The organism is Flavobacterium degerlachei (assembly GCF_900106645.1).
GTDB lineage: Bacteria > Bacteroidota > Bacteroidia > Flavobacteriales > Flavobacteriaceae > Flavobacterium > Flavobacterium degerlachei.
In genome coordinates, this window is the sequence record NZ_FNMV01000005.1 from 1 (window position 1) to 115343 (window position 115343).

The 115343-nt window shown below is 34.4% G+C and carries 97 protein-coding genes and 6 tRNA genes (1 of these 103 running past the window's edge); 66 read left to right on the plus strand and 37 right to left on the minus strand.

The annotated features are described in order from the left end of the window. The coding region (locus BLV91_RS06115) for a transposase (protein WP_139262288.1) at window positions 1–195 on the plus strand (195 nt) is incomplete at its 5' end. Between the two features lie 130 nt (window positions 196–325). On the opposite strand, the gene BLV91_RS06120 is transcribed toward BLV91_RS06115, so the two are convergent. Beyond that, a tRNA-Met gene (locus BLV91_RS06120) sits at window positions 326–398 on the minus strand. Between the two features lie 34 nt (window positions 399–432). Continuing rightward, window positions 433–505 (minus strand) — tRNA-Met (locus BLV91_RS06125). A 118-nt stretch (window positions 506–623) separates the two neighbouring features. On the opposite strand from BLV91_RS06125, the gene era reads away from it, so the two are divergent. After that, window positions 624–1505, plus strand: coding sequence for a GTPase Era (era, locus tag BLV91_RS06130; RefSeq protein ID WP_091430818.1), 882 nt, complete (start codon window positions 624–626; stop codon window positions 1503–1505). Window positions 1506–1595: 90 nt separating this feature from the next. On the opposite strand, the gene BLV91_RS06135 is transcribed toward era, so the two are convergent. Then, window positions 1596–2108 (minus strand): hypothetical protein, encoded by a 513-nt coding sequence (locus tag BLV91_RS06135; protein ID WP_091430821.1) that lies wholly within the window; start codon window positions 2106–2108, stop codon window positions 1596–1598. Window positions 2109–2212: 104 nt separating this feature from the next. On the opposite strand from BLV91_RS06135, the gene der reads away from it, so the two are divergent. From der to BLV91_RS06150, 3 genes are all read left to right on the plus strand, one after another. Further along, the gene (gene der, locus BLV91_RS06140; RefSeq protein WP_007137756.1) at window positions 2213–3520 is read left to right on the plus strand and encodes a ribosome biogenesis GTPase Der; all 1308 of its coding nucleotides are present in this window, start codon (window positions 2213–2215) and stop codon (window positions 3518–3520) included. A 90-nt stretch (window positions 3521–3610) separates the two neighbouring features. Then, window positions 3611–6391: an outer membrane beta-barrel protein gene (locus tag BLV91_RS06145; RefSeq protein WP_091430824.1), complete on the plus strand. Its 2781-nt coding sequence runs from the start codon at window positions 3611–3613 to the stop codon at window positions 6389–6391. Between the two features lie 144 nt (window positions 6392–6535). Beyond that, window positions 6536–7327 (plus strand): SDR family oxidoreductase, encoded by a 792-nt coding sequence (locus tag BLV91_RS06150; RefSeq protein WP_091430826.1) that lies wholly within the window; start codon window positions 6536–6538, stop codon window positions 7325–7327. A gap of 99 nt (window positions 7328–7426) precedes the next feature. On the opposite strand, the gene BLV91_RS06155 is transcribed toward BLV91_RS06150, so the two are convergent. From BLV91_RS06155 to BLV91_RS06180, 6 genes are all read right to left on the minus strand, one after another. Next, entirely contained in the window at window positions 7427–7654 is a 228-nt protein-coding gene (locus tag BLV91_RS06155; protein WP_245709618.1) for a hypothetical protein, read from the minus strand. Between the two features lie 231 nt (window positions 7655–7885). Continuing rightward, window positions 7886–8701, minus strand: coding sequence for a TPM domain-containing protein (locus tag BLV91_RS06160; RefSeq protein WP_091431213.1), 816 nt, complete (start codon window positions 8699–8701; stop codon window positions 7886–7888). Window position 8702: 1 nt separating this feature from the next. Continuing rightward, window positions 8703–9140 carry a TPM domain-containing protein gene (locus BLV91_RS06165; protein ID WP_091430829.1) on the minus strand — a complete coding sequence of 146 codons (438 nt, stop codon included), beginning with the start codon at window positions 9138–9140 and terminating at the stop codon, window positions 8703–8705. 100 nt (window positions 9141–9240) lie between these two features. Further along, a complete protein-coding gene (locus tag BLV91_RS06170; protein WP_091430831.1) occupies window positions 9241–9828 on the minus strand; it encodes a LemA family protein in 588 nt (195 codons plus the stop codon). Between the two features lie 12 nt (window positions 9829–9840). Continuing rightward, window positions 9841–10173: a MerR family transcriptional regulator gene (locus BLV91_RS06175; RefSeq protein WP_007137763.1), complete on the minus strand. Its 333-nt coding sequence runs from the start codon at window positions 10171–10173 to the stop codon at window positions 9841–9843. Window positions 10174–10255: 82 nt separating this feature from the next. Further along, window positions 10256–11233 (minus strand): M23 family metallopeptidase, encoded by a 978-nt coding sequence (locus tag BLV91_RS06180; RefSeq protein WP_091430834.1) that lies wholly within the window; start codon window positions 11231–11233, stop codon window positions 10256–10258. A gap of 332 nt (window positions 11234–11565) precedes the next feature. On the opposite strand from BLV91_RS06180, the gene alaS reads away from it, so the two are divergent. The 5 genes from alaS to BLV91_RS06205 all read left to right on the plus strand — a co-directional run bounded on the left by alaS (window position 11566) and on the right by BLV91_RS06205 (window position 17875). Continuing rightward, window positions 11566–14202 (plus strand): alanine--tRNA ligase, encoded by a 2637-nt coding sequence (gene alaS / locus BLV91_RS06185; protein ID WP_091430836.1) that lies wholly within the window; start codon window positions 11566–11568, stop codon window positions 14200–14202. A 183-nt stretch (window positions 14203–14385) separates the two neighbouring features. Next, complete coding sequence (locus BLV91_RS06190; protein WP_091430838.1) at window positions 14386–15165, plus strand: hypothetical protein; 780 nt, start codon at window positions 14386–14388, stop codon at window positions 15163–15165. Between the two features lie 134 nt (window positions 15166–15299). Continuing rightward, complete coding sequence (locus BLV91_RS06195; RefSeq protein WP_091430841.1) at window positions 15300–16151, plus strand: hypothetical protein; 852 nt, start codon at window positions 15300–15302, stop codon at window positions 16149–16151. A 150-nt stretch (window positions 16152–16301) separates the two neighbouring features. Then, window positions 16302–17252, plus strand: a complete 951-nt coding sequence (locus BLV91_RS06200; protein WP_091430843.1) for a GSCFA domain-containing protein — start codon at window positions 16302–16304, stop codon at window positions 17250–17252. Between the two features lie 2 nt (window positions 17253–17254). Next, the gene (locus tag BLV91_RS06205) at window positions 17255–17875 is read left to right on the plus strand and encodes a DUF4230 domain-containing protein (protein WP_091430845.1); all 621 of its coding nucleotides are present in this window, start codon (window positions 17255–17257) and stop codon (window positions 17873–17875) included. A 1500-nt stretch (window positions 17876–19375) separates the two neighbouring features. Here BLV91_RS06205 and BLV91_RS06210 read toward each other — a convergent pair. From BLV91_RS06210 to BLV91_RS06260, 11 genes are all read right to left on the minus strand, one after another. Continuing rightward, window positions 19376–21133, minus strand: coding sequence for an aromatic amino acid hydroxylase (locus BLV91_RS06210; RefSeq protein WP_091431215.1), 1758 nt, complete (start codon window positions 21131–21133; stop codon window positions 19376–19378). Window positions 21134–21490: 357 nt separating this feature from the next. Next, window positions 21491–21781 (minus strand): helix-turn-helix transcriptional regulator, encoded by a 291-nt coding sequence (locus BLV91_RS06215; protein WP_091430847.1) that lies wholly within the window; start codon window positions 21779–21781, stop codon window positions 21491–21493. Further along, complete coding sequence (locus BLV91_RS06220; RefSeq protein ID WP_091430850.1) at window positions 21771–22124, minus strand: type II toxin-antitoxin system RelE/ParE family toxin; 354 nt, start codon at window positions 22122–22124, stop codon at window positions 21771–21773. Before BLV91_RS06220 ends, BLV91_RS06215 begins: the two co-directional genes overlap by 11 nt. A gap of 319 nt (window positions 22125–22443) precedes the next feature. After that, on the minus strand, window positions 22444–24867 hold the full coding sequence (locus BLV91_RS06225) for an AAA family ATPase (protein ID WP_091430851.1): 2424 nt from the start codon (window positions 24865–24867) through the stop codon (window positions 22444–22446). Further along, window positions 24848–25045: a hypothetical protein gene (locus BLV91_RS06230; RefSeq protein ID WP_091430854.1), complete on the minus strand. Its 198-nt coding sequence runs from the start codon at window positions 25043–25045 to the stop codon at window positions 24848–24850. Before BLV91_RS06230 ends, BLV91_RS06225 begins: the two co-directional genes overlap by 20 nt. A 6-nt stretch (window positions 25046–25051) precedes the next feature. Next, window positions 25052–25351, minus strand: a complete 300-nt coding sequence (locus tag BLV91_RS06235) for a hypothetical protein (protein ID WP_245709619.1) — start codon at window positions 25349–25351, stop codon at window positions 25052–25054. A gap of 476 nt (window positions 25352–25827) precedes the next feature. After that, the gene (locus BLV91_RS06240; protein WP_091430860.1) at window positions 25828–26958 is read right to left on the minus strand and encodes an esterase-like activity of phytase family protein; all 1131 of its coding nucleotides are present in this window, start codon (window positions 26956–26958) and stop codon (window positions 25828–25830) included. 6 nt (window positions 26959–26964) lie between these two features. Further along, on the minus strand, window positions 26965–27372 hold the full coding sequence (locus BLV91_RS06245; protein WP_091430863.1) for a group III truncated hemoglobin: 408 nt from the start codon (window positions 27370–27372) through the stop codon (window positions 26965–26967). 67 nt (window positions 27373–27439) lie between these two features. Beyond that, window positions 27440–27967: a DUF4136 domain-containing protein gene (locus BLV91_RS06250; RefSeq protein WP_091430865.1), complete on the minus strand. Its 528-nt coding sequence runs from the start codon at window positions 27965–27967 to the stop codon at window positions 27440–27442. A 49-nt stretch (window positions 27968–28016) separates the two neighbouring features. Continuing rightward, window positions 28017–29999, minus strand: coding sequence for a urocanate hydratase (locus BLV91_RS06255; RefSeq protein WP_091430868.1), 1983 nt, complete (start codon window positions 29997–29999; stop codon window positions 28017–28019). Window positions 30000–30231: 232 nt separating this feature from the next. Further along, window positions 30232–30411, minus strand: coding sequence for a C1orf53 family protein (locus tag BLV91_RS06260; RefSeq protein ID WP_007137781.1), 180 nt, complete (start codon window positions 30409–30411; stop codon window positions 30232–30234). Window positions 30412–30701: 290 nt separating this feature from the next. Between BLV91_RS06260 and BLV91_RS06265 the strand changes: the two genes are divergently transcribed. From BLV91_RS06265 to hemL, 4 genes are all read left to right on the plus strand, one after another. Then, window positions 30702–31043: a hypothetical protein gene (locus tag BLV91_RS06265; protein WP_091430871.1), complete on the plus strand. Its 342-nt coding sequence runs from the start codon at window positions 30702–30704 to the stop codon at window positions 31041–31043. A 206-nt stretch (window positions 31044–31249) separates the two neighbouring features. Then, window positions 31250–32146 carry a 1-aminocyclopropane-1-carboxylate deaminase/D-cysteine desulfhydrase gene (locus BLV91_RS06270; protein ID WP_091430873.1) on the plus strand — a complete coding sequence of 299 codons (897 nt, stop codon included), beginning with the start codon at window positions 31250–31252 and terminating at the stop codon, window positions 32144–32146. Further along, window positions 32139–33029 carry a glucosaminidase domain-containing protein gene (locus BLV91_RS06275; RefSeq protein ID WP_091430875.1) on the plus strand — a complete coding sequence of 297 codons (891 nt, stop codon included), beginning with the start codon at window positions 32139–32141 and terminating at the stop codon, window positions 33027–33029. Before BLV91_RS06270 ends, BLV91_RS06275 begins: the two co-directional genes overlap by 8 nt. A 51-nt stretch (window positions 33030–33080) precedes the next feature. After that, entirely contained in the window at window positions 33081–34367 is a 1287-nt protein-coding gene (gene hemL / locus BLV91_RS06280; RefSeq protein WP_091430876.1) for a glutamate-1-semialdehyde 2,1-aminomutase, read from the plus strand. 43 nt (window positions 34368–34410) lie between these two features. On the opposite strand, the gene BLV91_RS06285 is transcribed toward hemL, so the two are convergent. Next, window positions 34411–34872 (minus strand): hypothetical protein, encoded by a 462-nt coding sequence (locus BLV91_RS06285; RefSeq protein ID WP_175513963.1) that lies wholly within the window; start codon window positions 34870–34872, stop codon window positions 34411–34413. Between the two features lie 105 nt (window positions 34873–34977). Here BLV91_RS06285 and BLV91_RS06290 point away from each other — a divergent pair, with 105 nt between their 5' ends. From BLV91_RS06290 to BLV91_RS06310, 5 genes are all read left to right on the plus strand, one after another. Then, window positions 34978–35373, plus strand: coding sequence for a hypothetical protein (locus BLV91_RS06290; RefSeq protein ID WP_245709620.1), 396 nt, complete (start codon window positions 34978–34980; stop codon window positions 35371–35373). A 108-nt stretch (window positions 35374–35481) separates the two neighbouring features. After that, window positions 35482–36279, plus strand: coding sequence for an MbnP family protein (locus tag BLV91_RS06295; protein WP_091430878.1), 798 nt, complete (start codon window positions 35482–35484; stop codon window positions 36277–36279). A 144-nt stretch (window positions 36280–36423) separates the two neighbouring features. Continuing rightward, window positions 36424–37461, plus strand: coding sequence for a cytochrome-c peroxidase (locus BLV91_RS06300; RefSeq protein ID WP_091430880.1), 1038 nt, complete (start codon window positions 36424–36426; stop codon window positions 37459–37461). Window positions 37462–37465: 4 nt separating this feature from the next. Further along, window positions 37466–38437, plus strand: a complete 972-nt coding sequence (locus BLV91_RS06305) for a transporter family protein (RefSeq protein WP_091430883.1) — start codon at window positions 37466–37468, stop codon at window positions 38435–38437. A 152-nt stretch (window positions 38438–38589) separates the two neighbouring features. Next, window positions 38590–40389 carry a hypothetical protein gene (locus tag BLV91_RS06310; protein WP_091430886.1) on the plus strand — a complete coding sequence of 600 codons (1800 nt, stop codon included), beginning with the start codon at window positions 38590–38592 and terminating at the stop codon, window positions 40387–40389. A gap of 100 nt (window positions 40390–40489) precedes the next feature. On the opposite strand, the gene BLV91_RS06315 is transcribed toward BLV91_RS06310, so the two are convergent. Beyond that, window positions 40490–41146, minus strand: coding sequence for a hypothetical protein (locus BLV91_RS06315; RefSeq protein ID WP_091430888.1), 657 nt, complete (start codon window positions 41144–41146; stop codon window positions 40490–40492). Then, window positions 41130–41615 (minus strand): RNA polymerase sigma factor, encoded by a 486-nt coding sequence (locus BLV91_RS06320; RefSeq protein ID WP_091430891.1) that lies wholly within the window; start codon window positions 41613–41615, stop codon window positions 41130–41132. The genes BLV91_RS06315 and BLV91_RS06320 overlap by 17 nt, the downstream gene beginning before the upstream one ends. A gap of 363 nt (window positions 41616–41978) precedes the next feature. Here BLV91_RS06320 and BLV91_RS06325 point away from each other — a divergent pair, with 363 nt between their 5' ends. Next, window positions 41979–43592 carry an LVIVD repeat-containing protein gene (locus BLV91_RS06325; RefSeq protein ID WP_091430893.1) on the plus strand — a complete coding sequence of 538 codons (1614 nt, stop codon included), beginning with the start codon at window positions 41979–41981 and terminating at the stop codon, window positions 43590–43592. Window positions 43593–43747: 155 nt separating this feature from the next. Next, complete coding sequence (locus BLV91_RS06330) at window positions 43748–44767, plus strand: 2-hydroxyacid dehydrogenase (RefSeq protein ID WP_091430897.1); 1020 nt, start codon at window positions 43748–43750, stop codon at window positions 44765–44767. A gap of 71 nt (window positions 44768–44838) precedes the next feature. Here the strand turns inward: BLV91_RS06330 and lysS are convergent, their stop codons facing one another. Continuing rightward, window positions 44839–46542 (minus strand): lysine--tRNA ligase, encoded by a 1704-nt coding sequence (lysS, locus tag BLV91_RS06335; protein WP_091430899.1) that lies wholly within the window; start codon window positions 46540–46542, stop codon window positions 44839–44841. A gap of 287 nt (window positions 46543–46829) precedes the next feature. Here lysS and BLV91_RS06340 point away from each other — a divergent pair, with 287 nt between their 5' ends. Beyond that, window positions 46830–47555 carry a hypothetical protein gene (locus BLV91_RS06340; protein ID WP_091431221.1) on the plus strand — a complete coding sequence of 242 codons (726 nt, stop codon included), beginning with the start codon at window positions 46830–46832 and terminating at the stop codon, window positions 47553–47555. 87 nt (window positions 47556–47642) lie between these two features. Further along, on the plus strand, window positions 47643–48350 hold the full coding sequence (gene lipB / locus BLV91_RS06345; RefSeq protein ID WP_091430901.1) for a lipoyl(octanoyl) transferase LipB: 708 nt from the start codon (window positions 47643–47645) through the stop codon (window positions 48348–48350). A 31-nt stretch (window positions 48351–48381) separates the two neighbouring features. On the opposite strand, the gene BLV91_RS06350 is transcribed toward lipB, so the two are convergent. After that, the gene (locus BLV91_RS06350) at window positions 48382–49080 is read right to left on the minus strand and encodes a ribonuclease HII (RefSeq protein WP_091430903.1); all 699 of its coding nucleotides are present in this window, start codon (window positions 49078–49080) and stop codon (window positions 48382–48384) included. A 173-nt stretch (window positions 49081–49253) separates the two neighbouring features. Here BLV91_RS06350 and BLV91_RS06355 point away from each other — a divergent pair, with 173 nt between their 5' ends. From BLV91_RS06355 to BLV91_RS06375, 5 genes are all read left to right on the plus strand, one after another. Continuing rightward, window positions 49254–51200, plus strand: coding sequence for a putative porin (locus tag BLV91_RS06355; protein ID WP_175513964.1), 1947 nt, complete (start codon window positions 49254–49256; stop codon window positions 51198–51200). Between the two features lie 195 nt (window positions 51201–51395). Then, window positions 51396–52757 (plus strand): pyridoxal-phosphate dependent enzyme, encoded by a 1362-nt coding sequence (locus BLV91_RS06360; RefSeq protein ID WP_091430907.1) that lies wholly within the window; start codon window positions 51396–51398, stop codon window positions 52755–52757. A gap of 127 nt (window positions 52758–52884) precedes the next feature. Then, a complete protein-coding gene (locus BLV91_RS06365) occupies window positions 52885–53367 on the plus strand; it encodes a 3'-5' exonuclease (protein WP_091430909.1) in 483 nt (160 codons plus the stop codon). Between the two features lie 102 nt (window positions 53368–53469). Continuing rightward, the gene (locus tag BLV91_RS06370) at window positions 53470–54741 is read left to right on the plus strand and encodes a DUF2851 family protein (RefSeq protein ID WP_091430912.1); all 1272 of its coding nucleotides are present in this window, start codon (window positions 53470–53472) and stop codon (window positions 54739–54741) included. A gap of 36 nt (window positions 54742–54777) precedes the next feature. Beyond that, window positions 54778–55032, plus strand: coding sequence for a PspC domain-containing protein (locus BLV91_RS06375; protein WP_394331835.1), 255 nt, complete (start codon window positions 54778–54780; stop codon window positions 55030–55032). A gap of 83 nt (window positions 55033–55115) precedes the next feature. Here BLV91_RS06375 and BLV91_RS06380 read toward each other — a convergent pair whose 3' ends face one another. Next, window positions 55116–56594, minus strand: coding sequence for an amino acid permease (locus tag BLV91_RS06380; protein ID WP_091430915.1), 1479 nt, complete (start codon window positions 56592–56594; stop codon window positions 55116–55118). Between the two features lie 314 nt (window positions 56595–56908). On the opposite strand from BLV91_RS06380, the gene BLV91_RS06385 reads away from it, so the two are divergent. Together BLV91_RS06385 and BLV91_RS06390 are read left to right on the plus strand one after the other, a co-directional pair. Beyond that, entirely contained in the window at window positions 56909–57796 is an 888-nt protein-coding gene (locus BLV91_RS06385) for a ComEA family DNA-binding protein (RefSeq protein WP_091430917.1), read from the plus strand. Between the two features lie 197 nt (window positions 57797–57993). Then, window positions 57994–59163 (plus strand): acyl-CoA dehydrogenase family protein, encoded by a 1170-nt coding sequence (locus tag BLV91_RS06390; RefSeq protein WP_091430919.1) that lies wholly within the window; start codon window positions 57994–57996, stop codon window positions 59161–59163. 82 nt (window positions 59164–59245) lie between these two features. On the opposite strand, the gene BLV91_RS06395 is transcribed toward BLV91_RS06390, so the two are convergent. Further along, on the minus strand, window positions 59246–60016 hold the full coding sequence (locus BLV91_RS06395) for an endonuclease/exonuclease/phosphatase family protein (protein ID WP_245709621.1): 771 nt from the start codon (window positions 60014–60016) through the stop codon (window positions 59246–59248). A gap of 401 nt (window positions 60017–60417) precedes the next feature. On the opposite strand from BLV91_RS06395, the gene rpsU reads away from it, so the two are divergent. The 18 genes from rpsU (at window position 60418) to BLV91_RS06485 (ending at window position 76338) form a co-directional block, all read left to right on the plus strand. Next, entirely contained in the window at window positions 60418–60612 is a 195-nt protein-coding gene (gene rpsU, locus BLV91_RS06400; protein ID WP_007137807.1) for a 30S ribosomal protein S21, read from the plus strand. Between the two features lie 70 nt (window positions 60613–60682). Next, window positions 60683–61576 (plus strand): tyrosine-type recombinase/integrase, encoded by an 894-nt coding sequence (locus BLV91_RS06405; protein WP_091430923.1) that lies wholly within the window; start codon window positions 60683–60685, stop codon window positions 61574–61576. Between the two features lie 42 nt (window positions 61577–61618). Continuing rightward, the gene (hpf, locus tag BLV91_RS06410; protein WP_091430926.1) at window positions 61619–61921 is read left to right on the plus strand and encodes a ribosome hibernation-promoting factor, HPF/YfiA family; all 303 of its coding nucleotides are present in this window, start codon (window positions 61619–61621) and stop codon (window positions 61919–61921) included. 92 nt (window positions 61922–62013) lie between these two features. Then, window positions 62014–62087: transfer RNA gene (locus BLV91_RS06415), tRNA-Thr, on the plus strand. Between the two features lie 56 nt (window positions 62088–62143). Next, a tRNA-Tyr gene (locus tag BLV91_RS06420) sits at window positions 62144–62225 on the plus strand. Window positions 62226–62311: 86 nt separating this feature from the next. Then, a tRNA-Thr gene (locus BLV91_RS06425) sits at window positions 62312–62383 on the plus strand. A 53-nt stretch (window positions 62384–62436) separates the two neighbouring features. Then, complete coding sequence (gene tuf / locus BLV91_RS06430; protein WP_091430929.1) at window positions 62437–63624, plus strand: elongation factor Tu; 1188 nt, start codon at window positions 62437–62439, stop codon at window positions 63622–63624. Window positions 63625–63681: 57 nt separating this feature from the next. Then, window positions 63682–63752 (plus strand) — tRNA-Trp (locus BLV91_RS06435). Window positions 63753–63770: 18 nt separating this feature from the next. Beyond that, the gene (locus BLV91_RS06440) at window positions 63771–63968 is read left to right on the plus strand and encodes a preprotein translocase subunit SecE (RefSeq protein WP_091430932.1); all 198 of its coding nucleotides are present in this window, start codon (window positions 63771–63773) and stop codon (window positions 63966–63968) included. A gap of 8 nt (window positions 63969–63976) precedes the next feature. After that, the gene (nusG, locus tag BLV91_RS06445) at window positions 63977–64528 is read left to right on the plus strand and encodes a transcription termination/antitermination protein NusG (protein WP_007137812.1); all 552 of its coding nucleotides are present in this window, start codon (window positions 63977–63979) and stop codon (window positions 64526–64528) included. 67 nt (window positions 64529–64595) lie between these two features. Beyond that, on the plus strand, window positions 64596–65033 hold the full coding sequence (gene rplK, locus BLV91_RS06450) for a 50S ribosomal protein L11 (protein ID WP_007137813.1): 438 nt from the start codon (window positions 64596–64598) through the stop codon (window positions 65031–65033). A gap of 13 nt (window positions 65034–65046) precedes the next feature. Beyond that, window positions 65047–65736: a 50S ribosomal protein L1 gene (gene rplA, locus BLV91_RS06455; RefSeq protein WP_091430935.1), complete on the plus strand. Its 690-nt coding sequence runs from the start codon at window positions 65047–65049 to the stop codon at window positions 65734–65736. 22 nt (window positions 65737–65758) lie between these two features. Continuing rightward, the gene (gene rplJ / locus BLV91_RS06460) at window positions 65759–66265 is read left to right on the plus strand and encodes a 50S ribosomal protein L10 (protein ID WP_091430937.1); all 507 of its coding nucleotides are present in this window, start codon (window positions 65759–65761) and stop codon (window positions 66263–66265) included. 91 nt (window positions 66266–66356) lie between these two features. Next, window positions 66357–66725, plus strand: coding sequence for a 50S ribosomal protein L7/L12 (gene rplL / locus BLV91_RS06465; RefSeq protein ID WP_007137816.1), 369 nt, complete (start codon window positions 66357–66359; stop codon window positions 66723–66725). A 279-nt stretch (window positions 66726–67004) separates the two neighbouring features. After that, a complete protein-coding gene (gene rpoB, locus BLV91_RS06470; protein WP_091430940.1) occupies window positions 67005–70817 on the plus strand; it encodes a DNA-directed RNA polymerase subunit beta in 3813 nt (1270 codons plus the stop codon). A gap of 277 nt (window positions 70818–71094) precedes the next feature. Then, on the plus strand, window positions 71095–75402 hold the full coding sequence (rpoC, locus tag BLV91_RS06475; RefSeq protein ID WP_091430942.1) for a DNA-directed RNA polymerase subunit beta': 4308 nt from the start codon (window positions 71095–71097) through the stop codon (window positions 75400–75402). A gap of 3 nt (window positions 75403–75405) precedes the next feature. Beyond that, window positions 75406–75714: a DUF3467 domain-containing protein gene (locus BLV91_RS06480; RefSeq protein ID WP_091430944.1), complete on the plus strand. Its 309-nt coding sequence runs from the start codon at window positions 75406–75408 to the stop codon at window positions 75712–75714. A gap of 273 nt (window positions 75715–75987) precedes the next feature. Further along, window positions 75988–76338, plus strand: a complete 351-nt coding sequence (locus BLV91_RS06485; RefSeq protein ID WP_091430946.1) for a hypothetical protein — start codon at window positions 75988–75990, stop codon at window positions 76336–76338. An 82-nt stretch (window positions 76339–76420) separates the two neighbouring features. Here the strand turns inward: BLV91_RS06485 and BLV91_RS06490 are convergent, their stop codons facing one another. Both BLV91_RS06490 and BLV91_RS06495 read right to left on the minus strand, forming a co-directional pair. Further along, the gene (locus BLV91_RS06490) at window positions 76421–78010 is read right to left on the minus strand and encodes a peptide chain release factor 3 (RefSeq protein WP_091430948.1); all 1590 of its coding nucleotides are present in this window, start codon (window positions 78008–78010) and stop codon (window positions 76421–76423) included. Between the two features lie 103 nt (window positions 78011–78113). Further along, window positions 78114–79553, minus strand: coding sequence for an alpha-amylase (locus BLV91_RS06495; RefSeq protein ID WP_091430950.1), 1440 nt, complete (start codon window positions 79551–79553; stop codon window positions 78114–78116). 665 nt (window positions 79554–80218) lie between these two features. Here BLV91_RS06495 and BLV91_RS06500 point away from each other — a divergent pair. The 5 genes from BLV91_RS06500 (at window position 80219) to BLV91_RS06520 (ending at window position 89880) form a co-directional block, all read left to right on the plus strand. Next, entirely contained in the window at window positions 80219–81649 is a 1431-nt protein-coding gene (locus BLV91_RS06500; RefSeq protein WP_091431227.1) for a peptidylprolyl isomerase, read from the plus strand. A gap of 83 nt (window positions 81650–81732) precedes the next feature. After that, on the plus strand, window positions 81733–82686 hold the full coding sequence (locus BLV91_RS06505) for an AAA family ATPase (protein WP_091430952.1): 954 nt from the start codon (window positions 81733–81735) through the stop codon (window positions 82684–82686). A gap of 342 nt (window positions 82687–83028) precedes the next feature. Then, window positions 83029–85800, plus strand: coding sequence for a bifunctional aconitate hydratase 2/2-methylisocitrate dehydratase (locus BLV91_RS06510; RefSeq protein WP_091430955.1), 2772 nt, complete (start codon window positions 83029–83031; stop codon window positions 85798–85800). Between the two features lie 105 nt (window positions 85801–85905). After that, the gene (locus BLV91_RS06515) at window positions 85906–88170 is read left to right on the plus strand and encodes an aconitate hydratase (protein ID WP_091430957.1); all 2265 of its coding nucleotides are present in this window, start codon (window positions 85906–85908) and stop codon (window positions 88168–88170) included. A gap of 285 nt (window positions 88171–88455) precedes the next feature. Continuing rightward, window positions 88456–89880, plus strand: coding sequence for a peptidoglycan endopeptidase (locus BLV91_RS06520; protein ID WP_091430959.1), 1425 nt, complete (start codon window positions 88456–88458; stop codon window positions 89878–89880). A 352-nt stretch (window positions 89881–90232) separates the two neighbouring features. On the opposite strand, the gene BLV91_RS06525 is transcribed toward BLV91_RS06520, so the two are convergent. Both BLV91_RS06525 and BLV91_RS06530 read right to left on the minus strand, forming a co-directional pair. After that, window positions 90233–90613, minus strand: coding sequence for a PH domain-containing protein (locus BLV91_RS06525; RefSeq protein WP_091430962.1), 381 nt, complete (start codon window positions 90611–90613; stop codon window positions 90233–90235). 69 nt (window positions 90614–90682) lie between these two features. Beyond that, the gene (locus BLV91_RS06530) at window positions 90683–91540 is read right to left on the minus strand and encodes an NAD(P)-dependent oxidoreductase (RefSeq protein WP_091430964.1); all 858 of its coding nucleotides are present in this window, start codon (window positions 91538–91540) and stop codon (window positions 90683–90685) included. A 575-nt stretch (window positions 91541–92115) separates the two neighbouring features. On the opposite strand from BLV91_RS06530, the gene BLV91_RS06535 reads away from it, so the two are divergent. The 6 genes from BLV91_RS06535 to BLV91_RS06560 all read left to right on the plus strand — a co-directional run bounded on the left by BLV91_RS06535 (window position 92116) and on the right by BLV91_RS06560 (window position 101496). Further along, window positions 92116–92718: an RNA polymerase sigma-70 factor gene (locus BLV91_RS06535; RefSeq protein ID WP_091430966.1), complete on the plus strand. Its 603-nt coding sequence runs from the start codon at window positions 92116–92118 to the stop codon at window positions 92716–92718. 184 nt (window positions 92719–92902) lie between these two features. Beyond that, window positions 92903–94012, plus strand: a complete 1110-nt coding sequence (locus tag BLV91_RS06540; RefSeq protein WP_091430969.1) for a FecR family protein — start codon at window positions 92903–92905, stop codon at window positions 94010–94012. 41 nt (window positions 94013–94053) lie between these two features. Next, window positions 94054–97404, plus strand: coding sequence for a SusC/RagA family TonB-linked outer membrane protein (locus BLV91_RS06545; RefSeq protein WP_091430971.1), 3351 nt, complete (start codon window positions 94054–94056; stop codon window positions 97402–97404). Between the two features lies 1 nt (window position 97405). Continuing rightward, a complete protein-coding gene (locus BLV91_RS06550) occupies window positions 97406–98884 on the plus strand; it encodes a RagB/SusD family nutrient uptake outer membrane protein (RefSeq protein ID WP_245709622.1) in 1479 nt (492 codons plus the stop codon). After that, window positions 98871–100340, plus strand: coding sequence for a hypothetical protein (locus BLV91_RS06555; RefSeq protein WP_091430973.1), 1470 nt, complete (start codon window positions 98871–98873; stop codon window positions 100338–100340). Before BLV91_RS06550 ends, BLV91_RS06555 begins: the two co-directional genes overlap by 14 nt. Window positions 100341–100344: 4 nt before the next feature. Next, window positions 100345–101496, plus strand: a complete 1152-nt coding sequence (locus BLV91_RS06560) for a cytochrome-c peroxidase (RefSeq protein WP_091430975.1) — start codon at window positions 100345–100347, stop codon at window positions 101494–101496. 170 nt (window positions 101497–101666) lie between these two features. Here the strand turns inward: BLV91_RS06560 and BLV91_RS06565 are convergent, their stop codons facing one another. Continuing rightward, window positions 101667–102209 carry a MepB family protein gene (locus BLV91_RS06565; RefSeq protein ID WP_091430977.1) on the minus strand — a complete coding sequence of 181 codons (543 nt, stop codon included), beginning with the start codon at window positions 102207–102209 and terminating at the stop codon, window positions 101667–101669. 241 nt (window positions 102210–102450) lie between these two features. Continuing rightward, window positions 102451–103737 carry an APC family permease gene (locus tag BLV91_RS06570; RefSeq protein WP_091430980.1) on the minus strand — a complete coding sequence of 429 codons (1287 nt, stop codon included), beginning with the start codon at window positions 103735–103737 and terminating at the stop codon, window positions 102451–102453. Between the two features lie 306 nt (window positions 103738–104043). Between BLV91_RS06570 and BLV91_RS06575 the strand changes: the two genes are divergently transcribed. After that, window positions 104044–104271 carry a CDGSH iron-sulfur domain-containing protein gene (locus tag BLV91_RS06575; protein ID WP_091431231.1) on the plus strand — a complete coding sequence of 76 codons (228 nt, stop codon included), beginning with the start codon at window positions 104044–104046 and terminating at the stop codon, window positions 104269–104271. Window positions 104272–104363: 92 nt separating this feature from the next. Here the strand turns inward: BLV91_RS06575 and BLV91_RS06580 are convergent, their stop codons facing one another. Together BLV91_RS06580 and BLV91_RS06585 are read right to left on the minus strand one after the other, a co-directional pair. Further along, window positions 104364–104993, minus strand: coding sequence for an SOS response-associated peptidase (locus BLV91_RS06580; RefSeq protein ID WP_091430983.1), 630 nt, complete (start codon window positions 104991–104993; stop codon window positions 104364–104366). Between the two features lie 129 nt (window positions 104994–105122). Then, window positions 105123–105923, minus strand: coding sequence for a DUF5694 domain-containing protein (locus BLV91_RS06585; protein ID WP_091430985.1), 801 nt, complete (start codon window positions 105921–105923; stop codon window positions 105123–105125). A 426-nt stretch (window positions 105924–106349) separates the two neighbouring features. Between BLV91_RS06585 and BLV91_RS06590 the strand changes: the two genes are divergently transcribed. Beyond that, window positions 106350–107756, plus strand: coding sequence for an APC family permease (locus tag BLV91_RS06590; RefSeq protein ID WP_091430987.1), 1407 nt, complete (start codon window positions 106350–106352; stop codon window positions 107754–107756). A gap of 308 nt (window positions 107757–108064) precedes the next feature. Here BLV91_RS06590 and BLV91_RS06595 read toward each other — a convergent pair whose 3' ends face one another. Together BLV91_RS06595 and BLV91_RS06600 are read right to left on the minus strand one after the other, a co-directional pair. Further along, a complete protein-coding gene (locus tag BLV91_RS06595; RefSeq protein WP_091430989.1) occupies window positions 108065–109513 on the minus strand; it encodes a glyceraldehyde-3-phosphate dehydrogenase in 1449 nt (482 codons plus the stop codon). Window positions 109514–109670: 157 nt separating this feature from the next. Then, the gene (locus BLV91_RS06600; protein ID WP_091430991.1) at window positions 109671–111071 is read right to left on the minus strand and encodes a trypsin-like peptidase domain-containing protein; all 1401 of its coding nucleotides are present in this window, start codon (window positions 111069–111071) and stop codon (window positions 109671–109673) included. A 135-nt stretch (window positions 111072–111206) separates the two neighbouring features. On the opposite strand from BLV91_RS06600, the gene dapF reads away from it, so the two are divergent. The 5 genes from dapF to BLV91_RS06625 form a co-directional block, all read left to right on the plus strand. Continuing rightward, entirely contained in the window at window positions 111207–111989 is a 783-nt protein-coding gene (gene dapF / locus BLV91_RS06605; RefSeq protein ID WP_091430994.1) for a diaminopimelate epimerase, read from the plus strand. Between the two features lie 32 nt (window positions 111990–112021). Beyond that, complete coding sequence (locus tag BLV91_RS06610; RefSeq protein ID WP_091430997.1) at window positions 112022–112555, plus strand: GNAT family N-acetyltransferase; 534 nt, start codon at window positions 112022–112024, stop codon at window positions 112553–112555. A 10-nt stretch (window positions 112556–112565) separates the two neighbouring features. Further along, window positions 112566–113606 (plus strand): endolytic transglycosylase MltG, encoded by a 1041-nt coding sequence (gene mltG, locus BLV91_RS06615; RefSeq protein ID WP_091431000.1) that lies wholly within the window; start codon window positions 112566–112568, stop codon window positions 113604–113606. Between the two features lie 2 nt (window positions 113607–113608). Next, on the plus strand, window positions 113609–114529 hold the full coding sequence (locus BLV91_RS06620; protein ID WP_091431003.1) for a DUF2279 domain-containing protein: 921 nt from the start codon (window positions 113609–113611) through the stop codon (window positions 114527–114529). Window positions 114530–114910: 381 nt separating this feature from the next. Beyond that, window positions 114911–115343 carry the 5' portion of a peptidoglycan-binding protein LysM gene (locus tag BLV91_RS06625; protein ID WP_091431005.1) on the plus strand. It continues 209 nt past the right edge of the window, so only the first 433 of its 642 coding nucleotides appear in the window; it begins with the start codon at window positions 114911–114913; its stop codon lies off the right edge, out of view.

Consider the following 115343-nt stretch of genomic DNA (forward strand, 5'->3'; position numbering starts at 1 on the left):
GGTTTTAAAAACTTTAATATCGTTCTCAATACCATAACCGTCAATTATAATTCAATACTAAACTATTTTGACAATCGAAGTACAAATGCTTCAGCTGAGTCATTCAATGCAAAGATTAAAGCATTTAGAAGTCAGTTTAGAGGAGTTCGCAATATTGACTTTTTTCTATTTAGATTATCTAACCTTTATGGATAATCCCCAACTTTTGCGCTTGATCCTATAATTCTCGCTGTATTTTTCGGAATATAAAATGTAAACAACAAATTCATCCATAAGAATTACTTTAAATAGAAAAAAGCCTCATATTTCTATGAAGCTTTCTTAGTAGCGGGAACTGGACTCGAACCAGTGACCTTCGGGTTATGAGCCCGACGAGCTGCCTACTGCTCTATCCCGCGATGTGCGTTTGTAATCTCAATAAAATTAACTTAGTAGCGGGAACTGGACTCGAACCAGTGACCTTCGGGTTATGAGCCCGACGAGCTGCCTACTGCTCTATCCCGCGTTGTTTCGGGTGCAAAGGTACAACGAATTTTGGCATTTGCAACTAAAATTTAAAAAAAATGTTTTATTTCATCTATTGAGTTGATATAACTACCTTTGCAGATTAAATACTATAATACATGTCACATAAAGCCGGTTTTGTAAATATCATAGGGAACCCAAACGTTGGGAAGTCAACATTAATGAATGCTTTTGTAGGGGAAAGGTTGTCTATCATTACATCCAAAGCACAAACAACACGCCATAGAATCCTTGGGATTGTAAATGGGGAAGATTTTCAAATGATTTTATCTGATACACCAGGTATCATTAAGCCAGCATACGAAATGCAAGCGTCGATGATGAACTTCGTTAAGTCTGCTTTTGAAGATGCTGATATTTTGATCTACATGGTCGAGATAGGAGAGCAAGATTTGAAAGACGAAGCTTTTTTCAATAAAATCATACATGCTAAAATTCCAGTACTATTATTATTGAATAAAATAGATATGTCTAACCAAGACAAATTGGAAGAGCAAGTAGCATTCTGGGCTGAAAAAGTTCCTAATGCTGAAATTTTCCCAATATCTGCTTTGCAGAATTTTAATGTTCCAGAAGTTTTTCAGAGAATAATTTCTCTTTTGCCGGAATCACCAGCTTATTATCCAAAAGACCAGTTAACTGACAAACCAGAACGTTTCTTTGTTAACGAGACAATTCGTGAGAAAATCTTGTTGAATTACAGTAAAGAAATTCCTTATGCAGTGGAAATCGTTACGGAAGAGTTTTTTGAAGATGAAAACATCATTAGAATTCGTTCTTTGATTATGGTGGAGCGTGAAACTCAAAAAGGAATTATTATTGGTCACAAAGGAGCTGCGCTAAAGAAAGTGGGGATGGATTCTCGTGCTGATTTAGAGAAGTTCTTTGGTAAACAAATACATATTGAGTTGTACGTGAAGGTGAATAAAAACTGGAGAAGTAACGTGAATATGTTAAAACGATTTGGATACAACCAATAGGTTTGTATAGATAAAGAATCTCTTTTGAGATTATAATTAGAAAGTCCCCATGCAATTCTTTTAGATTGTATGGGGACTTTTATCTTAAATTCAATTCTCGTTATTTGCGGAATTTATAATTGTATTAAAATAGGTGTCGAGTTCCTTCATCTGCTGGCTTCCTTTTTTCCTGATAGTCATAGCTAAGTAATATAATGAAAACCAAAAAACGGTCATCAGTACCATTATTGAGACGTCTAGTGTTAGTGAATTCTTTAAGATATAGTCAGAATAGGCCATTGCTCCAAAAACAAAAAACAAGGCGGCAATTATAAAATGAAGAAACATGAAAAATGTCCAAAGAGTAGGGTCTGGCCCAAACAGACCTCTGATATGAGTTTCTGAATCACTTTTGGGTTCGAGTTCCAAATGCAAATGAGGAGTCCAGTATTTTCTTTTTGATGGAACAATATCAAGCCAAATGTGATTGTCACTAGTTTTTATGGTAAAATTCTCCGATTTGATATTGGAATATTTTTCGAATTTAGAAAGTAAGGAAGCGCTATTTTCCTGAATTTCTAGGTTAAAACGCAAACGAAGTGTAATCTCATTTTCAGGATCCATGCAGAAAGTTTTAGTCTATTAAGGGTAAGGTCTAAGCTAATATAGTAAAATAATTGATATTCACGCTTTTTACACTACCTTTGCAAAATATTTGAATTTATATTATGAACAATATTGTTGCGATAGTAGGAAGACCTAATGTAGGGAAATCAACCCTTTTTAATAGGCTGATACAAAGAAGAGAAGCGATTGTAGATTCCGTTTCGGGTGTTACCCGTGATAGAAACTACGGAAAAAGTGAGTGGAATGGAAAGGAATTTTCTGTAATTGATACCGGTGGATACGTTCGCGGATCGGATGACGTTTTTGAAGGCGAAATCCGTAAACAAGTAGAACTAGCTATTGATGAAGCAGATGTTATCATATTTGTAGTTGATGTTGAGGAAGGTATTACTCCAATGGATGATGCTGTTGCTAGACTATTGCGTAAAGTAACTAAGCCTGTTTTACTTGCTGTAAATAAGGTAGATAACGCTATGCGTGAGAAAGACGCGATTGAGTTTTATAACCTAGGATTAGGTGAATATTACACTTTTGCAAGTATTTCAGGAAGTGGAACTGGAGATTTGTTAGATGCTTTAATTAAAGCTTTTCCAGAAAAACCAGTAGTAGAGGAAGTTTCTGACTTGCCACGTTTTGCAGTTGTAGGACGTCCAAATGCAGGAAAATCTAGTTTTATAAACGCATTGATTGGTAAAGACCGTTATATTGTTACAGATATTGCAGGAACTACCAGAGATTCTATTGATACTAAATTTGACCGTTTTGGTTTCGAATTTAACTTAGTAGATACTGCGGGAATTCGTCGTAAAGCGAAAGTGAAAGAAGATTTAGAATTTTATTCAGTAATGCGTTCTGTACGTGCTATTGAGCATTCTGATATTTGTATCTTGATTATCGATGCCACTCGTGGATTTGAAGGTCAGGATCAAAGTATTTTTTGGTTAGCCGAAAAAAATAGAAAAGGTGTTGTGATTCTTGTTAACAAATGGGATTTGGTCGAAAAAGAAACCATGTCAACAAGAGACTACGAAGAAAAAATAAGAGAAGAATTAATGCCATTTACTGATGTGCCAATTCTTTTTGTATCTGCTTTAACAAAACAACGTTTATTGAAAGCGCTTGAAGCTACAGTAAAAGTGTATGAAAGCAGACAGCAACGTATCGCTACTTCAAAATTCAACGAATACATGTTGAAAGTGATTGAGGCGTACCCACCACCTGCAACTAAAGGGAAATATGTAAAAATTAAATATTGCATGCAATTGCCAACGAAAACACCACAGTTTGTGTTTTTTGCTAATATGCCACAATATGTTAAAGAACCTTACAAACGTTACCTTGAAAATAAAATTAGAGACAACTGGGACTTTTCTGGAGTACCAATCGATATTTATATTAGAGAGAAATAGATTGTTAAAATTATTGTAAAATATAATTTTTTGTTATTTAAAATGCCTTAATTAGCTGTTATTGTTCAATCTATAACAGCTAATTTTTTTATGCGAAAATTCTACCTACTAATACTACTAATTGTTTGTTGTACTTCATTTGCTCAAACAAGTATTAAGTTATCTGGCAAAATCACTGATTCAAATACGCAGATTCCTTTAGAATCCGTAACAGTATATCTGTCATCTGTCCAAGATTCAACCGTAATTGACTATACGATTTCAGATAAAAACGGTTTATTTGTTTTCTCTACTAAACCAATCACAAAGCCATTTTTCTTAAAAATATCCTATATAGGTTACAAAGTTTATAAGCAAGAGTTTAAAGAACTTCTTAAAGAAAAAGATTTTGGCACTTTGAAATTGGTTGAAAATGCATTCGCTTTAGGCGAAGTCATAATAAAAAGCGAAGCACCACCCATCCGAATTAAGCAAGACACATTAGAGTTTAACGCCTCTTCATTTAAAGTGCGTCCAGACGCAAATGTAGAAACCTTGTTGAAGCAATTACCAGGAGTCGAAATTGATACCGATGGGAAAATCACCGTTAATGGAAAAGAAGTAAATCAGGTACTGGTAAACGGGAAACCATTTTTTGACAAAGACGGGAAAATTGCACTTCAAAGTTTACCTTCTGACATTATCAATAAGGTTCAAATCACCGATACTAAAACCAAAAAAGAAGAGTTGACAAATCAGGTTGCTAGCTCTAATAATGCAAGTATTAACCTGACCATTGATGAAGATAAAAACAAAGGTTTTTTTGGTAAATTTATGGCTGGTGGCGGCACAAGTAGCCGTTATGAAAGCAGTGCATTAGTTAATTATTTTAAAAACAAAAGGAAAATAAGTGTCTTGGCTTCTTCTAATAATATTAATTCAACCGGTTTCTCCATGGATGAAATTTTTGATAATATGAAAGGAGGACGAAATAATTCGTTTTATTATTCTGATAACGGTTCGTTCGGAATTGGAAGTATGCGATTTGGTGGAGGCAAAGGAATTACAAGGTCGAATATGGTAGGTTTGAATTACTCAGATAAATGGTTTAAAGGTATGGAGCCAAGTGGTAGTTACTTTTTTACCAATTCTGATTCTGAAAATATAAACAGATCAAAACAGACTGTGTTTCTGCCGACAGGAAATTTTACAACCGAGTCTAATTCAGAATTTAGTGAGGAGAAAAATGGTCATAATTTTAATTTTCAATTTGAATATAAAATCGACTCGACCACCTCAATTGTAGTTTCTCCTAGGTTTATTAAATCAGATTCTAAATATAGAAATAAATCTTTCGAGTTTTCAAAAGATGAAAATGACCAATTGTTAAATGAAAACACATCACAAGTATTCGAAGAAAGTGAAAAAAACAATTTCAATAATTTAATTGAATTCAATAAAACATTTACTAAAAAAGGGAGAAATATGAGCCTTTCGTTTGAGAATGAAAATACGAAAGAGGAGTTAAACTCCATTAATAAAACGAATACTATTTTTTACCAAGGTTCTGATCCAGATGTTATACGGGATCAGATAAGGAAAAACAGTAATTTTAAAGATGTTTATACGGCAGAAATAGAGTACACGGAGCCATTAACGGATTCATTGAAAGTTAGATTAACTGCTAATTATTCGTCGCAAAACACAACAGAAGATAGAGATACTTATGACTTTAATTCAAACTCTCAATCTTATTCTGATAGCAATGCGAGTTTAACGAATTACTTCACATCTGATATTAAAACCTTTAAGCCTAAGGCTGGTTTGAGTCTGAATAAGAAAAAATATAACATTAATTTTAGTGCCGGTACTTCGATTACACAATTCGATAATGAGTCTTTATACCTTAATGCAAAAACAGCACTCAGCAAAAACTACGTTTTACCTTTTGCAGAAGCGCAAATTAGTTACAAATTTACCAAGTCAAAATCATTATGGATGAGTTATGGTTACGATATAAATTTCCCGTCAGCAAGTCAGATTTTGCCAGTGGAGAACCTCGCAAATCCGTTAAATACCTATATAGGTAATCCAGATTTAGATCCTAATAAAAGTCATAGAGGATACATTAGTTTTAGAGATTATGATTTTGCCAGTCGTGCAGGTTACAGTATTTATTTAGGGGGTAATTATTATGATAATAAGGCGGTTTCTTCAACAGTTTTTGATGAGAATAGAAAAAGAAGAACCACTTACGAGAACATTTCAGGAGTTTATGATTCTTTTTTTGGGCTAAATTGGAACAAAACTTTAAAAAAGGATGCTCATAAATATAAATTCGGACTTGGCCTGCATGCAAATTTAGGTTTGTCAAAAGGATTCACAAATGATGTTTTATTTGAAGCAAATACACTAAGTTTAAGCCCAAGGGCAAGTTTTTCCTATGAATATGGCGAGTTGTTAACGATTAGTCCATCGTACAATGTGAGTTTTAATGATACCAAGTACACCAATTATTTACTAAGTTCAGCATCTAACGTAACTCATAAGTTCAATATTCAAACCACTAATTATTGGCCAAAAAACTGGGTTTTCGGTAATGATTTTGGCTACAACTATAATTCCAATATTGCTGATGGTTTTAAAAAGGATTTCTATTTGTGGAATAGTAGTTTAGCTTATAGTTTTTATGATAAAAAAATAACGGCTAAAGTAAAAGTATATGATCTTTTAAATCAAAATCAGAGTGCTACTAGAACTATAACTCCTGAAGCGATTCAGGACGAAGAGAACACCGTTTTAAAACGATATCTGATGTTTTCATTGACCTATAAATTAGAGAAGTTTGCAGGAAAAGAAAAGACAAATGGAGGAAGAATGATATTTCATTAAATAGTATAATCCAAAATGAATAGAAGGGTTTAAGTACTTGCTGTTATGTTTTTGGCGCAGAAATAAAAGTAATTTTCCCGCTTACAGTAGAAAGTTTATTGAGTTAGTCATAACTCGATAAACTTTTTTACATTTATAAGAAAAATGGATTCAATAAGTAACAAGGTAGTTTGGATAACGGGAGCTTCAAGCGGGATAGGGAAGGCCTTGGCTTACGAGCTTTCGCAAAGGAACTGTAAGCTCATTCTTTCGGCCCGTAACATTGAAAACTTAGAACGAGTTAAATCTCAATGTACGAGTTCAGAAGTGGTTATTTTACCATTTGATTTGGCTGATTTTAATAATGCCAAAAATCATGTAGCTACTGCGATTTCTTTTTTTGGAAAAGTAGACATCCTAATAAATAATGGCGGGGTCAGTCAGCGTTCACTTCTTGCAGAAACCGATTTTGAAGTGGATAAAAAATTAATTGAAGTCGATTATTTAGGCACTGTTGCACTATCCAAGGCTTTGTTACCGCATTTTATCCAAAACCAGAAAGGTCATTTTGTAACCGTTAGTAGTTTGATGGGGAAATTTGGTTCACCATATCGTTCTGGCTATTGTGGTGCAAAACACGCTTTGCACGGTTTCTTTGATGTGTTACGTATGGAGCATCAAAAAGACAATATCAATGTGACGCTAATTTGCCCAGGTTTTATCCAGACGAATGTGGCTATTAATTCGCTTACGGCTGATGGTTCTAAGCAAAATAAAGATGATCTCGCAACCTTAAACGGAATGCCCGTTGGAATCTTTGCTAAAAAATTAGTAAAGGCTGTAGAGGCCAATAAATTTGAGGCATACATTGGCGGAAAAGAAGTTTTAGGTGTTTATTTAAAACGCTTTTTTCCTAAGCTGCTGCACCGTTTTGTCCTAAAAAGTAAAGTCCGATAGTTGTAAAATAGCAATAAAGAATTAAAGGAAGAAAGTAGCTAGTAAAGCATCAGAATACCTTCTTCCATTAATAGCTTTAGTAAAACGAATTCTCTGTTTCTATTCGTCCAAAGTGTCCATAGGCTGATCTTCATACCAGTCTTTAAAAGTTTTTGTAGTACTGTATTTATCTGTTAGAACTTTATAAACCATAAACAATATTAAAAAATAGCCAATAAATAGAAAGATGGTTAATACTTGAATTGGAATATTTAATAGACATAAAGCGGCAAAAATAAATACATACAAAGTGGTCAACCACACGAGTTTAATTGCATAATTTTTCATGGCTTTGTTTTCTATTAAAGTTACATTTTACATCGCTAAAATTTAGTTAACTTATTGGTAATCAAATATTAAAATTAGTTATTCCTATGTGTTTACTATTTTTTTTTATAGACTCGATATTTAGTAAAGCAGCTTCTTTTTTTTTAAAAATTCGCTGTAATCGTTTAGTAGAGAGCACAAAAAAAGCTGCAAATTGCAGCTTTTCCTTATTTTGATAATCTAGAATATTTTTTACCAGCCTCCGCTAGAGCCTCCACCGGAGAATCCTCCACCGCCAAAGCCTCCGCCAAAACCGCCGCCTCCGCCGCCAAATCCACCTCCCGATGAACCTCCGCCGAAGCCACCGCCTCCGCCTCGTCCAAGACTACTCAGAAGAATAACATCTAGTAAACTAGGGCCTCCACCACCACGGTTCCCTGAGTTTCCACCACCGCTACCTTTATTTTTAGAAATAAGGATTACGATAATTACTATGATTATTATGAATGGCAAAACAGGAAAGTCTTTTTCTTTAGTAGCTTTTTTTCTTTCCCCTTTGTATTTTCCAGCAAAAACTTCAATAAGAGCATCGGTTCCTTTGTCTAGACCATTGTAATAACTTCCGGCCTTAAACTCAGGTGTAATAATGTTTCTAATTATTTCTCCTCCAGTTCCCGCTGTTAATCGATCTTCTAATCCATAACCAGGGTTGATGGCGATTTTTCTCTCAGCCTTTGCGACTAAAACAATTACTCCATTGTCATCTTTTGCAGTTCCTCCAATTCCCCATGTTTGTCCCCATTTGGTTGCCAGCTGGCTAACATCTTCGTTTTGTAGACTTTCAATTGTGATGACAACGATTTGAGTAGTTGTACTATCAGAATAGTGGATTAGTTTTTCTTCTAATTGCTTTTTTTCTGAAGCACTTAGAAGGTTAGCATAGTCATAAACGGAAGTTTGTAAACTAGGAACTTCTGGTATTGTATATTGTGCAAAACCTATTTGAGTAACAAAAAAACAAATAAGTAGTTTGAAAAAATGTGAGCTATTTAATTTGGGTATAATCATATTATCCTTTTGAGATTTCGTTTGATAATTCATTCGTATCATCTTCGGACCATGGAAAATGTTTTTTTAGTTCTTCTCCCGCTCTTAAAATACCGTCAACCAAACCTTGTTTGAAATTTCCGTTTTTAAAATGAGCGACCATAACGTCTTTGGTACTGTCCCAAAAATCATTTTCAACAATTTCATTTATACCTTGGTCACCACAAATCACAAAGGTTTTGTCTTCTACCGCTAGGTAGATTAACACACCGTTTTTAAGTTGGGTTTCATCCATCTTTAGTTCATTAAAAACTTCCAATGCACGATCATAAGGATCTAAATCAGTTGTTTTTTCTAAGTGGACTCTAATCTCTCCAGAGGTATTTTTTTCGGCTATACGAATCGCTTCAACAATTTCTTGCTCTTCTTCTGGTGTTAAAAAATCTTCTACTTTTGACATCGTATTGTTTTTTTTATTACCTGAATCCCACGAACGATAAAGCCCGTGGGTTCTAGGATTTTTGTTTTATTGCTAAACTAATTCCCTTTTTGGGCCAGTTTTAGAATTTCACTTCAACTGGTGTGTCAGCGCCTTCAACGGCAGTGAAATATGCTTTTTCTTTAAATCCAAACATACCTGCAAAGATGCTGTTTGGGAAAGTTTTGATATGCGTGTTGTAAGGTTTAACCGCTTCATTAAAACGAGTTCTAGCAGTTAAGATTTGATTTTCAGTGCTTGCCAACTCATCTTGTAATTTCAAGAAATTTTGATTGGCTTTTAAGTCAGGATATCTTTCAACAGAAACTAACAATCTTGATAATGCTGAAGAAACGCCGCTTTGTGCTTTGTTAAATTCGGCTAATTGTTCTGGTGTAATGTTTGCAGGATCAATAGTTGTTGACGTCGCTTTTGCACGTGCTTCAATAACTGCAGTCAAAGTACTTTTTTCGAAATCAGCAGCACCTTTTACAGTGTTTACTAAGTTTCCTATTAAGTCATTTCGTCTTTGGTAAGCTGTCTGTACATCTCCCCAAGATTGCTCTACAGTTTGATTTAATGTTACAGCAGTATTGTTAATTCCCTTAACCCAGCTATAAATTCCAAAAATAATAACGGCTCCGATAATCCAAGGCAAAAATCTTTTCATGTTTATTTAATTTTAAAGTTGATTTTTAATATTTGTTAATTGTGTTCTTATTGTTTCTAATTTTCTAATAATTTCAAATTTATCCAGGGTTTTCTTTTGTCCCTCTTTCAGGTGGGTTTTTGCACCTTCAAGTGTAAAACCTCTTTCTTTTACAAGATGATAGATAAGCTGTAAATTGGTAACATCTTCAGGCGTAAACATCCTATTACCCTTAGCATTTTTCTTGGGTTTTAGAATATCAAATTCCGAATCCCAAAAACGAATCAAGGAAGCATTCACATTAAATGCTTTGGCAATTTCACCAATGCTGTAATATCTTTTATCTTTCGAAAGTTCAATATGCATTTTTATATTTTTTTACTGAACACTTTTCTAACAGTCTTTTACTACTGATTATTATAAAGCGAACACTGAGTATTTTTTTTTATTAATCCAATGATTGATTCTCTTGGGTAGCTAATTTCGAAATGGCTACATATTCCACTGCTGAAATATTTCCGTAATAAAAATTGAGCGGATTCACGACTTTCTTGTCTTTGTGAACCTCATAATGCAAATGCGGACCTTCTGATCTTCCGGTGCTGCCCACAAACCCTATTATGTCTCCGCGCTTGATTCTTTGTCCTGGTTTGCAGTTGTATTTACTCAAATGTGCGTATAATGTTTCGTATCCATAACCATGCCTAATGACCACATGATTACCAAAACCCGAAGCATTGCTATTAGCTTCTGCTACTACACCATCGCCAGTTGCAAAAATGGGAGTCCCTATTTTTGCTGTAAAGTCCATGCCCTCATGCATCTTACGTGCTTTAGTAAATGGATCTGTTCGATATCCAAAACCGGAAGCCATTCGTTTCAAGTTTTCGTTCCTGACAGGCTGAATGGCAGGAATGGCAGCCAGTAATTTGTTTTTCTCCTTGGCTAATTTTAAAATATAGTCCAATGATTTAGATTGTATCGCTAATTCTTTTGTAAGAACGTCCACTCTTTTCGTAGTGTTTAAAACCAGTTGCGTATTGTCATAACCTTCTAAAACTGCATATCGATTGACATCTCCAAAACCTGATTTTCTTTCCTCTTGCGGTATTGGTGAGGTGTTAAAATAAGTGCGGTATAAATTGTTGTCGCGGTCTTCAATTGCCAGCATAACATTGTCAACCTGATCCATTCTTTTATTCAAAACGTCGTAATTCAGCTTCAAATTCTCGATTTCGCGAATCAATAGCCTATCTTTTGGTGTGTCAAAATAAGGAGTATTCAATAAAACAACAAAACTCAAAAATCCAAATAAGGCGGAAGCCACTAAAAACAAGATCGCTATACCAAATTTCTTCCTTTTTTTTGTTTTTATTTTTCTATACGCCAGATTTTCGGAATCGTAATAATATTTTACTTTCGCCATATTTTAAAATACCCTATTTTTGCACTTTATAAAGTGTTAGATGAACAAATTTAATAAATGTTTCATTTGTTCTACACTTTTTTCAATAATAAATAAAATAATGTGCCTATTCCAGCTATTCGTTGCAAGTTCTCGATTAGCAATCTTTTTTTCTAATGAACCTGCAGGAGCTTCCTCCGGTCGCTCTGCCGCCTCAAGAAAAAAATAGATTACTAATTCTCGAAGCTTTTCACTGCTATCTGGGGCAAAAATTGTTGATTTGTTGATCTGGTTATTCGTTTATACGATTCCCACGATATAACAATTAACAAATAACTGATTAAACGACATAAATGAACTCAAAAGACGTACGTAAACAATTTCTAGATTTTTTTCAAAGCAAAGGACACTTAATTGTTCCTTCGGCTCCCATAGTTCTTAAAGACGATCCTACTTTGATGTTCAACAACTCAGGGATGGCGCAGTTTAAAGAATATTTCCTTGGGAATGCCACACCAAAAAGTACTAGAATTGCCGATACCCAAAAATGTCTTCGTGTTTCAGGAAAACATAATGATTTAGAAGATGTAGGTTTTGATACCTATCATCATACTATGTTTGAGATGCTAGGGAACTGGTCTTTTGGTGATTATTTCAAAGAAGAAGCCTTGCCTTGGGCTTGGGAATTTTTGACTGAAGTTTTAAAATTAGACAAAGACCGTTTGTATGTTTCTGTTTTTGAAGGAAACGAAGCTGAAAATGTACCTTTTGATCAACAAGCTTTTGATATTTGGAAACAATTTGTACCTGAAGATCGAATTATCCTTGGAAACAAAAAAGACAATTTTTGGGAAATGGGAGATCAAGGACCATGCGGACCTTGTTCTGAAATTCACATCGATTTACGTACTGATGAAGAAAGAGCTGCAGTTTCAGGTAGAAGCTTGGTAAACGAAGATCATCCACAAGTGGTTGAAATATGGAACAACGTATTTATGGAGTTCAACCGTAAAGCTGATGGTTCATTAGAAAAATTACCTGCACAACACGTAGATACCGGAATGGGATTTGAGCGTTTGTGTATGGCAATGCAAAATGTGACTTCAAACTACGATACTGATGTATTTACACCGCTTATTGAAAAAGTGGAACAAATTACAGGATTAAAATATACTTCAAACGAAGTAAAAGATATAAGCGAAGAGCAAAACAAAACAAATATTGCTATTCGTGTGATTGTAGATCACGTTCGTGCTGTAGCCTTCGCTATTGCTGATGGACAATTACCTTCAAATACTGGAGCAGGATATGTAATTCGTAGAATTTTACGTCGTGCTATTCGTTACGGCTTTACATTTTTAAATACTAAAGAAGCTTTTACCTATCAATTAGTTGATGTTTTAGCGGACCAAATGGGAGAGTTTTTTCCAGAAATCAAATCACAACAAAACTTAGTGACTAATGTAATTCGTGAGGAAGAAGCTTCTTTCTTGAGAACCTTAGACCAAGGATTACAGTTGTTAGAAAATGTAATTGGAGAAACTAAAGGGAATATAGTTGCAGGTGCTAAGGCATTTGAATTGTATGATACTTTTGGTTTTCCAAAGGATTTAACAGCTTTGATTTTAAGAGAAAGAGGTTTAGAGTTAGACGAAGCAGGTTTTGATGTTGCAATGCAAGAACAAAAAGCACGTTCTCGCGCTGCATCTGAAGTTTCGACTGAGGACTGGAGCGTTTTGATTCCAGGAAATGTAGAAACATTTGTAGGTTACGATCAAACGGAATCAGAAGCGAAAATTACTCGTATCCGTAAAGTGGATTCTAAAAAAGACGGTGTTTTATACCAGATCGTTTTAGACAATAGTCCGTTTTATCCAGAAGGAGGAGGTCAAGTAGGAGATAAGGGAACTTTGGTTTCGGCAAATGAGACAATCCAAATTATAGATACTAAAAAAGAAAATAATCTTATTTTACATTTCACAAAGCAATTGCCAGAGAATGTAAATGCGGTTTTTGTTGCAAAAGTAGATACGAATCTAAGAGCAGCGACTGCTAAAAATCACTCGGCTACGCATTTAATGCACTTGGCTTTGCGTACAGTTTTAGGAACACATGTAGAACAAAAAGGATCATTGGTAAATCCAAAAAACTTGCGTTTTGATTTCTCTCACTTTGCAAAAGTGACTGATGAAGAATTACAGCAAGTAGAAGATTTTGTAAATGCAAGAATCCAACAGCATATTGCTTTGATAGAAAGAAGAGATATTCCTTTTGCGCAAGCGGTAGAAGAAGGAGCAATGGCTTTGTTTGGTGAAAAATACGGAGATCATGTTCGTGCAATTAAATTTGGCGACAGTATGGAACTTTGTGGAGGAATTCACGTAAAAAACACTGCTGATATTTGGTACTTCAAGATTGTTTCAGAAGGAGCAGTTGCAGCAGGAATTCGCCGTATTGAAGCAATTACAGGAGATGCTGTAAAAGGCTTTTTTGCATCTCATGAAGAGTTATTGAGTGAAATAAAAACTGCATTGAAAAATCCACAAGATTCACTAAAAGCAGTTGTCTCACTTCAAGAAGAGAATGCCAAATTGAAAAAACAATTGGATGCTTTGTTGAAAGATAAGGCTAAAAACATGAAAGGAGAATTGGCAAAAGAATTGCAAGAAGTTAACGGAATTCAATTCCTGGCAAAACAAGTTGATTTGAATCCGGAAGGAGCTAAAGACTTGGCTTATGAGTTAGGTAATTTAGGAAATAACTTGTTTCTTGTTTTGGCAACAGCCGAAGAAGGAAAACCAATGTTGAGCTGTTATATCTCAAAAGAATTAGTTGCTGACAGAAAACTTAATGCCGGATTAGTAGTTCGTGAATTAGGTAAGTTTATTCAAGGTGGGGGTGGAGGACAACCGTTCTTTGCAACTGCCGGAGGTAAAAAAGTAGAAGGAATTACAGAAGCTTTGGAAAAAGCGATTGAATTCATTAAATAATAAAAAAACTAAAAAAGGATAATTATAAAGCACATCTAAGAGCGAGTAAATCGCACTTATGTGTGCTTTTTCGTTCAATTATTTTAAAGATACAAATCATTGATTTAGATTTTGTATATTTGTTTTTTTAAATTTTATCTATGTTGTTAGATTTCAATGTGATACGGTTATAAGCGATTTTAAATGAAAAAAAGATTAAACATAGTTTTGATTTTGTGCTCAGTATTGGCAGTATTTTGCTCATGCTCTAAGGACAAGGATGAGAATATGAAATTCCTTAAGCAGCTGGTTGAAACTTCTGCTGATGGAACTTCTACTACAACTGATTTTACTTATAATGGTGAAGAAATAAAAAGTATTGATGGCGTAAAGCAGCATACTGATTTCAGCTATATGGATGGGCTCATTACTAAAATTGTAGTTTTAGATAAAACCAACAAAACCGTTAATACAATTGAATATAATTATCTGAGAGGAAAATTAGTAAGTGCGAAGTCTTCAGATAACTACATAATAAAGTATACTGCTAATTCAGACAACTCGATTGCTTATGAAAGATTTGACATAAATGCCGAGGATAAAGAAGTCAAAATTTATCATGGTACTTTATATTTCGAAAAGAACAATTTCATCAAAGACCAGAGAACGTTTGATAACGCTCCTTCAGGAGTTAGCATAACTTATACTGCTAGTTTTGAATACGATGCTAAGAGTAATCCGTTTCATTCTATAATGGGTTACGAAAAGCTACTGGATCACAATGATATTATTTCTGCAAACAATAGTTTGATAAGTGTGATAACAAATAGTTCTTCGCAAAATGACCAAGTAATCTCCTCAGCTAATTTTTATAAGAGCACTTTTAAATACGATGAAGATGGTTATCCTACCGAAAAAATTTCAGAAGCTGTCATGCCTGTTAATGGAAATTCTGAATATAAGAAATCAGAGTACTTCTATTAATAAAAGATAGGTCAATAAAGATAAAAAATATAGTAAAAAACTCAAGTGTCTGGTTTAATAGATAGTTGAGTTTTTTTTGTACAATTATTATTGTTAAATGTTTATTTTAAAGTTATATTTATTAAAAAATAAACATGAATAAATTAGCTTTGGGATTAGTCTGTTTAATGATGGTACTGTTTTCATGTTCTAGTGATTCTTCCGAGAGTGACTCTCCTCCTATAGTTGCGTCTTCTGGATTGGTAAACAAAATCACTCAATCAGATCCAGATGGTAAACTTTTAGTAACAACTACATTTTTATATAATGGGAATAAAATAGTAAGTGAGTCTTGGAAGCAAAATAGTTTTAGTATGGGGACTGATGTGGGCTATAGTTATAGAGTGGATTATACCTATACAGGGAATTTAATAACTAACATGAAGGTTAGTAATATATTTAGAGCGCCCGAAAGATTAGTAATGAGTACTAACTTTGCCTATGATAGCAATGAAAATTTAATTTCTTCGGTACGGGAACAATATTTTGATTCATTTAAAATGACTTTAAAAATTTCATATGCTAAAATTGACAATAACACTCAAGAATTTAAAATATTTACGATAGATTCCAGAGATAATATTGAGATTTCCTCTGCAAGCGGCAAGATTGTTTTTGATATAAATAAAAATATTTTGAAAATGGGTTCTATCGATATGGCAGGCTCTTTTTCGAGTTTTGAGTATGATTCGAAATCAAATCCCAAGAAAAATATAATAGGATTTAATAAAATTATATACTTTGATTTACCTCCAAATTTTAGTGTCATTTATTCAAAGCCACATTTAGATCGATCAAATAATATTTTAAAAACTAATATTCCAGGTTATTATCCAACTAGTAATCAATATACTTATAATGCAGATGGGTATCCAATCGAAAATAAAGAATATGCTAACTATAATGGGGCCAAACTCAATGCTACTTATCAATATTTCTACCAGTAAATAGAGTATTTTTTAAAGAATATAAAACCCTTTCAAACTGTAAGACGTGGAAAGGGTTTTTTTAATGCTATTTCTTTAAGAGAAATGAAAAAAGATTTAAACTGTATTTAATTCGTTAAAATTATTCAAATTTGTAGTAAATTAGAAACAATGCAATTCAGAACTCAAATACCCATTCCTAAAAGCGATCATCTCATTGATTACAATTCTACCATTGTGTCTTTGGGCTCTTGTTTTGCCGTAAATATGTCTGAGAAACTAGATTATTTTAAGCTACAAAACAATTGTAATCCGTTTGGGATTTTGTTTCATCCTTTGGCGATTGAGAAACTAATCACTTTTGCTGTTTCTGGAAAGCACTTCACAGAAAACGACACATTTTTTCATAACGAACGCTGGCATTGTTATGATGTACATTCGGATTTTAGTAATTCAAGTAAAGAGGATTTAGTAGCGAGCTTGAATACAATAACGCAATCAACAAAAGTGCAGCTAGAGCAATCTTCTCATATCATTATCACTTATGGAACGGCCTGGGTGTATCGAAATATAGAAAGTGACGCGATAGTTGCTAACTGTCATAAAGTGCCACAAAAGCAATTCAATAAGGAATTACTTTCAGTTGATGAAATTCAAGAATCTATTGATAAGACACTGAAGTTCATTCATTCCGTAAATCCCAATTGCAATATTGTTTTCACGGTTTCGCCGGTGCGTCATATCAAGGATGGTTTTGTAGAAAACCAATGGAGTAAATCGAATTTAATAGCTGCATTGCATCAAATTATCAATTGCCAATTATCAAATGTCACTTATTTTCCTAGTTACGAAATCATGATGGACGAGCTCCGAGATTATCGTTTCTATGCGGAAGACATGTTGCATCCCAACCAAGTCGCTATCGATTATATCTGGAAGCGTTTCAAGGAAACGTCAATTGCAGAAACAGCCTTTTCTACCATGGATGCAGTAGAGACGGTTCAAAAAAGTTTATCGCACAGAGCTTTCACCCCAAATTCAGAAAGTCATCAAAAATTTGAAGCGAAACTCAAGCTTAAAATCACTAAATTGCTAGAGGAATATCCATTCATGAAATTTTAATTATGTTCAAGAGATTTATTGTGTTTATAGCATTGATTGCTACAGTTGCGCTATTGTTTAAATATTGTGATTTTAAAAAAGAAGATGATTCTACGGCTATAGATAGCTCAGGTTTGATCCAGCAACAAATCCTAAATGTGGGGAAATTGGTGGTAACCGAAGGACATTTTTCGGAGGTGATTACGTATAAGAATAAGGAGAAATACCTGATGGGAATCGTTTCTTTTGATAAAAAGGCGTTGGTTGTCGTTAATGCTGATGTGACTGTTGCGTATGATTTGCATAAAATGAAATACGATATCGATGAGAAAAACAAAACAATTACCATAGTCAGTATTCCGAAAGAAGAAATAAAAATCAGTCCAGATATTAAGTTTTTTGATGTAGAGCAAAGCAAATTGAATCCTTTTACAGGAGATGACTACAATAAAATCAACAAATCGGTTAAAGCGAATCTGGCTAAAAAAATAGAGAAATCTACATTGAAATCCAATGCTCAAAATAGGCTGATTAGTGAATTGTCGAAGTTGTTAATTACCACCAGTACTTTAGGCTGGACCTTAAAATACGAAGGGAAAGTAATTGAAAGCGAAAAAGATTTTGATCAGCAGATAAAGCTGTAACATAACAAACACAAAAAGTAACAAACACGAATTTCAGGAATTAATTCATGGTAAAGTTGCCGTACTATGCGTTGTAAAAATAAAACACCGCAAATTCGCAAATTAATTGTAGCGAATCTGGGGGTAATTTTTTTATACTTTCAATCTAACAAAATCAGTGAATCTGCGTTTACTTTTTTTAAGCATTGTCTTTCTCAAAAAATAAAAGACTGCAAATTCGCAAATTAATTGTTGCGAATCTGCGGTTGATTTTTTCACTTTCAATCAAACAAAATCAGTGAATCTGCGGTTAATTTTTTTTAGCATTGTCTTTAGTAAAAATAAAATACCGCAAGCTCTCTAATAAACATTTGCGAATTTGCGGTCAATTTTTTTGTATTCTCAATCTAACAAAATCAGTGAATCTGCGGTTACTTTTTTTAAGCATTGTCTTTAGTAAAAATAAAATACCGCAAGCTCTCTAATAAACATTTGCGAATTTGCGGTCAATTTTTTTGTATTCTCAATCTAACAAAATCAGTGAATCTGCGGTTACTTTTTTTAAGCATTGTCTTTAGTAAAAATAAAATACCGCAAGCTCTCTAATAAACATTTGCGAATTTGCGGTCAATTTTTTTGTATTCTCAATCTAACAAAATCAGTGAATCTGCGGTTACTTTTTTTAAGCATTGTCTTTAGTAAAAATAAAAGACTGCAAATTCGCTAATTAAATAGTTACGAATTTTTGGTCAATTTTTTAATACTTTCAATCTAACAAAATCAGTGAATCGGGGGTTACTTTTTTTAAGCATTGTCTTTCTCAAAAAATAAAACACCGCAAATTCGCTAATTAAATATTTGCGAATTTGCGGTTAATTTTTTTATACTTTCAATCTAACAAAATCAGTGAATCTGCGGTTAATTTTTTTTAGCATTGTCTTTCTCAAAAATAAAAGACCGCAAATTCGCAAATTAATTGTTGCGAATCTGCGGTTGATTTTTTCACTTTCAATCTAACAAAATCAGTGAATCTGCGGTTACTTTTTTTTAAGAATTGTCTTTAGTAAAAATAAAATACCGCAAGCTCTCTAATAAACATTTGCGAATTTGCGGTCAATTTTTTTGTATTCTCAATCTAACAAAATCAGTGCATCTGCGGTTACTTTTTTTAAGAATTGTCTTTAGCAAAAATAAAACACCGCAAATTCGCAAATTAATTGTAGCGAATCTGGGGTTAATTTTTTCACTTTCAATCAAACAAAATCAGTGAATCTGCGGTTACTTTTTTTAGCATTGTCTTTCTCAAAAATAAGAGACCCCAAGCTCGCCAATTAAGTATTTGCGAATTTGTGATCAATTTTCTTATACCTTCAATCCAAATAAATCAGTGAATCTGCGGTTGATTTTTTTTTAGCATTGTCTTTAGCAAAAATAAAAGACCGCAAATTCGCTAATTAAGTATTTGCGAATTTGCGGTTACATTTTTTTAGAATAATCACTTTTAATCTGTGGCTACAAAGTTTAAGCGTTTTCTTTCTCAAAAATCAAGTCCAATCCACCAGAGATTAAATGCGCCACTTCAGGTCTTCTTTGTTTTAAATTTTCAAGATAAACCAGCAAGTCTTCCAGTAATTGCGGTTCATTTCTGTCTTTCAAGAGTTCCACAATTTCTACGGACAATAACCAGTCATTAGGATGCTCTGCTTTTAGTTTATTAAAAACAGGGACTAATGAAGTTTCTAAGTCTTTCGTTTCTCTTATCGAGCGTACCGTTTGATATAATGTTTCTAGATCATCACGTTCAGCAGAATGCTTAGCTTTAATAGTTGTACTAGAAGGCATATGCGTAATCAAATCAAAACTATTCACATCAGCAGGGCCAGAAAAAGCCGAAACTAATTTTTTACCCACCGCCATATCGTAAACTCCCCATTCTGGTTGAAACAAAATCGTTTCACCGTGGGTTACCGTACAATTATTCATGCGGATAAGAATGATTTCTCCTTGCAGGTTTCTAGAACCTGTAACGATTTCTCCTTCCACAGTAATATTTCCTTCAAACTCCAGTTTTACCGTATTTCCTTCCGTAATGTTATACGCATTTAAGTCTTTCGGACTCATGTCCTCAATGGCAAGATTGATTCCTTTTAGTTTCCCTATCGGACTACCAAAACCTTCTGCGTGAGCTAGTGTGCCATGGCCAACTAATTCTTTCTCACGAGAAGCCAAAGCTGTTTTTCCAGTCGTTTGTATATAAATAGGTTTGCCTTCGTGTGCAATCACTTTGGTGAAAACACCTGAAATTTGCAAGCCAGTACTCAATTCAATAGTTCCTAAAGCGGTAGAGTCAATCAGTTTTTCTATTCCAGATAAACCGCCAGTTCTTAGTGCCATTTTATTAGCAAACTCTTCCAAAACTAAATTTAGATAGGCAAAAGTTGGCGTCACATAAAGCTGAGGTTGCAGCTTAGTAATATCAAAACTCTGGTTTGCGGCTGATATGTCATAAGGGATTTTCGTCACCTTGTCCGTCATACAATAAGCACTTTCACCTATCGAGGATAACAATCCGGCACCGTATATTTTTGGGTTTTCAACAGTTCCTATCAAGCCATATTCAACAGTCCACCAGTGTAAATTTCTAATTTGTGCCATTTCAGATAATTCGCCCATGTTGTTCTGCAAATCTTCGACCGCTTTTTCCGCAGCGTCAATAGTTGCTTGTGGCGTGTCTTCTGCTTCTTTGACTATAGATAACAGTCTAATTGCTTCATACATTTGGTAATCCTTATCCGAAGAAATCGCTTTGCAGCCTATTTCTCCAAAACGACGCAAATATTCTGCATATTCTGGGTTGGCAATAATAGGAGCATGGCCAGCACCTTCATGAATAATGTCGGGAGCGGGTGTGTATTCAATGTGTTCCAGCTGACGAATATCTGATGCGATAACCAGTACGTTATACGCCTGAAACTCCATAAAAGCGTTAGGCGGAATAAATCCGTCTACTGCCACTGCAGCCCAACCAATATCAGTAAGAATACGGTTCATACCGTACATACTTGGGATGTTGTCCACTTCAATTCCCGTTTTCTTCAAGCCATCTAAATAGGACTTGTGCGCCACTTTTGATAGGTAATCCACATTTTTGCGCATCACATATCGCCACACGGCTTGATTGATAGGCGTGTAATCGCTATAATCTTGAGGCTTAATAAATTGCTTCAAGTGTTTTGGCAAGCGGTCTAATAACGGATTAGTTTCAATAGTTGCATTCATGTCGAAAACGTTGTAGTTAAGATGTAAAAGTACGAATTCTGGGAGCCATTTCCCGCTTTTCATTGCAAGTTTTTGCAGCGCCGTTTGTTTTTCTAAAGTTCCCGCAGGAGCTTCCTGCGGTCGCTCTTCGGTAACAAGAAAAACCAAAACGGCTTTTACAAAAAGCTTTCCATTGCAATCGGGGCTAGAGGAGTTGTGGGGTAATTTCAGATTTGGTGATTGAAGATGATTTTGATTTAGCAGGTCATTGCGAGGAGCGAAGCACTCACACTAACCGGAGAAAATCGATTATGAAAACCGCGTTGTAAACACTACTACGATTGTAATATGAATTAAAATTGACACTACAAATACTAATTAAAGTTCAATTTCGATTTTTACTTTACCACCAAGACCTTTTTCTACAATGTCGTATAAAGTTTTAAGCGTTAAGTTACTTCCGTTGTTTTCTATTCTTGAAATATATTCCCTTTTTTTGTCAACAAGTTCCCCTAGTTCGGTTTGGGTTAAATGTTTTTCTTCTCTGGCTTTTTTCAGTTGTAAACCAATTTTGAAACCTTCAAAATCACGCTCTAATTCATCGCGTCTTTCAGTTCCTTTATTTCCGTAAACAGTATCTTTAATTTCTTTCCAGCTTTTAGTTTCCATTTTCTAACAATTTATCGTTAAAGTACATTTCCATTAATCGTAATGCTTTTTCAATTTCCTTTTTTGGTGTCTTTTGTGTTTTCTTCTGAAAACCGTTTAGTAAAATGACTAGCTTTCCATTATCAAAAAAGCAAAAAACTCTCCAAATATTGGAAGCAAGTTGTATTCTTGCTTCATAAAGTCCGTTTGTATTTTCTAAGTGTTTTAAATAATTAGCAGGAACTCTTTCTAGAGTTTCTATGGCTTCAATAATTTTAAAGATTTTATCTTGAACTTTTTGAGGTTGTTCTTTCAGGAAATCTTCAAAATAATTTTTATAGGCAATTACTTCCCGTACTTTCATAAACAAAGGTAACTTAAAAGTTACTATTCAGCAAATAAAAAAACTCTCGTTTGTTATGAGAGTTTAAGGTGCTTTTTTTCTATCAATCTGGTATTGAGTTGTTTTTACAAGCGGTATGGCTAACTTGATTCACTTGAATAGTCTTGCGGTTAAAAAGGAGTTTATGCTTTATGAGACACGTACCACACGAAAGGATTCGTGCAGCAGCGGGGATGCTATAAATTAAAATAGGCACTCGTTACAAACGAGCGCCAGTTGGACTCGTGTGGTAGCGGGGGGACTTGACCCTTATTATTTTATACATTGTTACCCAATATTTTTATTTCCAATCATATTTTGTCTTGCCACAACCACCACACCGTATTTCGTTAGCAACCATATCTAGATTTCTAAACGAAACTACTGTTTTTCTACAACCTTCTTTTTGACAATAGAATATGCGTTCCATTTCCTGAATATCTGCCCAAAAAGCTCTAAGATCGCCAATCTTAGGATTAAACGGATTGTGATGGGAAAGTAAATTTCCTAGTATTGATGAGTTAGCAACTCTTTCAATCGTTGGAAAATGCATTTTTAAAGCCTTACTTTTAGAGTTAATTCTTGACTTTAATTCATTAATTAATTCATCTGGCATTCTCTTCTCATTTATTTCATTTGAACGAAAACTAACTTTAACATCAAGATTCATGCAAATCTCTTTTAACGACAGTTCTAAATACTGCCTAATAGGATTTCCTAATCCATCGACTTCAGATTCTGATAGTTTTTTCTCAATTCTATACTTAATATCTCCTTGGGATTCTACAAAATGTGTTCCTTTAGCTTCTGTCCATTTAATTTCATTTACTAACCAGCCTTTTTTCATAGCAAGTGGTTTAACAAAGTTTCTAAACCATTCTTCTTCGTGTGTCAGTAAAATTATTTGTCTTTTAGAGAATTTTTCAAATAATAACTCAGCAAATCTTTTTCTATGATTAGAGTCAAAACTTGATATTACATCATCTAAAACTATAAATTCATTTATATCATTAAAAGCATCTACTGACGCAAGAAAAAATGATATCCCAAAACAATTAAGATGTGACTCACTAAAATACTTTTGAGGAGGTGAAACCCAATTACCGTTGTATTTATATTCAATAGTTATTCCATTAAGTTCGTCTTCTTCTCCCATTGTGACAATCTTAATTTCCTGAAAAGGCTCATCAGGATTCATATATTGATAATATTCATTTATTTTGGAAGAGAAAGTGTCTATAAAATTTTCTAAACCTTCTTTTTGAACTTTTATAAACTCATTATAAATGATGGATAATGAAGAACTTTGTTTCTCAAGTACCTTTTTATCTTTTTCTAAAGTTTTAATTTTAAGAAACGCATCTTTAGATGCTGATATGTTTGCATAAATTTCGGTTATATTATCCTTTTTTATAGTCTGTTTTAATTTCTTAATCCTTAAAACTAAATCATCTAGAAAAAGGAAGTCAGAAACATTAAAAGCAGTATTTTTAGAATCTTGAATTCTGTCACCAGAAGAAGGTTTTACTAAACTTGATGTCTCAATAAGTTTTACTTTTACTTTTATAGATTCTAGTTCTTTTTTTAATTGTTCATTTTCTTTAAAATTAAAAAGCGGCTCAGATAAAAGCAATTCAATTCTTTTTATTCTTTCTACACTTATACTTTTAATTAGTTCCTGAGCTTTTTGAAAAGCTTTCAACTTCTTTTCAGCTTCTTCAATTTTTCTTAAACGCTCTGCAATTTCGGTTCTTAAAGCATCTTTACTTTTAGGTTGTAGACATAATGGGCAACTCTCTTCTTTATGAAATTTTTGAATTACTTTATCTCCTGTTTTTAATAGGTCACCAATATAAATTTTAATTATCCCTTCTACATCAGCAGCAATTTTTTGGAATTCATCATAATAAATATCGTAATGAGTATTTATTGTAATCACTTCACTTTGAAGTCCTATTAAACCAGTTTGGACTTTTTCTAAAAAGGTATTTTCTTTTAATAGCTTTTCATTAGTTGCAGATTTCAAGTGTTTCAAAAGCTCATCGATATCTTCGATGCTTTCAATTTCTATCTTTGTTTTTAGTGGAGCTATTTTCGTTTTTATAATTTCAAATAAGTCTTTATCCTGACTTACTGCTGCTCCAATCTTATCTATAAGTATTGCTTTCTGTCCATTAATTTGTCCCTCGAAATTTTGATTTCTTATTTCTGTTTTTATAGACGTAAAAGCCTTTCTAAGTACCTCTTTCTTTTTAGTCACCTCAGAAAAACCAATTATATCTGATAAATACTTTAGTTTGTCGCCTTTCGCAATATCCACAAAGTCATTTAAACTTTTGTAGCGTAGTAATAAATTCTCCTCCTTAGACTTCACTAAATAGTCACGTATCTCATCTGATTTTACAGTAAAATCTTGTTCTAATTTTCCTCTTTTTGTAAAAAGTATTTTCTCTGTATCAAAGTCAATTTTTTTAAGAAATTTCAATCCTACTTCAGACACAAAGTCTTCTTCTAAAGAAGCATTTCTTAAAGCATCTTTTAAATCAATTTCAGTCCCTGAAAGGTGTGCTACCTTATTTGTGTAAAACCACTCAATAGAATCAGAGATGCTGCTTTTGCCCATTCCATTATCTCCATAAAGGACAACCGAATTACCATTCAATTCTAATGAAAGAGATTCCTTTATCCCACGCAGTCCTTTTATATCAATTTGCTTTAGCTTCATCTTTTTCTTGAATTCTTAGTTGTTGCAATTCGTTTTTTATTCTAGCCTCAGTAAGCGTACCTTCCTTATATAATTCTGATATCATTTTTGATATTTTGAAATCTACACCTTCAATAGACTCAATTACCTCAAAGAAGTTATCTAATATTTCCTGTCCTGATTTTACTTCGCTGCTCATTGAATTTTATTTAAAATACTCCCAATTAATTCGGAAGCTCGTTATTAATTCATTTTTTAAAATCTCGGCACTAGTCTTATTGTTACAAATGGGATAAACACCATATTTATCTACAAAATCAAGCAGAAAATAACTTTCTAAATCTTCAATTTTGTATCCCCAAACACTCCTTAACATTTCGAAATTAATATAGGTAAAAAATAAAGGTTCTGTTTTTCTATAATTCGATAATCCAGCATTTTTAGATTTGCCATCATAATGTCCTATGAGTCGACTTCCTATACTATTAGTTTTTTTTTCACTCATACCTATGTATAAGAGTTTAGAAACGTCAAAGGGATAGTTAATGTCTATAGATTTACTAAAAATAAAATATAAGCCAGCTATTCCATTAAGAGGTCTTATATTCTCGGGTGTAAAATCTTTTGGAGAGTCAAAATATATAGTTATTTCATTTATCATTTATTTCAGGTAGTCAATTTTTTAATGTTGGGTAACTTGTATATAGACGAAATAAAACGTCACTAATCAATTCCTATGTGGATGTATACACGAATTTTTCTTTCGTTTTTTATTTTCTTAAAAGTATAGTTTATTTCCTTAAAAAATTAATGATTTAAATTTTGTTTTTCAGCTGTTTCAAATGTAACTCCTTTTTATTCAGTGATTTTACGGGAAACCGTAAACGTAGTTTTATAACTAAGTCTTTTTAAAAATTAAACCAAAAAAAATATCCGCAACACAAACTGTTACGGATTTTGATATTTATAAAAAACACTGTTTTAGTCCACTTCAAAAAGTAGCACTTGTGTTTTTTGTTTGTCAGAAAAATTATTGTCAGAAACGAAAAGCAAGGATTGTTTTCCATTCGCTAGTTTTGGACCAAAAGTTACTCCTTCGATATTATCAATAAAAATCCCCAAATCATCCATGTTCAGAATCAATTTTTTTGAAGCTGGTATAAATTCTTGCCCTTGCAATGAAGCAATGTCTTTTATATTTGTCGCATTCGTAAAATCACATAAATAGACTTTTATCGTACAGGCTTTTTTTCCAACAGAGTAGGAGCGTTCCACTACTAGCAATTGGTCTTTGCTGTAATATTGAATAGCAGAAACGCCATTGACAGCAAATCCAGCTGCAGGGTTGGGTTCGTGTGCAATAGGATCCAAAAGATAGGCGTATTGTGCGATGTTTTTTCTGGATTTCACATCAAACTCAAATAAGCGAATCATACCGCCTTTGGTAGTGGTTGCTTCGGCACCATCTTCATACAGAGGCTCTTCGACGTTTGTGTATAGTGTGCTGTAGTTTTTGTTAAATGCAATCCCTTCAAGAACACCATTACTACGCGGTCCTTTTTCCTCTTTTTGCATGTTGAGATTAGCCGGTAGCTTGTATTCATTTAAGTAGTTTCCGTTTAAATCAGCTGTTTGCACCGTTGGGTTTTGCAGCACCAAAAAGTCTTTTGCAATAACACGAGCACCTTCGCTGCTCCATACCACTGATTTTGTTTTCGGGCTGTAACGCAGTTCTTCTGGATCAATGGAGCTATTTGGGTATTTTTCCCAATTGCTGTATTTTGAACCAGCCGGGTTTTTAAAAGTTACTACGTCACTAAAAGTAATGTGGTTTATAGTATCAGCGTTTAAATTAATTTTGGCAGTATAAAATCGAGCATCATTGTAAATAGCTCTATCGTCGCTTATGAAATAATACAAATCGTTTTTGGCATCATAATCAATACTGGAAAGTCCACCTACCACCGTATTTTTAAATTCTTGATTAAAAGGAACTTCAATAGAATTGATGAATTTTAGAGAAGGATTTGCATTTGCTGTTTCAGTAGGCTTTAGACTAGAACAGGATATAAAAGCAAGCGGTAAAAAAGCGAGGATTATTAATTTGCGCATTAAATTTTATTTTGAATTTAAAAGATCTCCTTTTTGGTCGGCATCTCTAAAGTAGTTGATCTTGTAGTTGAACATCTCAGCCATGTTTTTGGCGCGTAGCTTCGCTTCATCAGCGATTGCACCAGTAAATAAGACATCTACCGTTGTAGTAAAAATCTGCATCCAGCGGTCAAAATGTATTTTGTCAATAGGTAAATGTTTGTGCGGAGGAAACGGGCTTCCAGAATAGGTATGCTGTTCGAGTAAGATTGTTTGCCAAAAACGGTACATTTTCTCCAAATGGTCTGGCCAGCGATTCGCTATTTTCTCGTTAAATATAGGTCCGATAAAATCGTCTTTTTGCACTTTACCATAGAAAGTGTCAACCAATAATTTAATATCTTCTAGTGTAGTAATATCTTTATTTTGTGTCATAATAGGGTATAAAAAAGGCCTACGCAAAGGTAGGCCATTTATATAGAATAAGAAATTATTGGTATTTCTATTTTGGTGGGAATTGTGCCAGTATTTTTGCCACAAACTCATTAATTTGGCTTTCTTTTCGCTCACGATTTTCTGTTAAGTAACCAACACCTTCGCCTTCCCAAATTAGTTCTTTTTTTCTGGCATCAATTAAATCAATATATAGCGTTCCTTCAACATAAGTAGAAACGTAAGTACGTCCTCCCCAAAGATATGGGTTCCATCCGTAGCCCCATCCGTAACCCCATCCAGCATTGTACTGGTCTACATCGATTCGTTCTCTTTCTTTAGTAAATATATTAATCAGTAAATCTGGGTTTTCACTTTTGGTCATCCCTTTTTTACTTAGTTCCATTTCAATTGCGTTAAGAATTCTTTTCTTGTCCAATCCTGATATTTCGACCCTGTCAATGCCTCTTTTATGGAATGCATAGGTTTTGTATTTACTGAAATCTACCGATTTGTCGTAATCAGAATTGACTTTAATAGAGCTGCAAGAACCCAATATAAATAGAAAGAGAACCGCAAGGATTTTAATTGCTTTCATGTTTTAAATGTTTGGTTGTTAAATGTTTACTAAAGATACGTCCAATTTATTAAAAATCCAACAAATTATCAGCAACAATATTAGGGAGTGTCACTTTTAACAACGGTTGGCTTTCCATCGCTCTCTTTATCGCAAAAAGAGCTCCTTCATTTCGTGCCCAGCTTCTTCTCGAAATTCCGTTGTTGACATCCCAAAAAAGCATTGATTCGATGCGTTTTGATGCTTCTTTCGATCCATCAAGCACCATCCCAAATCCGCCATTAATTACTTCGCCCCAACCTACGCCGCCACCGTTATGGATAGAAACCCAGGTAGCACCACGGAAACTGTCTCCAATCACGTTTTGAATAGCCATATCAGCCGTGAAACGAGAGCCGTCATAAATATTAGAAGTCTCCCTGTAAGGAGAATCTGTACCGGAAACGTCGTGATGATCCCGACCTAAAACGACAGTTCCTATTTCGCCTTTGGCAATAGCCTGATTAAAAGCTTCGGCAATTTTCATGCGGCCTTCGGCATCGGCATATAAAATTCTAGCTTGCGAGCCCACGACCAATTTATTTTCTTGTGCTCCTTTGATCCATTGAATATTATCCTGCATTTGTTGCTGAATTTCAATTGGAGCCGTTTTTGCCATTTCTTCCAAAACAGCGCAGGCAATATCATCCGTTTTTTGTAAATCTTCCGGTTTTCCTGAAGCACAAACCCAACGGAATGGTCCGAAACCAAAATCAAAACACATAGGACCCATGATATCTTGAACATAACTTGGATACCTAAAATCAATATGATTGTCGGCCATAATATCAGCACCAGCGCGGGAAGCTTCCAGTAAGAATGCATTTCCATAATCAAAGAAATAAGTTCCTTTGGCAGTGTGTTTGTTGATGGCTGCAGTATGTCTGCGTAATGTTTCTTGTACTTTTTCCTTGAATAAATCAGGGTTGTTAGCCATCATTTCGTTGGCATCTTCAAAAGAAATGTCAACAGGATAATAGCCACCAGCCCAAGGATTGTGTAATGAAGTTTGGTCACTTCCTAAATCAATATGGATGTGCTCTTCGTCAAATTTTTCCCAAACGTCAACTATATTCCCAAGGTAACCAATAGAAACTGTTTCCTTGTTGGCTTTCGCCAAAGCGACTCTTTTTACTAATTCGTTTATATCTTCAACAACTTCATTTATCCAGCCTTGACTGTGACGAATATGGGTGATTTTTGGATTTACCTCGGCACAAACGGTAATGCATCCCGCAATGTTTCCTGCTTTAGGTTGGGCACCACTCATCCCTCCCAAACCTGAGGTTACAAATAAACCGCCTTTAGGAGTTTTTTTTATTTTTCTAAAACCATTCAAAACCGTAATTGTTGTTCCGTGTACAATTCCTTGCGGACCAATGTACATATAACTTCCTGCAGTCATTTGGCCATATTGCGATACGCCTAGCGCATTCATTTTCTCCCAATCATCCGGTTTAGAATAATTAGGAATCACCATTCCATTGGTTACAACCACTCTTGGTGCTTCCTTGTGTGAAGGGAATAATCCCATAGGATGCCCAGAATACATGGTCAATGTTTGATCCTCTGTCATTTCAGACAGGTATTGCATCGTCAATAGGTATTGTGCCCAGTTCTGGAAAACGGCACCATTACCACCATAGGTTATTAGCTCATGGGGATGTTGTGCTACGGCATAATCCAGATTGTTTTGAATCATCAACATAATGGCTTTTGCCTGCTCGCATTTTCCTGGATATTCATTAATGGGACGCGCACGCATTTCGTAATCTGGACGAAAGCGATACATATAGATGCGACCATAAGTTTCTAATTCTTCCTTGAATTCTTGAATTAATTCGGCATGATGTTCTGCCTCAAAATAGCGCAAAGCATTACGAAGTGCTAGTTTTTTCTCCTCTGCTGATAGAATTTCTTTTCGTTTTGGAGCATGATTGATGTCTGCCTCATACGGTTTAGGCTGAGGCAGTATAGTGGGAATTCCTTGTTGGATTTGTTCTTGGAAAGTCATCTTAAATGTTGATTCGTTAATTTAGAAAAGTATTGCTTCGTTAGAAAACGCCTTGGGAATATTTCGCCTGTGGGATTTCTAGGATAACGAAACCACTATGGATAACGAATATCCGATCGATGGTAGGATTTATGAATTCTAATCCTAAATTTCTGTGAGCAAATATCCATTTATATTGTTTTGATTTTTATTGTTTGAAACATAAGAACATCATCAAAGATATATTCAACAATTACTGTTTTTTTATATTCCCTGTCTTCTTATCGTAACCATAAGGACAGTGACGACAACCGCTTTTACAACAATACCCTCTTTTTAAGTGGTGTTTCTCGGTAAAGCATTTATAACCTTCTGGCGTGTAATAGAAATCTTCGCCCTCTATTAATTTATTTTCGTTATTCTCGTCAATCATGTTTTGGGTATTCTATTGTGAAAATTATTTAGAATATTTTAAATTATACGATTTGCTCAAACGATTGAGTTTTTCATTAAATTAAACTATTTTAGTACTACAAATTTATAAATTTTATAGCGAATGTGTCTTGTTGTTGCTGAAAATTTAATTTAGGGGTATGTTGGTTATTTAGAAATACCAGAGTTAAATTACCGTTTTACTTTGTGTTTTAAAAACCATGATCAATCCAGAACAATTTCAAAGAGTATTTTTTTACTACTTTCGTTATTTAATAAAACTCAATAACAATGTTTCTAATCGTCACTAAATATTTAATACCAAAAGGATATCGCGGATTGACGGCATTTCCCTTTGTATTTGTAAAATACAGCAGCGATAAAGAAAACACGGTTTTTGTTAATCATGAAAAAATTCATTTGCGACAACAGTTGGAACTCTTAGTACTTCCTTTTTTTATACTCTATATATTAGAATACTTCGTTCGTTTACTCCAATATAAAAACAGAGATTTAGCTTATCGAAACATCAGTTTTGAGAGGGAAGCTTATGATAATGAATCGGATACATCCTATCTTAAAAAAAGAAGGTTTTTTAGTTTTATAAAATACATAAACAAAAGTACATTGTAATGTTTTGCTTTCTTATGAAATCATCTGGTTCAATAGGAGTTATCTATTAAAACTGGTAATTTTATAAGGGTATAGAAGATTAAATTGGGAAGAAAATTTGACTGAAAAACGAATATTGCCTTAAAAATATGTTATAAAGAGACAATCTATGGCTATTCAATTTTTTTGTTGCCTATAAATTTTACCTTTGTCGAAAATCACTTCATTTGAACCAAAAACTTACAATCGAATTCCCCAATTCAATCTCCGTTTCAATAAAACGGGAAGACTTGATTCATCCATTCGTATCAGGAAATAAGTTCAGAAAGCTAAAGTATAATTTGCTGCAAGCGAAAGAAGAAAATCAAAAAACGCTGCTCACTTTTGGAGGGGCTTTTTCAAATCATATTGCCGCTGTGGCCTTTGCAGGAAAAGAAAACGGTTTCAAAACCATTGGAATTATTCGGGGAGATGAATTGCGTGATAAAATTGCGGATAATCTAACCTTAGTATTTGCCCAAAACTGCGGCATGCAATTAGAGTTCATCTCGAGAGAAGAATACCGTTTAAAAAATGATTCCTCTTTTTTGGAAAATTTGAAAAAGCAATATGGTGATTTTTATCTTATTCCAGAAGGCGGAACGAATGAGTTGGCCATAAAAGGTTGTCAAGAAATCCTTACTGAAGAAGACTCCGATTTTGATTTTGTATGCTGCTCGGTAGGAACTGGTGGTACTATTTCAGGAATTATAAATAGTGCTTTACCGCATCAAAAAGTTTTAGGATTTCCTGCTTTGAAAGGTGATTTTTTAAAAGATGAAATTCGTATTTTTGTCCAGTCTGAAAATTGGGACTTAATAACGGACTATCATTTTGGTGGATATGGGAAAGTAAATCAGGATTTAATTACTTTTATCAACCAGTTTTATGATGAAAATAAAATTCCTTTAGACCCTATTTATACTGGAAAGATGATTTTTGGCGTTATAGATAGAATACATAAGGGTTATTTTCCAGCCCAATCAAAAATTTTATTGATTCATACAGGTGGAATTCAAGGAATCAAAGGAATGAATGTGAAATTGAAAAATAAACAATTACCAATAATAGATATACATGTTTAAAAAAATCCTACTCATTCTTACGGCAGTACTGCTGGTAAGTTGTAATGTTACAAAACCGGTAATCGTGACTACAAAATCAGCTCCTGCAGTCACAAAAAAAGCAACAACACGATCAGTCAAAAAGACCAGCGTTGCAAAACCAGTGGTAAAAAAGACAGCAATAGTAGCTCAAGATCGAGATAAAGTGGAAGAGGAAGTAATAGAATCAACCTCTAGAACTATTGTTTCAAATGACATAGTAGCTAATTATATTGCCCAATATAAAGATATTGCCATGAGTAATATGAAAGTTTATGGTATTCCCGCAAGTATTATATTAGCCCAAGGAATATTAGAATCTGGCGCAGGAAAAGGTGATTTGGCAAATAGAGCCAACAATCATTTTGGAATTAAATGCCATGATTGGACAGGCGAAAGTGTTAGACATGATGATGACGCCAGACAAGAATGTTTTAGAAAATACAATGAACCAGCAGAATCTTTCAAGGATCACGCTTTATTCCTAACCGGCAGAGGTAGATATTCTCGTTTGTTTTCCTTACCAAAAGATGATTATGAGGCTTGGGCAAAAGGACTTAGAAGTGCTGGTTATGCCACAGACCCACGATACCCTCAGAAATTGATTTCCTATATTACACGATATGATTTAGGCCGATTTGATTCCCAGGTTTTAGGAACTAATTATACGCCTATGGAAAATCAGGTACAGTCAGTAAGAATAGTAAGCGTAGAGAGTTATAATGGCGATGTCTATGTAGTTCAAAAAGGAGATACTTTGTACTCCATTTCAAGAAAATTTAATTTAGTTGTTGATCAATTAAAGCAAAAGAATAAGCTTTCGGCAAATACTCTTTCTATTGGGCAAAGACTGATTGTGAATTAAAATTTTAGAGAAGCAATACACCATTCATAAATAAAATTTCAAAAATTATACATGTTATATAAAAGAAGTAGTCAGCTTTTTGCTGAAGCAGAAAAGGTAATTCCAGGCGGAGTAAATTCACCAGTTAGAGCATTCAAAGCAGTAGGGGGAGCTCCAATTTTTGTACATAGTGCCAAAGGTGCTTATTTATATGATGAGGATGGAAACCGATTAATAGATTACATCAACTCTTGGGGACCTATGATTTTAGGGCATGCCTTTGAACCAGTTGTTCAAGCAGTAATAGAGAAAGCAAAATTGGGAACTTCTTTTGGAATGCCAACAGAGTTAGAGACTCAAATTGCAGCTTTGGCAGTTTCTATGGTGCCAAATATTGATAAAATAAGATTTGTCAATTCAGGTACTGAAGCTTGTATGAGTGCCGTAAGATTAGCGCGTGGCTTTACCAAAAAAGACAAAATAATAAAATTTGCTGGTTGTTACCACGGTCATTCTGATTCCTTTTTGATTCAAGCGGGAAGTGGAGCGATTACTTTTGGTTCGCCAAATAGTCCAGGAGTAACTGCAGGAACGGCAAAAGATACTTTATTAGCAACTTACAATGATTTAGACAATGTAAGTGCTTTAATCGAAGCAAACAAAGACGAAATTGCCGCTATAATTGTTGAACCTGTTGCAGGAAATATGGGTTGTATTCCTCCTAACAAAGGTTTCTTAGAAGGTTTAAGACAGCTATGTACGGATAATGGCATACTACTTATTTTTGATGAGGTTATGACAGGATTCCGCTTGGCAAGAGGTGGAGTACAAGAGTTATTTGGTGTAGATGCTGATATCGTTTGTTTCGGAAAAGTAATTGGTGGAGGTTTACCAGTAGGTGCTTTTGCTGCACGTGAAGAAATCATGAATTTATTGGCGCCACTTGGGCCAGTTTATCAAGCGGGAACTTTATCAGGAAATCCTTTGGCTATGGCTGCAGGATTGGCAATGTTACAAACATTAGATAATGATCGCGCTATTTTTCAAAGATTGGCAGACAAAACAGCTTACTTACACGAAGGAATCGAAAAAGTCTTGAAAGCAAATAATGTTGTTTTTACAATCAATAGAATAGGCTCCATGATTTCAGTACATTTTGATGCAGCTCCAGTAGTTGACCTTAAGTCGGCTGGAAAAGGAGACAATGACACCTTCAAAAAATTCTTCCACGGATTATTACAAGAAGGGATTTATATTGCGCCATCAGCTTATGAGACTTGGTTTATCACAGATGCACTTTCTTATGAAGATCTAGATTTTACCATTCAAGCTATAGATAAAGTTTCTAAAACTTTTTAGAACAAAAAAAACTCTCGGCATCAAACCGAGAGTTTTTTTTAAATTATTTTTTCATTTCTTCTTTTTTGTTCTTGTCTTGCATTCCTTTTCTGTTGTGCATTCCTCTTTTTTTGTGATGTTTTGCTTTCATAGCATCCCATTTTTCAAATTGCTCAGCTGACAATATGTTTTTCATTTTAGCTTTCATGGCAATTTGTTCATCCATCATTTTGCTTTTCATGGCAAAACGTTCGTCTCTTGATGGTTTCTCCCTGTTGTCTTTACGAGCCTTCATCATTGCCTCCCGTTTGGCACTTTTCTCAGCAATGATACTTTTCATTTGAGCTTGCTGTTTTGCTGACAAATCTAAGTGTAATGTCATTTTTTTCAACATCAACTCATTTCGCTGTTCAGGAGTGAATTTTTCCATTTCAGCTCTACCTTGTCTTTTGTCAGTTTTATTTCCTTGTTGTGCAAAGCTTGTCATTCCAACAAGCAATAATGCGGCGATAATTAATTTTTTCATTTTTTTTTATTTTAATGTTATAGTAATAAGACAGTGATATGTCTCAATGGTTTAAGCCTTAACAAAAGTTTAATAAAAGCTGATAATTATCAGATGAATTTAAAAATGGAGTTATATCTTTGCAACGTGAAAAGATTTGCAGTCATAATAATTATTGTTTTGTTTCTAAAACCCATCTTCCCGGTTTTAGATTATGCAATCAATTATGACTATATCTCAAAAGTACTTTGTATCAATAAAGCAAAACCAGAACTGAAATGTAATGGAAAATGTCATTTGATGAAAGAGTTGGCAAAAGCTTCAGAAGATGATAAAACCAATTCAACTGAAAAAAAACAAAGTACAAATAAATTAATAGATCTTTTTGTTGAAGAACAGGACACGTATACTTATGCGTTTTCAGTTATTGAAATCAAACCGTTATTCAATTCAAAATGCAGGAATCTTTATTCGCATTTAGATTCGAACTCTATTTTTCATCCACCCATTTTCATTTCTTAAATAGTAAATAAACTTTTAGTATCTCTATTTCCTTTGGCGAAAGCCCAATGGTAATGTTGATGATACGCCTTATTTTAAAATTTATAAAAAAGAAATTACACTTAAAAGATGAAAAATTTAATATACAAAGCCATAGCTGTTTTAGCTTTGAGCGCCACATTTACTGCATGTTCTAATGATGATGAAACAATTTCAGGAACAGGAAACTTAGCAATAGAATTTGATAACTCTTTTAAGGGAGATGATTTAATTCTAGATACACAAGTGAATACTACAGCGAGTAACGAAGTCCTTAAAATCAGTAGTATAAAGTACATTATCAGTAACATTGTTCTTACAAAAGAAGATGGGACAACTTTTACATATCCCAAAAATGAAAGCTATTTCATAGTAAACGAAGCTGATATAGCTACTCATATATTGAATCTTAAAGACGTTCCTGCAGCTAACTATACTAAAGTTACTTTTGGTGTTGGAGTTGATAAAGAACAATGGGATGCTGGAGCAACAGGTCAAGGTGATTTCTTAGCAACAGCACAAGCAGCAGGAATGATGTGGAGTTGGTCAGCGGGTTACAAATTTGTAGCTTTTGAAGGAACTTTTACTTCAGCAACAGTTACTACTCCAGTTCCGTTTAAAGTACATACAGGACAAACAGGGACGGATTATAACTATACTACTGTTGCACTGGACTTACAAACAAAAGCGTTAGTGAGAACCACAATTACACCGCAAATTCACATTATTACTGACTTGGCTAAGATTTTAAATAGCACAAATGTGATCAAACTTTCTGACAACAATCCTAACGGAACGGGTGCAAATATCATGGGAGGTGCTAACTTACCATTAATAACTGCAAACGTTGCAACTATGTTTTCAGTAGACCACGTTCACAACGATTAATTTCATTTTTAGGAGCACAAGAGTTTTGTATAAAGAAATTAGGTCCCGTTTTTCGCTGTATCTTTTTTTTGAAATAAAAAAAAAGGATGCCGCTGCAACCGGGGCTATTTCAAAACTTTTGTGCTTTTATCTAAATTTAAAACCATGAAAATAAATCATTTTCTTTGGCTACTCATTCCGTTATTATTTAGTTGCTCAGATCAAGATGACGAGTATGTGAATCTACCATTAGATTTCTCAGTACCCTCTAATTTTCCTGACCTGAAATATGATATCAGCTTAAATCCTCCTACAGAAAAAGGATTTGAACTAGGTAAAAAATTATTTTATGACGGCCGTTTAGCTTCAGATGGACTAGTGTCTTGTGGGTTTTGTCACCTGCAAGAAAATGCCTTTACCCATCACGGACACACTGTAAGTCATGGTGTTGATGATGCTCTGGGAACTAGAAACGCGCCTTCTATTCAAAACTTAGCTTATCAATCTGTATTTATGTATGATGGAGCGGCAAGCCATTTAGACTTACAACCTATAATACCATTGACAAGTGCGATAGAAATGAATGGGGATTTAAATGCGATTCTTGCTATGATGAAAGCCGATAAAACCTATAAATTACTGTATAAAGAATCATTTGCTGACGGTGCTGTATCAGTTGAGAATATGCTAAAAGCGCTCTCGCAATTTATGGTAATGTTGACCTCATCTAATTCTAAATTTGATCATTATAGACGCAATGAAACAGGAGGAACTTTTAGTAATGATGAAACTGCTGGCTACACCATTTTTAAAGCGAAATGTGCTTCTTGCCATGCAACGGATTTAATGACTGATGATTCTTTTAGAAATAACGGTCTTGCCATAAACCCATTAATTAATGATGTGGGAAGGTATAGAGTAACAGAATTGGTACAAGATTATTATAAGTTCAAAGTGCCTAGTCTTCGCAATGTTGAGATGACCGCGCCTTATATGCATGATGGTCGTTTTGGTTCGCTGGAATCAGTATTGAATCATTATAGTTCTGGAGTTGTCGCATCAGCTACTTTGGACCCTATTTTACAACAAAATGGCCAACTTGGGATTTCGCTTTCGGCTACAGAAAAAGAGCAATTAATTGCTTTCTTAAAAACATTAACCGACAATCAATATCTTACTGATAAACGATTTTCAGAATATTAATACAATGAAAAATACAATCATAATATCTCTTTTTACTTTATTAGCTGTTCAGTTTGCAACAGCAAAAACGGTGAAAGACAGCATTTCAGGTTTTACATTTCAGAAAATGCAATTGGATGCCGCAATGGATTTTGACTGCGATGCCTGCGGTTGTTCAGCAAGTGGTGGTAGTATGGGATTTAGCTCGATGCTAAATGCTAATTTTGTTGGAGTTCGTTACTTTAATCAAAGTTATAGCAGTAGGGATGGGATCTTTGCTAACTCTCCCTGGATTGATGAAAACTTTAATACAACTCAAGTATGGGCAAAAATACCTGTTACTGAGAAAATCCAAATTGCAGCTTTGATTCCGTATCACTTTCACGATCGAGAACTTACATCTGGTACTGAGAAAATCAGTGGGCTAGGGGATGTGACTATTATGGCAACTTATTCCGTTTATCAAACTCAAAAAGATAGTGCCGTATTTGCTCATAATTTACAAATAGGTGGAGGTGTAAAAATACCTACAGGAAAGTTTAAAGAATCTAACAATCTAGGTACTGTAAATCAAAGTTTTCAATTAGGAACAGGAAGTTGGGATTACCTTTTGCTAACGGAATACGTTATAAAAAGGAAAGATTTGGGATTAAATACGATGCTTAATTATACTTTAAAGACAGAGAATGACAAGAAATACCAGTTTGGGAACCAACTTAACTATGGTAGTACTTTGTTTTATTTGTTAGATTTAAATTCGGTTCAGCTAGTACCTCAATTGGGTTTAGCTGGAGAAATCTATGAAACTAATAAGCAATATGGTGAAGCAGTACCTGATACTTCTGGAGATGTTCTTTTTAGTAAATTTGGTATCGAAGTAGGGAAAGATAAATTCTCAGTAGGAATTAATGCTATGCTACCTTTAAGTCAAAATTTATCGAGCGGAAGAATAGAATCTAATTATAGATGGAGCGTAAATCTGAATTACACGTTATAGAATAAAAGAACCTTTTTTTATGTATTAAACCCGATGCTTTTATAAAAGGCCTCGGGTTTATTTTTTTAAGAATAAGTGTGATATGATATATATCAGCTTTTTACTGCCTTAAAATACTAATATTTGTGGATTAATATTTAAAAAATATTTCCATGACAACAACTAAACCGTTACATACATTTCACATTCCGGTAATGGGATTGGCATATACTATTGACAGTCCTATTCGAGTAGCGAAGTATGGTATTTCATCTGTGATTTCAATCATTGATGATGATCTTATTGAAAAAATGAGTGCTTTTTATAGTGCTAAATTCGACGTTCCTTATCAGGAAATTACTCAAAAAATTCACGATTACCGCGCAGAGCGTATCACTTCTTATTTGAATTTAGTCGACAAAATCGTAAAAGATAAATTCGATAATTTCAAAAACGAGCTGACTGAAAGCAAACAGGCATTGGAGAATTATATTGCCATGTTGCCCAATAAATCCGAAATCAAAATTGGACTACAAAATTTGATGGAAGATGGCAAGGAAGCCATTATGAATTATCTTGACACTAATTTGGCAGCTGGAGAAATCGATGTGAATATCATGACAAAGGTTGACAAAGATAATTTTATCAAAGACGAGCAATTAGCCACTGAGTTTAATGATGCTCATGCTTCACTTCGTGGTTTTGCTAATAGTACACTGTCTTCTTCGGTGGTACTTTCGGCAGGAATGAATCCAAGATTATACAGTTATTTTGAAAATTTTGATGTCTTTTTTCCAGATGTAAACAATCATTTGAATAAGAAAGTCATCCTTAAAGTTAGTGATTTCAGATCAGCGATGATTCAAGGGAATTTCTTGGCGAAAAAAGGCCTTTGGGTTTCTGAATATAGAATTGAATCTGGACTGAATTGTGGTGGTCATGCTTTTGCTACTGAAGGGTATTTATTGGGCCCAATTTTAGAAGAGTTCAAAGAGAAAAAAGAACAACTGATTCAGTCTGCACATGAATTGATGGTGAAAGCTTTAACCATTAAAGGAAAGCATGTTCCTGAGCAAGCATTAGAATTAAAAATTACTGTTCAGGGTGGTGTAGGAACTGCTGAAGAGCATGATTTTCTATTGAGCCATTATAAGGTAGATTCTGTGGGCTGGGGTTCACCATTTTTATTGGTTCCGGAAGCAACTTCTGTTGATGAAGACACCCGTACATTATTGGCGAAAGCCAAAGAAGAAGATTTATATTTGAGTCATATTTCGCCATTGGGAATTCCTTTTAATACTTTGAGAGGAACAACAAATGAAATGCTCAAGCAAAAACGGATTCATGAAAGCAATGCAGGAAGTTCTTGTCCCAAAAAGTTTTTGGCACTAAGTAAAGAATTTGGCGCTAAAGGGATTTGCACGGCTTCTAAAAAATACCAAGATGTAAAACTGGAGGAATTAGAAGCTAAAAAGGATGTTTTTTCTGCTGAAACTTTCGAGAACGCGAAAAATAAAATCACTGAAAAGTCTTGCCTTTGTGTTGGATTGGCGAATGCATCCTATTTAGAAAATGATATTAAAATTAAAGGACAGGCGCAAGGCGTGGTTATTTGTCCAGGACCAAATATGGCTTATTTCGATCAGGAAGTGTCACTTTCAAAAATGGTACAACATATTTATGGAAATGATTCCGTTTTGACTGAAACGAATCGCCCAAATATGTTTGTCAAAGAATTGAAAATGTATCTGGATTATTTAAATAATGAAATCGCAACCGTTTCTGCGGAGATAACAGCTGGTCAAATTAAAAAATGGAATTCATTCAAAAAGAATTTAGGAGAAGGAATTGGCTATTATCAAAGCTTATTTTTATCAAGTATTTCTTCCGAAAATGAGAAAATTCAGTACCTGCTAAGTTTCTATAAAGAGGAGCTATCAAACATTAAAATTCCAGAATTGAAAGTAGCATAAATTAAGAAAGCGGCTTGAAATTTCAAGCCGCTTTTTTATGTGTTGTCACGAAAAAATAATATACAAAAGAAGTTTGTACTCTGACAAAAATGAGCTTTAGTTAGGCTTTTAATTCATTCATGTCGGCAAGAATTCCATCTAGTTTTTTTAATATTCTACCATAACCAAGCTTCAGGTCGAAATCTCCTATTTGTGCTCCAAAGTAGGCTAATAAACTGATAATAGTAACCCCCCCTAGGATTAAAATTAATGGAAAACCAAAAACTAAATAGGTGTCTGGGAATTGTAGTAAAATGAAGTTTACAAATTTATTTCCAGGAATATCCCCGCCAATACTACCAAACCAAAATCCTGCAACCATGATTATGAAAACGTATGGATATAAAAACCGAGACAGCGAAGTATTTGTTGCCGTCATTTCTTTAACCCAATTGTCAAACGAAAGCAAGTATTGGTAGCTGTTTTGGGTTTTGTCCAATGTATCTAAACGCTTACTGAATTTTTGTGCAATAGTGACTATAACAAAAAATAAAACGAACATTCCAATTCCCATATAAGGTATTTTAACAAGAAATGAAATTGGTAAAATAATAAATGCAAACGCAACGATTGCAATTCGATTTATTTTATACATTCTTCTAAATTTATCTACTATATCTATCGATTTTTGACTGTAGAGATTGTTCAGTTTTGGTGCTAATAGAGCATCGTTTTTTAAAAAACCTTCTTTCCATATTGTTTCAATTGACTTTTCCATCTAATAATTTTTTTAATCGTTCTTTAATTCTTTTAATACGGACCCCAATGTTGTTTGGGTTTGTTCCAATAATTTCTGCGATTTCCTGATATGACTTTTCTTCCAGATAAAGCATAATAACCGCCCTGTCTACTTCAGATAATTGTCTGATTGCCTGATAGAGTTGGTTAAGAGATTCATCTACAAAAGAACGGCTGTCCTCGATTGCCTCGTCAGGCAAAGAATTAGAAACAAAATGATGTTTCTTTTTTTTCTTTAGTAAAGTCAAGCACACATTTAATGATATCCTATACACCCAGGTCGACCACTCCGACTTTTCTTGAAAACTTTCGTGGCTTCGCCAGATCTGTAAACAGACCTCTTGATAATAATCCTCAAAATCCTCTTGGGTATTGGTATACGCCCTGCAAATCTTGATGATGATTCCTGAATAGGGTAAAATGAATGTGGTGTAAAAATCGCTACTCACTATTGTTTTTTCTTAATTAGTGGCTAAAGTTCTGAATTATTACAGCTTAAAGAATATTTTTTTTGAAAATTTTAAAATTGACTGAGTTTTTTGTTTTAGGAAATGTTTAGTTTATGGGGAGCATTAGGAAGTGAGACCTCTGTTGTTTTGGCTTGTTATACTGCATTTTACGATTTTTTTTGTGGTACAGACAAAAGGCAAATGAAAGAGAGGATTAGACTAAATTAGTGAATTGCAATAGGAATAAATATTCATTTTAATTAGCGATTATGCACAAATAATTTGCGAATCAAAACTCATGCTTCATTTGTTTGACATTTTTTTAAATTGTAGTTTTGCCACCCTTTAAATCTATCGAAAACAATGAAAATTAAAATCCTAGCACTAGGCTTACTAGCAATGGCTCTTGTTCAATCGTGCCAATCAAACGATGATCTTTCTGGTAAAGATGAAAAAGTAATATTAAATTCAGATGCAAATGCGCTAAGCGCAAGAATGGATCACTCTAGCTCTGGAGTAATTAATTTAGTAGGATCTAATTTGACTTCTAAAAATGCTGCAACTTCTGAAACAGATACCTTTCCTATGTCTTTAGTAGCTGAAGTTAATCCTCCTATTTATGAAGGAAAAACACTTACCGCAACTCATGTTGATGTAAAGGATAAATATGTTTACGTTTCCTACAATACTGCAGGAGAAACCTATTTAGGCGGACTTGATGTTATCGATATATCTGAGCCTAATAATCCTAAACTTGTAGTTCAAGCGATTTTACCTAATACTGATATTAGTACTGTAATTTACGATAATGGTAATTTGTATTTTTCTGGTGCAACAAGTGTTGATGCTAATGCAAATTTAACTACTCCCGCTTTTGTTGCAAAAATGCCATTGCAAAACGGACTTTTAACTACCGATTATTCTAACATTCCTTTGTTAAGCTATGTAGGAACTGGAGTAGCGGTAGGTACTAACGATTATTTTTCTGTATCGGGTAATAATGGAGTTTTAGCGAAAATTGATAAAGTAACCAATTCGATTAAAGTGACTATTCCTATAGCTGATTTAAGAGCTTTAGGGTATATCAACAATAAAGTAGTTGTGCTTAGTGGAACCGAAGGGGTAAAAGTGTACAATGCTGACTCTATGAGTTTAGTTTCTTCTTTCGCAACAAGCACTGATGTGGTTGATGCTAAAAGAACTATTGATTTTCAAGGCGACAATATATTAGTAGCACAAGGATACAGGGGTTTATTGGTTTATAGCGCTACAGGAAGTCTTTTACAGACTTTATCATTGCCAACAAATATTGCAGATGCTAATCCACTTGATGTTGTGACAAATGGTGTTTCTGTTAATGGTGATTATGCCTATGCTGCTAATGGTGCTGCTGGAATTGCTGTTTATCAAAAACAAGCTTTAAACTTAGTGTCTTTAGGTAGTATCTCCTTGGGAGGTTCTGCAAATTATGTGAAAAGTGTAGGTGATTATATTTTTGTAGCAACTGGTTCTGGTGGTTTAAAAATTGTTAAAAAAGTAACGGTACCTACAATAGATTGTTCTACTTATCCAACATATAATGGAGGACAATGGCTTAATGTTAATTCTGGAGAAACATTGAACTATCAAGGTTCTGCTTCAATACAAGGAATTAATGTCAATCAAAACTTAACGTTTTGTGGATCACTATCAATAAAACAAGGTGTTAATATTAATAGCGGCGGTGTTTTTACTATGAAAGGTTCTATGGCGCAAGGAAATTACAATAGTAATAGTAGTAACTTTAATTTTAATGTAAACGGTACTTTTAAAGTAGAAGGAAGCGTTGTACTCTATGGTAATTTAATACTTAATAGTGGTGCTACAATAGAGTTTGTAGGCTCTGGATCTAGTATTACTATTTACGGTAAAGTAACTAAAAATAGTGGTGTAACCATCAAAGGAGATTATACTGACACTTTCAATAAATTGAAATAAGATTCATAATCAATATTAACATGAAAAAAGGAACTTCAATTGGAGTTCCTTTTTTTATAAATTTCAGTTAATATTCTAAGGGGATAAACTTTTATAAAAACAAGCTGCTGAAGACTATCTTTACGGCCGTTAATCATATCAATTTTTTTATAAATATGGAAAAACCTAGTGCAACTTATAAGATTTCTTTTTTTTCAACGCAACCCTACGACAAGATTTTTTTTGAAAAGTACAATGCAGATTTTGGTTTTCAATTGGAGTTTTTTGATACGCAACTTAATCTAAAGACCGTTCAATTGATAAGTAATTCTTCGATTGTTTGCGTCTTTGTAAATGATTGCGTTGATGATGCAGTAATTGCAGAATTGGCAGCTAAAAAGGTCGAAATTATTGCTTTACGATGTGCGGGTTTTAATAATGTGGACTTGGAAGCCGCCAAAAAACATAATATTCGCGTTTGCCGAGTTCCGGCCTATTCTCCTCAGGCAGTTGCAGAACATGCTATGGCTATGATTTTGACTCTAAATAGAAAAACCCATAAGGCTTATAATAGAGTTCGCGAGCAAAATTTTTCGTTAAACGGGCTCCTAGGTTTTGACTTGTTTGGAAAAACTATAGGTGTCGTTGGTACAGGGAATATTGGGAAAGCTTTTGTAAAAATTGCAATCGGTTTTGGGTGTAGAGTGCTTGCTTTTGATGTAGCAGTAGATGCTCAACTAGAACAGTTAGGGGTTGTGTATAGCGATTTGGATACCCTCTTTAAAGAATCGGATATTATCTCTTTACATTGTCCATTAAACGAAAATACTAAACATATTATAGATGCTCAGTCGCTTTCAGTAATGAAAAAAAATGTAATGATTATTAACACTAGCCGAGGTGGATTAATTGAAACTTCGAGTGTTATAGATGCATTGAAAGAAGAAAAAGTAGGGTATTTGGGAATTGATGTATATGAACAGGAAGAGAAACTATTTTTTAAAGATTTATCTGCCGATATAATTAAAGATGATGTAATTCAGCGATTGATGAGTTTTCCTAATGTTTTGGTTACGGCTCACCAGGCATTTTTTACAGAGGAAGCTTTAACTCAAATAGCTTTGGTTACATTAAATAATATTCAAGAATTAATACAAAAAAATAGTATTGAAAACCAGTCAGCACTACTTGTTTGATTGTAATGGTTATTTATAAAAAAAGGAACTTCATTTGAAGTTCCTTTTTTTATAAATATAATTTTTGAGTTTTACTCTTTCAAGCGACAAGATTTCACATCACCTTCAACAACCACTTCAGTCATTCCTAAAGCAGAAAGATTTTTCATGGCTTTGTCCCATTTTTTACCGCTCAATTCTGATTTTATTTTTAGTAAACCAAATTCCATTTGGTTGTCATTTGCTTGTAAAATAGCAACGATTGTTTTTTCGTCAGCTTCAAGTTCAACGGTAACTTGTTTTTTCTCCGGACGCATTTGCGGGAAGAACAATACTTCTTGAATAGAAGCATTATTTGTTAAGAACATCATCAAACGGTCCATTCCTATTCCTAATCCAGATGTAGGTGGCATTCCGTACTCAAGTGCTCTTAAGAAATCTTCATCAATAATTCCAGTTGCTTCATCGTCCCCTTTTTCAGCTAGACGCATTTGGTCTTCAAAACGAGCTCTTTGATCAATTGGGTCATTTAATTCAGAGTAGGCATTCGCTACTTCTTTACCACAAACCATTAATTCAAAACGCTCTGTCAATTCAGGATTGTCGCGGTGTTCTTTACAAAGAGGTGACATTTCCTTAGGGTAATCTGTAATAAATGTTGGTTGAATATAGTTTCCTTCGCATTTTGCTCCAAAAATTTCATCAATCAATTTTCCTTTACCCATGGTAGCATCAACTTCTATTCCCATTCCTTTAGCCGCTTCAAAAAGCTCTGTCTCTGTTTTACCAGAAATATCAAAACCAGTAAAATGTTTGATAGAATCAGTCATAGTAACGCGAGCATAAGGTGCTTTGAAATTGATTTTATGTTCACCAAAAGTAGCTTCACCTGTACCATTTACACTTACAGCGCAATGTTCAAGCAAGTTTTCAGTAAACTCCATCATCCAGTTGTAGTCTTTGTAGGCTACATATATTTCCATAGCTGTAAATTCTGGGTTATGAGTTCTGTCCATTCCTTCGTTACGGAAGTTTTTAGAAAACTCATAGACTCCATCAAATCCACCTACTATTAATCTTTTTAAGTACAACTCATTTGCAATACGCATATACAATGGCATATCAAGTGAGTTATGGTGTGTGATAAACGGACGCGCTGCTGCACCACCAGGTATTGATTGTAAAACTGGAGTTTCAACCTCAAGGTATCCTGCATCGTTAAAGAAACCACGCATAGCATTGAACAATTTTGTTCTTTTGATAAACGTTTCTTTTACATTTTGATTCACAGTTAAATCTACATAACGCATTCTGTAACGCAGTTCAGCGTCATTGAAAGCATCGTGTACTTTTCCGTCTTCATCAACCTTTGGTAAAGGCAACGGACGTAAAGTCTTACTCAAGAAAGTAAAGCCATCAACACGAATACATTGTGCGCCTACTTTAGTAGTAAACAATTCTCCTTCGATTCCAATGAAATCACCTAAGTCGGTTAATTTCTTAAATACCTGATTGTATAATGTTTTATCATCGCCTTCACACAAGACATCGCGGTTCACATATAATTGTATGCGTCCTTCGCTATCTTGCAATTCAGCAAAACAAGCTTTTCCTTGATCTCTTACACTCATCAAACGCCCAGCAACAATCACCTTCTTACCTTCTTCAAAGCTTTCCTTTATTTGCTTTGAAGTATGATTTACTGGGAAAAGGTTCGCTGGATAAGGGTTTATTCCCAAATTGCGTAAGCTTTGTAGTTTTTCTCTACGGATAATTTCTTGTTCTGATAATGCCATTTTATTCTGATTTTAAGAGCGCAAAGATAGTCTTTATGTGTTAAAGTAGCAAAGTGAAAAAGTTGGAATGTAGGATTAATTTACTGTGTAATTTTAGGAGCAGAAACAGTAGTGTTATAAAGACGATCTGTCCCGTTATTCGCTATATCCTCACCCAAAAGGGTTCGGGATACCGCTGCTACCGGGGCTATTTTACAGCGAATAGAAATTGTAAGAATATTTTGTTAAATACTTGTTTTTCAAAATAAAACTAAAGTATATTTAGCGTGATAAAAATTGAAATAAAAATGAAATACGCTTTTTTGTTGCTGCTACTAGTGCTTTTAACAAGTTGTGAAGTTACTGAAACGCTACACATCAACCCTGATAATAGTGGGACTATTGAATTTGATAGTCATCGGAACGAAAATAGCTATATGCAAATTGCAGGTGAAGAATATGCTAAAGAAACCGTTTATAAAGACACCACTTATGTTTTTCAGGAATACATCGATAAGTTCAATGCTAATTTTATTAAATATACTGTAAAGGAACAAGAGCTGTTTAATACCTTTAAAAATGTAAAAGTACACATCAAGAAAAGTGCTTTTGACAAAGAGTTTAGAACTACAATTACACAAGCATTTCAAAAGGTAGAAGACATAGCAGATCTTTCTAAAACAGAAAACTACGCTGATGATATTAAATATAATTATGCCTTAACTGCTGAGGAACATTATTACAACATACGATACAGCTTTAATGGAAATCATTTTAATACGATTGTTACTATTACAGATGAGGATATCTTCCAAAAAGAAAAGGATAAAATGGAAGAATATAAAAAGCGACTTCTGAAGTTTAATTTGGTACAAACCTATACTCTGAAATACCATTTTCCTAGGAATATAAAATCGGTTTCAAATAGTAATGCTGCAATAAGTGAAGATAAAAAATCATTAGAACTCCAATTTTCAATATTTGATTTTTTACAAAATCCAACAACCAGCAATCTTGAGGTGGTTTTAGAATAGCAGTTTTTAGTATGATTCGAACCTTTGCTACTTCCATCTAAAACTTTGTACCTTTGCAATTCAAAACCTTTGCACCTTTAAAAAGAAATGAACAAAACAATCCAACTTCAAGATTTAGGAAATAAAGACTACAAAGAAACTTGGGAATACCAAGAAGAACTTTTTAAAGGAATTGTTGACTTAAAAATCAGGAATAGGAGAGAAGAACTTAATCTTGAAACTCCAAATTACTTTCTTTTTGTAGAACATCCGCATGTGTACACTTTAGGTAAAAGTGGTGATTTAACTAATTTGCTTTTATCAGAAAAGCAGCTAGAAGACAAAGGAGCGACTTTCTACAAAATTAATCGTGGCGGTGATATTACGTATCATGGACCGGGTCAAATTGTGGGTTATCCAATTTTAGACTTAGAAAATTTCTTTACAGATATACATAAATATTTACGTTTTCTTGAAGAATCCATTATACTTACATTACAAGAGTACGGCTTGGAATGCGGGCGTAGCGAGGGTGAAACTGGCGTTTGGCTAGGTGTAGGTACTCCATTTGCACGTAAAATTTGTGCTATGGGTGTTCGTGCTTCTCGCTGGGTAACGATGCATGGATTTGCTCTAAATGTAAATGCTGATTTAGGTTATTTTGACAATATTATTCCTTGTGGTATTCGCGGGAAAGCGGTAACTACATTAAATGTTGAACTAGGAGTTGAAAAAGTGAACGAGGAAGAAGTGAAAGAAAAAATCCTGAAACATTTTTCCAATCTTTTTGAAGCTAATTTCGAAAAATCTAACTAGAATTTTTGCATCTAGGGTATTAAATCAAGAATCATAAATCCAACTTCATTTGTTCGGGTAATAGTCGAAAACTCATTCGGTGGTATTTTGTAACCCCATATTTTCTTATGGCTTCCCGGTGTTCTTTGGTAGGATAGCCTTTATTTTTTTTCCAATTGTACATTGGGTATTCCTCATGAATGCGATTCATGTATTCATCACGATAGGTTTTCGCTAAAACAGAGGCCGCTGCTATACTCATGAATTTTGCATCTCCTTTTACAATACTTGTACTAGGGATAGAGGTAAGAATTTCAATTTCGGCAGCGGTATAAATTTTCCCGCCTTTATTTTTGAGTCCGTTTTTGTGAATAAATGGAGCATTTCCGTCGACAATAATATACTCAGGCTGGGGTTCAAGTTGTAAGACGCATTCCTGCATCGCTTTTATAGAGGCATTAAGAATGTTGATTTCGTCTATTACCAAGGGCTCTAGATGTGTTACTGCAAAGCTGATGGCGATTTCTTCAATAATAGGTTTGAGTTTTTCTCTGTTCTTTTCAGTGAGTTGCTTAGAATCGTTGATCAATTCATAAAAGCTGTAGACTAATTCGTTTTTATTTTTGCCTTTTGGAGAACGAAAAACTGGAAGTGTTACGGCAGCTGCAGTTACTGGTCCTGCCAGACATCCGCGACCCGCTTCATCGGTTCCGGTTTCCAGTATAATTCCTGAAAAATTATGTTGAAGCATATCAAAAGGTTTTATAGACGGCAAATATTATATTTTTTTTTCACAATAAGGCACGATAGCAGTATTTGCTAAGACAAAGCAATAGGTTAAGGTGTTTTTTTATATGTTTTTATCATTTACCTTTGCTCGTATTACTACTGTGAAAATAATAGCCTAATTATACCTCCGTTCAAATGAGAATACTCTTTTTTTTATATTTTTTAATATTACCAACAATACTGTTTTCCCAAACAAAACTAGGTGACGATTCAATTAAGCCTAAACCCATGAGAGAATCGGATACATTAAAAAATCCTAAGGATCAAAAAGTTGCCACGATGGACATGTATCGTTTTATTTCGATAGAACGCGACACTACCTATCTCGACACCTCACTTACCATTCAGAGAGAATATAGTTTTAATTACCTGCGTAAAGACATCTTCGGATTGTTGCCTTTTTCTAATGAAGGCCAAACCTATAATACCTTACAATATAGTTTGACTGAGTTTTCTCCTTATCCTGAAATGGGTTTCAAGGCAAAACATTTTAATTTTTTGGAAGCAAATGATATAAGATATAGTTCTGTAGCAACTCCTGTAAGTGAGTTATACTTCAAATCAGTAATGCAAAAAGGACAAACTCTCGATGCTTTTTTTACTTTAAATATTAATCCAAGACTCAACTTTTCGATTGCATATAAGGGATTACGTTCTGAAGGGAAGTATATAAATCAACTCAGCAGTACTGGGAATTTTAGATTTACAACAAGCTATAACACAAAAAATGAACGCTATTTTGCCAATACACACTTTACGTATCAGGATATTTTAAATGAAGAAAATGGTGGGATAACCACGATTTCTGATTTTGAAAGTGAAAATCCGGATTATGACAATAGACAAAGACTCGAGGTGTATTTTAACGATGCCGAGTCGTTTCTAAAAGGTAAGCGATTGTTTGTAGACCATTTTTTCAGGGTCAACTCTGAAAAAGGGGAGAACAATTTGTATGTTGCCCATCAATTCAATTATGAAAATAAATTTTTCGAATACAATCAGGAAACCGTTCCTTCAACAGTAGGTTCAAGCACGGTCTATAGATTTGGCGATTCTTACGTTAGTTCAGGAATCAATGACCAGACACACTACAATAAGATGTATAATAAAGTAGGTTTGGTTTATGAAAATACTACCCTGGGAAAAATTCAATTTTTTGCTGATGATTTTAGAAGTAATTATTACTACGGTAAAATATTAATTTTTGACGATAAAACGGTTCCGACTTCATTAACCCGAAATATAAATAGTGTAGGTGGACAATATGATTATCATAAAAACAAACTCAATGGTACATTCTTGTATTCAAGATCTGTAACAAACCAGTCGTTATCAAACTTAGATGCCAAATTGAATTATGATTTGAATGAGGACTATCAGTTTTCATTTGGGTATCAAAACATGAATAAGTTACCTAATGATAATTACAATCTATATCAAAGTAGTTATGTAGATTATAACTGGAGTAATGATTTCAAAAACGAAAAAATTAATTCAATTACTGCAGAGGCTTCAACTCCATGGGTAGGAGCATCGGTTCAGTTTATGACGCTTAACGACCATTTGTATTTTGAAAACACGGCAATTGACGAAAGTCAGCAAATTGTAACACCAAATCAGTATGCTAATACTATAAATTACGTATCGGTGAAGTTGAATAAGGAAATAACTTTTGGAAGGTTTGCTTTAGACAATACTATTCTATATCAAAAAACAGATCAAAGCGATGCGATTTTAAATGTTCCTGAAATTGTTACCAGAAACACAATTTATTATACTAACTATTTGTTCAAAAAGGCTTTGTTTCTGCAAACAGGGGTTAGTTTGAATTATTTTAGTAGTTATTTAGCTAATGACTACAATCCCGTAATTGGTGAGTTTTTTGTTCAAAATGAAAAAGAGATTGGTAATTACCCAACATTTGATTTCTTCATTAACGCTAAAATTCAAAGAACCCGAATTTATCTTAAAGCAGAGCATTTCAACTCCTCTTTCACCGGAAATAATTTTTATTCGGCACCTAACAATCCATACCGCGATTTCACGATCCGTTTCGGTTTGATTTGGAATTTCTTTAATTAGAGGAACAGTATTGTTGCATTTTCCTTGGGCGTTTTATCGCGCTATCCGCTATATCTTTCCTTGCTTAAAGGAAGCAAGGAAAGGATGCCGCTTTTATCACGAACGCAAAAGGGGGCAAAGGGGACTATTTTTATAACAAAATACTATCTTTGCAGAAATATTTATCACAAATCAGAATTTTAAAAGTATAATTAAATGCAATACGCAGAAAATATATTAGGTACAATAGGCAACACGCCCTTAGTGAAGTTAAACAAAGTAACCGAAGGAATAGATGCATTAGTGCTGGCTAAAGTAGAGTCTTTTAACCCTGGAAACTCTGCAAAAGACAGGATGGCGACAAAAATGATCGCTGATGCTGAAGCTGATGGCAGATTAATGCCAGGAGGGACAATAATAGAAGGAACTTCTGGGAATACAGGAATGGGATTGGCATTAGTTGCGATAATAAGAGGCTATAAGCTGATTTGTGTTATTTCAGACAAGCAGTCCAAAGAAAAAATGGATATCTTACGTGCAGTAGGGGCAAAAGTGGTAGTATGTCCTACGGATGTAGAACCTACAGACCCTCGTTCTTATTATTCTGTTTCTAAAAGACTAGCTGAGGAGACACCTAATTCTTGGTATGTGAATCAATATGATAATCCATCAAATGCATTGGCGCATTACGAACAAACGGGTCCTGAAATTTGGGAACAAACAGAAGGTAAAATAACTCATTTCGTTGTTGGAGTAGGTACTGGAGGAACTATTTCAGGAATTGCAAAATATTTGAAAGAGAAGAATCCTAATATTAAGATTTGGGGTATCGATACTTATGGTTCTGTATTTAAAAAATACCATGAAACTGGGGTTTTTGACGAAAATGAAATCTATTCTTATATTACAGAAGGAATCGGTGAAGACATATTACCGAAAAACGTCGACTTTTCTTTGATTGACGGATTTACAAAAGTAACTGATAAAGATGCGGCGGTTTATACTCGTAAAATTGCTCTTGAAGAAGGGATTTTCGCAGGAAATTCAGCCGGAGCGGTAGTAAAGGGTTTATTGCAGCTAAAAGAACACTTTAAACCAGAAGATGTTGTCGTTGCCTTATTTCATGATTCAGGGAGTCGTTATGTAGGGAAAATGTACAACGATGACTGGATGCGCGAAAGAGGTTTTCTGGAAGAAGAAATCACAAAAGCTGAAGATGTTATTAAAGATCATATTGATAAACCATTAATCGTAGCTCGTACTGAGGAATTGGTGTCACATGCTATTGAAAGAATGCGTAAATACAAAATTTCACAAATTCCTGTAATGGATATTACTGGATTTGTTGGTTCTCTTGATGAATCTGATTTGTTTCAAAGCTATGTTAACGATACAAACACCGCTGACAGACCAATTCGTGAAATCATGGGAAAACCTTATCCTGTAGTGCAATTAGGAACTACTATTGAAGCAGTTTCTAAATTATTCAACAGGGAAAATGCTGCGGTTTTGATTGACTTAGGAAATGGCAAACACCATATTATCACAAAATATGATATTATTGGTTCGATAAAATAACAATATTTTTTTTTTTTTTTGCCACGAATTGCAAATATAAGCACAGATTCATTTTGTGTAAATACTTGAAATTCGTGGCTTTTTAAATGGCAAAAATAAAGACAACAATACTTAAACTAAAATATACATGACATTTACTGCAATAGATTTTGAAACCGCAACAGCATTTCATCCTTGCTCCGTGGGTATCGTTACTGTCGAAAACGGAATAATTGTGGATGAGTTTGTTACTTTAATCAAGCCGCCCAATAATATTTATTCTCCCTTTACGATTCAGGTGCATGGTATATATCCACGCGATACGGTTAATGCAAAGTCATTTGCTCAAGTGTTTCCTGAAATACAAAGACGACTTCAAAATAGAGTTGTAGTGGCGCATAATGAAAGTTTTGACAGGAATGTCCTGGCTAAATCCATGGCATTATATAATTTAAACTATGATGATTTGAATATTGGTGCCCGCTGGGAATGCACCGTGAAAATTTACAAAGCCAAAGGCTTAAAGCCTACTAAATTAAGTGACTGCTGCAGAGAGATGAAAATTGCCTTAAATCACCATGAAGCCTTGTCTGATGCTAGGGCTTGTGCCCAATTGTATATGTTGAGGTAGTTGCTGTCAGAATAGGTAGAAATCCAAGTTACTGATTTTTTACAAATGAATTAAGCTGTGCTTTTTTTTATTACTTTAGTTATTCAATAACAAGGTTTTACGATGAAAGAAGATTTTCTACATTACCTCTGGAGATATAAGAAGTTTGACACTCTTAATTTAAAAACTTCCAAAAATGAGGATGTCACAATTAGTAACGTTGGTCAATACCTTGAACTAGCTGGACCTGATTTTTTTAATGCCCAGATAACTATTGGAGACCAGAAATGGGCTGGTAATGTTGAAATACATCTTAAATCATCGGATTGGTATGTACATCATCACGAGCAGGATGTGGCTTACGAAAACGTAATTCTTCATGTGGTTTGGGAACATGACACTGAGATTTATAGAAAAAACAATGTCGAAATTCCAGTTTTAGAACTTAAAAATTATGTCCACAAAACTGCATTGGATAATTATACGCTTTTGGTCACACCAAAATCTTGGATTTTCTGCGAAAAACAACTTAGTACAATAGATGATTTTGTAGTTAAGAATTGGCAAGAACGCTTGTTTTTTGAGCGGCTGGAGCGAAAATCAAAACCCATTGAGGAATTGTTAGTCCAAACCAATAATGATTGGGAAGCCGTTTTGTTTACTCTTTTGGCAAAAAACTTTGGACTCAATACAAATGGGGATATTTTCTTTAAAATTGCCAAGTCTATTCCTTTCTCAATCATTAGAAAGGAAAGCTTTGAGTTAGAAAATTTGGAGGCATTATTGCTTGGAAGTGCTGGTTTGTTGAATGAAGAGAAAGAGGATAATTACTATGAGAATTTAAAATTCAGGTTTGATTATTTAATACATAAATATCAATTAGAAAAAAGTGTATTCGAGCCAGTTCAGTTTTTTAAACATCGTCCAGATAATTTTCCCACAATTAGGCTTTCACAGTTGGCAAGTTTATATTATGTAGAGCAAAATCTATTTTCAAAAGTAAATACAATTAATTCTATCGCTTCCGTTTATTCGCTTTTTAAAGTGGGAGCATCGGAATATTGGCAAGAGCATTATCAGTTTGATAAATTAAGCCCGATGAAGAAAAAAGTACTTTCAAAACCTTTTGTCGATTTGATCGTGATAAATACCATAATTCCAATTTTGTTTGCATTTGCAAAAAGTCAAGGAAAAGAAATTGCTGAAAATTTAATCGAATTGATAAACGAAATCGCCCCAGAGAAGAATGCTATTATTGAGAAGTTTAGTGCTTTTGGAATAAAATCAACAAATGCTTTTGAAACGCAATCATTGTTGCAGCTCAAAAATGAATATTGCAATAAAAGCAAGTGTCTTGACTGCGCCATTGGAATAGAATTACTCAAAAATAATTAATAAAAGGAGCTAATATAATATTTAGTATTTTTGCATATGCAAAAGATACAATCAAATAAAAAGTTGCCAGCGATTATTAAGCTTAAATATTTCTTTGAAAAACATGGTTTCCACGTTTCTTCGCGATTGGCAGATAAATTAGGTATGCGCGTAACAAGCGTTCGATTGTTTTTTATTTACATCTCATTTGTAACTGTTGGATTATGGTTTGGCGTTTATCTTACGCTGGCCTTCTGGATTCGCTTGAAGGATTTGATTAGGGCAAAAAGAACGTCGGTATTCGATTTATAGGGCAATTAAAAAAAAGCTATAAAAAAAAGGGACCATAAAGTAAATTTTTACTTTATGGTCCCTTTTTAAATTCTGTGGGTAAATTATTTTTGAGGATTGTTTAATTTACTGTTTTTCTTGCCATATGCAAAATAAAGAGCAACTCCAATAATCATCCAAATTGCAAGTCTTTCCCAACTTTCAACAGGTAAGCCAGCCATCAAAATTAGGCAGATGACAACTCCTACAATAGGAAATACGGGTACAAATGGTACTCTAAAACCTCTTTCTGCATCAGGATTAGTTTTTCTCATTACAACAACTCCAATACATACAAGAGCAAATGCAAATAATGTTCCTATACTTACCATATGACCTAGGTCTGACACAGGAACAAATCCTGCAAATACACTAACAAAAACCATGAAAAGTAGGTTTGTTTTGTATGGTGTTCTATTTTTTGAATGTAATGTACTGAAAAACTTAGGTAATAATCCATCAATACTCATACTGTAGAAAACCCTACTTTGCCCCATCAACATCACTAACATTACTGAGGTGTATCCTGCAATAATCGCAATTGTTAATGCTGAGTTTAAGAATGTATAACCTGTCTTAGCAAACGCCGTAGTTACGGGGCTTGCGTCACCTTTAAAGTTAAGGTAGTTTTCTAAACCAGTCAAAACAAAAGCAAATAGAACATATAAAACGGTACAAATTATTAACGATCCTAATATACCAATTGGCATACCTTTTTGTGGGTCTTTTGCTTCTTGTGCAGCTGTAGAAACAGCGTCAAATCCAATGAACGCAAAAAACACAACTCCAGCACCTCGTAGAATACCACTCCATCCGTAATGACCAAAGTAATCACTACTAAAGAAATTTAAAAATGACATCTTTCCTGAACTCAAAAGGGCTTCACCTTCATTTACAGGAATAAATGGAGTATGATTTGCTCCATCAATAAAACCCCATCCTAAACCAATGAATACAATAACAACAGTTACTTTTAGAATAACCAAAATGTTATTAATTAAAGCAGATTCTTTTGTACCTCTAATCAATAGTAGAGAAAGGGCGAAAATAATTAATATGGCGGGTAAATTAATGAATCCTGGTTTCTCATCCCATGGTCCATGGAGTATCGCTTGGGGAATATGGAGTCCATAATTGCCGAGGAATTTATCTACGTATTGAGACCAGCTCACTGCTACTGTTGCGGCTCCAAGAGCATATTCAAGAACTAAATCCCATCCAATAATCCAAGCAACAAACTCTCCCATTGTTGCGTATGAGTAAGTATAAGCACTACCCGCAACTGGAATCATAGATGCAAATTCAGCGTAGCACAATCCAGCAAAGGCACAACCTACCGCTGCTAAGATGAAGGATAGAGTTACTGCAGGTCCTGCATTATCTGCGGCTGCGATTCCTGTTAATGAAAATAATCCAGCACCAATTATCGCTCCAACTCCAAGAGCAACAAGGGATCGAGCAGATAATGTTCTTTTTAGCCCTTTCTCGTCTTCTGACGCTTCATTTAGTAAAATCGAAAGTGGTTTTGTTTTCCAAATTGACATATATTTATTGGTTTTTTGTTATTAGTGCTCAAATGTATTATTTTTTACAAAATATAAAAATAATATTGCAACTAAATAAGAAAATAAAAGTGTAGCTAGTTTAGGAATGAATTCCGAATTTCGAAATATTATGGGAGCTAAATAGTGATTTGTTTAGTTATTATTGAATTTCACAGTAATAATTATCAAATTTATTTTTTCGTCGCGTATTTTTTTGTCATATTATTTTATAATTTTAGTGTTGAATTCTAAAATGGTTATTGCAAAAGATTATTTGAAATACACATGCTTTTTCACACTCAATTTTGGTCGATATGGATTTTAAAAAAATAGCTGTTTATTTTAAATTTACCAAAAGCCAGCGGACTGGAATTTTGTTTCTATTTGCGATCATTGCAATGCTACAATTAGGATATTTTTTTGTTAATGTAGATTCATTTGACAAAGATTCTCCCGAAAAACAAAAGTGGCTTGCCATGCAAACTATAATTGATTCCTTAAATCAATCAAATTCAAAAATAGTATCAAAAACGTATCCTTATAATCCGAACTTCATTACAGACTATAAAGGATATAGACTCGGCATGTCTGTAGAGGAAATAGATAGGCTGCTTGCATTTAGAAAAGAGAACAAATATGTAAACTCTGCACGGGAATTTCAGGATGTTACTAAAGTTTCTGACTCACTATTAAATGTTATTGCACCGAATTTTAAATTTCCTGATTGGGTCAAAAATAAAATAGCATACAAAAAGAATGCAAGTTATGAGCAAAATACTTTTGTGTCAAAAGGAAAAATAGTGTTGACTGACATTAATAAAGCAAGTCAGGAGGACTTAATTAAGATTTATGGTATTGGCGAGGTTATTTCGCTTAGGATTTTAAAGCTCAAGGAAAGCCTAGGTGAATTTGTTTCCATGGAACAGATGAAAGATGTTTGGGGGTTATCACCTGAGGTAATAGATAATCTTAATACACATTTTAAGGTTCTAGCATCCCCAAACATAAAGAAAATTGATATTAATAACGCTTCGGTAAAGGAAATTGCCCAATTTCCATATTTTAGGTACGCATTGGCAAAAGAAATTGTGACTTATCGAAGTATGAACGGAGATATTAGAAATATTGAGGATTTAGCAAAAATTAACGGTTTTCCTGTTGAAAAAATAAAAATAATTGAGTTATATTTGACTTTTAATTAAAAGTGCGTAATTAAGGGGTGAAATTATTTCTTAATTTAAAAAAAAATCGGCTTTTTGTTGCATATTTTATTTTTTAATTAGTAGTAATTCTATTAGTTCAAAAAACTTAAATTTGGAACAATAAAAGCTATTTTTGACTTTTATTACAAAAAGATAAATCGCTATAATTATTTAAAATAAATAAAAATATTATTTACATGGATTCACTATATTTTACAGAAGAACATCAATTATTTAGAGAGAGTTTAAAAGATTTTTTACAGAAAGAAGTTGTACCTCATATTGAAAAATGGGAGAAAACTGGTTCTATTGAGCGTTTTATATGGAAGAAATTTGGAGAGATGGGTTTTTTCGGAATACGTTATCCTGAGGTTTATGGTGGATTGAATTTAGATTTATTTTACACTGTTATCTTTTTAGAAGAACTTCAAAAAATAAAATCTGCTGGTTTTGCTGCTGCTATGTGGGCGCATTCTTATTTAGCGATGACACATTTAAATGCAGAAGGTGATGAGCGAATTAAACAAGACTATTTAGCTCCAAGTATTTCTGGTGATAAAATAGGTGCTTTGTGTATTACGGAGCCTTTTGGTGGTAGTGACGTTGCGGCTATGCGTACCACAGCTATAAAAAAAGGAGATAAATATATTATCAATGGTTCTAAGACATTTATTACGAACGGTGTTTATGGTGATTATTATGTAGTTGCTGCCAAAACAAGTCCAGAGCTTGGGAACAAAGGAATAAGTATGTTTTTAGTAGATAGTAATCTTAAAGGTGTTTCTGCTGTAAAACTGGATAAACTTGGTTGGAGAGCTTCTGATACTGGAGAAATTGCATTTGATGATGTAGAAATTCCTGTTGAAAATTTAATGGGCGAAGAGGGGAAAGGTTTTCCTTATATTATGCAGCATTTTGCTTTAGAGCGTTTGATTATGGCGATAAATGCCCATGCAAGAGCAGAGTATGCAATTGATTATACAATAGAATATATGTCGCAACGTGAAGCATTTGGTAGAACAATAGATAAGTTTCAGGTGCTAAGACATAAATTAGTAGATCATGCGACAGATGTGGAACATTGCAAAGTATTTAATTATGCTGCTGTAGCTAGATTAGATAAAGGGGAGTATGTAGTTAAGGAGGCGACTATGGCTAAATTAAAATCTACAACTGTAGCTGATGAAACAATTTATAGTTGTTTGCAAATGTTAGGTGGCTATGGTTATATGGAAGAATATCCTTTAGCGCGTTTGTTTAGAGATAGTCGTTTAGGACCCATAGGTGGTGGAACTTCAGAAATCCTTAAGGAGATTTTATCAAAAATGATAATTGACAAGCAAAATTATAAGCCAGCTGTGAAATAATAGCTGATTTGTTATAGTAATAAAAGTCCTGAAATTTATTGAAAAATTTAAGACGACTAAGTATAAAAAAGAAAAGCGACAATCAATTACGATTGTCGCTTTTTTCGTTTATGCCTTCTGAAATAATCTCTTCTACATCCTCGTGTTCTCCTTCTTCTAAGTTTTCTGTTAAGTGCGCTTGTTTTGAGCTTTTCTTATTGATGAAAAACTTTGAATATATGGGAAAATGATCAGAGCCAAATGGTTCTAGAGTTTTTAGATCTTCAATAAATACATCTGCTGTGTGAAACATTAAATCGATAGGAAATCTTAAGAACCAATATTTGGTATGAAAACTTGAAATAAATCCTCTGCCCATTCTACCATCTAAGGTTTCGCTTGTTTTTCTAAATAAAATGGATGATTTTGCCCAAGCCACATTATTAAAATCCCCTACGACGACACAAGTATCTGAGTTTTGTTTTATTCTTTTTGCAATACTTAGTAGTTCGCCGTCCCGCTCCTTAGAGTTGGATTCCTCTGTAGGACTTGGCGGAGGCGGATGTACGGCGAAGAAAGTGAATTTAAAGCCGTCAGATGTGCTTATTTTGGCTTCAATACTAGGTAGGTCATCAGCGACAAAATAATGGATGTTATGATTTGCTATTTCTAATTTGGAATAAAAGTGCATTCCATAAGTGTTGTCTAATCCTATTTTAATACTGTACGGGTATTTTTCTTCTAAAACAGCCAAGGCTTTTTCCCAGTTGTTGTCAGATTCCATTGTTAGAAAAATGTCTGGTTCGTATTTGTGGATTAAGGATGTAAATGCATCGTAGTTTGTATTCTCTTGGAATACATTTGCTGATAGCACTGTAATGGTTTTTGAAGATATATCGGATTTGTCCTTTTGAATTGTTTTATAAAAGGAGGTGTATTTGTATAGTGTTGCTATATGAAATAGGATGCTAGTAAAAGTTAGCAGTTGAAGTGTCCTTATTGATATCTGTGACTCTTCTATGAAAACAAGACTTAATGTTAATGTTATTGTTTGTAAAACTAATATTTGAATTTTACCAAACTCAAAAAATCTAAAAAACCAATGTGTTAGTGGTAGGTAGGGTATGACGCTCGCGATTAGTAATATGATGGAAGTTATAATGAACCACATGAGTTTTGTTTTTTTTGGTAAAAATAAATAAAATCACCTAAATACTTGTTAGTTCGTGTTATTATCTTACTTTTGCACACTTAACGAAAGGGGGTGTCAAAATTATGTTAATTATACCAATTAAAGACGGAGAAAATATCGATAGAGCATTAAAGCGCTATAAAAGAAAATTTGATAAAACAGGAACTGTTCGTCAGTTACGTGCACGTACTGCTTTTATTAAGCCTTCTGTGAAAAATAGAATTAAAGTTCAAAAAGCAGCTTATATTCAAAACATGAAAGACAACTTAGAGAACTAAGTTATTTCTTTTTAAATTAAATGCCGTTAGTCATTAAAGTTTCTTAACTTTGATGCTAACGGTTTTTTATATGGTTACCACTACACAAGCATTTGTTGATTATCTACAGAAAGAGAAAAAGTATTCTCCTCATACGATAAATGCATATTTGAATGACATAATTAGCTTCCAGTCGTTCAATAAAATTAATTTCGAACAAGATAATATAGAGCAGGTAGATTACAGTCAAATTAGAACTTGGATTGTTTCTCTTGTGGATGCTGATATTTCAAATGTATCTGTAAACAGGAAGATAGCGTCTTTGAAAGCTTTCTATAAATTTCTGTTGAAAATCAAGCAAATCGAAGTTAATCCTTTGTTGAAGCATAAGGCTTTGAAAATTTCAAAGAAACTTCAGATACCTTTTTCGGAAAAAGAGGTTGCTGAGGTGTTTGTTAGGATGTGGAATCCATTAGGTTTTGAGGAAGTGAGAAATAAATTGATAATAGATTTGTTTTATACCACCGGGATGCGAAGAACGGAGCTGATTCATGTTAAAGCTGCTGATGTTGATTTATCAAACAATACGATTAAAGTGTTAGGTAAAAGAAATAAGGAGCGAATACTGCCTATTTTGCCAATTATAAAAGAACAATTCTCTTTGTATATTAGTGAAAGGTCTTCTTTGGAAAGTGTTAAGGATATTGAGTTCTTGTTTCTAACAAAAAAAGGCTTAAAATTAAATGATTCTTTTGTGTATCGATTAATAAATTCTTACTTTAGTACGGTCTCTGAAAAAGTAAAAAAGAGTCCGCATATTTTACGGCATTCGTTTGCTACTCATTTATTAAATAACGGGGCCGATTTAAATTCAGTGAAAGAATTGTTAGGGCATTCTAGTTTGGCATCGACGCAAATCTACACACATAGTAGTTTGTCTGAGTTAAAAAAGGTTTATGAAGATGCTCATCCAAGGAATAAGTAACGATTCAGAAAAAAAAACTTTAACCATTAAAATAAATTAATTATGAAGGTAAATGTTCATGCGGTTAACTTTGCTGTTGACGGAAAACTGGTAGATTATGTTCAAGAGCGAATGGATAAATTAGAAAAGTATTACGATAAGGTGGTTTTTTCAGATGTCTATTTGAAAGTCGAAAATACAAGTGATAAAGAAAATAAGATCGTTGAGGTGAAAGTTAATGTCCCGGGTGATGATTTTGTCGTTAAAAAACAATGTAAAACTTTTGAGGAAGCAATGGAGCTATCTGCGGAATCATTGGAGAGATTGCTCGTTAAAAGGAAGGAAAAGATAAGTCCGCATATATAATATTAAAATTTTTTTAAAAAATGTTTTGTTTGAGAGATAAAATCTCTACATTTGCAGTCCGTTAGAAATAGCGGACTTTTTTTATTGAAAACGCCAGCGTAGCTCAGTTGGCTAGAGCAGCTGATTTGTAATCAGCAGGTCGTGGGTTCGAGTCCCTCCGCCGGCTCTGGAAAAGCAATAATATTGCATTTGGCTAAAGGCGATATTAGAAATAAAAAAAGAGGGGAGATACTCAAGCGGCCAACGAGGGCAGACTGTAAATCTGCTGACTACGTCTTCGCAGGTTCGAATCCTGCTCTCCCCACGAGAATTAATTTAAGATTGTAGGTTTTAGGTTGTAGGTTGAGAAAATCTAAAATTGAAAGTCTAAACTCTTTAAGAAAGGATTCTGCCGACTTAGCTCAGAGGTAGAGTGCTTCCTTGGTAAGGAAGAGGTCACGGGTTCAATTCCCGTAGTTGGCTCAAGTAAGTAGGAAATTGAAATAAATATATAACTAGATTAAAAATTAAGTAAAATGGCAAAAGAAACCTTTAACCGTTCGAAACCACACTTAAATATTGGTACGATCGGACACGTAGATCACGGTAAAACTACTTTAACAGCAGCAATCACAAAAGTGTTATCTGATGCTGGTTACTGTCAAGCAAAATCATTTGATCAAATTGATAATGCTCCTGAAGAAAAAGAAAGAGGTATTACAATTAATACATCTCACGTTGAGTATGAAACTGCTAATCGTCATTACGCTCACGTTGACTGTCCAGGTCACGCGGATTACGTAAAGAACATGGTTACTGGAGCTGCTCAAATGGATGGTGCTATTCTTGTTGTTGCTGCAACTGACGGACCAATGCCACAAACACGTGAGCATATCCTTTTAGGTCGTCAAGTAGGTATTCCTAGAATGGTTGTATTCATGAATAAAGTGGATATGGTTGATGATGAGGAATTACTTGAATTAGTAGAAATGGAAATTAGAGACTTATTGTCTTTCTATGAGTACGATGGTGACAACTGTCCAGTTATTCAAGGTTCTGCTTTGGGTGGATTGAACAATGATCCAGTATGGGTTCCTAAAATTCTTGAATTGATGGAAGCTGTTGATGCTTGGATTGAAGAGCCTGTTAGAGATACTGACAAGCCTTTCTTAATGCCTGTTGAAGATGTATTCTCAATCACTGGTCGTGGAACTGTAGCTACAGGTCGTATCGAAACAGGAGTTGCTAATACAGGAGATCCTGTTGAAATTATCGGTATGGGAGCTGAAAAATTAACTTCTACTATTACAGGAGTTGAGATGTTCCGTAAAATCCTTGATAGAGGAGAAGCTGGTGATAACGTAGGTATCCTTTTAAGAGGTGTTCAAAAAGAAGATATTAAAAGAGGAATGGTTATCATTAAGCCAGGATCTGTAAAACCACACGCTACATTTAAAGCTGAGGTTTATATCTTGAAAAAAGAAGAAGGTGGACGTCATACTCCATTCCATAATAACTACCGTCCACAGTTCTACGTACGTACAACTGATGTAACAGGAGTTATTACTTTACCAGAAGGTGTAGAGATGGTTATGCCTGGAGATAACTTAACTATCAATGTTGGTTTGTTAAGCCCAATTGCAATGAATGTTGGATTACGTTTTGCTATCCGTGAAGGAGGTAGAACTGTAGGTGCAGGTCAGGTAACTGAGATTGTAGCATAATTCTATAAAATAAATAGAAAACCAGTAACTCTTAATGTTGTTACTGGTTTTTAATAAACGGGCGTAGTTCAAGGGTAGAATAGCGGTCTCCAAAACCGTTGATGGGGGTTCGAATCCCTCCGCCCGTGCAAAAAAAATAAATCATAATGGCAAAAATAGTTAATTACATATCAGAATCATTTGAGGAATTAAAGTCAAACATGACTTGGCCAGTTTGGGCTGAGGTACAAAAGCTTACGATTGTTGTTGCTATTTTCTCGGTACTATTCGCTTTGGGAACATGGGGAGTAGATGAGTTTTTTGCAAAAGCATTAGCCGGATTTTTTAACTGGATAAAAGCTTAATTTTTGTGATGACAGATAATAATCTAAAAAAATGGTATGTCGTTCGAGCAGTAAGCGGACAAGAGAACAAAGTGAAAGCTTACATAGAAACCGAAATTTCTAGATTAGGGATGGGTGACCATGTTTCTCAAGTGCTTGTACCTACTGAAAAAGTAGTGACTGTAAAGGATGGAAAAAAACTAATCAAGGAAAAAGTTTATTTCCCTGGTTATGTTATGATTGAAGCAAATCTGATTGGTGAAATACCTCATATTATTAAGTCTGTGACTAGTGTTATTGGCTTTTTAGGTGAGACTAAAGGTGGGGAGCCAGTTCCTCTAAGACTATCAGAAGTAAATAGAATGTTAGGTAAAGTTGATGAGTTAGCTGTAAATACGGATACTCATGCGATACCATTTAATATCGGTGAAACGATTAAGGTTATTGATGGTCCTTTTAACGGTTTTAACGGAACTGTTGAGAAAATCAATGAAGAAAAGCGTAAACTAGAAGTGATGGTGAAAATTTTCGGAAGAAAAACGCCGTTAGAATTGAGTTTTATGCAAGTTGAAAAAGTATAATATTTTGTTACATATAATATCCATTACAATCGCTTCCTAATGATTGTGATGTTAAATTTTTTAAAAAATGGCTAAAGAAATTAGTAAAGTAGTTAAACTACAAGTTAAGGGAGGTGCTGCGAATCCATCGCCACCGGTTGGACCTGCTTTAGGAGCTGCTGGTGTGAATATCATGGAGTTCTGTAAGCAATTTAATGCTAGAACTCAGGATAAAGCCGGCAAAATATGCCCAGTACAAATTACTGTGTATAAAGACAAATCATTTGAATTTGTTGTTAAAACTCCGCCTGCAGCTGTTCAATTATTGGAAGCTGCAAAGCTAAAATCTGGTTCTGGTGAGCCTAATCGTAAAAAAGTAGCTAGTGTTACTTGGGAACAAATTAGAGCTATTGCTGAAGACAAGATGCCAGACTTAAACGCTTTCACTATGGAAGCTGCAATGAGTATGGTTGCTGGAACGGCTAGGTCTATGGGTATAACTGTATCAGGAGACTCTCCTTTTTAATTAAAAGAAAGACATGGCAAAATTGACAAAAAAGCAAAAAGAGGCTGCTTCAAAAATTGACAAGAATAAAGTATACTCTTTGAAAGATGCTGCGGCATTGATAAAAGAAGTTGCTTCTGCAAAATTTGATGAGTCTGTTGATATCGCAGTTCGATTGGGTGTAGATCCAAGAAAAGCGAATCAAATGGTTAGAGGAGTGGTAACATTACCTCATGGAACTGGTAAAGACGTTAAAGTATTAGCATTAGTTACTCCAGACAAAGAAGCGGAAGCTTTGGCAGCAGGAGCGGACTTTGTAGGTCTTGACGATTATTTAGCAAAGATAAAAGCGGGTTGGACTGATGTTGATGTAATCATCACTATGCCAAGCGTTATGGGTAAATTAGGTCCATTAGGTCGTATATTAGGACCTAGAGGTTTAATGCCTAACCCTAAAACAGGTACTGTAACTATGGATGTTGCAAAAGCTGTTCAAGAGGTAAAAGCTGGTAAAATCGATTTTAAAGTTGATAAAACTGGTATTGTACATGCAGGAATTGGTAAAGTTTCTTTTGGAGCTGAGCAAATTGTTGACAATGCACACGAAATTATTCAAACATTAATCAAACTTAAACCAACTGCGGCTAAAGGAGTTTACATCAAAAGTATCTACCTTACAAGCACAATGAGTCCTGCTATTGCATTAGACCCAAAAGCAGTATAATTGGTAGTTAATAATTTTTAGTATGACTAGAGAAGAAAAATCAATCGCGATTGAAGAATTAACTGCACAGTTAGCTGGTACAAATATTGTTTATATAGCAGATATTTCTGGCCTAAATGCAGATACAACTTCAAAGTTGAGAAGAGCTTGTTTTAAAGCAAATATTAAATTAGAGGTAGTAAAAAACACTTTGCTTGTAAAAGCAATGGAAGTTTCTGAAAACGAATATGGTGATTTACCAACAGTTTTGACTGGTAATAGCGCTATTTTTATCTCAGAAATTGCAAATGCTCCTGGAAAAATAATCAAAGATTTCCGTAAAAAATCGACTAAGCCAGTTTTAAAAGGGGCTTATATCAATTCGGAAGTTTATATTGGAGATGATCAATTAGATGCATTAGCAACTATCAAATCTAAAGAAGAACTTATTGGTGAAATCATTGGATTACTTCAATCACCAGCACAAAGAGTTATTTCTGCTCTTCAAAATCAATTTGCCAAAGAAGAGGCTGTTGAAACAGAAGCATAATAAAATTAGAGTTTATCTCAACTTTTATTATTTACAATGCGCACAATAAACAAAATATAATTTTACAAATCATTTTAAAACGATAGAAAAAATGGCAGATTTGAAACAATTCGCAGAACAATTAGTTAATTTAACTGTAAAAGAAGTTAACGAATTAGCAACAATATTGAAAGATGAGTACGGAATCGAACCAGCTGCTGCAGCTGTAGTAGTTTCAGGTGGTGGTGACGCTGCAGCTGAAGACGTTCAAACAGAATTTACAGTTGTATTGAAAGAAGCTGGTGCTTCTAAATTAGCAGTTGTGAAAATGGTAAAAGAACTTACAGGTTTAGGTTTGAAAGAAGCTAAAGATGTAGTTGATTCTGCACCATCAAATGTTAAAGAAGGTGTGTCTAAAGAAGAGGCTGAAGGGCTTAAAAAATCTTTAGAAGAAGCTGGAGCTGTAGTTGAATTAAAATAATTCTCACATAGTTTTAGAATACGGTTTAGGTCTTGGGTTTAATCGCCCAAAGACCTAAACCATTTTTTGGTATAATAAAAGTCTGTGTTGTTTAGCTACAAAATAGCTTTTTGAAATCAAAATCATTTTACCCATTACGAGGAAAAAAAATTAACAGATAATAAGAAAGTAGTTATCTTAAAATTGGTTTTTAAAGATGTAATGGCCGTAAAATACAAGTATAAATAAAATATTATTTATACACAAAAATTACTTTTATAATCAAAATTTTGTCCATTGATGATAACAAATCAGACTGAAAGATTGAATTTTGCCTCTACAAAAAATATCCCGAACTATCCAGATTTTCTAGATGTTCAGGTAAAATCTTTTCAAGATTTTTTTCAATTAGAAACTAAATCTGATGAAAGAGGCAATGAAGGACTTTATAATACCTTCATGGAAAATTTTCCAATTACAGATACAAGAAATAACTTTGTATTGGAATTCCTTGACTACTTTGTAGATCCACCACGTTATACAATTCAAGAATGTATTGAAAGAGGATTGACACATAGTGTACCTTTAAAAGCAAGGTTGAAACTATATTGTACAGACCCAGAGCACGAAGATTTTGAAACTATTGTTCAAGATGTATATCTTGGTACAATTCCTTACATGACACCAAGCGGTACTTTTGTTATCAATGGTGCTGAACGTGTTGTTGTTTCTCAACTACACCGTTCTCCAGGTGTTTTCTTCGGACAGTCATTCCATGCAAATGGAACAAAATTATATTCTGCGAGAGTAATTCCTTTTAAAGGATCTTGGATAGAATTTTCTACAGATATTAATAGTGTAATGTACGCTTATATCGACAGAAAGAAAAAGTTACCTGTAACTACTTTATTCCGTGCAATTGGTTTCGAAAGAGACAAGGATATCCTTGAAATTTTTGACCTTGCTGAGGAAATTAAAGTTTCTAAAACAGGACTTAAAAAATATATCGGTAGAAAATTAGCTGCTCGTGTATTAAATACATGGCATGAAGATTTCGTAGATGAAGATACTGGTGAAGTAGTTTCTATCGAACGTAACGAAATAATCCTTGATAGAGATACAATTATCGATAAAGATAATGTGGAAGAAATCATCGATTCTAACGTTAAATCTATTTTGTTACATAAAGAAGATAATAATCAAGTTGATTATTCTATCATTCACAACACGTTACAAAAAGATCCAACCAATTCTGAAAAAGAAGCCGTTGAGCATATCTACAGACAATTGCGTAACGCAGAACCGCCTGATGAAGAAACTGCTCGTGGTATTATAGATAAATTGTTTTTCTCTGACCAACGTTACAACTTAGGTGAAGTAGGTCGTTACAGAATTAACAAAAAACTTGGTTTAGATACTCCAATGGAAAAGCAAGTGCTTACCAAAGAAGATATCATTACCATTGTAAAATACTTGATCGAGTTAATCAATGCGAAAGCAGATATTGATGATATTGATCACTTATCAAACCGTCGTGTTAGAACAGTTGGAGAACAATTGTCTCAACAATTCGGTGTTGGTTTAGCGCGTATGGCTAGAACAATTAGAGAGCGTATGAACGTTAGAGATAACGAGGTGTTTACACCAATAGATTTGATTAATGCTAAAACATTATCATCTGTTATCAACTCTTTCTTTGGTACTAACCAATTATCTCAGTTTATGGATCAAACGAATCCACTTGCCGAGATTACGCACAAAAGAAGATTATCTGCGCTAGGACCAGGTGGACTTTCGAGAGAGAGAGCTGGATTTGAGGTTCGTGATGTTCACTATACGCACTACGGACGTTTATGTCCTATTGAAACACCAGAGGGACCAAACATTGGTTTGATATCTTCTCTTGGAGTTTATGCTAAAGTAAACGGAATGGGTTTCATCGAAACACCTTACCGTAAAGTAACTAACGGAGTTGTAGATTTAACTTCTACTCCAATTTACTTAAGTGCTGAAGAAGAAGAAGGAATGTTGATTTCTCAGGCAAATATTAAGATGGATGATTCCGGAAAAATAACTGCTGAGAATGTAATTGCGAGAATGGAAGGTGATTTCCCAGTAATTGACCCTATAAAAGTTGATTATGCGGATGTTGCTCCAAATCAAATTGCGTCGATTTCTGCTTCGTTGATTCCTTTCTTAGAACATGATGATGCGAATAGAGCCTTGATGGGATCTAACATGATGCGTCAGGCCGTACCATTAATTCGTCCTGAAGCTCCAATTGTTGGAACTGGTTTAGAGCGTCAAGTAGCTTCTGATTCTAGAGTTTTAATTAACGCTGAAGGAGATGGAGTTATTGAATATGTAGATGCAAATATCATCACTATCAAATACGATCGTTCTGAAGAAGAAAGAATGGTTAGTTTTGAGTCTGATGAGAAAACATACAATCTAATTAAATTTAGAAAAACCAATCAAGGTACAAGTATCAACCTTAAACCTATCGTAAGAAAAGGGGATAGAGTGGTTCTTGGACAAGTATTATCAGAAGGGTATGCTACTCAAAATGGTGAACTTGCTTTAGGTCGTAACCTGAAAGTAGCGTTTATGCCATGGAAAGGATACAACTTTGAGGATGCGATTGTAATTTCTGAAAAAGTAGTTCGTGACGATATTTTTACCTCTATTCACGTTGATGATTATTCATTAGAAGTTAGAGATACTAAATTAGGTAACGAAGAGTTGACTAATGATATTCCAAATGTTTCTGAAGAGGCTACTAAAGACTTAGATGAAAATGGTATGATTAGAATTGGAGCCGAGGTTAAACCTGGTGACATTCTTATCGGAAAAATTACTCCAAAAGGAGAATCAGATCCTACTCCAGAAGAGAAATTGCTTCGTGCAATCTTCGGGGATAAAGCAGGTGATGTAAAAGATGCTTCATTGAAAGCGTCTCCTTCTTTACATGGTGTTGTTTTAGATAAAAAATTGTTCGCAAGAGCAGTAAAAGATAAACGCAAACGTACGCAAGATAAAGATGCTTTAGGCGCTTTAGAAATGGAATTTGAAGTTAAATTTGTTGAATTAAAAGACAAATTAATTGAGAAGCTTTTCTTAATCGTTAACGGTAAAACATCTCAAGGTGTTATGAATGATTTGGGTGAAGAAGTTTTACCAAAAGGTAAAAAATACACTCAAAAAATGCTTAATGCTGTTGAAGATTTTGCTCACTTAAGTAAAGGTCAATGGGTTGCTGATGATGCAACTAATAAAATGGTTAATGATTTAATTCATAGCTATAAAATTAAATTGAACGATTTACAAGGTGCTTTGCGAAGAGAGAAATTCACAATTACTGTAGGTGATGAATTACCTGCCGGAATTTTGAAATTAGCTAAAGTATATATTGCCAAAAAACGTAAGTTGAAAGTTGGGGATAAAATGGCGGGACGTCACGGTAACAAGGGTATTGTTGCAAGAATCGTTCGTCATGAAGATATGCCTTTCCTTGAAGACGGAACGCCAGTTGATATCGTGTTGAATCCATTAGGGGTACCTTCACGTATGAACATTGGTCAAATTTATGAAACGGTATTAGGTTGGGCTGGACAAAACTTGGGTAGAAAATTTGCTACTCCAATTTTTGATGGTGCTTCTCTTGATCAAATCAATGAATTGACTGACGAAGCTGGAATACCACGTTTTGGACATACACATTTATATGATGGTGGAACTGGAGAGCGTTTCCATCAAGCGGCTACTGTTGGAGTTATCTATATGTTGAAATTAGGACATATGGTTGATGACAAGATGCACGCACGTTCAATCGGACCGTACTCATTGATTACGCAACAACCACTTGGTGGTAAGGCGCAATTTGGTGGACAACGTTTTGGAGAGATGGAGGTTTGGGCACTTGAGGCTTATGGAGCATCAAGTACACTTAGAGAAATCTTGACAGTTAAGTCTGATGATGTTATCGGTAGAGCTAAAACTTACGAAGCAATCGTAAAAGGAGAATCTATGCCAGAACCAGGATTACCTGAATCATTCAATGTATTGATGCATGAATTGAAAGGTCTTGGATTAGACATTAGATTAGAAGAATAAATAAATAGTTTGTAGTTGTCAGTCCCGATTTTTATCGGGGCTGATTACTCATTTTTAAGAGTTTTTTGGATTTATACCCGTAAACCGTTCCGATTTTTTATGTAAACCAAAGCGGTTTTGTAAATAGCACTTTAATACATTATTAAAGTTTAGAGAAGTAACCCGAGGAAAGTGGCTTAATGATTACACAATTTTTTAAGCAATGCGCTTAATAGGCATAAGTAAATCATAAGTCTAAAATCAATTTTCAATTGCAAATAAATCAATAGTAAAAACTATGATGAATAATAGAAATAATAAAGATAAAAACCCTGTAAAAAGGTTTAATAAAATTTCGATAGGACTAGCTTCTCCTGAATCTATCTTGAAAGAATCAAGAGGTGAAGTTTTGAAGCCAGAAACTATCAACTACAGAACTCACAAACCAGAACGTGATGGTCTTTTCTGCGAAAGAATTTTCGGTCCAGTAAAAGATTTTGAATGTGCTTGTGGTAAATACAAAAGAATCCGTTACAAAGGAATCATTTGTGACCGTTGTGGTGTTGAAGTAACTGAGAAAAAAGTACGTAGAGATAGAGTAGGTCACATCAACCTTGTTGTGCCAATTGCTCATATCTGGTATTTCCGTTCTCTTCCAAATAAAATTGGATACATCCTAGGTCTTCCATCTAAGAAATTAGATATGATCATCTACTACGAAAGATACGTAGTAATCCAAGCTGGTATCGCCAAAAATGGTGAAGGTGAATCAGTACAAAGATTAGATTTCTTAACTGAAGAAGAATATTTGAATATCTTAGATACTCTTCCTGCAGACAATCAATATCTTGATGATTTCGATCCTAATAAATTTGTTGCCAAAATGGGAGCAGAATGTATTATGGATTTATTGGCAAGAATTGATCTTGACGTATTGTCTTATGAATTAAGACATAAAGCAAACAATGAAACGTCTAAACAACGTAAAACTGAAGCATTAAAAAGATTACAGGTTGTTGAGTCTTTCCGTGAGTCTAACTTGAACCGTGAGAATCGTCCTGAATGGATGATTATGAAAGTGGTACCAGTTATACCGCCGGAATTACGTCCTCTTGTGCCTCTTGATGGTGGTCGTTTTGCAACTTCAGATTTAAATGACTTATACCGTCGTGTAATCATCCGTAATAACCGTTTGAAAAGATTAATGGAGATTAAAGCTCCAGAAGTTATCTTGAGAAACGAAAAACGTATGTTGCAAGAATCTGTAGATTCATTATTTGATAATACAAGAAAAGCATCTGCTGTTAAAACAGAATCAAACAGACCATTAAAATCATTATCTGATTCCCTAAAAGGTAAGCAAGGACGTTTCCGTCAAAACTTACTTGGAAAACGTGTGGATTATTCTGCTCGTTCGGTAATTGTTGTTGGACCTGAATTGAAATTGTTCGAATGTGGTATCCCTAAAGATATGGCAGCTGAACTTTACAAGCCTTTCGTTATCCGTAAATTGATAGAAAGAGGAATTGTGAAAACGGTTAAATCAGCCAAAAAAATAATAGACAAAAAAGAGCCTGTAGTTTGGGATATTCTTGAGAACGTAATTAAGGGTCACCCTATATTACTGAATCGTGCGCCTACTTTGCACAGACTTGGTATACAAGCATTCCAACCAAAATTAATTGAAGGAAAAGCAATCCAATTGCACCCTTTAGTTTGTACTGCATTTAATGCGGATTTTGATGGGGATCAAATGGCAGTTCACTTACCATTAGGACCAGAAGCTATTCTTGAAGCACAATTATTAATGTTGGCTTCTCATAATATTCTGAATCCTGCAAATGGTGCGCCAATTACAGTACCTTCTCAGGATATGGTCTTGGGTCTATATTATATGACCAAAGAAAGATTGTCTACTCCAGAAAAGAAAATTTTAGGTCAAGATTTGACTTTCTACTCTGCTGAAGAAGTAAATATTGCATTAAACGAAGGAAGATTAGAATTGAATGCTAGAGTGAGAATTAGAGCAAAAGATTTTAATGACGCCGGAGAATTAGTATTCAAAATTATTCAAACTACTGCTGGGCGTGTTATTTTTAACGAAGTAGTTCCAGAAGCAGCAGGTTATATCAATGATGTATTAACTAAGAAAAATCTTAGAGATATTATTGGACATGTATTAAATTCAACTAGTGTACCTGAAACGGCTGCCTTCTTGGATAACATGAAAGATATGGGGTACAAATTTGCCTTTAGAGGAGGATTATCATTCTCATTGGGTGATATTAGAATTCCAGAGCAAAAACCAAAATTAATTGCAGATGCTAGAGAGCAAGTTGAAGGTATCTCTGCTAATTATAACATGGGTCTTATTACTAATAACGAACGTTACAACCAAGTTATTGATGTATGGACTTCTGCAAATGCTCAATTGACAGAATTAGCAATGAAAAACATTAGAGAAGACCAACAAGGTTTCAACTCGGTGTATATGATGCTTGATTCTGGAGCAAGGGGTTCCAAAGAACAAATTCGTCAGTTAACTGGTATGCGTGGTTTGATGGCTAAGCCTAAAAAATCTACTGCTGGTGGTGGTGAAATTATTGAAAACCCGATTCTTTCTAACTTTAAGGAAGGTCTTTCGATTCTTGAGTACTTTATCTCTACTCACGGTGCGCGTAAAGGTCTTGCGGATACTGCCTTGAAAACGGCGGATGCAGGATATTTAACAAGAAGACTGCATGATGTTTCTCAAGATGTTATTGTTAACATCGAAGATTGTGGAACATTAAGAGGTGTTGAAGTATCAGCATTGAAGAAAAATGAAGAAATTGTTGAGTCATTAGGTGAAAGAATTTTAGGACGTGTTGCATTGCAAGACGTAATTAATCCTTTAACTAATGAAGTGTTAATCAAATCTGGACTTCAAATCACTGAGGCAATTATGAAACAAATTGAAGCTTCTCCTATTGAGAGAGTGGAAGTTCGTTCACCATTGACTTGTGAAGCGTTGAAAGGTATTTGTGCTAAATGTTACGGTCGTAACTTAGCCACTGGTAAAATGACACAAAGAGGTGAAGCAGTTGGTGTAATTGCAGCACAATCTATTGGAGAACCAGGTACACAGTTAACATTGCGTACTTTCCACGTTGGAGGGGTAGCGGGTGGTATTTCTGAGGAATCTAGCATCATCACTAAATTTGATGGTAAGCTTGAAATCGAAGATTTAAAAACTGTTAAAGGAGAAGATAACGATGGAAACGCTGTTGATATTGTTGTTTCTCGTTCAACTGAATTGAAATTAATAGATGCTAAAACTGGTATCCTATTAAATACACATAATATTCCTTACGGTTCAAGTATTTTTGTAAAAGACGGTCAGTCAGTTGCAAAAGGAGATGTAATCTGTAAATGGGATCCATATAATGGAGTTATTGTTTCTGAGTTTACTGGAAAAATTGCTTACGAAGAATTAGAGCAAGGTCAATCGTACATGGTTGAAATTGATGAGCAAACTGGTTTCCAAGAAAAAGTAATTTCTGAGTCTAGAGCTAAAAAATTAATTCCAACTTTATTGGTTTACGGTAAAGACAATGAATTGATTCGTTCTTACAACTTACCAGTTGGAGCCCACTTAATGGTTGAAAACGGTGAGAAAATTAAGGCAGGTAAAGTATTGGTGAAAATTCCACGTCGTTCTTCTAAATCAGGAGATATTACAGGAGGTTTACCAAGAATTACTGAACTTTTAGAAGCTCGTAATCCTTCAAACCCAGCTGTAGTTTCAGAAATCGATGGTGTTGTTTCTTTTGGAAAAATCAAAAGAGGTAACCGTGAGATTATTATTGAATCTAAATTTGGTGAGGTTAAGAAATACTTAGTTAAACTTTCAAGTCAAATTCTTGTACAAGAGAATGACTTCGTAAGAGCTGGTGTTCCTTTGTCTGATGGAGCAATTACTCCAGAAGATATCTTAAGAATTAAAGGACCTGCTGCTGTTCAACAGTACTTGGTTAATGAAATTCAAGAAGTATACCGTTTGCAAGGGGTAAAAATTAATGACAAGCACTTTGAAGTAGTAATACGTCAAATGATGCGTAAAGTAAGAGTACAAGATCCAGGGGATACATTATTCCTAGAAGATCAATTGATTCATACCAAAGATTTTATCTTCCAAAATGATAAACTTTATGGAATGAAAGTAATTGAAGACGCTGGTGATTCTGCTAACTTAAAAGAAGGTCAAATTATCTCGCCTCGTGAGTTGCGTGATGAAAACTCTCTTTTGAAACGTACGGATAAAAATATCGTTGTGGCTCGTGATGTTATCACTGCAACTGGAACTCCTGTATTACAAGGAATTACAAGAGCATCGCTACAAACGAAATCATTTATTTCGGCTGCCTCTTTCCAAGAGACTACTAAAGTATTGAACGAAGCTGCTGTTGCAGGTAAAATCGATTACTTAGAAGGATTGAAAGAAAATGTAATTGTTGGACATAGAATTCCTGCCGGTACAGGTATGAGAGAATATGATCACACGATTGTAGGTTCAAAAGAAGATTATAATGATATGATGGCTAATAAAGAAGAATATATCTATTAAAGTATGAGTAACTCAAATCAACAAGATCAAATTAATATAGAATTGGATGAAAAAACAGCTGAAGGAATTTATTCTAATTTGGCTATAATCAATCATTCCTCTTCAGAGTTTGTTCTAGATTTTGTAAGTATCATGCCTGGTATTCCCAAGGCCAAAGTAAAATCAAGAATTGTCTTGACACCGCAACACGCCAAAAGATTGTTAAAAGCAATAGGAGAAAATATTCACCGTTTTGAACTCGCTCATGGCGAAATTAAGGACACTGAACAACCTCCAATTCCACTTAACTTTGGTCCTGCAGGACAAGCATAATTTTATAGAAAAGGCTCCATATTTATATGGAGCTTTTTTGTTTTCATTAAGTTGGTAATAATTTTACAAATAGCGTTTTTTGCCGTGTGTTTGATAATCATTTAATTAACCAAGGGTAATTGTTTGGAAACCTCTATGTTTATTGGTGTATTTTGTAGCTAAACGAGTTTTATGGTTGTTCATCGGAAATATTTTTAGACAACGTATTGATGCAGTACTTTTGTCAAAGTATTAGAGATTTAAATTTATCTCTTTCCAAAAACCAAAAACCTTATGAATAATTTTTCTAAACAAAACGACTTTAAAAAATCAGTATCCATTTTTACAATGTTTATTTTTATTTTATTATCTAATGTTTCAGCTTTTAGTCAAACTTCAGAAAATAACGCAATTACTGTAAATGCAACTGATATTACTACTGTAGTAAAGGGAGAAAATAAGTCAACTACAAATATGGACTTTGTTCTTTGGTTCATGGGTTCAAAACAAGATCCTAATAGTACAATTTCAACTGAAGGAATTAATACAAAGAAAAAAGTAATGACTTCAGGATTAGCTCCAAATCGTTTGCTTATCAAAGCGTTTTTGAAGAAAGCTGTTAATTTTGAAAGTGCTTTAGCTTAAATAAAACTAATCTGTAATGGATAAAAAAAAAACGCTGATTTAATAATCAGCGTTTTTTTTATGCATTGTTTTTTTTGACTATTTAATCAAACTCTGATGTGAAAAATAATTTCACACTTGGGTATTTATTTTGTGTCATTTGAATAGTAAAATCCGAATCGGCAAGGAATACTAATTGACCATATTTATCGTGGGCTAAGAACTTTTGTTTGATTCTTTTAAATTCTTTAAACTCATTGTTTTTAGCATCATCTGGTTTTACCCAGCACGCTTTATGTACAGGGAAGTTTTCATAAGTACATTTAGCTCCGTATTCGTGCTCTAAACGATATTGGATTACTTCGTACTGAAGTGCACCAACTGTTCCAATGATTTTTCTATTATTCATTTCCAAGGTAAATAATTGGGCAACACCCTCGTCCATCAATTGGTCAATACCTTTGTCAAGCTGTTTTGCTTTCATTGGGTCAGCATTATTGATGTATCTAAAGTGCTCTGGAGAGAAACTTGGAATACCTTTAAAGCTCATGATTTCTCCTTCAGTTAATGTGTCTCCAATTTTAAAGTTCCCTGTGTCATGAAGACCTACAATATCTCCAGGGTAAGAAATATCCACTATTTCTTTTTTCTCAGCAAAAAATGCATTTGGACTTGAGAATTTTAAATTCTTTTTTTGACGGACATGATAGTACGGTTTGTTTCTTTCAAAAGTTCCTGAAACAATTTTTATAAATGCCAATCTATCTCTGTGTTTAGGATCCATATTAGCGTGGATTTTAAACACAAAACCTGTCATTTTTTCTTCAGTAGGATCAACAAGTCTAGTTTCTGATTCTTTTGGTCTTGGCGATGGTGCAATAGCAACAAAGCAGTCCAATAGTTCGCGTACTCCAAAATTGTTTAATGCCGAACCAAAAAATACAGGTTGTAATTTTCCATCTAAATAATCTTGACGATCAAATTTAGGGTAAACTTCATCAATCAATTCTAGCTCTTCCCTTAGTGTGTCGGCGGGTTTTTGCCCAATTATTTTTTCTAGTTCAGGATTTTGTACATCCGAAAAAGCAATAGTTTCTTCAATGTTCTTACGGTTGTCACCACTAAATAGATTAATGTTTTTCTCCCATAAATTATAAATACCCTGAAAGTCGTAACCCATTCCTATCGGGAAACTAAGAGGAGTAACAGTTAAGCCTAGCTTTTGCTCCACTTCATCCATTAAGTCAAATGCATCTTTTCCTTCACGGTCCATTTTGTTTATAAAAATGATGATAGGGATTTTACGCATTCTACAAACAGCAACTAATTTCTCTGTCTGTTCCTCGACTCCTTTGGCAACATCAATAACTACAATGACACTGTCAACAGCTGTTAAAGTTCTAAAGGTATCTTCTGCAAAATCCTTGTGACCGGGAGTATCAAGGATATTTATTTTTTTTTCTTTGTAATTAAAAGCTAAAACGGAGGTAGAAACAGAGATTCCTCTCTGACGTTCGATTTCCATGAAATCACTCGTGGCTCCTTTTTTGATTTTATTGTTTTTTACAGCACCTGCTTCTTGAATTGCACCACCAAAAAGGAGGAGTTTTTCTGTAAGTGTTGTTTTACCTGCATCGGGATGCGAGATAATTCCGAATGTTCTTCTTCGTTGTATTTCTGTTAGAAAGCTCATGTGTCGTATAAATAGTTTGCAAAAGTACTATTTATAAATGCGAATAAAAAAAAATGAGGCGGTCTTTTAGGACTGCCTCATTTATAATAAAATTTTAATCTCTCTACATATTAATTGACCATACTGAATAGCTGTTTGGTGGACTTTGGATTTTTACCCAGGTGTCTCCTTGAGTTGTAGGTATCCAAGTAGAATTGCCAGTGAAATCCTTTATTTGTGCATTGGTCCAGTTTGTAGGAACCCATCTTTCTTGCCAAGTAGAAGAATTGTTTATATAAACGACTAAACCAGGGTTTCCATTATAGCCATTTCTTCGAGCAATATACTCGTCATTGTCAGCGTATAATATCGATGTAGTTCCTGTCGCTTTATTATTATGTATCCAAATAAGGTTGTCCATTTTAGCTTTGTTTAACCATTCTTCGTAATCTCTATAGAAGATTGTTGGGTATCCTTCATGTGTTAAGATATAGGCGTACGCCAATTGTTTATTATATATTTCATCTGTGTCATGATTGGTTACGAAAGTAACAGCTTTGTATGGATTTCTTTTCCACATCATATCCTCATTCAGAAGATTAAGGTTGTTTCCGTCAAAGGCATCATTCATTTTGTAATAGCAAGCGAAATCAAATACAGAACTATTGGCATTATTGGCCCACCATTCTAATGTGTTTACATTTGAATCCCAATATTCTCCAACTGAGAATCCACCTACGCTCGCATTCCAGTCTTTTACTACCCACGGTCCAAAGCCTTTTACATAGTCAAATCTCCAACCGTCAAATTTCATTGTGTTTTTATAATATTTTCCCACACCATCAGTGCGTAACCAAAGCCAGTTTTGCACGTTAGGAGCTACATGGGCTAAGTCAGGAAAACCTCCAAAAGCTCCTTCGTCATTACTTCCATATGCATTTTTATAAAAGTCAGCGCTTGTTCTTGGGAATTTACCTGAAGCAACGCCAGTAAAATTAGTGTAGGTTTGAGTTCCTGTAAACGGGTTGCTTTCTAATTGTCCACCACTATTGTGATTTAGTACCATGTCAGCATAGACTTGTATATTTTCAGTATGCGCTTTAGTAATTAAGTTAACCAATTCGGTTTTGGAACCAAAGCGAGTTTCTACTGTTCCATTTTGGTTGTAATTTCCAAAATCAAAATAATCAGTAGGGTCATATCCCATAGAGTAAGGACCGTTTTGTGCTTTTGATACCGGCGGTAACCATATTGATCCGATTCCTGCATTAGACCATGCTGTTACTTTTGTACTCAAAGTATTCCACCAGTTTCCGCCAGCGGGGACGTCCCAATAGAACGCCTGCATCATAACTCCTCCTCCGGGATTTGCAACATATTTCCCTGTAGTTGAAGTTGTTTTTCCTGTACTGAAAGGATGTCCATCGTGATGGGTGACATCTATGACTTTAAATTGTGAAGCAGCATCAGCAGAATTTGTTATTGGCTCGTCGTTTGAGTTACACGAATAGAAGCCAACTAATAAGGCAGATAATAGGTAGATTTTTAAATTTAATTTTTTCATGAAATGGTTGATTTGGGTTAGTTAATATTTTTGGAAATAAGTGGTATTTTATTTTAAATAGTATTGTTTTTAATTGTTGACTATATCGTTATGTTTACTCTTGTTTTATTGCGAAATACGTTTTAAAACAATAGTTTTTCTGTGAATAATGCTTTTCAGGCGTTGCTAATGTATGTAAATTTTCGAGTCTAATACTTCGTGTGTTTTTTATTATACGGCGAAAACGTTGTAGTGTTGACAACTTGTTGGTTATTTTGTTAAAAATGAATGGTTTGCTTCGTTTGTAACTTTGTGCTGGGAGTTTAAAAAAGAATTTATAAAAATTAACTTTGATACCTGAAGTCGATTTTCAAAATATAATGCCGCTTTTTTATTTGGAAAGCTTACAATCAGAAGTTGTTAGCTAACGGAAATGTTAGCATGAATCGTGGAAAAGGGAGAATTAACAAAAGCGCTGATAATTTTTTGTTAATACTACTATGGAAACTTGTATTATGTAATTGAATTGTTATTTTTGTTCGCTTGAACCATGAGAAAAGTTTGTAGGAACATTTTTATTTCAGGACGCTTATGGTGTATATTTGGCTGATGCATCAGGTCTATGTAAATGAAGTCATTGCGGGTTAGAGAAAATGTTACTTACAATAAAATATAAATATCAAATAATGCCTTTAAAAAAAATACAAATGAAGTCCATAAATAGTAGAATTGCACTAATATTTTTTATTTTACTGTTTTCAAGTACCATTACTAGAGCACAAGAAATTATTAAGGACACTGTGATTGCTCCGATTAAAAAAGTTCAATCCAACGAAAGACAAAAGATTGATGGTATCATTGCTACTGTAGGTGATTATATCATTTTAGATTCTGATATTGATAAGTCTTACTTGGAAATTTCAAGCCAAGGTGGTTCGATAAAGGATATTACTAGATGTCAAATGCTAGGGAAACTATTAGAGGACAAACTATATGCACACCAAGCTATTCAGGACAGTGTTAAGGTTACGGATGCTGAAGTGAAAGGGATGATGGAAGATAGGTTAAACTATATGGTGGGCCAAATCGGTTCTATTGATAAAGTGATAAACTATTATAATAAAAGTTCAGAAGAAGAATTCAGAAGTTATTTCTTTGATATTTTGAAGGAGCAGAAATTAACTTCAGAAATGCAAAAAAAGATTATTGGAGAAGTTGAAATTACACCTGAAGAAGTTCGTAATTTTTTCAAAACAATACCAAAGGAAGAATTACCTGTTTTTGGGGCGGAAATGGAAGTGGCGCAAATTGTGGCGACACCTAAAGTTTCAGCTGCAGAAAAGCAAAAAGTAATTGATAGATTGAATGGATTCAAAAAAGAAATTCAAGAGGGTTCAAGTTTTGCGACCAAAGCTGTTTTGTATTCTCAGGATCCAGGTTCAAGATCGAATGGAGGTTTTTATAAAATGAATAGAAAAACGGCCTTTGTTAAAGAATTTAAAGATGTAGCTTTCAGTTTGCAAGAAGGTGAGATTTCTGCACCTTTTGAAACGGATTTTGGGTTCCATATCATTTATGTTGAAAAAATCAAGGGTCAAGAGTTGGAATTACGTCATATATTATTGACGCCAACAGTAACGGAAGAATCTTTAAACGAAGCAAAGGAAAGAATAGCATTAATCAAAAAAAGAATTGAGGATAAGGAATTAACTTTTGAGGAAGCGGCAAGGAAATTTTCTGATGAAAAAGAAACTAGAACTAATGGAGGGGCTTTAATTAACCCAAAAACACAAGATACTCGTTTCGAATTGACAAAAATGGATCCTTCGCTTTATAGCCAAGTTTCTAATTTAAAAGATAATAATATTTCTCAGCCGGTTATTGATATGGATGAGCAGGGGAGAAAAAGCTATAAGTTAATTACAGTTACCAATAGAATAAATGAGCATACTGCTGATTATGCTACTGATTATATTAAAATTAAGGAATTGGCATTAAAAGAAAAACAAATCAGAGCTATAGGAGAATGGTTTGATGAAAAAATAAAAGAAACCTACATTAAGATCCTTGGTGACTATAGAGATTGTGATTTTACTAACAATTGGGTGAAAAAATAATTTCTTTTAGAAAAATAAATAAAAAGAGTTAGCTTTATGATTTCATAGAGTTAACTCTTTTTTAATTTAAAATATACTTAAAAATGTCTGATGTAGCTGCAATACATAATTTGGTTCAAAAGCGAAATGAATTAAAAAGCGAAATCGCAAAAATTATTGTTGGACAAGATGCAGTGGTAGATCAGATTTTGCTCTGCATTTTTTCTGGAGGTCATGCACTATTGGTTGGGGTTCCGGGATTAGCCAAAACTTTAATGGTGAATACCCTTGCTCAAGCTTTAGGGCTTGATTTTAAAAGAATCCAATTTACTCCAGATTTAATGCCTTCTGATATATTAGGAAGTGAGATATTAGATGAAAATCGTCAATTCAAATTCTCAAAAGGACCTATTTTTTCGAATATAGTACTTGCAGATGAAATTAATAGAACGCCGCCCAAAACGCAGGCTGCATTGTTAGAAGCTATGCAGGAACGTTCCGTTACTATTGCAGGGGAAAACTATAAGTTGGACTTGCCGTATTTTGTTTTAGCTACTCAAAATCCAATTGAGCAGGAGGGCACTTATCCATTGCCGGAAGCACAATTAGACCGTTTTATGTTTGCTATCAAACTTGAATACCCTTCTTTTGATGAAGAGGTTGAAGTGGTAAAGCGAACTACTTCAAATAATATCAATACGATTAACCCATTATTTACGGCTCAAGAAATTATCGATTTTCAGGCTTTAATTCGCAGAATTCCAGTGACAGACAATGTTATTGAATATGCAGTGACCTTGGTGAGTAAAACACGTCCTGATAACGGATTGGCTACTGATTATGTCAAAAGTTACCTAGATTGGGGAGCTGGACCAAGAGCGTCGCAGAATCTAATTTTGGCAGCTAAAGCACATGCTGCTTTCAATGGTAAATTTTCTCCTGATATTGAAGATGTAAAAGCGGTCGCAACTGGGATCTTACGTCACCGAATTATAAAAAACTACAAAGCGGATGCCGAGGGGATAACCGAAGAAATGATTATTGCAAAGCTGCTATAAATTTGTTTTTATAAGTTGTTTTTGGCTTGGATTTAGAATAAACTACAACGTTTTCTTATTGGATGAAATTTCTGCATTTTAGAATAAATACTAATGCAAATGATTAATTATGGATTAATCATAAATATGTTAATATTTTTCTATTTTTCCAATTATTTGCATTAAAAATTAATATTAGATAATAATAATTTTTCAAAAGGGCGTCTCTATTAAATTTTTTTAGTTCTCATCTTTAATATGTAAATTTGCACTTGAAAAACAAAAAAGGACCTATATACAATGGCTTTTTGGCATTGAAATTTTCAATCAAATCTGCTATTAAAATTGAAAAAGACTTCTATTATGAATACTTATAAGGATTACATTCAAGAAATTGAAGAAAGAAAAAGCCAAGGGCTTAACCCGAAGCCAATTGATGGAGCGGAATTACTAAGCGAAATCATTTCGCAAATTAAAGATATGAATAATGAGGATAGAGCTGATTCTCTTAACTTCTTTATTTATAATGTTGTACCTGGTACTACTCCTGCCGCTGGTGTGAAAGCTAAATTTTTAAAGGAAATCATTCTGGGTGAATCACTAGTGGCTGAAATTACACCTGCATTTGCTTTAGAGTTGTTATCACACATGAAAGGTGGGACTTCAGTTGAAGTGTTGTTAGACTTAGCTTTGGGTGCTGATGCTGCTATTGCAAAAGATGCTGCGACGGTTTTAAAAACACAAGTTTTTCTTTATGAAGCAGATACAGATCGTTTAGAAGCGGCTTTTAAAAGTGGTAATGATGTAGCAAAAGAAATCTTAGAGAGCTATGCTCAAGCAGAATTCTTTACTAAATTACCAGAAATTGCAGAAGAAATTAAGGTGATTACCTATATCGCTGGTGAAGGAGATATCTCAACTGATTTACTTTCTCCAGGAAACCAAGCACACTCAAGATCAGATCGTGAACTTCATGGTAAATGTTTGATTTCTCCTGAAGCACAAGATGAAATAAAAGCGTTAGCAGAAGCTAATCCTGATAAGAGCGTTATGTTAATCGCTGAGAGAGGTACTATGGGTGTAGGATCATCAAGAATGTCAGGTGTAAACAACGTGGCGTTATGGACAGGTAAACAAGCAAGTCCTTATGTTCCATTTATCAATATTGCTCCAATTATTGCTGGTACAAACGGTATTTCACCGATTTTCCTAACAACTGTAGGAGTTACAGGTGGAATTGGAATTGATCTTAAAAACTGGGCAAAAAAGGTAGATTCGCAAGGAAATGTTGTTCTTGATAAGGCTGGAGAAGCTATTCTTGAAGAAGTATACTCTGTTGCGACAGGTACTGTTCTTACAATCAATACAAAATCTAAAAAATTATATAACGGAGACAAAGAATTGATTGATATCTCTTCTTCATTAACTCCTCAGAAAGTGGAGTTTATCAAAGCAGGTGGTTCTTATGCTATCGTTTTTGGTAAAAAGCTACAAACATTTGCTGCCAAAACTTTAAATATAGATATACCTCAGGTATATGCTGCTTCAAAAGAAATTTCTATTGATGGACAAGGGCTTACGGCAGTAGAAAAAATATTCAACAAAAATGCTGTAGGAACAACTCCAGGTAAAGTATTACACGCAGGTTCAGATGTTCGTGTAGAAGTAAATATTGTTGGATCTCAAGATACAACTGGTTTAATGACATCACAAGAACTGGAGTCTATGGCTGCTACTGTGATTTCTCCAATTGTTGATGGAGCTTATCAATCAGGTTGTCATACAGCTTCAGTTTGGGATAATAAGTCAAAAGCAAATATCCCTAGATTAATGAAGTTTATGAACGACTTCGGTTTGATTACTGCACGTGACCCTAAAGGAGAATATCTTGCAATGACTGATGTTATTCATAAGGTGCTTAATGATCTTACGGTTGATGATTGGGCAATTACTATTGGTGGTGACTCTCATACAAGAATGTCTAAAGGTGTTGCTTTTGGTGCTGACTCAGGAACTGTTGCGCTTGCATTGGCTACAGGTGAGGCTTCTATGCCAATCCCGCAATCAGTGAAGGTAACATTCAAAGGACAGATGAAGGAATATATGGATTTCCGTGATGTTGTTCATGCTACTCAATCTCAGATGCTTCATCAATTTAAAGGAGATAACGTTTTCCAAGGTAGAGTTATTGAGGTACATATTGGTACTCTTACAGCTGACCAATCATTTACATTTACGGATTGGACCGCAGAGATGAAAGCGAAAGCTTCTATCTGTATTTCTGAAGATGCTACTTTGATTGAATCATTAGAGATCGCAAAAGGTAGAATCCAGATCATGATTGATAAAGGAATGGATAATAAAACACAAGTTCTGAAAGGATTGATTGCAATTGCTGATAAGCGAATAGCAGAGATCAAATCAGGTGAGAAACCAGCATTGGCTCCAGATGCAGATGCTAAGTATTTTGCTGAAGTTGTTGTTGATCTTGATGTGATTGCAGAGCCAATGATTGCAGATCCAGATGTAAATAACATTGATGTTTCTAAGAGATATACGCACGATACAATTAGACCACTTTCTTTCTATGGTGGTGATAAAAAGGTAGATCTTGGTTTCATTGGGTCATGTATGGTTCATAAAGGTGATATGAAAATTCTTGCTCAAATGCTTAAGAATATAGATGCGCAAGAAGGTAAGGTGGAGTTTAAAGCGCCACTAGTTGTAGCTCCTCCTACATACAATATTGTTGATGAATTGAAGAAAGAAGGAGACTGGGAAATTTTACAGAAATATTCTGGTTTTGAATTTGATGATAACGTACCTAAAGCAGTCGCACGTACTTCATACGAGAAAATGTTGTATTTAGAGCGTCCAGGATGTAACTTATGTATGGGTAATCAGGAAAAAGCTGCCAAAGGAGATACTGTAATGGCAACTTCTACACGTCTTTTTCAAGGAAGAGTTGTTGAAGATACTGAAGGGAAAAAAGGAGAATCTTTACTTTCATCTACACCTGTTGTTGTTTTATCTACAATCTTAGGTAGAACTCCAACTATAGAAGAATATAAAGCTGCTGTAAAAGGGATTAACTTGACTAAGTTTGCACCTCCTCATAAACAATTAGTTAGATAATTACAGATTGTCTATTAAATATATTAAGAAGCCTGAGTTATAAACTCAGGCTTTTTTTGTATCTTGTGATTTCTAAAATAGAACAACAAATAACACCTATATATTATGGCTTTTGATATTGATATGATTAAAAAAGTGTACGACAACATGACTACTCGTGTTGATGCAGCACGTGAAATAGTGGGTCGTCCGCTTACTTTAACAGAGAAAATTTTATACAACCACCTTTGGGATGGTACACCATCTAAAGCTTTTGAAAGAGGAACTGATTATGTAGATTTTGCTCCGGATAGAGTAGCATGTCAAGATGCAACTGCACAAATGGCTTTATTGCAGTTTATGCATGCTGGTAAATCGCAAGTTGCGGTTCCTACAACGGTACATTGTGATCACTTGATTCAAGCTAAGGTTGATGCTGTAACCGATTTGGCCAGAGCAAAAACACAAAGCAATGAGGTTTTTGATTTTCTTTCATCCGTGTCTAATAAATATGGTATCGGTTTTTGGAAACCAGGAGCTGGAATTATTCACCAAGTAGTTCTTGAGAACTATGCATTTCCAGGTGGAATGATGATTGGTACCGATTCGCATACTGTAAACGCAGGTGGTTTAGGGATGGTTGCTATTGGAGTTGGTGGTGCTGATGCGGTAGATGTAATGTCAGGAATGGCATGGGAATTAAAATTTCCAAAATTAATCGGAATTAAATTAACGGGTAAACTTTCAGGATGGACAGCTCCAAAAGATGTTATTCTTAAAGTTGCTGGTATTCTTACTGTAAAAGGGGGGACTGGTGCTATAGTTGAATATTTCGGTGAAGGTGCAACTTCTATGTCTTGTACTGGAAAAGGAACAATCTGTAATATGGGTGCTGAAATTGGTGCAACCACTTCTACATTTGGATATGATGCATCTATGGGGCGTTACTTGCGTTCTACAAATAGAGCTGATGTGGCAGATGCCGCTGATAAAGTAGCGGATTACTTAACGGGTGATCCAGAAGTTTATGCTAATCCAGAGAAGTATTTTGATCAGGTTATCGAAATTAACTTATCAGAATTAGAACCACATTTAAACGGTCCTTTTACTCCAGATTTGGCTACGCCAATTTCTAAAATGAAAGAAGCAGCGATCAAAAATAACTGGCCATTGAAAATCCAAGTAGGTTTGATTGGTTCTTGTACCAACTCTTCTTATGAAGATATTGCTCGTGCGGCTTCAATTGCCAAACAGGTTACAGATAAAAAATTAAAATTAAAATCAAAGTTTACGATTACTCCAGGTTCTGAAGTGGTTCGTTATACGATCGAGCGTGACGGGTTTATTGACACTTTCGATAAAATTGGTGCTACCGTGTTTGCAAATGCTTGTGGACCATGTATCGGGATGTGGGATAGAGAAGGTGCTGAGAAGGAAGAGCGTAACACTATCGTTCACTCTTTTAATCGTAACTTTTCTAAACGTGCTGATGGAAACCCAAATACGATGGCTTTCGTAGGTTCGCCTGAGTTGGTGACCGCCATGGCTATTGCAGGTGATTTAGGTTTCAATCCATTGACAGATACTTTGATCAACGAAGATGGTGAAGAAGTAATGCTAGAAGCCCCAACAGGTGACGAATTGCCGGAAAAAGGATTTGATGCTGAAGACCCAGGTTTTCAAGCACCAGCTGCTGATGGTTCGGGTATTCAAGTAACTGTAAGTGAGGATTCAGAACGTTTGCAATTATTAGCTCCGTTTGCTCCATGGGATGGAAAAAATATTACTGGTGCTAAATTACTTATCAAAGCTTTTGGAAAATGTACTACAGATCACATTTCTATGGCAGGACCATGGTTGCGTTTCCGTGGACATTTAGATAACATCTCTAATAATATGCTGATTGGTGCGATCAATGCATACACTCAAAAAACCAATTCGGTAAAAAATCAATTGACTGGAACTTATGATGCAGTTCCTGCAGTAGCACGTGCTTACAAAGCGGCTGGTGTTCCATCTATTGTTGTGGGTGACCATAACTATGGTGAAGGATCTTCTCGTGAGCATGCTGCAATGGAACCTCGTTTCTTAGGTGTAAAAGCGGTATTAGTGAAATCATTTGCTCGTATTCATGAAACAAACCTTAAAAAACAAGGTTTACTAGGATTGACATTTGCTAATGAAGCAGATTATGACAAGATTCAAGAAGACGATACAATCAACTTCACAGATTTAGTTGATTTCGCTCCAGGAAAACCATTAACGGTAGAATTCGTTCATGCTGATGGAAGCAAAGATATAATCATGGCTAATCATACCTATAACGAAGGACAAATTGGTTGGTTCGTTGCCGGTTCAGCATTAAACCTAATCGCTGCTGGAAAAGCATAAATTTAAGTTCCTATACCAATGTTTTGAATAGGATAATTCATACTAAAAACGCCTCGTGAAAACGGGGCGTTTTTTTTATCGGGTGATTTGTTAAAATATTTATAAAGAGTTCTTAAAAAAGTGCGTTATTTGTATTTATAGGTTAAATTCGCCTTTGTGAAATATGTTTTTTGCGAGTTTTGATATTTTGGCATGACAATTTACAAGTTTTTAGTTATGTAATTCGTTTATGTGTTTAAAAATCAATGCGATAGATGTTTTAGGAATAAAATTTAAATTGGATTTATGAGGTACAACAGTTGGATTTTAGCAATAGTTTTTTTATGCGGTTTTAGTGCTTTTTCGCAAGAAAAGTATACGAAGCACATCGTTTCAAAAGGAGAAACAATATCTAAAATTGCAGAGCAATACCATATAAAGACGAGTGCTATTTATGAACTCAATCCTGATGCTAAAAAAGGGATAAATTATAAGTCGGTTTTATTGATTCCAAATACCGGTTCAAAAGAACAAAAAAACAGTGCTGATGTTGTAACCAACTATCCTTCAAAAAAACACTCCGTCCTTCCCAAAGAAACGCTTTATGGTATAGCCAAACAATATGGTGTAACAGTTGAAGAAATACAAAAAATCAATCCTACACTTGGAAAATCGGGACTTAGAAATGGACAAAAAATAAATATTCCCGGAACCGAGTCAGATAAAAAGACAGTAGCTTCAGTCAGCGAACCAATAAAAAACAATCAAAAAACATCAGTTTCTGCACAAGCCAATGTGATAAAAGAAATTTCAGAAGAGAGCATTGTTCGCGAAATCTTACCAAATGAAACTAAATATGCGATTGCAAGGGAATACGGAATTACGGTAGCTGATTTAGATAAAGCCAATCCGATATTAGAAACGGAAGCTTTACAAATTGGACAAAAAATCACCATTCCTGTTAAAGAGGAAAATACTACTAAAACTGTAGTCGCCAAAGTTGAAGCCAAAAAAGAGAAAGCGATTGTAGTTGAAAATAAAATTGCTGCGAAAACCGAAACTGCAGTTAATGAATCAGAGGTAATCGAAAATAAAATCGTTGAAACAACCGTTATTCGCAAGGTTCTACCCAAAGAGACCAAATATGGAATTGCAAAAGAATATGGTATTTCGGTTAAAGAATTAGAAAGACAAAATCCAAAAATAGCCAAATCTCTTCCTGTAGGCTATAAATTGAGTATCCGTAGTCCAAAATTAGTTTTGACAGAAGAAGCAAAACAGGCGTATGCGAGAAATAATGAACCAGAATTTGTAGGCCCATCTTACAACCTTAAATCCTTCCACGGCACTGATTTCTTGGATCAGTTGGTTTCTACCGCTTCTGAGAACATAGGTACGCGATACCGTACAGGCGGGACCACAAAAGAGGGCTTTGATTGTTCTGGATTGATGTGTACCACTTTCGGGACTTTTGACATCCAATTACCTAGAACATCTATTGAGCAGTCACGTTATGGCGTAAAAGTAAGTAATGAAGAGGCGCAAAAAGGAGATTTAATTTTCTTTAAAACTAACGGAAGACGTCAAATTAATCATGTAGGTATGGTAGTCGATGTAATTGATGGAGACATCAAATTTATACATGCCTCTGTAGGTGGCGGAGTTATTATTTCGTCGATAAAGGAAAGGTATTATAGTAAAAAAGTATCTCAAATTAATAGGGTGTTGTAGTACATTCGATAAAAAAATATATAATCGAACTCTCAAGATAACTTGGGAGTTTTTTTATGGGAGCAATTTCCTGCTGTCGTTACAATCTTACTTGAGTCCTTGATTTTTTCTAAAGACTCATAAGGAGCTTCTTGCAGTCGCTCTTATAAGTCAAGAAAAAAAGACAAGGCCACTTCATAAGTATTTCCACTCCCATCAGGGCTAAGTATTCCAGTAGCGAATTGTTCTTAGTGCCTAAGTTGATTTGTCGCATTAGACGACTATACATTAAAGCATAAAAAAAAAACTGCTATTGATAATTAGCAGTTTGATTTTTAAAAAGGTTAGAGATGTTATCTAAAGTTCCTTATTTTTAACCTAATACATGATGTGCCAGTATTTTTTGCACTTCATAAACATTCACAGATTTATTGAATTGTTTTATGATACTGGGATTTAGTTCACTGGAAACCCAAATCTTTAATTCGGCGTCCAAGTCAAAAGTACCAGCAGTTTCAATACTGAATCTGGAAATGCTTTTATAGGAAATGGATTTGTATTCGGTTTTACTTCCAGTTATACCTTGTTTGTCAACTAGGATAAGTCTTTTTGTAGTGAAAATAAAAGTGTCTCGAATCAGTTTAAATCCCAATTCGATTTGTTCTCCTTCTATCAAAAGAACCTCATACTGTTTTGCTAATTGCTGTTGACTTACGGTGCCCGCATTGCCAAGAAGTGCTGAGAAAATCCCCATATTATAATTCGTGTATTAGTTAAGTTTTATTGTTTCGTACAATTTGCTAAATAGAATAATTTAGTTTTTTTATTTCCTCAAACTTTTTATGATTGCCATGACATCTTCATCGCCTAAACCTTCATATTGTGCGGCAGAATAGCTATCAAATAGAGGTTCGATTAATGGCGTATTTAATCCTGCTTCTTTGGCTAATCCCAAGTCTTTTACTAAATGTTTTAGCGCAAAAGCGGCGGGGTAGGAATCTTCTAAAATCGAAGTTGACTTTATTTTGGTGATTCCGTTGCCACAAGCTCCTTCATTAATAATGCTAAGCATATCCTCTTTACTTACGCCGTTGTTTTCGGCAAAAATTATGGTTTCCGCTAATCCCTGAAGGTTGAGTCCCAATAAATAATTAATGGCCAACTTGGCAGAACTTGCAACGCCAGCCGCCCCTACATGGATGGATATTTTTCCTAACACATCAAAAACGGGTTTGACTTTTTGGTAGCTTTCGGCAGTTGATCCAACAAGAATTACCAGTGTCCCATCTTGTGCGGGTTTTACGCTTCCAGAAACAGGTGCATCTACAAAAGCCACTTCCTTCTTGCTGCAATTAGTTGATAAATATCGAGAAGTAGCGGGAGATACTGTACTCATATTTATGATGATTTTATCTGGATATTCTCTATTCAATAGTCCTGAAGGACCTTCAAAAATTTCTTTTACCGCTTCATCATTTGATAACATGGTCAAAACAACATCACAACTTTCCATCAGTTCTTGCGGACTGTTGGCAGATTTTGCCCCTGCTTCAATAAGAGGAGTTTCCTTGTCTTTGGTTCGGTTGAAAACTGTAACTTCAAAATTCGCTTTTAACAAGTTTAGAACCATTGGATTCCCCATGTTTCCAAGGCCAATCCAACCTAATTTTAAGCTATTCATTTTATATTATTTTTAAATATATTTTATCTATTTAGATATTCGAATCGATTGGTATGACGCCAAATCCGACACTAAATTACGTTTATTATGGTTTTGAAATAGAAAAGCGGCAAAATAGATTGTGATAAAAACGAAAAATATTAAAATGAGCAGTGTTTGATTTTTTTTTAAATAGGAGCTCTTTTAGTGAACTAGCTTTCTTTCAACTCTGTTAAAGGAACAATTAAATTTAAATTCACTAAAACTAAAGTTTAATTAGACTAATTATAAATAAAATAAAATGTAGATTTGACATATATTAAAAAAGAGTAGGCTAAAAATGTTTATTTGATTAAAAAAATCAAATAAAAAAAGATAATGAAATACCTAATACAAGTGAATAAAGTATGTAAGAATTACTTTATTTAGTTGGCAGTTGTTTTATTGGTCTGTTAGTAAGTGTAATACGTATCGGTTGTTCGGTAGCTATTAGTCTTCAATAACTGATTAATGACTTTCAAAATCTAGCGATTAATTTGATAATTCAGTTATTTTTTTAATTTTGCTTTTTTACAAATCACACTATTATTTAATTAATGGAAGAAATAAATCATAATGAGTTAGTCCAATTTAAATCTTTTAAAGATGGGGATGACTTGGCTTTTAATTTCTTTTTCAATAAATATTACAATCGGGTCTTAGGTTTTAGTATTCAATTTATATATGACCAAGATGAAGCTAAAAACGTTACTCAAGAGGCTTTTTTGAAATTATGGATTAATAAACATAAAATTGAGACGGTAAACGGTATTCAATCCTTCTTGTTTACTTATGCAAAATCAATATGCTTAAATCTTTTGAGGCATAATAAAGTTAAAGACAAATTTAGAAATGAATTATTGAATCAAAAAGAAAGACAATTAGACTTTGAAATTTTGAATTCAATCCCTTTCGATGTACTAGAATTATCAGAACTAGAAATTTTGATTAACAAAGTTATTGGTGAGCTTCCTGAGAAAACAAAACTAGTCTACTTAAAAAAACGTTTTGAGCATAAAAAAAACGAAGAAATTGCTTGTGAGTTAGGTGTTACGCAAAAAGCTGTTGAAGCCCATATGACAAAGGCTTTAAAAATTTTAAAAGAGCAATTATCTGACTATTTACCTTCATTACTTATAATCACTTTGTTAAATAGTTAAAAAAATATTAAATTTTAACATAGGGTATTTAAATTGTTAAGTGTACTTACTTAAGGGATGCTCATATACCTATTTCCTAAATCTATTTATTTCCACTTCCTGTTGCATTTATTAGCTAGGGAATAAGAAACAAATTTGGCAGCTCCTCATTATAAATAACTGTTTTTTAAGTAAAAATAAAAATATGATTCCTGAACTGATTTTTAAATATTTAGATAATCAAGCTACTGAAGATGAAATGCTCACTGTTTTTAGATGGATTGAAGAATCCGAAGAGAATAAGAAGCAATTTATCGCATTAAAAAAAGCATGGGCGCTAACGATAAGTGGAAATGTAGATTGTCGAATTGCTTTGCAGGATTTTTACAATAAAAAGCGAAAATCTTCAAGAAGTAAGTTATATCATTTCTTACGCTATGCAGCTATTGTTGTGGTTTTTATTTGCTTAGGTAAAACAACAACAGACTCTGATTTATTCACTGGTATGGAGCAAAAACAAATAGTGCTAGAATTAGGTAATGGTGCAGTGCAGTACTTAACTCCAAAACAGTCAAAAAAATGGTCTGATAAAAAAGGGGGGCCTTTGGCACAGCAGAGTGAAGATGAACTTATTTATCAGGGACATGTACCCAATAATGAGGTGGTGTATAATTCGCTTACCGTTCCTTTCGGAAAGACTTTTAATGTAACTCTTTCTGACGGAACTCATGTACAACTGAATGCAGGAACAACTTTTAAGTATCCAGAGCAATTTGGGATTGATTCAAATAGAAAAGTGTATTTGACTGGAGAGGCCTTTTTTGATGTTGCCAAAGATAAGCTACATCCTTTTATAGTAGAATCGAATCATGTTACTGTGGAAGTGTTAGGAACCAGATTCAATTTAAATGCTTATCAAGATGAAGGGGAAGTACAAACTGTTTTAGTTGAAGGTAGTGTAAGATTGTCTGAGCTTGCAAACAATACTAATCAGAGCATTTTAACTCCAAATCATATAGGAATATGGGACGAGACCTCACATAAGTTTGCTGTTAAATTAGTCGATGTTCAGCTTTATACTTCTTGGATGAATGGGGAACTTATATTCAGAGATGCATCATTTGGTACAATTTGTAAAAAAATGGAAAGGGCTTTTGATGTCACCATTTTGAACACTAATGCCAATCTATTTAAACAAAAATTTACAGGTACAATAAAAATGAAGGAATCTAAAATAGAAGATATTTTAGATTTATTAAAACTTGACACACAATTTAAATACAGTAAAAAAGGAAGAACTATTGAGATAGAATAGACAATTATCAATTAACCAAAAACTAACCAAAATTAAACCGAATGAAGTTAACATTAGCCCGCTGTTTGCAGAAAACCATACTGACTTTAGGGATGATCTTAGTATGTATGAATACTTTTTCCCAAAAGACTTCTCAAACTCTTACTTTAAAAATTAAGGACGAACCTTTAAATGTAGTTATCAAATCAATAGAGGAGCAAACAAATTACCGTGTCATTTACAATGTAAAAAAAATTGATGGAAATCAGAAAATAACGATTTCAGTACAAAATGCAAAGCTTGAAGAGGTTTTACAGAGTATCTTTAAATACAAGAAAATATCTTTTTTTATACAAAAACAACAAATTTTATTACTTCCCAAAAATGATAATGAATCTTTAAACCTAAAAGAGCGCTTTATTAAGGGGACTGTTGTAGATGTAAAAGATCATACACCCATTCCAGGAGCAACCATTTTATTGCAAGGAACTTCGATGGGAGCTATTACTGATAGTAATGGGAAATTTGCATATTCTTTGAAAGGAGATGATATAGAAAATATGGTTTTAGAAATTTCGTCAATGGGTATGATATCCATCGTTCAACGGATAGGGAAAACTCATGATTTTCTCTTTGAAATGGAGCAATTTAGAGATGAGTTAGATCAAGTTGTCATAACCTCTTCTTATGGAACTAAGAAAAGGAAGGAAGAGATTGTGGGGAGTATTTCTACACTAAATGCTGAAGATATTGCAGTTGAACAAGCTTCAGAAAGTATTGATAAAATTGTGGGCGGACAGATTGCTGGGGTGTTGATTGAAAATACTTCAGGGATAGGAGGACCAGTTAAAATTAATATTCGAGGACAGGGAAGTTTGAGTTCTTTGACTAATTCTAATTTAGGAACGTCAACTCAACCACTAATAATTGTTGACGGAGTGATTATGAGTGAGGAAGTGGGAATTGACAGTCAATTCTTCGATGCAAGCGGTACATTTTCTGAAAACTTATCCAATCCCTTAGCTCAAATTTCGCCAGAGAATATCGAAAGTTTCACGGTTTTAAAAGATGCTGCAGCTGTTAGTATCTACGGTGCTGACGGTGCAAACGGTGTGATTTTGATCACTACTAAAAAAGGAAAAAAGGGAAAAGCGAAGTTTGGATTCTCAAATCAACTAGGTGTTTCATCTGCAATTAATCCCATTAAGTATTTGAGCGGATCCCAATATACTGACTTACGTAATGAATATTTAAAAAACAGTCAGATTAGTTATACTGCGGTGCCTTTTAACGGGATTGATACAGATTGGTTTGATTTGCTTAATGTCGCCGGGGTGTATAATAAATACAATTTCTCTGTGTCTGGGGGCAATAATAAAATATCATACCGAACAAGCTTAAGTTACCTTGACATTGACGAACCTCAAAAAGGTAATAAAACAAAACAGCTAAATGCGGGTATAAATTTAGGATACAATTTAGATAAACTTAATTTTAGCTTGTCTTTAAACCCAAGTTACATTCAAAAGAATGCACCTAATATTTACTACAGTTATGCTTTTGCTCCTAATATATCTCCATACAATTCGGATGGATCTTATGCAAATGTTGGTGTGTCAGGTCTAGGAAATCCACTCGCAGCTATTGAACAAAATAAGAACATAACAGATAGCTACGGACTTATAGGAAGTTTGAATGTGTCCTATGAATGGAACAAGAATTTGAGTTTTTCTTCCCTTTTTGGTATAGATTATAAAGATAAAACGCAAGACAGGTATTTTTCTGGTGAAAATGAAAGCGGCCAATACAATGGGACATTTACATTGGAGGGAATTCAATACGCAAACTGGGGCAGGCGATTATTAAACCAAAGAAATTCTACTAAATGGAATTGGCAAGGTCAGGCATTGTTCAACAAGAATCTAAATGTTAATCATACCATTGATGGAATTGTTGGCTTTGAACTTTCTGATGACCGTACTAATTTTAGCTATTCGTCAGGTAGAGGTTATGTGAATCCAAATATTATTAACAGTGTTACAGATGCGATTCGCGATGACGACCCATCTACCACAATTGATGAAACTACGGGAAATCAAAACTATAGTGAAGATATTAGTTATAATTCTAGAGTGTCTTTCTTTTCTCAATTCAATTACAATTATAAAAAAAGATATTATTTCTTAGGGAACTTTAGGCGCGATGAAAGCTCGGTTTTTGGGGATGATACTAACGTTGCGTTTAATGGAGGAGCAGGAGTTAGTTGGATCATAAGTAACGAGAGTTTTATGGAATCAACGACAGCAATTGATTTGTTGAAATTAAAGTTTAGCTATGGAACAACTGGAAACTCAAGAATAGGTTCTTATCGTTCGAAAGGACTTTACAGTATAAGTGAAATAGGTTATAATGGATATGAAGGAGCATACACAAGTGCAGCTCCAAACGGAAGACTGAGTTGGGAAAAAAACACAAAACTTAATATAGGTCTCGATTTTAATGTGCTAAAAAGGCTAGAGTTAACTGTTGAATATTATTATAACGACTTGAAAGATTTAATAACAAGTCGAGATATCCCAACAGAAACGGGCTATTCTTCTATACAATTAAATGCAGCAAGCATGTATAATAAAGGAGTCGAATTTACAACGAGAGTAAAATGGGCACAAAGCGATAAGTTCAAATGGTCAACTTCCTTTAACATCTCTACAGTTGAAAATAAAGTGACGGACCTAATTGGTTTAGGGAGTAACTATTCGGTATCTGAAAAAGCACTAGCGCAAAAAATAGGATATAGTACCTCGACTATTTGGGGAATAAAATGGGTTGGTGTAGATCCAGCCACTGGAAGGGATTTATTAGAAAAAGACGGTCAAGTGTATGATGCTGCTACCTATAGGAGCTTATTTGATTCTTCAGATTGGGTGCCTATTGGGAATAGTCAACCTAAAGCCTTTGGAGGTTTTAATAATAGTATTACGATTAATAAAAATATTGTTTTCTCAGTCAGAGGAGCATTTCAATTAGGAGGTGATTTTTTAGCAGATAATAGTTTAATCTCAAAATATAATATTACGTCAAATAGAAACTTATCTGTAAACGCCTATGATTATTGGCAAAATCAAGGAGATTTAGTCTCGCAACCTCTGATAACTAGTACTACGACAATTGTTCCTAACATGAGTAAGTATCTGTACGATGCAACCTATTTAAAGATTAGTAATATTAATTTAAGCTATAACGTTCCTGTAAAAAAGACCTTTCTAGATGCGTTGTCCATTTTTGTTGATGTTTCAAATGTGGTGTATTGGTATAAAGAGAAAAGCCCATCAGGGATGAATGGAATACGTGAATTTAATTTTTCCTACCCACAAGCAAGAACCATTTCTTGTGGAATTAACACTAAATTTTAATATGATGAACAATTTTAAAATAGCATATTACACTAGATTTATAAGTGCGCTTACTTTATTTTTCCTATTGCAAAGTTGTACTGATTTTCTCGAACAAGAACCGGGATCTCAAACTTCTATAACAGAACAACTAGCTACTAAAAAAGGTGTGTTGAGTGCATTAAATGGCGTTTATGAAGCGCTTGAGGAGGATGTAAGAGGAGGTTATACTGTCTACGCCGATGTACAAGGCGGGAATCTTAAATTTTCACCTACAATTTCAGGTAGTAGTAAAGGATTAATTACTGTGCCAATTGGTATAGAAAATATTTACTCGTTTCAAGATCAGGCTGATGACAGTAATTTTGGCAGTTTCTATGATGATAGTTATGACATTATAAATCAAACAAATTTAATTTTAGAATATGTCGACGCCTTATCTGATGCGTCAGAAACTGAAAAGAAGCAAATAAAAGCAGAGGCTTATGCAATTAGAGCATATACTCATTATTTACTAACCTTAGTCTATAGTCAGGCCATAGATAAAGACGCTTCTGGCTCCCAGCTTGGAATCGTATATAATAAAATTACTTTGAAGAGCGGTCTTGTATACCCTAAGAGAGAAACTTTGACTGATTCGTATTCTTTCATTATTGAGGACATTAAAGCTGCATTGGACAATTTTTCCAGTGGCTCTGTTTTGACAGGTCCCTCATATTCGTATTTTAATAGTACAAATTCAAAAGCATTATTAGCACGAGTTTATTTGTCTAAAAATGATTGGCAAAATGCATTTGATGCAGCCAATGATGTGATCTTAAATTCAGGTGTTGAATTAATGAGCAGTGCTAATTATATTGCGCAATGGGAAAAAACGGATCTTCCAATTTCGGAAACTTTATTAGAATTTTCGGTTCCTAGAGATAGCGGTGGATCAGTAGGAGGCTCATTATCTAGTTATTTTGGTTATTTTTCAAGTACGAATTATAATAAATATGTTGCTTCTCAAGATCTATTGCAACTTTTCGAAACTGCCGATATTAGAAAGCAGCTGTTTTTAGAGAAGGCGCTTCCTACATTAAAAGATGGAGAATTTGTGAATGTTAATTACTATTTTACTAAAAAGTTTCAAGATAATGCGGGATACTCTGCATTTCGAATATCCGAGCTTTATCTGATTCGTGCCGAAGCAAGTATGGAACTTGGAAAAACGGAAGCGGCTATTGCAGATATTAATAGTATTAGGACAAGAGCTAATGCTAGTTTGCTGAAATCTACAGATGATTTAGAAGGAGCCTTGTTAAATGAGAGAAGAAAAGAACTGTGTTTCGAAGGACATTTATTTTTTGATTTAGCTCGAAGACATAAAAATGTTTCTAGAAATGACGGATGCATTTCATTAAACTGTAGTTTGACTGCTCCTTCACCAAAATTTGTTTTACCGATTCCAGAAAAGAATATTAATCTTAATTCAAACTTAAAGCAAAATGAATCCTATTAAAATTATATCAGTAGTCGTTGTAGTCCTAAGTATATTCACTTCATGCTCAAAGGATGATTATAAATTAAGTGCACAGGATATTGATCCTTATGTACGATTCAATTTATTAGTAAACAGTAGTAATGCAGTCCTTGAATATCCGACTGTAAATAGTACTGCACTGCCAGTAAGCAGTTACACTAACAAATCAATAAAACCTTTAAAAATACCCGTTACTTTAACAACAGCCACTTTAGAGAAGCCTGTTTATGTAGAATATAGTATCGTATCAACAGGAGATAATGGTAGTTTTAGCGCGACACCCAAGAACCAAGTTTCATTTGTAGGCAACCAGCTCAGTGACACAATCTACTTGTCATTTGATAAAAGATGGGAGGCCAAAGAAAAGATTACGCTAAAACTGGAAAGTGTTTCGGACCCTTCTGTTCATATTGGAAATTTAAATACCGCCACTATAAATAATGTGATTGAAATAAATTTAGATGAGGTAAAAACGAACTTTACCTTTCAAGTTAATAGATTAGAACTAAAAGGAGAAGTTGGTGAACAAGTTGATTTTAAAGTTAATTTTCCTAATGGTTTTATCCCTTCAGAAATTGAAAATACTAACTTTTTTAAATTTACAAATGGTTTTGACTATGTATTAACTCATGAGGATTTTGGTGATAATCGCAGTTTTGTTACCTATCATCTAAGACTATTAGAAAATTTACAAAAAGATGATGTGTATTATCAGACGGGTATTGCATTAGTACCCAATGCTAATTACACCACAACTGGGAATACTGTTTTACAAGTTTTCAAACCAATTAAAACAGAAAGAGATGTGCAAGCTAATCCTGCCGCTCATTTTTATGACCTGTCCAATCAATATTATTTAACGTATGGAGCGCATTGGTCTGATAAAAATGGTGTTTGCACTTGGCAATCTTTCAATGCCTTCACCTTTCCAGTTGTAGTTTCGAAAGAGAATGTAAATGCGATTCAGTATAGCGGTCAAGTAACTTCTACTACATCTGATGATGTATATCATGATGCTTTTAAAATTGGATTTAATGTTGTTTCTGGAAATGGAACAACAAATTCATTTGATTTAAAGAGATGGTTCTCCAATGAGTCTACTGATGCAGCAAATTCTCCCGGTTTTAACATTACTTCAGCAATTGAATTCTTTCCAGAAAATGGAAATAGTAAAACTAAAGGAAGTGTTCTTGTCATTCCTCAGGATATTACCATTGGGGGAAAAAATGGTAATAGTTATAGTATTGCCATTGCAGGAGCGGGTTCCTATAAAGAAATCAGTAGTGGGTTGTTTGAAATTTCATTTGATTTAAAAGTGACTAATGATGCATTATTCGGTGGTACCGTTACTTCGCAGTATAAAATTTATAATAGCAGAACCTTTCCTACTGTAAGCCCCATAAACGAAGCTTGTATAACCGAAATAGAATTATAAAAAGATGAATCTAAAAAAAACAATGTTATTGATTTTATTTGTAGTTAGTTTGACTGCATATAAAAGTATTCCTGCGTCTGAAAATTATATTGATGTAGAAGATTTAAGACAAATGTATTCTAGTGGAAATTCAGCTAATTGGCCAAAACCGATTTTGGATAGTACAGTGGATAAAACTTCTTTTGAGGATATTGGATCGCTTCCAGAGGTTAGCTTTCCAGATTACAATCCTTATTCAAAAGAAAAAGCAGTATTGGGTAAAACACTTTTCTTTGATTCCCGATTATCTCTTAGTGGACAAATTGCTTGTGCTTCATGCCATAATCCTGAGTTGGGTTGGACAGATAATTTAACGCGGTCTTTTGGTCACAACCGTCAAAACGGAAAGCGTAATGCTATGACTATTTTGAATTCGGGTTATGCTCAAACGCTTTTCTGGGATGGTAGAGCATCAAGTTTGGAAGATCAAGCGCAGTTTCCTATTGCAGATCCTTTAGAAATGAATGAGAAGTTGACTATTGCAGTTGATAAAATTGTGGCAGTAGAAGGCTATAAAAAATTATTTGCCGCCGCATTTGGAGACGAAAAAATTTCTTTGGGAAGAATACAATATGCTATTGCTACTTTTGAAAGAACTATAAATAGCCCCAAAAGTAAATTTGATCAATTTGTTAGCGGGAAATCAGACGCATATACAGATGAGCAAGTGACTGGTTTGCATTTGTTTAGAACAAAAGCAGGTTGCATTAATTGTCATAACACTCCATATTTCAGTGACAATCAATTTCATAATGATGGCCAAACTTTATTTGGCACAAAAAACGAAGATTTTGGACGTTATAACATAACTGGCGATAAAAAAGATTTAGGAAAATTTAGAACTCCAACTATACGAGAGGTTGTTAATACTAGACCATGGATGCATCACGGGCATTTTCCTAGCTTACTAGATGTAGTTGAGTTTTATAATTTAGGGAATCCTTCACCAGTTCAAAAAAAATATTTAGGAACGGCCCGCGATTCTCTTTTACCTACGACTTCTCCTATTCTTAAAAAGTTGGATTTGAATAGAACTGAAATAAATGCGCTTTTATCATTCATAGAAACTTTAAGTACATCGAACCAGCGAATTATAATTCCAGAAATGCCAAAGTAAGTTCTATTGATAGTTGTAAAAAAGATTCTAAACCATCCAATTGGAAGAGGTTTAGAATCTTTTTATTTATGCATAGTTTTAAAGTAGATTCTTTTACAAAGGGATAGATTTAAAAGACATGATATATTTTTCATTTAAAAACCAAATTTAATTTTACTTTAAGAGCTAATTCAGATTTTATTCATCAGTAAATTTTCAGCAAGTAAAAGGTCTGTAGACGAATCGTCTGTGATCTTTAAGAAGTAGCTAGTTTGCCAATTTTGAGTTTTTACAGCCTGCTTACTTACTACGATGTCCCATGGCGAATAAACCCTGATGCCACGTTTTCCGGTTTTGGCATTCGTACTTACAATTCCCTTTGCAGCAAGTACAGTTTTAGGAAAGAAGAATTGTCCAAAATTGTCTTTACTTTTTACCGTGATAACAATAAAGTCAAAATCGTCTTGAATGTGGAATGGTTCGGTTATTCCATCCTGATTTCGTTGCCAAATTGTTACAAACTGTCCCGATTTTGTAGGTGTAATTTTAGAAACCCGATGTATAATTTTCTTTCCGTTAAGATGAAATAAACAGGCTCCATATTCAACACTTTCAATATTAACGGATGGATTTGTTATGTCAAAACCGCATTTGTCATAGAGCCTTTCTTTGGCGATTTTCAAGTCGTTATGAAATGAATCGATTATTTCTATGGTGTTTTCGCGATCTGTCATATTAATTTATGTTTTTTGTGGTGTTAACTACTATTGGTATTGTAGTTTTTCGTTTAAATAGGTTTAATAGCAAAAGGGATTTATACTATTTGTATATAAAAAGTATGTTCAGATTATGAGTCAAAAGAGTAAATCCTGTTCATGGAGTTAAAGCATAGATTACATAGACTTTCTCTATTATAATTCAGATAGGTTTTTAAAATAGGTCCAATTATCATTAATAGAAACTGCGATGAGATTATTATGTTTTGGAATTAATACCAGTGTTTTTTTTATAGATCCACTCTAACAGAAAACAGCTGAAAATTATTGATAAAGCTACAATAACGCCAGTTTGATTAGATAAATATTGTTGCTGTATGAGTATCACTAAGGCAATAGTACAAAGTAAGAAACCCATTAGTGGGACAATCTTGTTTCCATTAATTTTATCATGTAATTTAAAGCCTACAAAATTTACAATCGCAAAAATTGATAGGAAACCAACACTTCCAGCCGTAGAAAGACTTTCTAGTTTTAATAAATTGGACACGGTTAATGTGGCTATTGCAGTTATTAGTAATCCAATGGGTTGGTTCCAAAGGGTACTTGTCAGGTGATGAGGTAATTCATCATCTTCGGCAATTTCATAACTGACTCTGCTACCTCCATACAAAGAAGCATTAATGGCAGAAAATGTCGAAATTAGAGCAGCAATGGTAATAATCGTAAAACCTATTTTTCCGAGCGTGGGTTCAGCAGCAGCAGCCAATACATAATCCTCTGCGGTTGCAATAGCGCTAAAGGGTAGAGAACCTACAGTTACAATCGCAATAATTACATACAATAAAATGACAAAAATGGTGGAATAATAGTATGCTTTTGGGATGTTTTTTTCAGGGTTTTCAATGTCTGGAGCCGCATTAGCAATGAGTTCAAAGCCTTCGTAAGCCACAAATATTACCATTCCTCCTGTTAAAAGCTTTATTGGAGTTTCCCAGTTTGAAACCGCAAGTTGGGATAAGTTAGGGTTGTCAAACAATCCGTAAATACCAATTAAGATAAATAAGAGTAAGATAGTGAGTTTGATAATGACAGCGTAGGATTCAATTTCGCCCACAACTTTTATACTATAATAATTTATGGAAGTTGCAAGGATAATTATACCACTAGCATATATATGAAAATCAACTGTTTTACTACTTATTGCGAATAAATTAGGCGCATAAGAACCAAATGCCGAAGCATAAAGGGATAACATAATAATATAACTGACCCACAGTAGGTTATTCATGCCGCCACTAAAAATAGATTTACCAAACCCTTGGTTTATAAATTTCACTGTTCCACCTCTGTCCGGATAGGCCAATGAGAGTTTAACGTAACTATAGGAAGTGATCAAAGCTATAATTCCCGCAAATAAGAATGCTATTGGTGTTCCGCCTTTCGCCAATGAAACAGCTAATCCAAGAACGGCAAATATCCCTCCGCCCACCATTCCTCCAATACCAATTGACATTGCTTCTAAAAGCCCAATTTTTTTATTCATTCTTTTAAGTTCGTTGTAATTATACTCGAAGGAAGTTCATCTAAGAAAGTGAAGAGAACTTGTAAACGATCGGTTATTTGGTAAATATAATTGATTTCACCTACTAAAAGAAAGTGATTTGTAAAATGTATCTGTCAATTGGCACTGTTTGCAAGGGAATCGCATACAAAGAATCTATTTGTCCCCAAAAATAGGAGGGTAAAATAGAATTAATGTAAATTAAGGATTTGAATCAAAAAAATAGTACACCAATTTTAATTGTCAGATTTTATTTTGCAATCTTTGGGGGCAAAAAAAAATAGCATTATGAGCAAGACAAAACTAATAATTAATCGCAACGGATCTATAAAAATAGAAGGTGATTTTGAAATTATGGACAGTGAAGGTACCGTTTATGGATTAGAGGGAAGAACTGCATTGGGTCTTTGCCGTTGCGGATTATCATCTAATAAGCCTTTTTGTGATGGTTCACACCGCAACAATTTTGAGCATGAAGCAGCAGCATTTGATTTGCCGCCAATGAAAACAAAATAAAGAATTTCATTTACTACTTACACTTTATTAAAAGCTACATTTTCATTAATGTGGCTTTTTTTATTTTTTTTGTTTCGTTATTTGGTAGGACATTACTCAGCTGGAAAAGCCAAAAGATTGGGGTTATAAGCTGGAAAAGCAAATTGCTGGTATGGTATATCGCCAGACAGCCAGTCTTTTTCGTCTTTGCTTTTGAGCATTACAGGCATTCTCTTTTTGTTATTATGGATGTATTCCATTGTTTTGTTGGCCTTTGTTGTCAAGATCGAAAACGAATTTAATATTTGATTGTTTTTAGGGTTTTTCCAAGAGGAGTAGATTCCTGCCAACGAAAAAATGGCGTCTTCTGCAGAATAGATTGCAAATTTTTCTTTGCTTTTTCCTTTTTCGTCATTCCATCGCCATTCAAAATAAGCGATCACTATTACAAGGCATCGATTGTGAGTGACATCCTTGAATGAGGGTTTTTCGTCAAGAGTCTCGATTCTTGCGTTCAAAGTATTTTTTTTGATTGAATCATCAGCACTCCAAAAAGGAACTAATCCCCAATGGTAATCTTGTGCGATTATGTCAGGATTTTTGTCAATAATCAATGGATGGGTTTTATGAGCGAAACCATTTACTTCTCCTTGATAAAACTCCTCAGTGGTATCGTCAGCAATCGCATTATAACGCTTTGCGATTTCTTTAATGTTTGCTTTTATTTCGACTCTATAACACATTTCGCGATTTGTTGATTTATAGGTTTCCTAAGGCTGCCACTAAATTAAGCTTTATTTTTTGGAATATCGTTACTGAATAAAAGAGCTGTATTTTAAAAAATAAGGGAGCTAGTTCAAGAAACTAGTATTTTAATATGTTGTATATTTTGTAGCGTCAATTAATTCATACATTGGCTCATTTTCTAAGAAAACATCTAAATAAGCGGTGTGAGTTCCTCCAGCGATTATTAATATTCTATCATTTTTGTCTTTTGGTATGTCTGATAAGTTGGAGTACATTCTGAGGTTTCTCTTGTAAAACTCTGATACGATATCAGCACCTTCAAAATTGTTTTTGGTATGCATTGTCGCGAGATAATTGTAAAAATTAAAATGTTCCGACTTCCATTTTTTGGTATTCATTAATTGGAATTTACCTAATACACTAAGATTGTTAAACGCTTCGATATCTTTTTTGTATTTATTCAAAAAATCTTCAGTTGCCGGAGATTTAGATTCTTCAGCTAATTTCATTAGTTGTGGATAGTCAAATCCTACTCTCGAATCAATGCCGTAAATATTTGCCACATTGGTTAAACGACCAACTTCAAAAGCAATAGAATTTATTTCCTCTGCCCAATTTGTAGTTGATGATTGATCTAATTTGTATTCCTGATAGATTATATTGGTTCCAGCTGTTTCTTGAGCAGGTATTTCTACACAAATTATCGTAGGTTTAAATTTGGCTAATTCCTGTACGACTTTGTTTATTTGCTTTTTTACTTCTGGATTGTTGATGTCAACGGGAGATGTATTAGCATCAGTAGATTTTGAAAGATGAAATGTAGCAAAGTTCAGTACTTTTATTTTTACGTTTTCAGAGGTTTTGTTTTGCGCTATTGATGGCAATATACTTGCTATGAGGATTAAAATTAGAAAGATTCTTTTCATTGTTGTTTGTTTTAGAAAGCCTTTGCTATTAAGTTCAAATGTACATATCGTTATATAAATTCGATGTTTGTTAAAATGATAGATAACCAGTATCTAAATCAAATATATACAAATTTCACTTTCTAGTATATTTACAGAGTATCTTTCTTCTTGATACATCGAAAGCATTTTTTGATTCTGTGTTTTAAAGGGTCGCAAGTTAATTAGATAGGCAAGCGGCGCGTGAAGGATAGCAGCGGAAATCCTCCCGTTTTTTCGGGAGATTGAAGCGAATAGCCTGACCTTGTTGCTGGCAAGGAGTTTTTGGATGTATGGAGTCTTTCTGCAACAAGGACACGCCCAAAAGAATATTGGTGTAACTCAAGCGATTTCGTAAAAAAGTATATCTTTAGCCATTCCAAAAAACCAAAAAATCAAATTTTAGTTATGCAAGAAAACGACCAAGACGATTTTAAAAGAGAACTGGGCTTATTTGACGGAACAATGCTCGTTGTGGGTTCCATGATAGGGTCAGGAATATTTATTGTGAGTTCAGATATGGTACGCCAAGTGGGTTCTGCCGGATGGCTGATTGCCATGTGGGTTCTTACAGGGGTTATTACCGTGATTGCAGCGGTGAGTTATGGTGAACTGAGTGCCATGTTTCCTAAAGCTGGTGGCCAATATGTATACATTAAAGAGGCTTACGGGAAGTTAATTGGGTTTTTATACGGCTGGAGTTTCTTTGCCGTGATACAAACTGGTACAATTGCTGCCGTGGGTGTAGCCTTTGCTAAGTTTACTGCTTATTTATTTCCAGTAGTCAGCGATTCGAATATTCTATATGAGCTGGGTGATTTTAAACTGAATGCAGCACAACTAGTTTCTATTTTTACTATTATTTTACTGAGTTATATAAACAGTCGTGGGGTGAAAAACTCCAAGATTCTACAAACGATTTTAACGGTAATCAAGATTTTGTCTTTAGCTGGACTAATTATTTTTGGCTTTATGGCTGCCAAAGCTGAGGTTTGGGATGCCAACTGGGTTAACGCCTGGGGATCACAATCGCTTGATTTAGCTACAGGGACCTGGATGCCTATCAGCGGAACAGTTTTGATATCGGCAATTTCTGCCGCCTTGGTGGGGTCAATATTCTCTAGTGTAGCTTGGGAAGGTGTCACTTTTATTGCTGGGGAAATTAAAAACCCAAAGCGCAATGTGGGATTGAGTTTGTTTCTAGGAACCTTAATTGTATGCTGTATTTATGTATTGGCAAATCTGATGTATCTGGCAGTTGTGCCTTTGCAGGATATTGCTACCGCTCCATCTGACCGAGTGGGTGTTGTGGCTTCACAAAATATTTTTGGCTCCATTGGGACATTGATTATTGCTTTGATGATTATGATTTCGACTTTTGCCTGTAATAATGGATTAATTATGGCAGGAGCTAGAGTTTATTATACGATGGCTAAGGATGGAGTTTTCTTCAAGAAAGCTGCTGAGTTAAATAAAGCAAGTGTTCCGGCTTGGGCCTTATGGGCACAGTGTTTTTGGGCTTCGGCTTTGTGCTTGACTGGAAAATATGGTGATTTACTTGATTTTGTAGTGATTATCGTTTTGATATTTTACATACTAACGATTTTAGGAATATTCATCCTTCGTAGAAAAATGCCAGATGCCGAAAGACCGTACAAGGCTTTTGGGTACCCATTTTTACCAGGACTCTATATCGTTGTGGCAAGTGCTATTTGTATCGCTTTGTTTATTACTAAAACAAGTACTAGTGGATGGGGTGTGTTAATCATGTTACTAGGAGTGCCAGTTTATTATCTGACTAAAGCTAAAGAGTAGTTTTTAGCGAGAACAAAGAAGAAAGAAAATAGAACAAAGAATAGCGAGAACAAAGAACAAAGAATATAGAGCAAAGAGCAAAGAGAGGTTGATAGTGATTAGCGAATCTTACTTCTATTTTCTTTATTCTAACCTCTTTTCTCTCTTTCTCCTAAAATTAACCATAAAAAAATCCGTCTCGTTGTAATAACGGGACGGATTTTTTATTTGATACAGGCTGGATTGCTGTAAACTTTAAATCTAAAACTTGAACTAAAAACTAAAAACTAAAAATCTGCAAAAGCAATATCCAACCTGTAATTTGTCTGCTAGTAGTAAGTGAAACGTCTTACTTTAGCAATATATTTTGCCAATCGGATTACCTGGTGGCTATAACCGTATTCATTATCATACCAGATGTATAAGACGATGTTTTTTCCGTCATTAGAAACGATGGTGGCATTACTGTCATAAATCGATGGTGCTGATGTACCCACGATATCAGAAGAAACCAATTCGTTATTCATTGAATATTTAATTTGCTCTACTAATTCACCTTCAAGAGCATACTTTTTCATGATGGCATTGATCTCATCAATTGATGTTTCTTTCTCTACTTCAAGATTCAAAACAACCAAGGAACCATTAGGAACGGGAACTCGAATCGCATTTGACGTTAGTTTACCTTCCAATGATGGTAATGCTTTTGCAACTGCTGTTCCTGCACCAGTTTCGGTAATAACCATATTTAAAGCTGCCGCTCTACCACGACGGTATTTTTTGTGCATGTTGTCTACTAAGTTCTGATCATTAGTATACGAGTGTATCGTTTCCAAATGTCCTTTTACAACTCCTAAGGTATCTTCAACTGCTTTTAGGATTGGAGTAATCGCATTTGTTGTACAAGAAGCTGCTGAGAAAATATCTGTTTCGTCAGGATTGTATTCGTTTTGGTTTACCCCATGAACGATATTTGGCACTCCTTTTCCTGGAGCAGTCAATAGTACTTTGTGGGCTCCTTTTGAAGCTAAATGTCTGCTTAAGGCTTCTTTAGTTGTAAAAGCTCCTGTATTATCTATAATTAAAGCATTGTCAATATCGTAAGCGGTATAGTCAATATCCTCTGGCGCATTTGCCGTGATGATATGAACGGTGGTTCCGTTTATGATTAGTGCGTTGTTTGCTGGATCAGCGGTAACTGAACCTTGAAAATCACCATGAATGGAATCGTAACGCAATAATGAAGCTCTTTTTTCAAGTGTTGAAGCATCATTTTTATCTCTGGTTACAATGGCTCTCAAACGCAATTGGTTTCCTTTTCCAGTTTTAGACATTAGCTCTCTGGCTAATAAACGTCCAATTCTACCAAATCCGTATAAAACCACATCTTTAGGCTGAATCTCTTCAGAAGATTTAGCATCTTTCAATTTGTCTAATACAAAATGTCTTGCATCTTCGTATTTGTCTTCTTCCAAAAGGTATTCGTAAGTCAATTTACCAATATCCAACTTTGAAGGCGGTAAGTCCAATGTTAAAATAACTTTGGCAATTTCTACCGAAGAAAATACATTAATTGGTTTGCCCACAAATTCACCTGCGTACTGATGCAAGTTGATAATGTCGTTTACGTTTTTATCTAGCAGTTGATTTTTAAACAAAACCATTTCTATGGATTTGTCATACCATAAATCACTGATGATTTTGATTAATTCGACTCCTGAACGTCGTCTGTCGACTTGAAATGAAACTTCTTTTTGGTACAAAGTTGTATTATTCATAGGTGAAAATTTGTAAAAATTTAGTAGTTATTTTTTTAAATTTGCCGCAAAAATACCCATTTCAATCGATTTCGTAAAGGTTTTTGTGATTTTTTTTCAAATAAAAAAAGCCGACTTGTTTTTGCAAGTCGGCTTTCGTTTTTTAAGCGTAGGATTATCAGATGATAATTCTGAATACTTCCCCGTTTTTATTGATCATTTCAAGACGGATGCTTTGACGCTCGTCTTTTTTATTTAAAAGTTTAGAAACTGATTCGATATCTTTTGCTTTTACATTATCAATACTTAATATGATATTCCCTTTTAGCTCGTCGCGGTACTGCGCCAGATTTTCATTTGTGATTGATTTTATTTTTACGCCATAATCAAGGTTAAACTTCTTTTTGTCTGAGGCATCAATATTTTCCAATTCGATTCCTTTAAATTCAGTACTAAAAAATTCGTTTTTGCTCAAGACTACAGGCACGGTTCTATTATTGCCGTCTCTTACAAAAGTGACTTGCACTTTATCGTTTGGTCTTTTAGTATTGATATATCCTGAAAGGTCAGCAAAAGTGGCAATACTTTGATTGTCTAGTTTGACGATTATGTCTCCTTTTCTAAGTCCTGATCTTTCGGCACCAGAATTTTTGGAAACAGAACTGATGTAAAAACCTTCTGTTTGTTTTATTCCTAGTTCTCTAGAGGCAGTTGCATTGAGTTCGCCACCTTCGACACCTAGAATTCCTCTTTGAACGTTACCGTATTCCATTATGTCTTCGATAATTTTTCGTGCAATGTTTGATGGTACTGCAAAGGAATAGCCCACATACGAACCTGTCATTGAGGAAATCATAGTATTGATACCTACTAAATCACCACGGGTGTTGACTAATGCGCCACCACTATTACCTGGATTTACCGCCGCATCAGTTTGTATAAATGATTGTATGCCGCTGGCATCTAGATTTCTGGCTTTCGCCGAAATTATTCCAGCCGTAACAGTTGAAGTAAGGTTGTAAGGATTCCCAACGGCCAAAACCCATTCTCCCACTTTAACAGAGTCTGAATTTCCAAATGTGGTATAGGGAAGCTTTTCGTCAGCATCAATTTTTAACAATGCGATATCCATTTTGGAATCGGTTCCAATAAGTTTTGCCTTATACGATTTTTTGTTGTTTAAAGTGATTTCAATTTCCGAAGCCCCTTTCACAACATGATTGTTAGTCACGATATAACCATCTTCAGAAATAATTACCCCAGATCCTGTTCCTACTTGTTCTTGGGTTTGTCCCCCTTTGTAGCCGTAATAATACTCAAGCATAGGGTTAGTGACCGTTTTATAAGACACGTTTTTTACGTGAACCACTGAATGGACTGTCTTCTCGGCTGCCTCGGTAAAATCGACCACTTCCGGAGATAAGCCTACTTTTTTATTGTAAGACTCAGTGGCAAGTGTTGTTATTGGACTTTTAGTAGAGGAAAAAAGCCCATTGGTGTCAAACAATAATTTGTAAGCCCCCAATGTTGTGGCTCCGCTTAATAAAGCCACTAAAAAAAGCTGTGAAAATCGTTTCATATTATAGTTTGTTTTACGTTATTTGATGAGTAAAAATAATGGTAAAAAAGCTTGTTAAAAAACGGTTTAACGCTCTTTAACAATGATTAACATTTCATTAATAGTTCGTACTTTTGTGGAACACAATAAAAAGACATGCAAATAGAATTTTATAAATACCAAGGAACCGGAAACGATTTTGTAATGATTGATAATCGTACGAATACTTTTCCAAAAGAAAACATAGAATTGATTGCCCATTTATGTGACAGACGTTTCGGGATAGGCGGTGATGGTCTGATTTTATTAGAAAATGACGCTGATACTGATTTTAAAATGGTGTATTACAATTCAGATGGAAACCAAAGTACTATGTGTGGTAATGGTGGGAGATGTTTAGTGGCTTTCGCTAAAAAACGGAACGTCATTGAAAACGACTGTACCTTTAATGCAATAGATGGATTGCACCATGCAACGATTTCCGAAGACGGAATTGTATCGCTGCAAATGATTGATGTTACAAGCATAAAAACGGAATTGAATTATACTTTTCTAAACACAGGTTCTCCACATCACGTTGAATTGGTAGATGATTTAGAACATTTTAATGTAAAAGAAAATGGGGCTGCTATCCGTTATGGAGGCTTATATGGAAAAGAGGGTAGTAACATTAACTTCGTAAAGCAAATAGACGATACTACTTTTTCTCTTCGCACCTATGAAAGAGGAGTTGAAGACGAAACTTTGGCTTGCGGAACTGGAGCGACAGCAGTAGCCATAGCTATGAACGCAACTGGACTGACCAATGCAACAGCAATTGATGTGAATGTCGAAGGTGGAAAATTAGCCGTTTCATTTGATAAAACAGACAAAGAATATACTAATGTTTTCCTGATAGGTCCCGCCAAATTTGTTTTTAAAGGAGCTATTGATATTTAATTAAAAACCAAAAGTTAGTACCCAAATCCCTTATGATTACTCTAAAAGGAGAAAATATATACATCAGAGCACTTGAACCCAATGATTTGGAGTTTATTTATGCCATAGAAAATGAAGAAGCTATTTGGGAAGTAAGTAATACCCAAACTCCATATAGTCGTTTTTTAGTGAAACAGTACCTAGAGAATGCACATCAGGACATTTACGAAGCCAAGCAATTGCGATTGGCCATATGCCAGGACCGGGACTTTCCCGCTGTGGGCTTAGTAGATCTCTTTGATTTTGATCCAAAGAATAATAGGGCAGGAGTTGGCATTGTAATTCAAGGCAACGATAATCGAAAGCAAAATATAGGTTCGGAAGCTTTAGGGTTGTTAATTCAATATGCTTTCTATCATTTGAACCTGCATCAGCTGTATGCAAATATTGGGACCGAAAATGAGGCGAGTAAAGCTCTTTTTACTAAATTTGGCTTTCAATGTATCGGCATAAAAAAAGATTGGAATCTTGTTAATGGAGTGTACAAGGATGAGGCGATTTTCCAATTAATTAATCAACAATTTTAATATTTTAGTTTTGAATTTAAAAAAAATTATTTCAATCGTATCTATCGTTTTGATATCTGCCTTGGTTGTTTACGGCTTTATTTTGATAGGGCAAATTTTTGCGGATAACACCAAATTTTCCGAAAAAGAAATTTATGTACATATTCCAACGGATTCAAATTATGAAGATGTCAAAAAGATTATAGCTTCTTACGTAGACAATATTGATCGTTTTGAAATGGTAGCCAATAAAATGAGCTACCCTGAAAATCTAAGTGCAGGACGTTTTTTATTCACAAAAGGAATGAATAGTTATGAATTGATAAAAACCTTGAGAAAGAATGTACCAGTTAGCTTAGCTTTTAATAATCAAGAAAGAATAGAAAATTTGGCGGGACGAGTAGGATCGCAAATTGAAGCGGATAGTGTGTCATTATTAGCTTCATTCAAAGATTCCATTTTTTTGAAAGAGAATGGTTTTAATGAAGATAATGTCTTGGCAGTATGTATTCCTAATACATACGAGATCTATTGGAATACTACTGCCGATAAATTCCGAGATAAAATGATCAAGGAATATCGTAAATTTTGGAGCAAAGAGCGCGTAGCCAAAGCTGCGGAACAAAATTTAACTCCGGTCGAAGCAACTATTTTGGCTTCTATTGTCCATAAAGAATCAGTTAAAAAAGACGAAAGACCACGTATTGCAGGCGTTTACCTTAACAGATTGAGGTTGGGAATGCCACTTCAAGCTGATCCAACAGTAATTTTCGCCATTAAAAAGAGAGATAATGATTTTGATCAAGTAATTAAAAGAGTGTTTTATAATGATCTGACAATGGCTTCACCTTACAATACTTATATGAATACGGGACTTCCTCCTGGACCAATAGCCATGCCTGATATTACTGCTCTGGAAGCAGTATTGGCACCAGAAAAAAATGACTTTATTTATTTCTGTGCTAGTGTTGATCGTTTCGGTTACCATGAATTTGCCGCTACATTGGCAGAACATAATAAAAACGCCAAAAAATACTCGGATTGGATCAGCAGCCAAGGAGTAAAAAGATAGTTTTGCTATATATAAAAAGCAACTTTCTTTTACTTTTTTTAGTGCTCGGACTTCAGACTTCTTTCGGGCAGTCTGCGGTAGAGACTTTTCTGACACCAGCTGACACTTTAAATGTCAAAAGAAAAAATAAAGTGATATTCACTGAAGGGATACTCGCTTCTGGAACGTTAGTAGGTTTAAACCAACTCTGGTATGCTGATTATCCAAAATCTAAATTCCATTTTATAAATGATAATGCGGAGTGGTTGCAAATGGACAAAGTGGGCCATTTTTATTCCTCTTATCAATTGGGAAGACTTAGTGCTGAAATGCTGCAATGGAGTGGCGCCAGTAAAAAGGATCAATTAATCTATGGCTCAGGACTGGGTTTTGTTTTTTTAAGCGCTGTTGAGGTCTTGGATGGCTTTTCTTCTGAATGGGGAGCTTCTACAGGCGATATAATCGCAAATGCATCAGGAACGGCCTTATATGTATCTCAAGAGTTGTTGTGGGACGAGCAACGTATTATCCCGAAATTTTCCTTTCATACTAGCCAGTATGCGAAATACAGACCCAATATTTTGGGACATTCCTTCACAGAACAGTTACTAAAAGATTATAACGGCCAAACCTATTGGCTTTCCGTTAATTTACATTCCTTCCTCAAAGATTCAAAAATTCCCAAATGGCTCAATTTGGCTGTTGGTTATGGTGCCGATGGGATGATAAGCGGAAACGGTGAAAACAATGACTTATTTCTAGGGTCAAATATGGCCAGAACGAGGCAGCTTTATTTTAGTTTTGATGTAGATTTAACTAAAATTGAAACCAATTCACATTTATTAAAGACTGTGTTTTCAGTGCTGAATACCCTTAAAATTCCAGCACCAACAATGGAGATTAAACAGTTCAACCAATTTAAATTTCACTATATCTACTTTTAATTAATTTACGCCGATTATATTTTAATTGTCTTCACATTAATAATATGGAATATCGCGTAAAAAGTCACACTAAAACTTTACAATATTGAACTTAATAATTGAATCAGAAAACGGATTATTTAGGTTGTTTTGATTCGGGTTCTCACGCTCAACTGACGAAAACACACACAAAATCCTGTTTTTTGAAGACTTTATTTGCATTTTTTAATACTTTAAAATTCCCAGCGCCAACGTTTGAATACTCAGTTAACGAGGTATTTAGAGTCTATATTTTGTGTTTTTAGATAAGATTAACAGCTTGGTATTCAGCTTTATAAAATTTAGTGTATCTTTGCACGCAGAAATTTCTTAACGGGACAGCGTTTTGAAGAAAAACAATTTATGGTAAAGAAATGGTATTTTTATACAAGTTTAGCTATTATTATAGCCTTTTTAAGTGCAGGTTTTAAACCTCTTAAAATAGATGCGAATCAATGGTTTCTAATAAAAAACCCGGATGGAAATCGATACTTATATCCATCCCAAGAACAAGAAGATTACACCAATTTGAATATCCCTTTTACAGGAAATTTATTTATTGGTTTTAAGGAAGCACTTGGCTTCAAAGAATCTGAAGGTAAATACAAAAAAATTAATTCTCTAGGTTATATGGGAAAATACCAGTTTGGTACTGAAACCCTAAGATCAGTTGGAATACATGATAGTTCATTATTCTTGAGAAGCCCTAAGATGCAAGAAAGAGCTTTTGTAGCGCTTTTGTCAAAGAATAAATCAATTTTACAGGATGTTATCAAGAAATACGACGGAACGGTTG

Bases quoted from the DNA above. Each gene is read 5' to 3' on its own strand.
- BLV91_RS06255 (WP_091430868.1), bottom strand. From the start codon at position 29,999: ATGACTTTCCAAGAACAAATCCAACAAGGAATTCCCACTATACTGCCT.
- BLV91_RS06535 (WP_091430966.1), top strand. From the start codon at position 92,116: ATGGAAGAAATAAATCATAATGAGTTAGTCCAATTTAAATCTTTTAAA.
- BLV91_RS06365 (WP_091430909.1), top strand. From the start codon at position 52,885: ATGACATTTACTGCAATAGATTTTGAAACCGCAACAGCATTTCATCCT.
- BLV91_RS06595 (WP_091430989.1), bottom strand. From the start codon at position 109,513: ATGAATAATACAACTTTGTACCAAAAAGAAGTTTCATTTCAAGTCGAC.
- BLV91_RS06380 (WP_091430915.1), bottom strand. From the start codon at position 56,594: ATGTCAATTTGGAAAACAAAACCACTTTCGATTTTACTAAATGAAGCG.
- BLV91_RS06570 (WP_091430980.1), bottom strand. From the start codon at position 103,737: ATGAATAAAAAAATTGGGCTTTTAGAAGCAATGTCAATTGGTATTGGA.
- BLV91_RS06240 (WP_091430860.1), bottom strand. From the start codon at position 26,958: ATGCGCAAATTAATAATCCTCGCTTTTTTACCGCTTGCTTTTATATCC.
- der (WP_007137756.1), top strand. From the start codon at position 2,213: ATGAACAATATTGTTGCGATAGTAGGAAGACCTAATGTAGGGAAATCA.
- BLV91_RS06220 (WP_091430850.1), bottom strand. From the start codon at position 22,124: ATGAAAGTACGGGAAGTAATTGCCTATAAAAATTATTTTGAAGATTTC.
- BLV91_RS06565 (WP_091430977.1), bottom strand. From the start codon at position 102,209: ATGACAGATCGCGAAAACACCATAGAAATAATCGATTCATTTCATAAC.
- BLV91_RS06505 (WP_091430952.1), top strand. From the start codon at position 81,733: ATGTCTGATGTAGCTGCAATACATAATTTGGTTCAAAAGCGAAATGAA.
- BLV91_RS06515 (WP_091430957.1), top strand. From the start codon at position 85,906: ATGGCTTTTGATATTGATATGATTAAAAAAGTGTACGACAACATGACT.
- BLV91_RS06160 (WP_091431213.1), bottom strand. From the start codon at position 8,701: ATGATTATACCCAAATTAAATAGCTCACATTTTTTCAAACTACTTATT.
- rpsU (WP_007137807.1), top strand. From the start codon at position 60,418: ATGTTAATTATACCAATTAAAGACGGAGAAAATATCGATAGAGCATTA.
- BLV91_RS06590 (WP_091430987.1), top strand. From the start codon at position 106,350: ATGCAAGAAAACGACCAAGACGATTTTAAAAGAGAACTGGGCTTATTT.
- BLV91_RS06560 (WP_091430975.1), top strand. From the start codon at position 100,345: ATGAATCTAAAAAAAACAATGTTATTGATTTTATTTGTAGTTAGTTTG.
- rplK (WP_007137813.1), top strand. From the start codon at position 64,596: ATGGCTAAAGAAATTAGTAAAGTAGTTAAACTACAAGTTAAGGGAGGT.
- BLV91_RS06150 (WP_091430826.1), top strand. From the start codon at position 6,536: ATGGATTCAATAAGTAACAAGGTAGTTTGGATAACGGGAGCTTCAAGC.
- rplJ (WP_091430937.1), top strand. From the start codon at position 65,759: ATGACTAGAGAAGAAAAATCAATCGCGATTGAAGAATTAACTGCACAG.
- BLV91_RS06355 (WP_175513964.1), top strand. From the start codon at position 49,254: ATGAGAATACTCTTTTTTTTATATTTTTTAATATTACCAACAATACTG.
- BLV91_RS06600 (WP_091430991.1), bottom strand. From the start codon at position 111,071: ATGAAACGATTTTCACAGCTTTTTTTAGTGGCTTTATTAAGCGGAGCC.
- BLV91_RS06170 (WP_091430831.1), bottom strand. From the start codon at position 9,828: ATGAAAAGATTTTTGCCTTGGATTATCGGAGCCGTTATTATTTTTGGA.
- BLV91_RS06155 (WP_245709618.1), bottom strand. From the start codon at position 7,654: ATGAAAAATTATGCAATTAAACTCGTGTGGTTGACCACTTTGTATGTA.
- BLV91_RS06555 (WP_091430973.1), top strand. From the start codon at position 98,871: ATGAATCCTATTAAAATTATATCAGTAGTCGTTGTAGTCCTAAGTATA.
- BLV91_RS06405 (WP_091430923.1), top strand. From the start codon at position 60,683: ATGGTTACCACTACACAAGCATTTGTTGATTATCTACAGAAAGAGAAA.
- hemL (WP_091430876.1), top strand. From the start codon at position 33,081: ATGTTATATAAAAGAAGTAGTCAGCTTTTTGCTGAAGCAGAAAAGGTA.
- BLV91_RS06210 (WP_091431215.1), bottom strand. From the start codon at position 21,133: ATGAATGCAACTATTGAAACTAATCCGTTATTAGACCGCTTGCCAAAA.
- BLV91_RS06245 (WP_091430863.1), bottom strand. From the start codon at position 27,372: ATGACACAAAATAAAGATATTACTACACTAGAAGATATTAAATTATTG.
- BLV91_RS06300 (WP_091430880.1), top strand. From the start codon at position 36,424: ATGAAAATAAATCATTTTCTTTGGCTACTCATTCCGTTATTATTTAGT.
- BLV91_RS06490 (WP_091430948.1), bottom strand. From the start codon at position 78,010: ATGAGCTTTCTAACAGAAATACAACGAAGAAGAACATTCGGAATTATC.
- nusG (WP_007137812.1), top strand. From the start codon at position 63,977: ATGACAGATAATAATCTAAAAAAATGGTATGTCGTTCGAGCAGTAAGC.
- BLV91_RS06580 (WP_091430983.1), bottom strand. From the start codon at position 104,993: ATGTGTTATAGAGTCGAAATAAAAGCAAACATTAAAGAAATCGCAAAG.
- BLV91_RS06545 (WP_091430971.1), top strand. From the start codon at position 94,054: ATGAAGTTAACATTAGCCCGCTGTTTGCAGAAAACCATACTGACTTTA.
- BLV91_RS06295 (WP_091430878.1), top strand. From the start codon at position 35,482: ATGAAAAATTTAATATACAAAGCCATAGCTGTTTTAGCTTTGAGCGCC.
- BLV91_RS06390 (WP_091430919.1), top strand. From the start codon at position 57,994: ATGGATTCACTATATTTTACAGAAGAACATCAATTATTTAGAGAGAGT.
- BLV91_RS06375 (WP_394331835.1), top strand. From the start codon at position 54,778: ATGCAAAAGATACAATCAAATAAAAAGTTGCCAGCGATTATTAAGCTT.
- BLV91_RS06135 (WP_091430821.1), bottom strand. From the start codon at position 2,108: ATGGATCCTGAAAATGAGATTACACTTCGTTTGCGTTTTAACCTAGAA.
- rpoC (WP_091430942.1), top strand. From the start codon at position 71,095: ATGATGAATAATAGAAATAATAAAGATAAAAACCCTGTAAAAAGGTTT.
- BLV91_RS06285 (WP_175513963.1), bottom strand. From the start codon at position 34,872: ATGAAAAAATTAATTATCGCCGCATTATTGCTTGTTGGAATGACAAGC.
- BLV91_RS06145 (WP_091430824.1), top strand. From the start codon at position 3,611: ATGCGAAAATTCTACCTACTAATACTACTAATTGTTTGTTGTACTTCA.
- BLV91_RS06215 (WP_091430847.1), bottom strand. From the start codon at position 21,781: ATGGAAACTAAAAGCTGGAAAGAAATTAAAGATACTGTTTACGGAAAT.
- BLV91_RS06610 (WP_091430997.1), top strand. From the start codon at position 112,022: ATGATTACTCTAAAAGGAGAAAATATATACATCAGAGCACTTGAACCC.
- BLV91_RS06530 (WP_091430964.1), bottom strand. From the start codon at position 91,540: ATGAATAGCTTAAAATTAGGTTGGATTGGCCTTGGAAACATGGGGAAT.
- BLV91_RS06340 (WP_091431221.1), top strand. From the start codon at position 46,830: ATGAAATACGCTTTTTTGTTGCTGCTACTAGTGCTTTTAACAAGTTGT.
- BLV91_RS06585 (WP_091430985.1), bottom strand. From the start codon at position 105,923: ATGAAAAGAATCTTTCTAATTTTAATCCTCATAGCAAGTATATTGCCA.
- BLV91_RS06325 (WP_091430893.1), top strand. From the start codon at position 41,979: ATGAAAATTAAAATCCTAGCACTAGGCTTACTAGCAATGGCTCTTGTT.
- BLV91_RS06550 (WP_245709622.1), top strand. From the start codon at position 97,406: ATGATGAACAATTTTAAAATAGCATATTACACTAGATTTATAAGTGCG.
- lysS (WP_091430899.1), bottom strand. From the start codon at position 46,542: ATGGCATTATCAGAACAAGAAATTATCCGTAGAGAAAAACTACAAAGC.
- BLV91_RS06290 (WP_245709620.1), top strand. From the start codon at position 34,978: ATGGAGTTATATCTTTGCAACGTGAAAAGATTTGCAGTCATAATAATT.
- rpoB (WP_091430940.1), top strand. From the start codon at position 67,005: ATGATAACAAATCAGACTGAAAGATTGAATTTTGCCTCTACAAAAAAT.
- BLV91_RS06495 (WP_091430950.1), bottom strand. From the start codon at position 79,553: ATGAAAAAATTAAATTTAAAAATCTACCTATTATCTGCCTTATTAGTT.
- BLV91_RS06480 (WP_091430944.1), top strand. From the start codon at position 75,406: ATGAGTAACTCAAATCAACAAGATCAAATTAATATAGAATTGGATGAA.
- hpf (WP_091430926.1), top strand. From the start codon at position 61,619: ATGAAGGTAAATGTTCATGCGGTTAACTTTGCTGTTGACGGAAAACTG.
- BLV91_RS06330 (WP_091430897.1), top strand. From the start codon at position 43,748: ATGGAAAAACCTAGTGCAACTTATAAGATTTCTTTTTTTTCAACGCAA.
- era (WP_091430818.1), top strand. From the start codon at position 624: ATGTCACATAAAGCCGGTTTTGTAAATATCATAGGGAACCCAAACGTT.
- rplA (WP_091430935.1), top strand. From the start codon at position 65,047: ATGGCAAAATTGACAAAAAAGCAAAAAGAGGCTGCTTCAAAAATTGAC.
- BLV91_RS06180 (WP_091430834.1), bottom strand. From the start codon at position 11,233: ATGGCGAAAGTAAAATATTATTACGATTCCGAAAATCTGGCGTATAGA.
- BLV91_RS06165 (WP_091430829.1), bottom strand. From the start codon at position 9,140: ATGTCAAAAGTAGAAGATTTTTTAACACCAGAAGAAGAGCAAGAAATT.
- BLV91_RS06205 (WP_091430845.1), top strand. From the start codon at position 17,255: ATGTTCAAGAGATTTATTGTGTTTATAGCATTGATTGCTACAGTTGCG.
- BLV91_RS06540 (WP_091430969.1), top strand. From the start codon at position 92,903: ATGATTCCTGAACTGATTTTTAAATATTTAGATAATCAAGCTACTGAA.
- BLV91_RS06575 (WP_091431231.1), top strand. From the start codon at position 104,044: ATGAGCAAGACAAAACTAATAATTAATCGCAACGGATCTATAAAAATA.
- BLV91_RS06520 (WP_091430959.1), top strand. From the start codon at position 88,456: ATGAGGTACAACAGTTGGATTTTAGCAATAGTTTTTTTATGCGGTTTT.
- BLV91_RS06525 (WP_091430962.1), bottom strand. From the start codon at position 90,613: ATGGGGATTTTCTCAGCACTTCTTGGCAATGCGGGCACCGTAAGTCAA.
- BLV91_RS06190 (WP_091430838.1), top strand. From the start codon at position 14,386: ATGAAAAAAAGATTAAACATAGTTTTGATTTTGTGCTCAGTATTGGCA.
- BLV91_RS06485 (WP_091430946.1), top strand. From the start codon at position 75,988: ATGAATAATTTTTCTAAACAAAACGACTTTAAAAAATCAGTATCCATT.
- BLV91_RS06225 (WP_091430851.1), bottom strand. From the start codon at position 24,867: ATGAAGCTAAAGCAAATTGATATAAAAGGACTGCGTGGGATAAAGGAA.
- BLV91_RS06385 (WP_091430917.1), top strand. From the start codon at position 56,909: ATGGATTTTAAAAAAATAGCTGTTTATTTTAAATTTACCAAAAGCCAG.
- BLV91_RS06265 (WP_091430871.1), top strand. From the start codon at position 30,702: ATGTTTCTAATCGTCACTAAATATTTAATACCAAAAGGATATCGCGGA.
- BLV91_RS06350 (WP_091430903.1), bottom strand. From the start codon at position 49,080: ATGCTTCAACATAATTTTTCAGGAATTATACTGGAAACCGGAACCGAT.
- BLV91_RS06310 (WP_091430886.1), top strand. From the start codon at position 38,590: ATGACAACAACTAAACCGTTACATACATTTCACATTCCGGTAATGGGA.
- BLV91_RS06260 (WP_007137781.1), bottom strand. From the start codon at position 30,411: ATGATTGACGAGAATAACGAAAATAAATTAATAGAGGGCGAAGATTTC.
- BLV91_RS06230 (WP_091430854.1), bottom strand. From the start codon at position 25,045: ATGAGCAGCGAAGTAAAATCAGGACAGGAAATATTAGATAACTTCTTT.
- rplL (WP_007137816.1), top strand. From the start codon at position 66,357: ATGGCAGATTTGAAACAATTCGCAGAACAATTAGTTAATTTAACTGTA.
- BLV91_RS06195 (WP_091430841.1), top strand. From the start codon at position 15,300: ATGAATAAATTAGCTTTGGGATTAGTCTGTTTAATGATGGTACTGTTT.
- BLV91_RS06275 (WP_091430875.1), top strand. From the start codon at position 32,139: ATGTTTAAAAAAATCCTACTCATTCTTACGGCAGTACTGCTGGTAAGT.
- BLV91_RS06315 (WP_091430888.1), bottom strand. From the start codon at position 41,146: ATGGAAAAGTCAATTGAAACAATATGGAAAGAAGGTTTTTTAAAAAAC.
- BLV91_RS06500 (WP_091431227.1), top strand. From the start codon at position 80,219: ATGCCTTTAAAAAAAATACAAATGAAGTCCATAAATAGTAGAATTGCA.
- alaS (WP_091430836.1), top strand. From the start codon at position 11,566: ATGAACTCAAAAGACGTACGTAAACAATTTCTAGATTTTTTTCAAAGC.
- tuf (WP_091430929.1), top strand. From the start codon at position 62,437: ATGGCAAAAGAAACCTTTAACCGTTCGAAACCACACTTAAATATTGGT.
- BLV91_RS06440 (WP_091430932.1), top strand. From the start codon at position 63,771: ATGGCAAAAATAGTTAATTACATATCAGAATCATTTGAGGAATTAAAG.
- BLV91_RS06235 (WP_245709619.1), bottom strand. From the start codon at position 25,351: ATGAGTGAAAAAAAAACTAATAGTATAGGAAGTCGACTCATAGGACAT.
- BLV91_RS06360 (WP_091430907.1), top strand. From the start codon at position 51,396: ATGCAATACGCAGAAAATATATTAGGTACAATAGGCAACACGCCCTTA.
- BLV91_RS06175 (WP_007137763.1), bottom strand. From the start codon at position 10,173: ATGCATATTGAACTTTCGAAAGATAAAAGATATTACAGCATTGGTGAA.
- BLV91_RS06200 (WP_091430843.1), top strand. From the start codon at position 16,302: ATGCAATTCAGAACTCAAATACCCATTCCTAAAAGCGATCATCTCATT.
- lipB (WP_091430901.1), top strand. From the start codon at position 47,643: ATGAACAAAACAATCCAACTTCAAGATTTAGGAAATAAAGACTACAAA.
- BLV91_RS06305 (WP_091430883.1), top strand. From the start codon at position 37,466: ATGAAAAATACAATCATAATATCTCTTTTTACTTTATTAGCTGTTCAG.
- BLV91_RS06510 (WP_091430955.1), top strand. From the start codon at position 83,029: ATGAATACTTATAAGGATTACATTCAAGAAATTGAAGAAAGAAAAAGC.
- dapF (WP_091430994.1), top strand. From the start codon at position 111,207: ATGCAAATAGAATTTTATAAATACCAAGGAACCGGAAACGATTTTGTA.
- BLV91_RS06370 (WP_091430912.1), top strand. From the start codon at position 53,470: ATGAAAGAAGATTTTCTACATTACCTCTGGAGATATAAGAAGTTTGAC.
- BLV91_RS06250 (WP_091430865.1), bottom strand. From the start codon at position 27,967: ATGAAAGCAATTAAAATCCTTGCGGTTCTCTTTCTATTTATATTGGGT.